The 108,612-nt window shown below is 70.3% G+C and carries 102 protein-coding genes, 2 pseudogenes and 1 riboswitch (1 of these 105 cut by a window edge); of the genes and pseudogenes, 63 read left to right on the top strand and 41 right to left on the bottom strand.

Annotated elements, in window-relative coordinates:
- Nucleotides 1-72 precede the first annotated feature (72 nt).
- Together EUA94_RS06015 and xseA are read right to left on the bottom strand one after the other, a co-directional pair.
- Entirely contained in the window at nucleotides 73-282 is a 210-nt protein-coding gene (locus tag EUA94_RS06015) for an exodeoxyribonuclease VII small subunit (protein ID WP_129425673.1), read from the bottom strand.
- Complete coding sequence (xseA, locus tag EUA94_RS06010; RefSeq protein ID WP_129425671.1) at nucleotides 275-1,522, bottom strand: exodeoxyribonuclease VII large subunit; 1,248 nt, start codon at nucleotides 1,520-1,522, stop codon at nucleotides 275-277. Before xseA ends, EUA94_RS06015 begins: the two co-directional genes overlap by 8 nt.
- Nucleotides 1,523-1,569: 47 nt before the next feature.
- Between xseA and EUA94_RS06005 the strand changes: the two genes are divergently transcribed.
- Complete coding sequence (locus tag EUA94_RS06005; protein WP_129425669.1) at nucleotides 1,570-2,568, top strand: 4-hydroxy-3-methylbut-2-enyl diphosphate reductase; 999 nt, start codon at nucleotides 1,570-1,572, stop codon at nucleotides 2,566-2,568.
- Between the two features lie 3 nt (nucleotides 2,569-2,571).
- Entirely contained in the window at nucleotides 2,572-3,195 is a 624-nt protein-coding gene (locus EUA94_RS06000; protein ID WP_129425667.1) for an L-threonylcarbamoyladenylate synthase, read from the top strand.
- Nucleotides 3,196-3,318: 123 nt separating this feature from the next.
- Here EUA94_RS06000 and EUA94_RS05995 read toward each other — a convergent pair whose 3' ends face one another.
- The 4 genes from EUA94_RS05995 to EUA94_RS05980 form a co-directional block, all read right to left on the bottom strand.
- Nucleotides 3,319-3,762, bottom strand: coding sequence for a DUF6542 domain-containing protein (locus EUA94_RS05995; RefSeq protein WP_129425665.1), 444 nt, complete (start codon nucleotides 3,760-3,762; stop codon nucleotides 3,319-3,321).
- Between the two features lie 10 nt (nucleotides 3,763-3,772).
- A complete protein-coding gene (locus EUA94_RS05990; RefSeq protein WP_129425663.1) occupies nucleotides 3,773-4,933 on the bottom strand; it encodes a DNA recombination protein RmuC in 1,161 nt (386 codons plus the stop codon).
- Between the two features lie 38 nt (nucleotides 4,934-4,971).
- Nucleotides 4,972-5,826 (bottom strand): aldo/keto reductase, encoded by an 855-nt coding sequence (locus EUA94_RS05985; protein WP_129425661.1) that lies wholly within the window; start codon nucleotides 5,824-5,826, stop codon nucleotides 4,972-4,974.
- Nucleotides 5,827-6,088: 262 nt separating this feature from the next.
- The gene (locus EUA94_RS05980) at nucleotides 6,089-7,054 is read right to left on the bottom strand and encodes a GlxA family transcriptional regulator (protein WP_129425659.1); all 966 of its coding nucleotides are present in this window, start codon (nucleotides 7,052-7,054) and stop codon (nucleotides 6,089-6,091) included.
- A gap of 72 nt (nucleotides 7,055-7,126) precedes the next feature.
- Between EUA94_RS05980 and EUA94_RS05975 the strand changes: the two genes are divergently transcribed.
- The gene (locus tag EUA94_RS05975) at nucleotides 7,127-8,455 is read left to right on the top strand and encodes an MFS transporter (RefSeq protein WP_207210420.1); all 1,329 of its coding nucleotides are present in this window, start codon (nucleotides 7,127-7,129) and stop codon (nucleotides 8,453-8,455) included.
- On the opposite strand, the gene EUA94_RS05970 is transcribed toward EUA94_RS05975, so the two are convergent.
- Entirely contained in the window at nucleotides 8,448-9,227 is a 780-nt protein-coding gene (locus EUA94_RS05970; protein ID WP_129425657.1) for an exodeoxyribonuclease III, read from the bottom strand. The genes EUA94_RS05975 and EUA94_RS05970 overlap by 8 nt on opposite strands.
- 149 nt (nucleotides 9,228-9,376) lie before the next feature.
- Between EUA94_RS05970 and EUA94_RS05965 the strand changes: the two genes are divergently transcribed.
- On the top strand, nucleotides 9,377-9,766 hold the full coding sequence (locus EUA94_RS05965; RefSeq protein ID WP_207210419.1) for a M57 family metalloprotease: 390 nt from the start codon (nucleotides 9,377-9,379) through the stop codon (nucleotides 9,764-9,766).
- 86 nt (nucleotides 9,767-9,852) lie between these two features.
- On the top strand, nucleotides 9,853-11,655 hold the full coding sequence (locus EUA94_RS05960; RefSeq protein ID WP_129425655.1) for an acyl-CoA dehydrogenase: 1,803 nt from the start codon (nucleotides 9,853-9,855) through the stop codon (nucleotides 11,653-11,655).
- Here EUA94_RS05960 and EUA94_RS05955 read toward each other — a convergent pair.
- The gene (locus EUA94_RS05955) at nucleotides 11,652-13,160 is read right to left on the bottom strand and encodes a PH domain-containing protein (protein ID WP_129425653.1); all 1,509 of its coding nucleotides are present in this window, start codon (nucleotides 13,158-13,160) and stop codon (nucleotides 11,652-11,654) included. The two genes, EUA94_RS05960 and EUA94_RS05955, sit on opposite strands and share 4 nt — an antisense overlap.
- Nucleotides 13,157-13,690, bottom strand: a complete 534-nt coding sequence (locus EUA94_RS05950) for a PH domain-containing protein (protein ID WP_129425651.1) — start codon at nucleotides 13,688-13,690, stop codon at nucleotides 13,157-13,159. The genes EUA94_RS05955 and EUA94_RS05950 overlap by 4 nt, the downstream gene beginning before the upstream one ends.
- Nucleotides 13,691-13,881: 191 nt before the next feature.
- Between EUA94_RS05950 and EUA94_RS05945 the strand changes: the two genes are divergently transcribed.
- Nucleotides 13,882-14,697, top strand: coding sequence for a M57 family metalloprotease (locus EUA94_RS05945; protein ID WP_129425649.1), 816 nt, complete (start codon nucleotides 13,882-13,884; stop codon nucleotides 14,695-14,697).
- Nucleotides 14,698-14,797: 100 nt separating this feature from the next.
- Nucleotides 14,798-15,874 (top strand): redox-regulated ATPase YchF, encoded by a 1,077-nt coding sequence (ychF, locus tag EUA94_RS05940; protein WP_129425647.1) that lies wholly within the window; start codon nucleotides 14,798-14,800, stop codon nucleotides 15,872-15,874.
- 368 nt (nucleotides 15,875-16,242) lie between these two features.
- Here the strand turns inward: ychF and EUA94_RS05935 are convergent, their stop codons facing one another.
- The 3 genes from EUA94_RS05935 to EUA94_RS05925 form a co-directional block, all read right to left on the bottom strand.
- Nucleotides 16,243-16,434, bottom strand: a complete 192-nt coding sequence (locus tag EUA94_RS05935; protein WP_129425645.1) for a hypothetical protein — start codon at nucleotides 16,432-16,434, stop codon at nucleotides 16,243-16,245.
- A gap of 152 nt (nucleotides 16,435-16,586) precedes the next feature.
- Nucleotides 16,587-17,186 carry a GNAT family N-acetyltransferase gene (locus EUA94_RS05930; protein WP_129425643.1) on the bottom strand — a complete coding sequence of 200 codons (600 nt, stop codon included), beginning with the start codon at nucleotides 17,184-17,186 and terminating at the stop codon, nucleotides 16,587-16,589.
- 82 nt (nucleotides 17,187-17,268) lie between these two features.
- Entirely contained in the window at nucleotides 17,269-17,910 is a 642-nt protein-coding gene (locus tag EUA94_RS05925) for a response regulator (protein ID WP_129425641.1), read from the bottom strand.
- Nucleotides 17,911-18,129: 219 nt separating this feature from the next.
- Between EUA94_RS05925 and EUA94_RS05920 the strand changes: the two genes are divergently transcribed.
- The 12 genes from EUA94_RS05920 to EUA94_RS23095 all read left to right on the top strand — a co-directional run bounded on the left by EUA94_RS05920 (nucleotide 18,130) and on the right by EUA94_RS23095 (nucleotide 31,338).
- Complete coding sequence (locus tag EUA94_RS05920) at nucleotides 18,130-19,533, top strand: amino acid permease (RefSeq protein ID WP_129425639.1); 1,404 nt, start codon at nucleotides 18,130-18,132, stop codon at nucleotides 19,531-19,533.
- 35 nt (nucleotides 19,534-19,568) lie between these two features.
- A complete protein-coding gene (locus tag EUA94_RS05915; protein ID WP_129425637.1) occupies nucleotides 19,569-20,798 on the top strand; it encodes an arginine deiminase in 1,230 nt (409 codons plus the stop codon).
- A complete protein-coding gene (gene argF / locus EUA94_RS05910; protein ID WP_129425635.1) occupies nucleotides 20,795-21,805 on the top strand; it encodes an ornithine carbamoyltransferase in 1,011 nt (336 codons plus the stop codon). The genes EUA94_RS05915 and argF overlap by 4 nt, the downstream gene beginning before the upstream one ends.
- On the top strand, nucleotides 21,802-22,749 hold the full coding sequence (locus EUA94_RS05905) for a carbamate kinase (RefSeq protein WP_129425633.1): 948 nt from the start codon (nucleotides 21,802-21,804) through the stop codon (nucleotides 22,747-22,749). The genes argF and EUA94_RS05905 overlap by 4 nt, the downstream gene beginning before the upstream one ends.
- Nucleotides 22,736-23,671: an ABC transporter ATP-binding protein gene (locus EUA94_RS05900; protein ID WP_129425631.1), complete on the top strand. Its 936-nt coding sequence runs from the start codon at nucleotides 22,736-22,738 to the stop codon at nucleotides 23,669-23,671. Before EUA94_RS05905 ends, EUA94_RS05900 begins: the two co-directional genes overlap by 14 nt.
- Entirely contained in the window at nucleotides 23,668-24,414 is a 747-nt protein-coding gene (locus EUA94_RS05895) for a hypothetical protein (protein ID WP_129425629.1), read from the top strand. The genes EUA94_RS05900 and EUA94_RS05895 overlap by 4 nt, the downstream gene beginning before the upstream one ends.
- A 73-nt stretch (nucleotides 24,415-24,487) precedes the next feature.
- Nucleotides 24,488-25,942: a glycosyltransferase gene (locus EUA94_RS05890; protein WP_129425627.1), complete on the top strand. Its 1,455-nt coding sequence runs from the start codon at nucleotides 24,488-24,490 to the stop codon at nucleotides 25,940-25,942.
- Nucleotides 25,923-26,597, top strand: coding sequence for a hypothetical protein (locus tag EUA94_RS05885; protein ID WP_207210418.1), 675 nt, complete (start codon nucleotides 25,923-25,925; stop codon nucleotides 26,595-26,597). The genes EUA94_RS05890 and EUA94_RS05885 overlap by 20 nt, the downstream gene beginning before the upstream one ends.
- Before the next feature lie 135 nt (nucleotides 26,598-26,732).
- Nucleotides 26,733-27,590, top strand: coding sequence for a slipin family protein (locus tag EUA94_RS05880; protein ID WP_129425625.1), 858 nt, complete (start codon nucleotides 26,733-26,735; stop codon nucleotides 27,588-27,590).
- Nucleotides 27,587-28,381, top strand: a complete 795-nt coding sequence (locus tag EUA94_RS05875) for an ABC transporter ATP-binding protein (protein WP_129425623.1) — start codon at nucleotides 27,587-27,589, stop codon at nucleotides 28,379-28,381. Before EUA94_RS05880 ends, EUA94_RS05875 begins: the two co-directional genes overlap by 4 nt.
- Before the next feature lies 1 nt (nucleotide 28,382).
- Nucleotides 28,383-30,896 (top strand): ABC transporter permease, encoded by a 2,514-nt coding sequence (locus EUA94_RS05870; RefSeq protein WP_129425621.1) that lies wholly within the window; start codon nucleotides 28,383-28,385, stop codon nucleotides 30,894-30,896.
- Nucleotides 30,889-31,338 (top strand): universal stress protein, encoded by a 450-nt coding sequence (locus EUA94_RS23095; RefSeq protein ID WP_129425619.1) that lies wholly within the window; start codon nucleotides 30,889-30,891, stop codon nucleotides 31,336-31,338. Before EUA94_RS05870 ends, EUA94_RS23095 begins: the two co-directional genes overlap by 8 nt.
- A gap of 19 nt (nucleotides 31,339-31,357) precedes the next feature.
- Here EUA94_RS23095 and EUA94_RS05860 read toward each other — a convergent pair whose 3' ends face one another.
- From EUA94_RS05860 to EUA94_RS05840, 5 genes are read right to left on the bottom strand one after another with little or no spacing between them, the layout of a single operon-like run.
- Entirely contained in the window at nucleotides 31,358-34,090 is a 2,733-nt protein-coding gene (locus EUA94_RS05860; RefSeq protein WP_207210417.1) for an HAD-IC family P-type ATPase, read from the bottom strand.
- A gap of 12 nt (nucleotides 34,091-34,102) precedes the next feature.
- Entirely contained in the window at nucleotides 34,103-34,393 is a 291-nt protein-coding gene (locus EUA94_RS05855; protein WP_129425617.1) for a helix-turn-helix transcriptional regulator, read from the bottom strand.
- Nucleotides 34,390-35,073 carry a hypothetical protein gene (locus tag EUA94_RS05850; RefSeq protein WP_129425615.1) on the bottom strand — a complete coding sequence of 228 codons (684 nt, stop codon included), beginning with the start codon at nucleotides 35,071-35,073 and terminating at the stop codon, nucleotides 34,390-34,392. The genes EUA94_RS05855 and EUA94_RS05850 overlap by 4 nt, the downstream gene beginning before the upstream one ends.
- The gene (locus EUA94_RS22400; RefSeq protein WP_207210416.1) at nucleotides 35,070-36,293 is read right to left on the bottom strand and encodes an SRPBCC family protein; all 1,224 of its coding nucleotides are present in this window, start codon (nucleotides 36,291-36,293) and stop codon (nucleotides 35,070-35,072) included. Before EUA94_RS22400 ends, EUA94_RS05850 begins: the two co-directional genes overlap by 4 nt.
- A 2-nt stretch (nucleotides 36,294-36,295) precedes the next feature.
- Nucleotides 36,296-37,342 carry an alcohol dehydrogenase catalytic domain-containing protein gene (locus tag EUA94_RS05840; RefSeq protein WP_129425613.1) on the bottom strand — a complete coding sequence of 349 codons (1,047 nt, stop codon included), beginning with the start codon at nucleotides 37,340-37,342 and terminating at the stop codon, nucleotides 36,296-36,298.
- Nucleotides 37,343-37,668: 326 nt separating this feature from the next.
- On the opposite strand from EUA94_RS05840, the gene EUA94_RS05835 reads away from it, so the two are divergent.
- Entirely contained in the window at nucleotides 37,669-39,255 is a 1,587-nt protein-coding gene (locus EUA94_RS05835; protein ID WP_165356817.1) for a sensor histidine kinase, read from the top strand.
- A complete protein-coding gene (locus EUA94_RS05830) occupies nucleotides 39,252-41,639 on the top strand; it encodes a phosphoketolase family protein (protein ID WP_129425609.1) in 2,388 nt (795 codons plus the stop codon). The genes EUA94_RS05835 and EUA94_RS05830 overlap by 4 nt, the downstream gene beginning before the upstream one ends.
- 136 nt (nucleotides 41,640-41,775) lie before the next feature.
- On the opposite strand, the pseudogene EUA94_RS22890 reads toward EUA94_RS05830, so the two are convergent.
- The 3 genes and pseudogenes from EUA94_RS22890 to EUA94_RS05820 all read right to left on the bottom strand — a co-directional run.
- A pseudogene (locus tag EUA94_RS22890) lies at nucleotides 41,776-42,695 on the bottom strand (SulP family inorganic anion transporter); the annotation flags it as partial.
- The gene (locus EUA94_RS22885; protein WP_277986085.1) at nucleotides 42,695-43,147 is read right to left on the bottom strand and encodes a SulP family inorganic anion transporter; all 453 of its coding nucleotides are present in this window, start codon (nucleotides 43,145-43,147) and stop codon (nucleotides 42,695-42,697) included. The pseudogene EUA94_RS22890 and the gene EUA94_RS22885, both read right to left, overlap by 1 nt.
- Nucleotides 43,148-43,389: 242 nt before the next feature.
- Entirely contained in the window at nucleotides 43,390-43,812 is a 423-nt protein-coding gene (locus EUA94_RS05820) for a pyridoxamine 5'-phosphate oxidase family protein (RefSeq protein WP_129425607.1), read from the bottom strand.
- 153 nt (nucleotides 43,813-43,965) lie between these two features.
- On the opposite strand from EUA94_RS05820, the gene EUA94_RS05815 reads away from it, so the two are divergent.
- The 3 genes from EUA94_RS05815 to EUA94_RS22385 all read left to right on the top strand — a co-directional run bounded on the left by EUA94_RS05815 (nucleotide 43,966) and on the right by EUA94_RS22385 (nucleotide 45,921).
- Complete coding sequence (locus tag EUA94_RS05815; protein WP_129425605.1) at nucleotides 43,966-44,511, top strand: flavodoxin family protein; 546 nt, start codon at nucleotides 43,966-43,968, stop codon at nucleotides 44,509-44,511.
- A 40-nt stretch (nucleotides 44,512-44,551) separates the two neighbouring features.
- Nucleotides 44,552-45,550 (top strand): universal stress protein, encoded by a 999-nt coding sequence (locus EUA94_RS05810; RefSeq protein ID WP_129425603.1) that lies wholly within the window; start codon nucleotides 44,552-44,554, stop codon nucleotides 45,548-45,550.
- Nucleotides 45,551-45,678: 128 nt separating this feature from the next.
- On the top strand, nucleotides 45,679-45,921 hold the full coding sequence (locus EUA94_RS22385) for a DUF4389 domain-containing protein (protein ID WP_242494696.1): 243 nt from the start codon (nucleotides 45,679-45,681) through the stop codon (nucleotides 45,919-45,921).
- Between the two features lie 199 nt (nucleotides 45,922-46,120).
- Here EUA94_RS22385 and EUA94_RS05800 read toward each other — a convergent pair whose 3' ends face one another.
- Nucleotides 46,121-47,464 (bottom strand): HAD-IC family P-type ATPase, encoded by a 1,344-nt coding sequence (locus tag EUA94_RS05800; RefSeq protein ID WP_129425601.1) that lies wholly within the window; start codon nucleotides 47,462-47,464, stop codon nucleotides 46,121-46,123.
- A 183-nt stretch (nucleotides 47,465-47,647) separates the two neighbouring features.
- On the opposite strand from EUA94_RS05800, the gene EUA94_RS05795 reads away from it, so the two are divergent.
- Entirely contained in the window at nucleotides 47,648-48,331 is a 684-nt protein-coding gene (locus tag EUA94_RS05795; RefSeq protein WP_129425599.1) for a GNAT family N-acetyltransferase, read from the top strand.
- Here the strand turns inward: EUA94_RS05795 and pflA are convergent.
- From pflA to EUA94_RS05780, 3 genes are all read right to left on the bottom strand, one after another.
- Entirely contained in the window at nucleotides 48,324-49,262 is a 939-nt protein-coding gene (gene pflA / locus EUA94_RS05790) for a pyruvate formate-lyase-activating protein (protein WP_129425597.1), read from the bottom strand. The two genes, EUA94_RS05795 and pflA, sit on opposite strands and share 8 nt — an antisense overlap.
- Before the next feature lie 29 nt (nucleotides 49,263-49,291).
- The gene (gene pflB / locus EUA94_RS05785; protein WP_207210414.1) at nucleotides 49,292-51,562 is read right to left on the bottom strand and encodes a formate C-acetyltransferase; all 2,271 of its coding nucleotides are present in this window, start codon (nucleotides 51,560-51,562) and stop codon (nucleotides 49,292-49,294) included.
- Between the two features lie 89 nt (nucleotides 51,563-51,651).
- Nucleotides 51,652-51,966, bottom strand: coding sequence for a hypothetical protein (locus EUA94_RS05780; RefSeq protein WP_129425595.1), 315 nt, complete (start codon nucleotides 51,964-51,966; stop codon nucleotides 51,652-51,654).
- A gap of 146 nt (nucleotides 51,967-52,112) precedes the next feature.
- On the opposite strand from EUA94_RS05780, the gene EUA94_RS05775 reads away from it, so the two are divergent.
- The 10 genes and pseudogenes from EUA94_RS05775 to EUA94_RS05730 all read left to right on the top strand — a co-directional run bounded on the left by EUA94_RS05775 (nucleotide 52,113) and on the right by EUA94_RS05730 (nucleotide 65,112).
- Entirely contained in the window at nucleotides 52,113-52,409 is a 297-nt protein-coding gene (locus tag EUA94_RS05775; protein ID WP_129425593.1) for a DUF4342 domain-containing protein, read from the top strand.
- A gap of 16 nt (nucleotides 52,410-52,425) precedes the next feature.
- Nucleotides 52,426-54,255: pseudogene (locus EUA94_RS05770) on the top strand (AMP-dependent synthetase/ligase).
- 33 nt (nucleotides 54,256-54,288) lie between these two features.
- Nucleotides 54,289-55,593: a wax ester/triacylglycerol synthase family O-acyltransferase gene (locus tag EUA94_RS05765; RefSeq protein ID WP_129425591.1), complete on the top strand. Its 1,305-nt coding sequence runs from the start codon at nucleotides 54,289-54,291 to the stop codon at nucleotides 55,591-55,593.
- Between the two features lie 194 nt (nucleotides 55,594-55,787).
- Nucleotides 55,788-56,726, top strand: coding sequence for a universal stress protein (locus EUA94_RS05760; RefSeq protein ID WP_129425589.1), 939 nt, complete (start codon nucleotides 55,788-55,790; stop codon nucleotides 56,724-56,726).
- Nucleotides 56,727-56,892: 166 nt separating this feature from the next.
- Nucleotides 56,893-57,906 carry a type I glyceraldehyde-3-phosphate dehydrogenase gene (gap, locus tag EUA94_RS05755; protein WP_129425587.1) on the top strand — a complete coding sequence of 338 codons (1,014 nt, stop codon included), beginning with the start codon at nucleotides 56,893-56,895 and terminating at the stop codon, nucleotides 57,904-57,906.
- A gap of 137 nt (nucleotides 57,907-58,043) precedes the next feature.
- On the top strand, nucleotides 58,044-59,483 hold the full coding sequence (locus EUA94_RS05750; protein ID WP_129425585.1) for a cytochrome ubiquinol oxidase subunit I: 1,440 nt from the start codon (nucleotides 58,044-58,046) through the stop codon (nucleotides 59,481-59,483).
- 17 nt (nucleotides 59,484-59,500) lie between these two features.
- Entirely contained in the window at nucleotides 59,501-60,514 is a 1,014-nt protein-coding gene (gene cydB, locus EUA94_RS05745; RefSeq protein ID WP_129425583.1) for a cytochrome d ubiquinol oxidase subunit II, read from the top strand.
- Nucleotides 60,511-63,822, top strand: a complete 3,312-nt coding sequence (cydD, locus tag EUA94_RS05740) for a thiol reductant ABC exporter subunit CydD (RefSeq protein ID WP_129425581.1) — start codon at nucleotides 60,511-60,513, stop codon at nucleotides 63,820-63,822. The genes cydB and cydD overlap by 4 nt, the downstream gene beginning before the upstream one ends.
- A 292-nt stretch (nucleotides 63,823-64,114) precedes the next feature.
- On the top strand, nucleotides 64,115-64,594 hold the full coding sequence (locus EUA94_RS05735; protein WP_129425579.1) for a hypothetical protein: 480 nt from the start codon (nucleotides 64,115-64,117) through the stop codon (nucleotides 64,592-64,594).
- Between the two features lie 62 nt (nucleotides 64,595-64,656).
- Nucleotides 64,657-65,112, top strand: a complete 456-nt coding sequence (locus EUA94_RS05730; protein ID WP_129425577.1) for an RsbRD N-terminal domain-containing protein — start codon at nucleotides 64,657-64,659, stop codon at nucleotides 65,110-65,112.
- 172 nt (nucleotides 65,113-65,284) lie between these two features.
- Here the strand turns inward: EUA94_RS05730 and EUA94_RS05725 are convergent, their stop codons facing one another.
- Nucleotides 65,285-65,731 (bottom strand): nitroreductase family deazaflavin-dependent oxidoreductase, encoded by a 447-nt coding sequence (locus tag EUA94_RS05725; protein ID WP_165356816.1) that lies wholly within the window; start codon nucleotides 65,729-65,731, stop codon nucleotides 65,285-65,287.
- Between the two features lie 609 nt (nucleotides 65,732-66,340).
- Here EUA94_RS05725 and EUA94_RS05720 point away from each other — a divergent pair.
- The 6 genes from EUA94_RS05720 (at nucleotide 66,341) to EUA94_RS05695 (ending at nucleotide 71,102) form a co-directional block, all read left to right on the top strand.
- Nucleotides 66,341-66,715 (top strand): hypothetical protein, encoded by a 375-nt coding sequence (locus EUA94_RS05720; RefSeq protein ID WP_129425573.1) that lies wholly within the window; start codon nucleotides 66,341-66,343, stop codon nucleotides 66,713-66,715.
- A gap of 202 nt (nucleotides 66,716-66,917) precedes the next feature.
- Nucleotides 66,918-68,051: a sugar phosphate isomerase/epimerase family protein gene (locus tag EUA94_RS05715; RefSeq protein WP_129425571.1), complete on the top strand. Its 1,134-nt coding sequence runs from the start codon at nucleotides 66,918-66,920 to the stop codon at nucleotides 68,049-68,051.
- A 76-nt stretch (nucleotides 68,052-68,127) separates the two neighbouring features.
- Nucleotides 68,128-68,739 carry a molybdopterin-dependent oxidoreductase gene (locus EUA94_RS05710; RefSeq protein ID WP_242494694.1) on the top strand — a complete coding sequence of 204 codons (612 nt, stop codon included), beginning with the start codon at nucleotides 68,128-68,130 and terminating at the stop codon, nucleotides 68,737-68,739.
- Entirely contained in the window at nucleotides 68,736-69,455 is a 720-nt protein-coding gene (locus EUA94_RS05705) for an FAD-binding oxidoreductase (RefSeq protein WP_242494693.1), read from the top strand. The genes EUA94_RS05710 and EUA94_RS05705 overlap by 4 nt, the downstream gene beginning before the upstream one ends.
- Nucleotides 69,456-69,491: 36 nt before the next feature.
- Nucleotides 69,492-70,121, top strand: coding sequence for an NADPH-dependent F420 reductase (locus EUA94_RS05700; RefSeq protein ID WP_129425567.1), 630 nt, complete (start codon nucleotides 69,492-69,494; stop codon nucleotides 70,119-70,121).
- A gap of 135 nt (nucleotides 70,122-70,256) precedes the next feature.
- Entirely contained in the window at nucleotides 70,257-71,102 is an 846-nt protein-coding gene (locus EUA94_RS05695) for an alpha/beta fold hydrolase (RefSeq protein ID WP_129425565.1), read from the top strand.
- Between the two features lie 11 nt (nucleotides 71,103-71,113).
- Here EUA94_RS05695 and EUA94_RS05690 read toward each other — a convergent pair whose 3' ends face one another.
- The 7 genes from EUA94_RS05690 to EUA94_RS05660 form a co-directional block, all read right to left on the bottom strand.
- Complete coding sequence (locus EUA94_RS05690; protein ID WP_129425563.1) at nucleotides 71,114-71,677, bottom strand: GNAT family N-acetyltransferase; 564 nt, start codon at nucleotides 71,675-71,677, stop codon at nucleotides 71,114-71,116.
- On the bottom strand, nucleotides 71,674-72,090 hold the full coding sequence (locus EUA94_RS05685; protein ID WP_129425561.1) for a VOC family protein: 417 nt from the start codon (nucleotides 72,088-72,090) through the stop codon (nucleotides 71,674-71,676). Before EUA94_RS05685 ends, EUA94_RS05690 begins: the two co-directional genes overlap by 4 nt.
- A gap of 18 nt (nucleotides 72,091-72,108) precedes the next feature.
- Nucleotides 72,109-72,423: a hypothetical protein gene (locus EUA94_RS05680; protein ID WP_129425559.1), complete on the bottom strand. Its 315-nt coding sequence runs from the start codon at nucleotides 72,421-72,423 to the stop codon at nucleotides 72,109-72,111.
- A gap of 66 nt (nucleotides 72,424-72,489) precedes the next feature.
- A complete protein-coding gene (locus EUA94_RS05675) occupies nucleotides 72,490-73,524 on the bottom strand; it encodes a ribonucleotide-diphosphate reductase subunit beta (RefSeq protein ID WP_242494692.1) in 1,035 nt (344 codons plus the stop codon).
- Nucleotides 73,521-75,929 carry a ribonucleoside-diphosphate reductase subunit alpha gene (locus EUA94_RS05670; RefSeq protein WP_207210413.1) on the bottom strand — a complete coding sequence of 803 codons (2,409 nt, stop codon included), beginning with the start codon at nucleotides 75,927-75,929 and terminating at the stop codon, nucleotides 73,521-73,523. Before EUA94_RS05670 ends, EUA94_RS05675 begins: the two co-directional genes overlap by 4 nt.
- Nucleotides 75,930-76,067: 138 nt before the next feature.
- Nucleotides 76,068-76,281: riboswitch (cobalamin riboswitch) on the bottom strand.
- 66 nt (nucleotides 76,282-76,347) lie between these two features.
- The gene (locus EUA94_RS05665; RefSeq protein ID WP_129425557.1) at nucleotides 76,348-77,256 is read right to left on the bottom strand and encodes a pseudouridine-5'-phosphate glycosidase; all 909 of its coding nucleotides are present in this window, start codon (nucleotides 77,254-77,256) and stop codon (nucleotides 76,348-76,350) included.
- The gene (locus tag EUA94_RS05660) at nucleotides 77,256-78,149 is read right to left on the bottom strand and encodes a carbohydrate kinase family protein (protein ID WP_242494691.1); all 894 of its coding nucleotides are present in this window, start codon (nucleotides 78,147-78,149) and stop codon (nucleotides 77,256-77,258) included. Before EUA94_RS05660 ends, EUA94_RS05665 begins: the two co-directional genes overlap by 1 nt.
- A 94-nt stretch (nucleotides 78,150-78,243) precedes the next feature.
- Here EUA94_RS05660 and EUA94_RS05655 point away from each other — a divergent pair, with 94 nt between their 5' ends.
- From EUA94_RS05655 to EUA94_RS05640, 4 genes are read left to right on the top strand one after another with little or no spacing between them, the layout of a single operon-like run.
- Nucleotides 78,244-79,644 (top strand): ferredoxin reductase family protein, encoded by a 1,401-nt coding sequence (locus EUA94_RS05655; RefSeq protein WP_129425555.1) that lies wholly within the window; start codon nucleotides 78,244-78,246, stop codon nucleotides 79,642-79,644.
- Between the two features lie 4 nt (nucleotides 79,645-79,648).
- Nucleotides 79,649-80,131: an FMN-binding protein gene (locus tag EUA94_RS05650; RefSeq protein WP_129425553.1), complete on the top strand. Its 483-nt coding sequence runs from the start codon at nucleotides 79,649-79,651 to the stop codon at nucleotides 80,129-80,131.
- Nucleotides 80,131-80,895 carry an FAD:protein FMN transferase gene (locus tag EUA94_RS05645; RefSeq protein ID WP_207210412.1) on the top strand — a complete coding sequence of 255 codons (765 nt, stop codon included), beginning with the start codon at nucleotides 80,131-80,133 and terminating at the stop codon, nucleotides 80,893-80,895. Before EUA94_RS05650 ends, EUA94_RS05645 begins: the two co-directional genes overlap by 1 nt.
- A gap of 27 nt (nucleotides 80,896-80,922) precedes the next feature.
- A complete protein-coding gene (locus EUA94_RS05640; protein ID WP_129425551.1) occupies nucleotides 80,923-81,120 on the top strand; it encodes a hypothetical protein in 198 nt (65 codons plus the stop codon).
- Here the strand turns inward: EUA94_RS05640 and EUA94_RS05635 are convergent.
- Together EUA94_RS05635 and EUA94_RS22070 are read right to left on the bottom strand one after the other, a co-directional pair.
- Nucleotides 81,117-82,322, bottom strand: a complete 1,206-nt coding sequence (locus EUA94_RS05635) for an MFS transporter (protein ID WP_165356815.1) — start codon at nucleotides 82,320-82,322, stop codon at nucleotides 81,117-81,119. The two genes, EUA94_RS05640 and EUA94_RS05635, sit on opposite strands and share 4 nt — an antisense overlap.
- Entirely contained in the window at nucleotides 82,306-82,653 is a 348-nt protein-coding gene (locus EUA94_RS22070) for a DUF3054 domain-containing protein (protein ID WP_165356814.1), read from the bottom strand. The genes EUA94_RS05635 and EUA94_RS22070 overlap by 17 nt, the downstream gene beginning before the upstream one ends.
- A gap of 34 nt (nucleotides 82,654-82,687) precedes the next feature.
- Between EUA94_RS22070 and EUA94_RS05630 the strand changes: the two genes are divergently transcribed.
- From EUA94_RS05630 to EUA94_RS05620, 3 genes are read left to right on the top strand one after another with little or no spacing between them, the layout of a single operon-like run.
- Nucleotides 82,688-83,977, top strand: a complete 1,290-nt coding sequence (locus tag EUA94_RS05630; protein ID WP_242494690.1) for a cytochrome P450 — start codon at nucleotides 82,688-82,690, stop codon at nucleotides 83,975-83,977.
- Nucleotides 83,978-83,996: 19 nt separating this feature from the next.
- On the top strand, nucleotides 83,997-85,046 hold the full coding sequence (locus EUA94_RS05625; protein WP_165356813.1) for a family 43 glycosylhydrolase: 1,050 nt from the start codon (nucleotides 83,997-83,999) through the stop codon (nucleotides 85,044-85,046).
- Nucleotides 85,047-85,071: 25 nt separating this feature from the next.
- Complete coding sequence (locus EUA94_RS05620; protein WP_129425545.1) at nucleotides 85,072-85,878, top strand: thioesterase family protein; 807 nt, start codon at nucleotides 85,072-85,074, stop codon at nucleotides 85,876-85,878.
- A 111-nt stretch (nucleotides 85,879-85,989) separates the two neighbouring features.
- On the opposite strand, the gene EUA94_RS05615 is transcribed toward EUA94_RS05620, so the two are convergent.
- Entirely contained in the window at nucleotides 85,990-87,096 is a 1,107-nt protein-coding gene (locus EUA94_RS05615; RefSeq protein WP_129425543.1) for a hypothetical protein, read from the bottom strand.
- Between the two features lie 126 nt (nucleotides 87,097-87,222).
- Nucleotides 87,223-88,218 (bottom strand): hypothetical protein, encoded by a 996-nt coding sequence (locus EUA94_RS05610; RefSeq protein ID WP_129425541.1) that lies wholly within the window; start codon nucleotides 88,216-88,218, stop codon nucleotides 87,223-87,225.
- A gap of 275 nt (nucleotides 88,219-88,493) precedes the next feature.
- On the opposite strand from EUA94_RS05610, the gene EUA94_RS05605 reads away from it, so the two are divergent.
- Genes EUA94_RS05605 through EUA94_RS05590 form a run of 4 tightly spaced genes read left to right on the top strand, consistent with a single transcriptional unit; the run spans nucleotide 88,494 to nucleotide 91,810 of the window.
- Nucleotides 88,494-88,787, top strand: a complete 294-nt coding sequence (locus tag EUA94_RS05605; RefSeq protein ID WP_242494689.1) for a hypothetical protein — start codon at nucleotides 88,494-88,496, stop codon at nucleotides 88,785-88,787.
- A 5-nt stretch (nucleotides 88,788-88,792) separates the two neighbouring features.
- Nucleotides 88,793-89,695, top strand: coding sequence for an N-acetyl-1-D-myo-inositol-2-amino-2-deoxy-alpha-D-glucopyranoside deacetylase (gene mshB / locus EUA94_RS05600; RefSeq protein WP_207210411.1), 903 nt, complete (start codon nucleotides 88,793-88,795; stop codon nucleotides 89,693-89,695).
- Entirely contained in the window at nucleotides 89,692-90,081 is a 390-nt protein-coding gene (locus EUA94_RS05595; RefSeq protein ID WP_129425537.1) for a hypothetical protein, read from the top strand. Before mshB ends, EUA94_RS05595 begins: the two co-directional genes overlap by 4 nt.
- Nucleotides 90,056-91,810, top strand: a complete 1,755-nt coding sequence (locus EUA94_RS05590; RefSeq protein WP_129425535.1) for a VanW family protein — start codon at nucleotides 90,056-90,058, stop codon at nucleotides 91,808-91,810. The genes EUA94_RS05595 and EUA94_RS05590 overlap by 26 nt, the downstream gene beginning before the upstream one ends.
- A gap of 62 nt (nucleotides 91,811-91,872) precedes the next feature.
- Here EUA94_RS05590 and aspS read toward each other — a convergent pair whose 3' ends face one another.
- Nucleotides 91,873-93,141 (bottom strand): aspartate--tRNA(Asn) ligase, encoded by a 1,269-nt coding sequence (gene aspS / locus EUA94_RS05585; protein ID WP_129425533.1) that lies wholly within the window; start codon nucleotides 93,139-93,141, stop codon nucleotides 91,873-91,875.
- 227 nt (nucleotides 93,142-93,368) lie between these two features.
- Here aspS and EUA94_RS05580 point away from each other — a divergent pair, with 227 nt between their 5' ends.
- Complete coding sequence (locus EUA94_RS05580) at nucleotides 93,369-94,340, top strand: DUF389 domain-containing protein (protein WP_129425531.1); 972 nt, start codon at nucleotides 93,369-93,371, stop codon at nucleotides 94,338-94,340.
- Here EUA94_RS05580 and EUA94_RS05575 read toward each other — a convergent pair.
- Nucleotides 94,322-95,239 carry a GNAT family N-acetyltransferase gene (locus tag EUA94_RS05575; RefSeq protein ID WP_165356812.1) on the bottom strand — a complete coding sequence of 306 codons (918 nt, stop codon included), beginning with the start codon at nucleotides 95,237-95,239 and terminating at the stop codon, nucleotides 94,322-94,324. The genes EUA94_RS05580 and EUA94_RS05575 overlap by 19 nt on opposite strands.
- Nucleotides 95,240-95,294: 55 nt before the next feature.
- Here EUA94_RS05575 and fdxA point away from each other — a divergent pair, with 55 nt between their 5' ends.
- The 7 genes from fdxA to EUA94_RS05540 all read left to right on the top strand — a co-directional run bounded on the left by fdxA (nucleotide 95,295) and on the right by EUA94_RS05540 (nucleotide 102,681).
- Complete coding sequence (gene fdxA, locus EUA94_RS05570) at nucleotides 95,295-95,621, top strand: ferredoxin (protein WP_129425527.1); 327 nt, start codon at nucleotides 95,295-95,297, stop codon at nucleotides 95,619-95,621.
- A complete protein-coding gene (gene dapC / locus EUA94_RS05565; RefSeq protein WP_129425525.1) occupies nucleotides 95,621-96,736 on the top strand; it encodes a succinyldiaminopimelate transaminase in 1,116 nt (371 codons plus the stop codon). Before fdxA ends, dapC begins: the two co-directional genes overlap by 1 nt.
- 204 nt (nucleotides 96,737-96,940) lie before the next feature.
- Nucleotides 96,941-97,933: a LacI family DNA-binding transcriptional regulator gene (locus tag EUA94_RS05560; RefSeq protein ID WP_129425523.1), complete on the top strand. Its 993-nt coding sequence runs from the start codon at nucleotides 96,941-96,943 to the stop codon at nucleotides 97,931-97,933.
- A complete protein-coding gene (locus tag EUA94_RS05555) occupies nucleotides 97,930-99,216 on the top strand; it encodes a sugar ABC transporter substrate-binding protein (RefSeq protein ID WP_129425521.1) in 1,287 nt (428 codons plus the stop codon). Before EUA94_RS05560 ends, EUA94_RS05555 begins: the two co-directional genes overlap by 4 nt.
- A 1-nt stretch (nucleotide 99,217) precedes the next feature.
- Complete coding sequence (locus EUA94_RS05550) at nucleotides 99,218-100,180, top strand: carbohydrate ABC transporter permease (protein ID WP_129425519.1); 963 nt, start codon at nucleotides 99,218-99,220, stop codon at nucleotides 100,178-100,180.
- Nucleotides 100,177-101,067: a carbohydrate ABC transporter permease gene (locus EUA94_RS05545; protein ID WP_129425517.1), complete on the top strand. Its 891-nt coding sequence runs from the start codon at nucleotides 100,177-100,179 to the stop codon at nucleotides 101,065-101,067. Before EUA94_RS05550 ends, EUA94_RS05545 begins: the two co-directional genes overlap by 4 nt.
- A gap of 39 nt (nucleotides 101,068-101,106) precedes the next feature.
- A complete protein-coding gene (locus EUA94_RS05540) occupies nucleotides 101,107-102,681 on the top strand; it encodes a glucoamylase family protein (RefSeq protein ID WP_129425515.1) in 1,575 nt (524 codons plus the stop codon).
- 30 nt (nucleotides 102,682-102,711) lie between these two features.
- Here EUA94_RS05540 and EUA94_RS23045 read toward each other — a convergent pair whose 3' ends face one another.
- Nucleotides 102,712-103,680, bottom strand: coding sequence for a VldE C-terminal domain-containing protein (locus EUA94_RS23045; RefSeq protein WP_129425513.1), 969 nt, complete (start codon nucleotides 103,678-103,680; stop codon nucleotides 102,712-102,714).
- Between the two features lie 9 nt (nucleotides 103,681-103,689).
- Entirely contained in the window at nucleotides 103,690-104,640 is a 951-nt protein-coding gene (gene dapD, locus EUA94_RS05530) for a 2,3,4,5-tetrahydropyridine-2,6-dicarboxylate N-succinyltransferase (RefSeq protein ID WP_129425511.1), read from the bottom strand.
- A 66-nt stretch (nucleotides 104,641-104,706) separates the two neighbouring features.
- On the opposite strand from dapD, the gene EUA94_RS05525 reads away from it, so the two are divergent.
- Nucleotides 104,707-105,408 (top strand): hypothetical protein, encoded by a 702-nt coding sequence (locus tag EUA94_RS05525; protein ID WP_129425509.1) that lies wholly within the window; start codon nucleotides 104,707-104,709, stop codon nucleotides 105,406-105,408.
- Nucleotides 105,409-105,429: 21 nt separating this feature from the next.
- Here EUA94_RS05525 and EUA94_RS05520 read toward each other — a convergent pair whose 3' ends face one another.
- Nucleotides 105,430-105,960 (bottom strand): DinB family protein, encoded by a 531-nt coding sequence (locus EUA94_RS05520; protein WP_207210410.1) that lies wholly within the window; start codon nucleotides 105,958-105,960, stop codon nucleotides 105,430-105,432.
- Nucleotides 105,961-106,146: 186 nt separating this feature from the next.
- Here EUA94_RS05520 and EUA94_RS05515 point away from each other — a divergent pair, with 186 nt between their 5' ends.
- Together EUA94_RS05515 and ileS are read left to right on the top strand one after the other, a co-directional pair.
- The gene (locus tag EUA94_RS05515) at nucleotides 106,147-107,184 is read left to right on the top strand and encodes a hypothetical protein (protein WP_165356811.1); all 1,038 of its coding nucleotides are present in this window, start codon (nucleotides 106,147-106,149) and stop codon (nucleotides 107,182-107,184) included.
- Between the two features lie 405 nt (nucleotides 107,185-107,589).
- Nucleotides 107,590-108,612, top strand: partial view of an isoleucine--tRNA ligase gene (gene ileS, locus EUA94_RS05510; protein ID WP_129425505.1) — the beginning only. Its footprint extends 2,187 nt past the window's final position; only the first 1,023 of its 3,210 coding nucleotides appear in the window; it begins with the start codon at nucleotides 107,590-107,592; the stop codon falls past the right edge of the window.

Genomic DNA, 108,612 nt, shown 5'->3' with positions numbered 1-108,612 from the left:
TCGCTGAGCACCGCCATCCGCGTCATGGACCCAGCATCAAGCCCGAACCACGCTCAACATTGGAGACACGCCCTAGCCGGCGTCGGGGCCGATCGCCTCGTCGAGGCGCTTGCGGGCACCGTCGAGCCACTCCTGGCAGACCTTGGCCAGCGCCTCGCCGCGCTCCCAGAGGGCGAGCGACTCCTCGAGCGTCGTGCCACCGGCCTCGAGGGTGCGGACCACCTCGATGAGCTCCTCGCGAGCCTCTTCGTAGCTGGGCTGAACGGGGGTGGCGTCAGGCATGGGGGTCCTCCACGGGATCTGTCTCGGTGCGGTCGGTGGTGGCGTGGATCCGGCCGTCGGCGACCCGCACCGACACCGCGGAGCCGGGGGCAGCCTGGGCGACGGAGGTGACGACGTGGCCGTCCGCGTCCTGGAGCACGGCGTACCCCCGCTGGAGCGTCGCCAGCGGCGACAAGGACTGGGCCCGCGCGCGCTGGTGACCGATGTCGTCGGCGGCGCGGTCGAGCCGGTGCGCGAGCGTACGACGGGCGCGCCCCAGCAGCTCGTCGATCTCGTCGGACCGCGCGGTCAGCAGGTTGCGCGGGTCGGCCATCGCGGGCCGCGAGCGCACCTGGCCCAGCCACTCCTGCTCGCGGGCGATGCGCTGGGTGATGACCTGGCGCAACCGGTCGCGCGCCCAGGTCACCCCGTGGGCCTCCTCGGCCATGTCGGGCACGACCAGCTTGGCGGCATCGGTCGGAGTCGAGGCGCGTACGTCGGCGACGAGGTCGAGCAGCGGCTGGTCGGGCTCGTGGCCGATGGCCGACACCACGGGCGTACGCAGCGCGTGCACCGCACGGATCATCGCCTCGTCGGAGAACGGCAGCAGGTCCTCGATCGACCCACCGCCGCGTGCGACGACGATGACGTCGACCTCGGGGTTGCGCTCGAGCTTGTCCAGCGCCTCGATGACCTCGGCGGCGCAGCGCTGCCCCTGCATCGCGGCGTAGGCCACCTCGAACTGCACGGCCGGCCAGCGTCGACGCGCGTTCTCGAGGACGTCGCGCTCCGCTGCGCTGTTGGGCGCCGTGACCAGACCGACCCGGCCGGGCAGGAAGGGCAGGTCGCGCTTGCGCTCGGGGGCGAAGAGACCCTCGGCGGCGAGCAGCTGGCGTCGGCGCTCGAGGCGGGCGAGCAGCTCGCCGAGGCCGATCATCGTGATCTCCCGCGCCGCCAGCGAGAACGAGCCGCGGTTGGGGTAGAAGCTCGGCCGCGCGTGGACGACGACGCTGGCGCCCTCGACGAGGGGCGGGTTCATCGAGTCGAACAGCGATCGCTGGCACGTGAGGGTGACCGAGATGTCGGCGACCGTGTCGCGCAGCGTCATGAAGACGGTGTTGACGCCCGGGCGCCGGTTGACCTGCGCGATCTGGCCCTCGACCCACACGCTGCCGAGGCGGTCGATCCACTGCGTGACGGCATTGGCCACGGCCCGCACCGGAGCCGGGGTCTCGGCCGTGGCGTCGCGGAGGGAGGGCACGCGGTGAGGATAGGGGAGGCGACGGACACGCCCGTAGACTTGTGGCTATGACAGACCTCGGCCTGCCCCCGGTGCTCGACCCCGAGACGGCCAAGAACGTGCTCCTCGCCGCCCCCCGCGGCTACTGCGCCGGTGTCGACCGCGCCGTCATCACCGTCGAGAAGGCGCTGGACCTCTACGGCGCGCCGGTCTACGTCCGCAAGCAGATCGTGCACAACAAGCACGTCGTGGCCAACCTCGAGTCGCGCGGCGCGATCTTCGTCGAGGAGCTCGACGAGGTGCCCGAGGGCCGCACCGTCGTGTTCTCGGCCCACGGCGTCTCTCCGGCCGTGCACGAGCAGGCCGCCGAGCGCGGGCTCAAGACCATCGATGCCACTTGCCCGCTGGTCACCAAGGTCCACCACGAGGCGCGCCGCTTCGCGAGCGACGACTACGACATCCTGCTCATCGGGCACGAGGGGCACGAAGAGGTCGAGGGCACCGCGGGCGAGGCGCCGGACCACATCCAGCTGGTGCAGAGCCCGGCCGACGTCGCCGGCATCGTCGTACGCGATCCCGCGAAGGTGGCCTGGCTGTCGCAGACCACGCTGAGCGTCGACGAGACGCTGGAGACGGTCGCCGCGATCCGGGAGAAGTTCCCGCTGCTGCTCGACCCGCCGAGCGACGACATCTGCTACGCCACCCAGAACCGCCAGCTCGCGGTCAAGGAGATATCGCCGTCGGCCGACCTGGTGATCGTGGTGGGCTCGCGCAACTCCTCCAACTCGGTCCGGCTCGTCGAGGTGGCACTCGAGGCCGGCGCCAAGGCGTCGTACCTCGTCGACGACCACACTGAGATCGACGAGGCGTGGCTCGACGGCGTCGCCACCGTGTCGGTGACGTCCGGCGCGTCGGTGCCGGAGGACCTCGTGGAAGGCGTGCTCGCGTTCCTGTCCGAGCGCGGCTACCCCGACGCCCGCGCGGTGCACTCCGCCGAGGAGTCGCTCATCTTCGCGCTGCCGCCCGAGCTGCGCCGCGACATCCGTGCGGCCGCACAGAAGGCCTGAGACGTGGCCCGCTTCGTCGACATCCACCCCGACAACCCCCAGCCCCGGCTGGTGACGCAGATCGTCGAGGCGCTCCGCAACGACGAGCTGATCGCCTATCCCACCGACTCCGGCTACGCGCTCGGTGCGCAGCTCGGCAACCGTGACGGCCGTGACCGGATCCTGAAGATCCGCGAGCTCGACGACCGCCACCACTTCACGCTGATGTGCAAGGACTTCTCCCAGCTCGGCCAGTTCGTCCACGTGGACAACCACGCGTTCCGCGCGATCAAGGCAGCGACCCCCGGGCCGTACACCTTCATCCTGCCCGCGACCGGCGAGGTGCCGAAGCGGCTGATGCACCCCAAGAAGCGCACCGTCGGCGTGCGGATCCCCGACCACACGCTGGTCTGCGCCCTGCTCGAGGAGCTCGGCGAGCCGATCCTCACCAGCACGCTGATCCTCCCCGGCGAGACCGAGGCGCGGACGATGGGTTGGGAGATCAAGGAGGACCTCGACCACGTCGTCGACATCGTCGTCGAGTCCGGCGAGGTCACTGCCGAACCCACCTCGGTGATCGACTGGTCCGAGGCCGAGCCCGTCGTCGTACGCCGCGGGGCGGGCGACGTGGAGCGCTTCGAGGCCTGACCGGCCCCTGCGTGCCCGTCCTGGATGGTGACCGGGCACTTCCTTGCGCTGGGGACGGTTGACCGGGCACGAACTGCCCGGTCAGCGCTCTGGTGCGCGAGGAACTGCCCGGTCAGCGGTGGGTCAGGCGGGTCGGCTGAGCTCGCGGCTGAGCTCGGTGGCGATGTCGGCCTCACCCTCGCGGTGCAGGCGCCAGGCCAGCCAGCCCAGGCAGAGGGCGTACCCGATGAAGAGGGCGATGCCGTGCGTGGCGACGCCGGACACCACGGCCTGGAGCAGGCTGTCGGTCGGGTCCGCGATGGCGGAGCGCGCCACGAGCGCGACGAAGGCGAACACGGCCGTGAGCAACACCGGCGGCAGGAGCGCGACGAGGTAGAAGTCGCGGCGGCGCACCAGCGCGGCGAGGCCCAGGCAGAGCACCATGAAGCAGAGGTCGAAGAAGAGGGTCAGTCGCCCGACGAGGAGCACGTCGATGCTGACCGCGGTGAGCGTGACGGCGACGCCGAGCGACACCACCTGGCGGCCGGGCTCGCGGCCGACCTCCCAGAACGCCTCGGCCTGGTTCACGACGCTCAACCTAGGACGCATCGCGGTCACCCTCCACGCGGCGCGCCGGTGCCTGCTCGGCGAGCAGGTCATCGAGAGTGGGCTCACTGAGGGCGGACGGAACGTCGTCGAGGGCCGTCAGCTCGGGTGCGGCGGGGGAGCGCGGAACGGCTTCGACCTGGCGCGGAGCGTCGAGCGTCTCGGAGGTGACGCCGAGCTCGTTGAAGCGTCGCGCGGAGACCAGCACCCGTCCCTCGAGCGAGCCCATCGCCTGGTTGTACGCCGCCACGCTCGCGCCGAGTGCGCGGCCGACCCGGTCGAGGTGACCGGCCATCGAGCCGAGGCGGGCGTGCAGCTCCTGGCCGAGGCGCTGCACCTCGTGGGCCTGGGCGTTGAGCACCTCGTGCTGCCAGCCCTGGGCGACGGTGCGCAGCAGCGCGATCAGGGTGGACGGCGTGGCCAGCACGACATTCTTCGCGGACGCCTGCTCGACGAGGTCGGGCACGGCCTGGAGCGCGGCCTGCAGGATCGCCTCACCCGGCAGGAAGAGCACCACGAACTCGGGCGTGCCGGGCAGGGCCTCCCAGTAGCGGCGTGAGCCCAGGTCGGCGACGTGCTTGCGTACGTGCTCGCCGAGCCGGGCGAGCGCCCGGTCGTGCTCGGCCGGGTCGTCGGAGCCGGTCAGGTCGAGGAACGCCGCCAGCGGGGCCTTGGCGTCGACCGCGATCGTGCGACCGCCGGCCAGCGTCACGACGAGGTCGGGTCGGAGCCGGCCGTCGTCGAGGCGTACCTGCTCCGCGAAGTCGCAGTGGTCCACCAGCCCGGCGAGCTCGACGGTGCGACGCAGGTGGAGCTCGCCCCACTGTCCCCGCACCTGTGGCTTGCGCAGGGCCGCGGCCAGGGTCGTGGTCTCCCGGCGCAGCGTGTCGGTCGAGTGGCGTACGTCCGTCACCTGCTGGTGCAGCTGGGCCTGCCACGCCACCCGGTCGTGGGCGAGGTCGCTCAGCTGGTCCTGCAGTCGCTCGAGCCCGTCCTGCACGACGGCGTGGTCGGCGACGCGCTGCTGCAGCGCGACCACCGCGACGTCGTCGTCGGGCCGGCTGCGCGACCACAGCACGCCGATCAGCGTGCCGAGCGCGAGGCCGACGGCGAGGACCAGCGCCAGGGTGAGGAGGAGGGGGAAGGTGTCCATGGGGCCAGCATGGCCGAGCCCACCGACAGTGACCTGGGTCAGCCGAGGAGGGCGGACGCGGCGGTCAGGCGCTCGACCTCGTCGGACGTCAGCTCGACCTGTGTCGAACCGACCAGCTCGTCGAGCTGAGCGGCGTCAGTGGCCGAGGCCAGCGGCGCGACGACGTACGGCTGCCTCGTGAGCCAGGCCAGCGCCACGCTCGCGGCAGCTGCTTCGTGGTCCCGCGCGATCGCCTCGACGGTGTCGAGCAGACCGAGGCCGTCCGGGGTGAGGAGCGGCTTCACGTTGGCGCCGCGAGGCCGTCCCTCGGTGTCGGCGTTGCTCCGGTACTTGCCGGACAGGAACCCACCCCCGAGCGCCCGGTAGGGCAGCACCGCCAAGCCGGACGCAGCTGCGACGGTGGCGAGCCCGGTCTCGTACGGCTGTCGGTGGGCCAGGCTGTAGTGAGGCTGGAGCGCGACCGGTGTGGTGAGGCCGTTGTCTGCGGCAGCCCGCACCCACGCCACGGCCACGTCGAGGTCGAAGTTGGATAGCCCGATGGCGCGGATCTTGCCGGCGCGCACCAGGGCGTCGAACGCCGCCGCGCTCTCCTCGACGGGCGTCTCGTCGTCCTGGTAGTGGGCGAAGTAGAGGTCGATGTGGTCGGTGCCGAGGCGGCGCAGCGACTCCTCGACCGACGCCGTCACCACGGGCGCGGACAGCCCGTCGTAGCGAGGATGGTTGCCGACCTTGCTCACGACGACCATGTCGTCACGCGTCCCTCGCTCGCGCATCCACGCGCCGAGGATCGACTCCGCCGCACCGTCGGAGTAGGTGTCGGCGGTGTCGACCAGCGTGCCTCCCGAGGCTGCGACCTGTCGAGGATCGCGTGCGACGCGGCGGCATCGGTCGATCGCCCGAAGGTGTTGGTGCCCAGCCCCAACGGGAGCCCGAGCTCATCGCCCCACACTCGGTCGCGGCTGGTGTCGGCGGCAGGGCGTGGCGTGTTCGGCATGCGTCCCACCCGACCACAGGCGACCGACAGTGAGCGCGTCCTCGCGCTCGCCCGTCCGGGGTAGTCCAGTGGGTTCTGGTCGTTCCGCCGCCCGGATCGCAGCCAAATCTCACTGGACTATCCGCACACGACAGCCATCCCTCACTGGACTACATCGACAGTCAGGCGCCGCGGAACGTCCGCCGGTACGCCGAGGGCGAGACGCCGACGTGCGCCCGGAGGTGCTGGCGGAGGGACGCCGCGGTGCCCATCCCGGCCCGGGTCGCGACCTGGTCGACGGGCAGGTCGGTGGCCTCGAGAAGGTGTTGCGCGTGGCGGATCCGTTGCTGGGTGACCCAGGCGCCGGGGGACTGGCCGGTCTCCTCGCGGAACCGACGGGTGAAGGTCCGTACGCTCATCGACGCCCGATCCGCCAGCGTCGTCACGTCGAGCGACTGGTGCAGGTGGGCCTGCGCCCACGCGCGTACGTCGCTGGTGGCCTCGTCGGTGCGCCGCGGCACGTGCCGCTCGATGAACTGCGCCTGACCGCCGTCCCGCCACGGCGGTACGACCATGTGGCGCGCCACGGCGTTGGCGACCGACGGGCCGTGGTCGGAGCGGACGAGGTGGAGGCAGAGGTCGATGCCCGCGCTCAGCCCTGCGGAGGTGAGCACGCGGCCGTCGTCGGTGAAGAGGACGTCCTCGTCCACCGCCGCTGCGGGGTAGAGGCGGCGGAAGTCGTCGGCGTACTTCCAGTGCGTCGTCGCGCGGTGCCCGTCGAGGATCCCGGCGGCCGCGAGGACGAACGCGCCGGTGCAGATCGACACCCAGCGGGCGTCGGCGGGCACGGTCGCGAGCGCCGCCCGCAGGTCGTCGGGGAGGGTGCCCTCGTGCCGCGGGCCATGGATCATCGTGCCCGGCACGATCACGGTCTGCGCCGTCGCGAGCGCCTCGATGCCGGCCGAGGGGGCGATCGAGTATCCGCGGCTCGCCTGCACCGGACCGCCGTCGAGCGACACCACCTGGACGTCGTACAGCGCGCGCCCGGCCTCGTCGTACGCCTCGCCCAGCACCTGCGGCGGGATCGTCAGGTCGTAGCCGATCACGGGCGCGATCGCGAGCACGACGACGCGGTGCGGGGATGTCATGGCCGGATTCTTTCACATGTTGGCATTCGTGCCACTCGTCGCCGGCGGTGCCCGTCCGCGACACTGGTCCGCGTGACGACGACGAGCCCGACCGCGCCTGCCTCCCCGGGACACGACGACCGTCCGCAGGGCCTGCACTGGGCGTGGGTCGTCGCCGCGGTCGCCTTCGTGACCCTGGTCGGCGCTGCCGCCTTCCGCTCCGTGCCGGGCGTGCTCATCGAGCCGTTGCACGAGGAGTTCGGCTGGTCGCACGGGCTGATCGGGTCGGCGGTCTCGCTCAACCTCATGCTCTTCGGCCTGATGTCGCCGTTCGCTGCGGCGCTGATGGACCGCTTCGGTGTACGCCCGGTGGTCACCTTCGCGCTCGTCATGGTCTCGATCGGCAGCGGCCTCACGGTCTTCATGACCGAGCCGTGGCAGCTGATCCTGTGCTGGGGCCTGCTGGTCGGGCTCGGCACCGGCTCGATGTCCATGGCCTTCGTCGCCACCATCACCAGCCGGTGGTTCGTGGCCCGCCGCGGCCTGGTCAGCGGCATCCTCACGGCCGGCAACGCCACCGGCCAGCTGATCTTCCTGCCGGTCGTCGCCTGGCTCGCGACGAACCACGGCTGGCGTACGGCGGCGCTGCTCGCCGCGGCCGCCTCCCTGGCCGTCATCCCGCTGGTCCTGCTCTTCCTTCGCAACCACCCGGCCGACATGGGGCTGCGGGCACTCGGGGCCACCGACGCCGACCCCGGCCCGCCGCCGCACCAGCAGGTCGGGTCGAGCGCGGGGCGGGCCCTCGGCGTGCTGCGCGACGCCGCGCGGAGTCGTACGTTCTGGTTGCTGTCCGGCGGCTTCGCGATCTGCGGGATGACCACCAACGGCCTCATTGCCACGCACTTCGTCCCCGCCGCGCACGACCACGGCATGCCGGCGACCACGGCGGCGTCGCTGCTCGCGGTGGTCGGCATCTTCGACGTGGTCGGCACGATCGCGTCGGGCTGGCTCACCGACAAGATCGACCCGCGGCTGCTGCTCGTCGGCTACTACGTCCTGCGCGGTGTGGGCCTGATGACCCTGCCGGCGCTGATGTCGCCGCACGTCGCGCCCAGCATGTGGGTCTTCATCATCATCTACGGCCTCGACTGGGTGGCGACCGTGCCGCCGACGGTCGCGCTGTGCCGCGAGCACTTCGGCGCAGGTGTCGGGCCGATCGTCTTCGGCTGGGTCTTCGCGAGCCACCAGATCGGCGCGGCCGTCGCCGCCACCGGTGCAGGCGTCATCCGCGACCTCACCGGCGGCTACGACCCGGCGTTCTACGCCGCGGCCGGGCTCTGCGCCGTCGCCGGCCTGATGTCGTACGCCATCCGGCGGGTGCCGACTCCGGCGACGACGCCGGAACAGGTGCCCGTCAGCTGAGGTCGACGACCACGGGCGCGTGGTCGGACGGCGAGCCCGTGCCCTGGGCCGGGTCGCGCTCGTCCTTGTCGATGAACGCACCCGTCACCCGCGCGGCGAGCGACGGCGAGCCGACGACGAAGTCGATCTTGAGCCCGCGGTCGCGCTCGAAGCGCTGGCGGTAGTAGTCCCAGTAGGTGTAGCCCGGCGCGTGCGCGCGGGTCACCTCGGCGTACCCGTCGTCGAGGAAGCCCTGGAACGCCGCGCGCTCCGGCGGCGTGACGTGGGTCGATTTCGCGAACTGGGCCGGGTCGAAGACGTCGTCCTCGGTCGGGCAGATGTTCCAGTCGCCGACCAGCGCGGTCGGCACGTCGAGCCAGTCGCGCGCCGACTCCCGGAGCCGCGCGAGCCAGTCGAGCTTGTAGGCGTAGTGGGGGTCGTCGGGCTTGCGGCCGTTGGGGACGTAGAGCGACCAGATGCGTACGCCGTCGCAGGTCGCGCCGATCGCACGCGCCTCCTCGGCAGCCGGGTCACCCCACGTCGGCATGCCGGCGAAGCCGACCTGGACGTCCTCGAGTCCCACGCGGGAGAGCAGCGCGACGCCGTTCCACTGGTTGAGCCCGGCCACCGCGATGTCGTAGCCCAAGGCCTGCAGGCCCATCAGCGGCAGCTGGTCCTCGCGGGCCTTGGTCTCCTGCAGCGCGAGCACGTCGATGTCGTGTCGCTGCACGAAGGCCTCGACCCGGTCGATGCGGGAGCGGAGGGAGTTGACGTTCCAGGTGGCGATGCGCACCACCCCACCCTAGGGAGGCATCGCTCACGCTGAGAACGTGGGGCGAACGAGGCTTTGTGCAGCAAACCCTTTACAGATCTGCCCTCTGTGGGGGAGGTTCAGCAGCAGCGCACTGGTCTCGGGAACTTCGTGCTGGCTACTGCTCCACCGTGTGCCCGGCGCAGGACGCGAACTGCACCACCCGCAACAACAGCGTGCTGTTCTCGGTGGAGCCCGTCCAGACCTCGCAGTACATCGCCCGGGCGTTCTTCCCGAGCACCCCGAAGCGCTCGCGCAACGTCCTGGTCGACGACTCGATCTGGACCTCGGGCTCCTGGACGCCGTCCAACATCCTCGGCCACGAGCTCGGCCACACGCTGGGCTTCCGCCACGAGCACACGCGCCCCGAGTCGGGCACCTGCTTCGAGGACAACAACTGGCGTCCGCTGACGCCGTACGACTCGGCGTCGATCATGCACTACCCGCAGTGCAACGGCTCGTCGAGCAATCTCTCGATGACCAACACCGACCGCCAGGGTGCAGCACTGCTCTACCCCTGATCGGATCGCACCACCCCCGCACGATCTCGAACGCCCCTTCCGTCCCGAGCGGAGGGGGCGTTCGTCTGCCCCGGTAGCGTCTGCGCGTGCCCGTCTCGTCGCAGATCCTCTCCGCCCGTGACCTCGAGTTCCTGCTCTTCGAGTGGCTCGACGTCGAGAAGCTCAGCGAGCGCCCCCGCTTCGCCGAGCACGACCGCGCGTCGTACGACGCCCTGCTGGCGCTGTGCGAGGAGCTCGCGACCGAGCACTTCGCGCCGCACTACCGCAAGAGCGACACCGAGGAGCCGGTCTTCGACGGCTCGACGGTGCACCTCATCCCGGAGATCGGAGCCGCGCTGGAGAAGTTCGCCGCCGCCGACCTGCTGACCCTGACCCTCGACGAGGAGGTCGGCGGGCTGCAGGTGCCGCACGTCGTGGCCTCGGCCTGCATGGCGTGGTTCACCGCCGCCAACATCGGCACCGCGGCGTACTCCTTCCTCACTGTCGCCAATGCCGGGTTGCTGCTCGCGCACGGCTCGCCCGAGCAGGTCGAGCGCTACGTCGGGCCGATGCTCGAAGGCCGCTTCTTCGGCACCATGACGCTGTCCGAGCCGCACGCCGGCTCGAGCCTCGGCGACGTCGTCACCCGCGCGGTGCCTGCCGACGACGGCACCTTCCGGATCTTCGGCAGCAAGATGTGGATCTCCGGCGGCGACCACGAGATGGGCGACAACATCGTCCACCTCGTGCTGGCCAAGCTCCCCGACGCGCCCGCCGGGTCGCGCGGCATCTCGCTCTTCATCGTCCCGAAGCACCTCGTCAACGAGGACGGCTCGATCGGCGAGCGCAACGACGTCGCCCTCGCGGGCATCAACCACAAGCTCGGCAGCCGCGGCACCGTGAACACGGCACCCGTCTTCGGGGACGGCGCCTTCACCCCGGGCGGCGCGGCCGGAGCCGTCGGCTACCTCGTCGGCGAGCCCCACAAGGGCCTGTCCTACATGTTCCACATGATGAACGCCGCCCGGCTCGGCGTCGGGATGTCGGCGACCACGACGGCGTACACCGCCTACCTCAAGTCCCTCGACTACGCGCGCTCGCGGCCGCAGGGACGGGCGCTGACCGCGACCGACCCCGCCGGCCCGCAGGTGCCGATCATCGAGCACGCAGACGTACGCCGGATGCTGCTGGCGCAGAAGTCGTACGTCGAGGGGGCGCTCGCGCTCAACCTCTGGTGCAGCCGGCTGCTCGACGAGCAGGCGACCGCGGCCGACGATGCCGAACGGCTCGCCGTCGGCCAGCTCCTCGACGTGCTCACGCCGATCGCGAAGTCGTGGCCCTCGCAGTGGGGCCAGGAGTCCTGCAGCCTGGCCATCCAGGTGCTCGGCGGCTCGGGCTACACCCGCGACTACGACGTCGAGGCCCACTGGCGCGACCAGCGGCTCAACCCGATCCACGAGGGCACCCACGGCATCCAGGCGCTGGACCTGCTCGGCCGCAAGGTGCTCGGTGGGGGCGGCGCCTCGCTGCTCGCGCTGGCGGCGCGGATCGAGGAGACTGTCGTCGTGGCGACCGACCTCGGCGGCGAGGCAGCGGCGTACGCCGTCTCGCTCAAGGCGATGGTCGACCGGCTCGGCGAAGTCACCTTCGCGCTGGCCGGGCTCGGCGATCCCGACCGGACGATGGCCAACGCGACGGTCTACCTGGAGGCTGCCGGTCACGTCGTCATCGCCTGGATGTGGCTCGAGCAGCTCGTCGCAGTGGGGGAGAAGGAGGGCGACTTCTACGACGGCAAGCGGGCCGCCGCGCGCTACTTCTTCGGCTGGGAGCTGCCGAAGGTCGCACCGATGCTCGACCTGCTCGCCTCGGGCGACACCACGACGCTCGACATGCAGGCTGCCTGGTTCTAGGGCTCGAGGAACTCCCTCACCAGCCCGGGCGTGGCCGCGTCCGCGAGCGCGACGCCGACGTCGAGGCGTACGTCGCGCAGGAGCACGCGCTCGTCGCCGGCGGCCGTCGTCGCGACGAGGTCGGCGAGCCCGATGCGGCGCTGCCACCACGACTGGGAGACGACCCAGCCGATGATGCCGTCGGTCTCCAGCACCGTGCGGATCCGGGCCAGCTGGCCGCTGCCGGCCACGAGGTGGTCGCCGGCGAGGGCGTGGCCGAGGTGTCTGTACGACGACTCGCCGACCGCCGCGGCCGCAAGCAGGAGCACGACGGCGAGCGCTGCCACCCACCACCATGAGATGTCGAACCACCAGGCCGCTCCGGCCGCCGCTACCACCAGCGCGAGGGCCTCGCGGAGCTCGCGGAACCACGCGCGGCGGCGGGCGAGCGGTCCGTGTGCCACGAGCGGGTCGGTGAGCGGTCCGCGGTGCTCGAGCACGGCCTGGCCGACGCCGACCGCGACCTCGCGGGGGCACGGCGGAAGCACCTGCGTCACGCCGTTCTCGACGCCCGTCGCGAGTGTCGAGAGCTCGGCGCCACCGACGGCACGCATCAGCAGCGGCTCGGTCATCCGTACGCCGCGGACCTTGGCCTCCTCCACCGTGATCGAGCGCGTGGTGAAGAGTCCGCTGGTGAGGTGCAGCGAGCCGTGCTCGCGCACCAGCAGGAAGCGCCACCACTGCACGACGTAGCCGGCGACCGACACGACGAGCCAGGCCGCGAGACCGGCGACCGACAGCACGAGGACGACCGCGACCAGCGCGAACTGCGCGAGCCAGTCCCACGTCGAGCGGGCCGTCTCCTCGTTCCAGATCGGGAGGTTGTCGCCGAACTGGGAGAGCGCGCCGAGGGCGCCGGCGAGCAGGACCAGCCGACTGAGGCTGAAGGGCGCGAAGCGCAGCCACGACCAGTCGATGCGGGCGAGCTCGACGGGGAGCGGGGCGGGGGCCGGCGGCCGCGGCGCGACGTCCGGCAGGTCTTCCGTCGACGCGTCCGGGGCTGCCACGACCACGGCTGCCTCACGTCGGCGCAGGAGCGTCGTACGCAGTGCTTGGGCGTCCGCCGCCGACAACGCGTCGAGCGTGATGCGGTCGTCGTCGACGCCGGTGCCGACCTGCACCTTCTGCAGGCCGAGCACGCGGTGCAGCAGCGAGGCCTCGAGGTCGACGCTGCGGACCCGGTCGAGCGGCGCCGTCGAGGTGTTCTTGTTGAGGACCCCCGAGCGCACCTGGATCTGGGTGTCGGTGAGGCGGTAGTGCGTGGTGAGCCACGGCAGCGCGCCGAAGACGAGCGGTCCGATGACGAGGACCGGGAAGACCACCCAGCCGAACCCGGAGTCGCTCTGGCTGATCCCGACCACCGCGACCACGACGGGCACGACTGCCTGGCCGATGGCCTTCACCGGGTCGAGCAGCAGCTTGCGGGGGCTCAGCCGCGACCACCCGTCGCCGGGCGCGGGGATCACGTCGCGTCGTCCTCGCCCGCGGCGGTGATGGCGGTGAGCCGGGCCACGACCTCGCGGGCGGTCTCGGCGTCGAGGCAGTCGACGGTGATCGGTCCGGCGGCCGATGCGGTCGTGACGGTGATCGACGCCAGTCCGAAGAGCCGCATGAGCGCACCCTGGCGGGAGTCGACGGTCTGCACGCGGTTGATCGGCGCGATCCGGGTCTGCCGCCCGATCCAGCCCTCGCGCGTGTGCACGGCCGTGTCGGTGACCTCCCAGCGGTGGACGCGGTAGCGGATCCGGGGCATCAGCACGACGTGGGCGACCGCGGCGGCCGCGACCAGCAGGACGAGGACGATCGTCCAGCCGGGCACGTCCGGGACCACGACGTACGCCACTGCGGCCGCCCCCACGATCACGGTGTCACCGATCAGGGCCGACACCCGCCAGAACGGGACCGCCTGCGGCGAGACGCGGTGGGCCGGCTCCCGCAGGACGGGCCGCGGCACGATCGGCTCGCGCTCGATCGGCTCGGCCCCCACGTCGCTCATGGGGACGAGTCTTGCAGGTCGGGGCGAGCGGGCGAACTTGTGCAATCCGCGTCCCGGATCCGTCCGCCCGCGATCTTCTGCAGGTTCGTGCAGTGCACACACCTGACCCGGGCCAGCCCTTCCCTTGTGGTCTAGACCGGGGTGTGGTGGAGGGGCCAACACCAATCCGACCGGAAGAAGTGACAGCGCACATGAAGACCACGATCACCAGGACCCTGGCCGCCGCAATCGGAGCGGGTGCGCTGGCTGCGTCGATGCAGCCGGCGAGTGCGGCACCCGCTCGGGAGGACGTGCCGAGCTTCCAGGAGTTCAAGGCCGCGACCTTCCAGGACGTCGCCGGCCAGTACGTCGTCAACGGCGACGAGACCATCGCCACGACCCCGAAGCTGCGCGACTACTACGACGCGATGGTGGGCTCGAAGGACACCGACTCGCAGTCGCTGGTCATCAACACCGTCGGTGGCGCCGACGACAAGTGGTCCGCCACGGCGGCCCGCAACCTGACCTACTGCGTGAGCAACAACTTCGGTGCCAACAAGGCCGCCGTGGTCTCCGCCATGCAGTCGGGCGCCGGCCAGTGGGAGGCCGCCTCGAGCGGGATCAACTTCACGTACGTGTCGTCCGCCGACGCGAGCTGCACGGTGTCCAACAGCGCCGTGGTGTTCTCGGTCGAGCCGACCAACACCAACCAATACATCGCCCGGGCATTCTTCCCGAGCAGCCCGGACAGCCAGCGCAACATCCTGGTCAACGCGACGTCACTGCAGAACTCCGGGTCGTGGACCCCGTCCAACATCCTCGCCCACGAGCTCGGACACACGCTGGGCTTCCGCCACGAGCACACCCGGCCCGAGGCCGGCACCTGCTTCGAGGACAACAACTGGCGCCCGCTGACGCCGTACGACTCGGCGTCGATCATGCACTACCCGCAGTGCAACGGTTCGTCGAGCGACCTCTCGATGACCGACACGGACCGCGCAGGGGCGCGGACGGTCTACGGCTCCTGACGGGACGCCCGGACCACCGGGGGGAGGGCCCGGCCCGAGAGGGTCCGGCCCTTCGCCTCATTTCGTGCCGTCGTCCGCGGCGCCCGTAGACTCCCCGCCCGTGGCTCTCACCATCGGCATCGTCGGTCTCCCCAATGCGGGCAAGTCGACCCTCTTCAACGCACTGACCAAGAACGACGTCCTCGCGGCGAACTACCCGTTCGCGACGATCGAGCCCAATGTCGGGGTCGTCGGGGTCCCCGACGAGCGGCTGCCGCAGCTCGCGGAGGTCTTCGAGTCGGCCAAGATCCTCCCGGCGACCGTCGAGTTCGTGGACATCGCGGGCATCGTCCGCGGCGCCTCGCAGGGTGAGGGCCTGGGCAACAAGTTCCTCTCGCACATCCGCGAGTCCTCGGCGATCTGCCAGGTGACCCGGGTCTTCCGCGACGAGGACGTCACCCACGTCGACGGCGAGGTCAACCCCGCCAACGACATCTCCACGATCCAGACCGAGCTGATCTTCGCCGACCTCGACACGGTCGACCGGGCGATCCAGCGCCTCGAGAAGGAGTCGCGCAAGGTCAAGGACCTGGTCGCCAACCTCGACGCCGCTCGCGCGGCGAAGGACGCGCTCGAGTCGGGCACCCCGATCATCGCGACCTCGATCGACCGCTCCCTCCTTCGCGAGCTGTCCCTGCTGACGGCCAAGCCATTCATCTACGTCTTCAACTGCGACGCCGACGAGCTCGCCGACGACGTGCTCAAGGACAAGATGCGCGCGATCATCGCGCCGGCTGAGGCGATCTTCCTCGACGCCAAGTTCGAGTCGGACCTGGCCGAGATGGACGACGACGAGATGGCCCACGAGATGCTCGCCGAGATGGGCATCACCGAGTCCGGCCTCGACCAGCTCGCCCGCGTCGGCTTCGACACCCTCGGCCTGCAGACCTACCTGACCGCCGGCCCCAAGGAGACGCGGGCCTGGACGATCCGGAAGGGCGCCACCGCCCCCGAGGCCGCCGGTGTCATCCACACCGACTTCCAGAAGGGCTTCATCAAGGCCGAGATCGTCTCCTTCGCCGACCTGATGTCCGCCGGCACCATGCTCAAGGCCAAGGAGGCCGGCAAGGTGCGCATGGAGGGCAAGGACTACGTCATGGCCGACGGCGACGTGGTCGAGTTCCGCTTCAACGTCTGAGGGTTCACTGTTTGCGTATGTCAGACGGCATTTTGCTGTCCCGTCAGGCACGTTCTGTCCTCACTGTGCCCTCACCAGAACGCCCAATGCTGCGTGAACGTCCCCGGTGCCTCATCCGGCATTCAGCCCAGACGTCGCCTGCGCGCAGAGCTTGCCTACCTCGGTGCGTATAGGCTGGGGGCGCTTCGCACGCGAGAGTGAACGACGAGCGCGGCCAGCTGCCGGTCCTGGTCGTGGATGGCGCTCTCCGCGATGGTGCGCACCACGTGACTCGAACCGCCAACCATCTCGAGGCGAGCGGCGGCGATGGATGCGTGTGCGTGCGCGGCGAGCTGCGCGACGAAGGTCCGGTCGAGCGCGAGGCCGTGCTATGCGCGGGGCGGGCCCAACGTCGTGCGCGATGCTTGGGCGAGCGGCCGACCGCGGTCGAGCAGGACGGCTGAGATCGCTGCGAGCTGAGCTGTCTGCACGCTCAGCGCGGTGGCGGCCACCGCTCGTACGTCCCGCCGGTCGCTGCGGCTGGCTGCCTCGCTAGCGGTCATGATCGAGGCGAGCGCCACGATCGCGTCCTCCAGGTAGGTGGTATCAACGTCATTGCCGTCCGGTCGCGGTTCGATTGATGTGGTTGAGGGCTGTCCGGGAGTCATGGTCGTCCTTCGGGGTCGTACGGCTCGAGCAACTGCGCGGGAGCCTGCGATGTGAGGGTGCACGGTCATCTGGCAAGAGGCTCTGCCACGGAACGAGAAGCAGCCAAGGTGGCGACGGACGCCCGCATCCCGGTGGCCCGGCGTGACTGCTCACCGGATTCTGTGCTGAGCTCGAACGTGAGGAGGCCCGGCTCGCTCGCCCGCGTGATGGCGTAGCCCGCGTCGTTGAACACCTGCACCATCCGATGGTTCTCCGGCGGCATGTCGGCCATGAACTGCCTGATCCCTTGCTCGTGACAGCTCGATGCCAGATGTTCGAGCAGCAGGGTGCCGATGCCGTGGCCGCGCTCGGGATCGGCGACCAGGAAAGCGACCTCCGCCGATCCGGCCGTGAGGCGCTCGGCCGCAGCGACGCCAACGACATGACCGTTGAGGGTCACGACGAGTGCGAGGAACGTGTCACCGCTCTGACTGAAGAGGTGGTCGACGTACCTCTGGCCGGCCGCTCGTCCGACGCTGAAGAAACGAAGCCGCGACGAGTCATCGCCGACATTGGCATGAAGCGCATCCACCTCGGTCCGATCGGACTGTGCCAATGCGCGAACCTCAGCAGCCCGCCCGTCACGCAGGAACACGACTGTGGGCGGAGGAGCGGTAGGCGGCATGGCGCCACTCTGGTCTGGGTGTGAGCGGACCGACAGGGTCTAACGGCCCCCTACGAGCCCCCTGAGCCCGGGGATGTGCTGATCAGCGCAGCAGCTGAGACGCGAGCACGGCGGCCTGGGTTCGTCGCTCGAGCCCTAGCTTGGAGAGCACGCTGGAGACGTAGTTCTTGACGGTCTTCTCGGCCAGGAACATCACCTCTGAAATCTGGCGGTTGGTCATTCCTTCCGCGATGTGGCCGAGGAGCACCTGCTCCTGGGCGGTCAGGGACGCCAGCTCCGGGGGTGAGGATGGCCCGACGCGGATGCGCTCCAACAGCGTGGCGGTCATCGACGGGTCGATGAGGGACTTCCCGGACGCCACCAGGCGGATGGCAGAGACGAGGTCGGAGCTGCGGATCTCCTTCAGGACATAGCCGGAGGCGCCGGCCATGACCGCTGCCAGCAGCGCCTCGTCGTCGGCGTACGACGTGAGCATCAGCGCTCGGATCGACGGATCGACGGCCCGTACGGCCCGGCAGACCTCCACGCCGGATCCGTCGGGGAGGCGCACGTCGAGGACGACCACGTCCGGCCGGACAGCCGGGATCCGGTGGGTGGCATCGACCGCCGACCCGGACTCGCCGACCACCTCGATGTCGCCGGCACCTTCCAGAAGGGCACGCAGGCCGCCCCGGACGACTTCGTGGTCGTCGAGCAGGTACACGCGGATCGGGCTCGTGGTCATGGTCCTCCGCCTCGGAACAAGTGGGCTGACCTTCATGGATAGCCCGCCCGCGACGACCGGAACAGGGTCGAAGGTCCCTTGTCGTGGCGGACACGCACAGGCCCCACGTTCCTGAGGACGTTGCCCGACCCGAGGGGTCGTTCGGCCCTGACGAGACCTCCGTGCTGCTGGTTGCGTGAAGTCCATGGACGGAGGCCCACCTCTGCCGGAGGAGATGTCATGACGCAGGTGCAGGATCGCTCGGCGAAGGCTCCGGCGGATGTACGCCAGCTGCTCGAGCTGCCCCAGTCGACAGCGCTGGTCATGGGCAGCATCATTGGGGTGGGCATCTTCAGCCTGCCGTACGCCATCGCGTCCTACGGAGCGATCAGCCTCGCCGCCATGGGCATTGCCACGGTCGGAGCGGTCGCCCTCGCCATGATGTTCTCGGTGATGTCGCGCCGGCTGCCGGCCGACGGTGGTCCCTATGCGTACGCGCGCGCCGCCTTCGGCAACGGCCTCGGATTCAGCAATGCCTGGTCCTACTGGATCACCGCCTGGGCCGGCAACGCCGCGATCGCGGTCGGGTGGGTCTACTACGTCGAGACCTTCGTCAACAAGGACGGCGCCGTCGGATGGTCGATCCTCATCGCCCTGGTCGGCCTGTGGATCCCGGCTGCGGTGAACCTGACGGGTGTGCGCAACATGGGCGTCTTCCAGGTGTGGACCACGGTCCTGAAGTTCATTCCCCTGGCCCTCATGTCGACCGTGGGCCTCTTCTTCATCTCGACCGCCAACTTCACCCCGTGGAACACGAGCGGTGACAGCAACATCGCAGCCGTCGGCGGGGCCATGGCCATCTGCCTGTTCAGCTATCTCGGCGTCGAGACGGCGTCCGTGGCAGCCGCCAAGGTGCGCGAGCCCGCGCGCAACGTCGGGCGTTCCACCATCTTCGGCACGCTCGCGAGCGGCGCCGTCTACATGCTCTCGCTGGTCGCGGTCTTCGGGATCCTGCCCGCAGGCGCGCTGGCTCTGGACGACAACAAGGCCTCGTACTCGGCAGCGGCTGATGCCATCGTCGGCAGCGACTCCTGGGCCGGGACGCTCGTCGCCCTCGCCGTGATCGTCTCCGGGATCGGTGCGCTCAACGGGTGGACGATGATCGTGGCCGAGATGCCGCTGGCCGCTGCCAAGGACGGTCTGTTCCCGCGACGTTTCGGTCAGCTCTCGAGCCGTGGCGTCCCGGCCTTCGGCATCATCACCTCGACCGCCCTCGCCTCGTTGGCCGTCGTCATCAGCTACGTCGGTGCCAGTGGGGCCACCGTCTTCACGACGCTCGTCCTGATGACGGGCATCACCTCCGCCATCCCCTATGCGTTCTCCGCCCTCGCCCAGATCAGCTGGCGGTGGCACGACCACCAGCGGGGACACGCGCCTCGGTTCTACCTGGACATGGCAGTAGCCCTGATCTCCCTCGTCGTCTCGATCGCGTTCATCTACTACTCCCGGAACACCGGCTCCTCCTGGTACGTCGTCTGGGGCCCGTTCCTGATGGCCGGCGCCGCGTCCGTGGTCGGCATCCCGGTCTACCTGCGCATGCGCGGCTCGATGACTGCACCCGACGCCGTCCCGGACTACCGATGAGCCCCACGGCACGACCCACCGATCGAGAGGCACCCATGTCGTTCCACGTCGATTCCGAAGTCGGACTGCTCAAGCAGGCCATCGTCCACCGCCCCGGTCTCGAGCTCACCCGGCTCACGCCTGCCAACGTCGAGGAGCTCCTGTTCGACGACGTCATATGGGCCGACCGCGCGCGGCTGGAGCATGCCGCCTTCGTCGGTCAGCTGGAGGCGGGCGGCGTCCTGGTGCACGAGTTCGAGACGCTCCTGGCCGAGGCGCTCGACCAAACCGGCGCGCGGACGTTCCTCCAGGAGCGCCTGACGACCGCCACACGCTTCGGGCCGGCCCTGGACGCGCCGCTCGACGAGCTGGTGGCTTCGACGCCGGCGCCCATCCTTGCCAGTCTCCTGATCGGCGGGGTGCTCAAGCGCGACGTGGCCGCGCTCCTTCATGCCCCGAGCCTGCTGATGGAGTACCTCGCCCCTGACGACTTCCTGCTGCGGCCGCTGCCCAACCACCTCTTCCAGCGCGACAACTCCGCGTGGATCTACGACGGTGTGTCGGTCAACCCGATGGCCAAGCCCGCACGGCAGCGGGAGACGATCAACTCGCGTGTGGTCTACAACTTCCACCCGATGTTCGCCGCTACCCAGATGAACTACCTCTACGGCAACGATTCATCGGCGCACGACACCGCCACGGTGGAGGGTGGTGACATCACGGTCATCGGCAACCGCGCCGTGATGATCGGCATGGGGGAGCGGTCGACCCCACAGGGGGTCGAGATCCTCTCGCGCAGCCTCTTCCAGTCCGGCAACGTCGACACCGTGATCGTGGTCGAGCTGCCGAAGGAGCGAGCCTTCATGCACCTCGACACGGTCATGACCATGATCGATCGCGACGCATTCTGCGTCTATCCGTTCCTGCCCGCGGAGCTGCGCTCGTTCACGTTGAAGGCGATGGGGGACGGCGGTGACTTCAAGATCGAGGAGAACTCCGAGCTGTTCCCGGTCGTCGCAGAGGTGCTCGGCGTCGACGACCTGCGCATCCTCAAGACACCCATCGACAAGATGGGCGCCGCGCGTGAGCAGTGGGACGACGGGAACAACTTCCTCGCCGTCGCACCGGGCGTGATCCTCGGGTACGAACGCAACGTCGCGACCAACGCCTACCTCGCTGACCAAGGGATCAGGGTCGTCCCCGTGGTGGGCGAGGAGCTCGGACGAGGACGTGGTGGGCCCCGGTGCATGACCTGCCCCATCGAGCGCGAGGCGGTGTCCGCATGACCGCGACGACCTTGCGGGGTCGCAGCTTCCTCAAGGAGCTGGACCTGACCCCCGACGAGTGGCGCACACTTCTGGACCTGTCCGCCCAGCTCAAGTCCGCCAAGCGCAGCAGGACCGAGCAACAGCACCTGCGCGGCAAGAACATCGCGCTGATCTTCGAAAAGGCCTCGACCCGCACGAGATGCGCGTTCGAGGTCGCTGCGCACGATCAGGGCGCACACGTGACCTACCTGGATCCGGCGGGTTCCCACATGGGTCACAAGGAGTCAGCGGCCGACACCGCACGTGTGCTGGGACGGATGTACGACGGCATCGAGTACCGCGGCTTCAGCCAGGCGACGGCCGAGACCCTCGCCACCTTCTCCGGCGTGCCCGTGTGGAACGGGCTGACCGACGAGTGGCACCCCACGCAGTCGCTCTGCGACATGCTCACCATGCGCGAGCACTCGTCGAAGCCCGACGACCAGATCACCTTCGCCTTCGTCGGTGACGCGCGGGACAACACCGCGAACTCACTCCTCGTCGCCGGTGCGATGCTCGGCATGGACGTCCGGATGGTCGCTCCCGGGTCGCTGGGCAACGACGAGGACGTCGTGAAGGCAGCGCGGGGCATCGCGGAGTCGACGGGCGCGCGCATCCTCGTGACCGACGACATCGCACGCGGGACGGAGGGCGCGGACTTCGTCTACACCGACGTCTGGGTCTCGATGGGCGAGCCGGTCGAGGCCTGGACCGACAGGATCGCGCTGCTGTCGCCCTACCAGGTGACCACTGAGATGTTGAGGGGCACCGGAAACCCCGATGTGAAGTTCATGCACTGCCTGCCGGCGTTCCACGACCGCGGCACGGAGGTGGGCGAGGAGCTCTTCGGTTCGACCGGCCTCACTGCCCTCGAGGTCACCGATGAGGTGTTCGAGTCGGCGGCGTCGATCGTCTTCGACCAGGCGGAGAACCGGATGCACACCATCAAGGCCGTCATGGTCGCGACCCTGGGCGACACCCGATGAGGATCGTCGTGGCCCTCGGCGGCAACGCCCTGCTGCGGCGAGGCGAGAGTCCGGACTCCGCCATCCAGCTCGAGCACGTGGCGGAAGCGGCTCCGGCCCTGGCCGAGATCGCGAACGAGCACGAGCTCGTCCTTGTCCACGGCAACGGCCCCCAGGTGGGAATGCTCGCTCTCGAGAGCGCCGCCGACCCGGTGCTCACGCACCCGTACCCCTTCAGCGACCTCGTCGCGGAGACGCAGGGTGTCATCGGGTACTGGCTCCAGCAGGGCCTGCGCAACGCGGGGTTGGCGACCCCGGTCGTGACCCTGGTGACACAGACCTTGGTGGACGCGGCCGACCCGGCCTTCGGCAATCCCACCAAGTTCGTCGGGACCGTCTACGACCGCCAGCGCGCACACGAGCTGGCCCGCGCCAACGGCTGGGACGTACGTCGCGACGGCGCGGGGTGGCGTCGCGTCGTCGCTTCGCCCCAGCCGCTGGGCATCGTCGAGCTCGACACGGCACGCGCCCTGCTCGCGATCGGCACCACGGTGGTGCTCGCCGGCGGCGGCGGTGTCCCCGTCGTCGCCGGACACCACGGGCTCGCCGGGGTCGAGGCCGTCGTCGACAAGGACTTCGTCGCCGCGATCGTTGCGACGGCGCTGGAGGCTGACCTGCTGGTCATGCTGACCGACGTCGACGGGGTCTACGCCGACTACGGCACCGCGCAGCAACGACTCATGCGTCGGGTCACGCCCGACCTGCTCCGGTCCAGGAGCTTCCCGGACGGCTCGATGGGGCCGAAGGTCTCGGCCGCCTGCCGATTCGTCGAGAACACCGGCATGCACGCCGCCATCGGCTCGCTCGCTTCCACCGGTGACGTGGTCGACGGGACGGCCGGAACCCAGATCCGCATGTCTCACACCGGCGCACGTCCACGAGGAGCTCGTCATGCACACGCTTGAGTTCGAGAACGTCACCAAGCGCTATCGCCATGAGGTCGTGGTGGACGACCTGACGTTCACCGTCCTGCCCGGGCGGGTGACGGGCTTCCTGGGACCGAACGGCGCGGGCAAGTCCACGGCGATGAAGATCCTGCTCGACCTGGTCAAGCCGGACCACGGTCACGCCACGATCGGCGGGAAGCGGTACCGCGACATGGCGGATCCCGCCCGCTCCGTCGGCGTGGTCCTCGAACCCAATGCCTTCCACCCCGGACGCAGTGGACGCAACCACCTGCGTGTCCTCGCTGACGGAGCCGGCATCGATCCTCGCCGCATCTCGCACATGCTGGACGCCGTCGAGCTGACGCACGCCGCCGACCGACACGTGGGCGGGTACTCCCTGGGGATGCGTCAGCGGCTCGGCCTGGCAGCGGCCCTGCTGGGGGATCCACCGGTGCTCGTCCTCGATGAGCCTGGCAACGGGCTGGATCCGCAGGGCGTCCGCTGGCTCCGCGACCTGCTGAGACAGCGCGCCGCGGAAGGCGGCACGGTGCTGGTCTCCAGCCACCTGCTGGCCGAGGTCGAGCACCTGGCCGACGAGGTCGTCGTGCTCAACCATGGGCGGCTCGTCGTCACGGGCGAGCTGTCCGCCCTGCGGCAGGCGGGTACGTCGGTGCGCACCCTTGGAGCCGATCGGCTCACGATGATGCTCAGAGCGGCCGGTGCGTTGGTGCATACCGGTGGCGAGGGCGAGCTTGTCGTACGTGGGCTGGCGATCAGCGAGATCGGTGATCGAGCCCTGGCCGCCGGCATCGCCCTGCATGAGCTGACCCCCCAGGCCGGTTCGCTCGAGGATCTCTTCCTGGACTGGACGACCGATGACAGCGCCGCCGAGTCACGGGGTTCCGTCCACGAGAACGAGAGGACGGCCGTACCGGTATGACCACGCTACGACTCATCCGAGGAGAGATCCGCAAGCTCGGCACCACGAAGCTGCCCTGGGGTTTCCTCATGGTGTTGGTCGTCGTGGCCGGCCTGGACGCCGCAGTCGTCGCGTTCGCCACCGACATGGACGGCAGTAAGGCCTTCATCGCCACCGCCGAGGACCAGCGATCGCTGATGGCGTTCGCCTCCAACGCCATGATCGGCACCAGCCTCTTCGGGGCGATTGCCGTCGCTCGGGAGTACGGGCACGACACCGTGGTGCCGATGTTCCTGACGTCCCCGAAGCGCTATCGGGCGGTTCTCGCTCAGTTGAGCGCCGTGCTGCTGACCGGAGCGACGTTGGCAGGCGCCGGCCAGGTTCTCGTCATCGCCGGGGTCGCCCTCGCGTTGCCGAGCACCGAGTTCGCGTTCCTGGTGTCGACCGGCGACCTCGTCCGGCTCCTCGCCGCCACCACATTCGCCGGAGCCATCGGCGCCGTCCTGGGTGCCGGGCTCGGGTCGATCATCCGCAACGTGGGCGGTGCGGTCACGGTCGCCGTGCTGGTGCTGTTCGTGATTCCGCCGCTGGCCGCGCAGCTGGTTGCTGAAGCCGGGTCCTGGATCCCGCCGACGCTCTTCGCCGTGATCTCCGGGGTCGACGCTGCCGTCAGCCTCGGGGCTGCCTTGGTGGCCATCACCGCATGGGCACTGGTCCCGGCGGGCCTCGGGCTGGTCGCCGTCCAGCGACGGGACGTGGTCTGATGTCGACCCGCCCCGCTTCGACCGTCGACGGCAGTCGCCCGCCGCTGAGCTCCTCCCGGACCAGGGGTAGCTCATGATCGAGGTCGACGTCAGAGCAGTCCCGCTCGAGCAGCTGGGCGCGATGCTCGCTCCCGATCGAGCCGCAGCGCTCGAGGCGAGCGCAGCCCGCGCTCGTGCTGTCCTCAGCGACCGCACCATCTGGCACGTGAACGCGACGGCCCACGGAGGGGGCGTGGCCGAGATGCTGCAGACGTTGCTCGCCTACGGCAACGGAGCGGGGGTGGACAACCGGTGGCTCGTGCTCGACGCCGATGCCGCGTTCTTCACGATCACCAAGCGGGTGCACAACATGCTCCACGGCGCGCCGGGTGACGGCGGCCGGCTCGGTGACGCCGAACGCGCGCACTACAGCGCCGTCCTCGAAACGAACCTGCGGCAGATCCTGCCCCAGCTCGCACCTCGTGACATCGTCCTGCTCCACGATCCACAGACGGCCGGCCTCGCGTCGGGTCTGCGCCGCGCAGGTGTCCATGTCGCGTGGAGGTGCCACGTGGGGCGCGATGACTCGAACGAGATGACAGATCTCGCATGGGATTTCCTGCGCCCGATGATCGAGCCGGCGGAGGTCCTGGTGTTCTCCCGGCTCGCGTACGCCCCCGAGTGGACAGACCCTGCACGAGTCGCCGTCATCGCCCCCTCGGTCGACCCGTTCTCCGCCAAGAACCTCACGCCGTCCGCGGACGCCGTCGACAACCTCCTGGCCACCGTCGGGCTGGTCACCGGCATCGTGCCGTCCGGGCGGGTGACCTTCGATCGTCGCGATGGCACCCAGGGCACGGTCCGGCTCCGTGCTGCCACCGGCGGCCTCGTGCTCGACGGCCCGGCGCCTCCCCACGACGCGCGCCTCGTGGTGCAGGTCAGTCGGTGGGACCGCCTCAAGGACATGTCCGGCGTGATGACCGGTTTCGCCACGATGCTGCGCAGGCATGGACCGGGGGACACACACCTCATGCTGGTGGGACCGGCCGTGGCCGGGGTGTCCGACGACCCGGAGGGCGCTGAGGTGCTCGACGAGTGTCGGCGGCAGTGGCACGCCCTTCCGGCGTACGTGCAGTCACGCGTCCACCTGGCGTCCGTGCCCATGGACGACCCGGACGAGAACGCCATCGTGATCAACGCGCTCCAGCGCCACGCTCACGTGATCGTCCAGAAGAGCCTGGTCGAGGGGTTCGGCCTCACCGCGACCGAAGCCATGTGGAAGTCCAAGCCGGTGGTGGCGAGCATGGTGGGCGGTATCCGGGACCAGATCACCGACGGGGTCGACGGCCTCCAGGTGCCCGACCCCTGTGACCTGGACGCATTCGCCGCGGTGCTGCACCACCTCCTCTCTGACGACGACCTGGCGGCACGGCTCGGGCAGGCGGCTCATGAGCGCGTGCGATCGGAGTACCTTCCCGATCGCCACCTGGCTCAGTACGTCGACCTGTTCGTGAGGCTGGTGACCTGCGATGAGCACCCGACGTGCTGAGCTGGTCGGACAGGTCGGCGATGTCGTTCGGGACCTCCCGATCTTCCTCACGTCACCGCTCTACCGCCGGTGGCACCTGCACTGGGGTGCCACCCCGGCCGAGGTATCCGCATCACTCCCCGGCGACATGCTCGTCCCGACGGCGCAGTTCCGCGCGACCAGGGCGATCACCATCGATGCCCCGCCCGAGGCCGTCTGGCCGTGGCTCGTGCAGGTCGGCTGTCTCCGCGCCGGCTGGTACAGCAACGACCTGCTCGACAACCTCGGGCATCCCAGCGCGACGGAGCTGGTTCCCGGCCTCCAGCGCCTCGAGATCGGGCAGTGGGTGCCGATGTCTCCGACGCCGTCTGAGCGAACTGCGCTGAAGGTCCACTCCTTCGCGGTCGACGACTGGCTTCTCTGGGCGAAGTCCGACACCTCGTGGTCGTGGAAGCTGACGCCCACCATCCACGACCGAACCCGCTTGGTCACGCGCATCCGGACCAGCTACGACTGGTCGCACCCGGGCACGGCAGTTCTCGGCGTCATCCTCATGGAATTCGGCGACTTCGCCATGCTTCGCAGGATGCTGCGCGGCATCAAGGTGCGCGCCGAGTCCGACGCCGGGCCGATCCGCCCGATCCGTCCGATCCGCCCGATCCGTCCGATGCGCTGACCGCTGGGCCCGCCGTGTGGTCCGGGCCGTCTGCCGACTTGCGGGGACCTTCGGCACTGTGGCGGGCCGGTGTCCTCGTGGTCCCGTGGAAGCACGGCAACAACGCGCACGACACATCAATAGGGAGCAACTCCGATGACTACTCTCGGCATCGTCCTGGCGGTTCTTCTCGCCCTCTCCGTCCTCGGGCTGCTCCTCGCGGTCAGGGTCGTCAAGCAGTACGAGCAAGGCGTCGTGCTGCGACTGGGCCGCGTCCAGGAACCGAGAGAACCCGGGCTTCGCTTCATCATCCCGCTCATCGACGTGATGCATCAGGTCTCCCGTCGCATCGTCACGATGCCGATCCAGTCGCAGGGCATCATCACCCGCGACAACGTCAGCGTCGATGTGTCAGCCGTTGCCTACTACCGCGTGGTCGACACCGTGATGTCGGTCGTGGCGATCGAGAACGTCCGAGCCGCCATCGACCAGATCGCCCAAACCACCCTGCGCAAGGTCGTCGGCCAGCACACGCTCGACGAGACCCTCTCGGAGACCGACCGCATTAACCTCGACATCCGCGAGATCCTGGACGTCACCACCGTCGAGTGGGGGGTCGAGGTCACCCTCGTCGAGCTGAAGGACATCCAGCTTCCTGAGTCCATGAAGCGTGCGATGGCCCGGCAGGCCGAGGCCGAGCGGGAGAAGCGCGCGAAGATCATCAATGCCGAAGGTGAGTCCCTCGCAGCGGCCGCACTCGGTGAGGCGTCCGACACGATGATGGCCCACCCGCTCGCGCTCCAGCTGCGCAACCTGCAGAGCCTGGTCGAGATCGGCGTGGACAAGAACACCACGGTGGTCTTCCCGGCCCCGATCATGACCACCATCGCCGAGCTCGGCTCCTTCATCGCCCGCGAGGCTGAGGCTGCCGGCGCAACCAACGGCTCTGCGCCGGTGTCCTCCCCTGCCGTGCCCGTCGCCTTGAGCAACGGCACCTCGGGGCGTACGGCATGACCGCCGCCCACGTCGCCGAGCGGACGCAGGCGTCCACCGATCGCGACGACCGTGCGATCGCGGCCCAGGCCATCGGGCTGAGCAAGACCTACGGCGAGGGCGGGGCGCTGGTGACCGCGCTGGGCGACGTGACTGTCGAGTTCGCCAGCGGGCAGCTCACCGCCATCATGGGGCCGTCGGGATCGGGGAAGTCGACACTGATGCACTGCATGGCAGCGCTCGACACTCCGACCGCCGGGACGGTCATCATCGACGGCACCGACATCACGCACCTCAAGGACAAGGCGCTGACGCGCCTGCGTCGCGACCGGCTGGGGTTCGTCTTCCAGGCCTACAACCTCGTCCCCACCTTGACCGCGCAGGAGAACATCACCCTGCCGATGGACATCGCGGGCCGGCGCGTGGACGCGGAGTGGTTCGACACGGTGGTCGACACCCTCGGCATCCGGGACCGACTGGCACACCGCCCCGACGAGCTGTCCGGTGGTCAGCAGCAGCGCGTCGCGTGCGCCCGGGCACTGCTCAGTCGTCCGGCGATCGTCTTCGCTGACGAGCCGACCGGCAACCTCGACTCACGCGCGAGTGCAGAGATCCTGGCGTTCCTCCGCGCCTCGGTCGACGACTTCGGCCAGACCATCGTGATGGTCACGCACGATCCGTCGGCGGCGTCGTACGCCGATCGCGTCGTCTTCCTCGTGGACGGTGCCATCGTCGACGACATCGTCAAGCCCACCATGGCGGTCGTGCTGGAGCGCATCCAGGAGCTCGACCGACCCCGCGCGGAGGCCTGACATGTGGCGCGTCACGCTGCGCGGGATCCAGGGCCACCTAGTCCGCCTGCTGCTCACGGCCGCGGCCGTCATGCTCGGGGTCTCCTTCGTCACTGGGACCTTCGTGCTCCGGGACAGCTTCGACCGAGCCATCAGCGGCTTGGTTGCCGGCTCGTCGGCAGGCCTCGATGTCGCCGTCCGGGGCACCGAGATCGCCGGTGGTGACGGCGCTCGTGCGCGCCTGCCACTCGACCTGGTCGACTCGCTGTCGGCGGTCCCCGGCGCCGCACGTGTCTCACCGGACCTCAGGGGCGTCGCCATCATCGCCGGGAGCGACGGCACTGCCGTACGCAACAGCGGAGCACCCGGACTGGGCTTCGCCTTCTCCGACGACGACCCCGCATTCACGCTCATCAAGGGTCGCGGGCCGGTCGGTGCAGGTGAGGTCGTGGTCGAGACCGTCACCCTCGACAAGGGCGGGCTCGAGGTGGGAGATCGCACCCGCGCAGTCATCGGCGGAGAGACCCGCCACGTCGTGATCACGGGCGAGGTCGAGTTCGGTGTGCTCTTCGGCGCCACGGCGGTGCTGGTGGACGAAGCATCAGCGATCCACAGCTTCGCCCGCGATGGCACTGTTCCGTCGTTCACGATCACCGCGGCGGACGGAGTCAGCCAGGCCGAGCTCAGGGCATCCGTCGCCGAGGTCGTTCCGCGAGGAATCGAGGTTGTCACCGGTGCGACGGTCGACGCCGAGAACGAGTCGTCCGTCCAGCAGGGCCTCGGTTTCTTCACCACGTTCCTGCTCGTCTTCGCCGGAGTGGCGCTTTTCGTGGGCGCCTTCATCATCGGCAACACCTTCAGCATGCTGATCGGTCAGCGGGCGCGTGAGCTGGCACTCCTGCGTGCGCTCGGTGCCTCTCGCGGCCAAGTGCTGCGATCCGTGCTGGGCGAGGCCGCAGTCGTGGGCGTCGTAGGTTCGATCCTCGGCATGGGCCTGGGGGTCCTGGTCGCGCAGGGAGCGAAGCTGGCGATCGCGGGGCTGCTCGGTGTCGACATCGGCACCAGCCTTCCGGTCACCTCATCGACCCTGCTCATCAGCCTCGCCGTCGGCACACTCGTGACCATGGCGTCGGCAATCCTCCCGGCGCGCCGAGCGGCGCGTACGGCGCCCGTGGCAGCGATGCGTGGTGACACGCCCATCGCGCAGAAGGGCCTGCGGCGCCGGGGAATCTCGGGCGCCGTGCTCCTGGGCGTCGGGGTCGGGCTCCTCGGCCTTGCCGTCACCCGCGAGGACGTCCCCTGGGTGGCTGCGGGCATCGGGTCGTTCGTCGCTGTGATGGGGATGCTTGTCGGCGCACCCCTGTTCGCCCGTCCCGTCGTACGTGCCGTGGTGTGGCCGTTCGTGGTCGTGAGTGGTGTCGTGGCCAGGCTGGCGCGCCAGAACGCGCTGCGGGTCCCGCGCCGCACGGCAGCCACGGCGAGCGCGCTGATGATCGGACTCGCCCTCGTTGCCGGCATCTCGGTGCTCGCCCAGAGCGTCAAGGCCAGCATCACCGAGGGAGTGAGCAGTGAGCTCACGTCCGACTTCGTCCTCAGCGGCGGACAGTCGCCCGTGCCACCGCAAGTGGCGACGGAGGCCAGCAAGCTGTCCGAGGTCAGCTCGGTGGCAGCCGTCGGCCTGGTGCCCGTGACGATCGGTGACTTCAGCACGACTGCGGCCGCTGTCGAGGCCGCATCGATGCCCGAGAACTTCACCGTCTCGATGGCTGAGGGCCGTCTCGACTCGATGGAGGGGGACCGGGTCCTGGTGGATCGCACCACCGCTTCGGACAACAGGTGGGAGGTGGGTGACGTGCTGCCGGCAACTGTCGGCACGCTGGGCGCCCACGACCTGGTCGTCGGAGGGATCTACGAGGACAGTCAGGCGTTCGGCACCCACGTGATCGTGAGTCGGGGTCTCTACGAGGACGCCGTGCCGTCGGACATGCAGACAGACCTCCAGGTCTACGTCGCGGCCGTGGGAGGAGCCGACCAGGCACAGCTGCGCGAGGACCTGGATGCCATCGTCAGCCCGTACCTCGTCGTCTCGGTGATGAACGCCTCCGAGTTCGCGACCGCGGAGGGCACCGCCATCGACAACCTGCTCAACCTCCTCTACGTCCTGCTGCTCTTCAGCGTGGTGATCGCCGTGCTTGGCATCGTGAACACGCTGGCGCTCTCCGTGCTCGAACGCACTCGGGAGATCGGTCTGCTCCGTGCGGTCGGGCTCCAGAGGCGGCAGCTGGGGGCCATGATCACCGTCGAGGCGATCGCCACGGCCGCCTTCGGGGCGGTGCTGGGCACTGTGCTCGGCCTGGGGCTCGGCATCGCGCTCCAACGGGGACTCGAAGCCCAAGGCTTGCGCACGCTGGGCATCCCGTGGGGCCTCGTCGTGCTCATGCTGGGTGCGTCCGTGCTGGTCGGCGTCCTCGCCGCGGTTGCTCCGTCGATCCGGGCCACCCGACTGAACATCCTGGCGGCGATCAACCGTGCCTAGCGGCGAGGGGCTCCCACGCCGCGGAGTTCCCACCGGGACAGGGCGGACCTGCCTGGTCGCTGTCGATGACTCCGAGTCAGCAGTGAAGGCGCTCGTGTGGGCCTTCCGGCACGCGGCTCGCGGAGACATGTCCGTCGAGGTCCTGACCGTCTGGCCCTCGCACCGCGCCGCCTTCGTCCACGAGGTCCCAGGACACTTCAACGAAGCCCGGTGGAGTGCTCGTAGGGCCCAGGCGGCCGCCGTCCGGCGTGCTCTCGAGGTGGTGTCGGAGGGGTCGGTGCCCGCCACTCGACTGGAGAACGCGGAGCCGGCGGGAGCGATCCTGCGCGCGTCCGCGTGGTGTGACCTGGTGGTCCTGGGTTCCGACCCACTCGACAGCAGCCACTCACTCACCGAGAGTGTCATTGCCCATGCCGGGTGCGACGTCATGGTGGTGCGGTGATCAGCTGCCGTCCCGTCCGTCAGACGCCGCCGTCGCGGATGCGACTCAGGCGCCTGAGTGCGACGTACTTGTCTGCGACGACGACGACCGCGATCACGGCCACCGCGGCCAGGATCCGGATCCAGGCCACAGCCTCGATCGGTGCCGTTCCGAAGACTTGGTTCATGATCGGCAGATAGGTCAGCGCGGCCTGCGCGCCGACCTGCACCAGGACGCCACCGATGATCCAGCGGTTGCTCAGGAGCCCGAGGCGCCACGAGGCGCCCGTGAGTGACCGGCAGCTGTAGAGATAGACGATCTGCACGGCGACGAAGAGGTTGACTGCTGCTGTGCGGGCCTCGGGCAGTCCGGCGCCTCGGGACTGCTCGGTGGCGAAGATCCACCAGGCCCCGGTCACCAGCAGGCCGGCGACCAGTGCCGTACGCCAGACCAGCGTCGTGGTGAGGAGAGGGCGGTCGGGCGCGCGAGGTGGGCGCCTCATGATTCCGGGCTCCCGCGGCTCGAACGCCAGCATCAGCCCCAGCACGACCGCCGTGGTCATGTTGATCCACAGGATCTGTGTCGGAAGGATCGGGAGGGTCGACCCCAGGAGGATCGCCACGAGGATCACGAGTCCCTCGCCCATGTTGGTCGGCAGGGTCCACACGATGAACTTCGTGAGGTTGTCGAAGACCCCCCGACCCTCCTCGACGGCGGCCTCGATCGTGGCGAAGTCGTCGTCGACCAGGACCATGTCGGCCGCGTCCTTGGCGACATCCGTGCCTCCACGGCCCATGGCGATCCCGATGTCGGCGGTGCGGAGCGCCGGTGCGTCGTTGACTCCGTCACCCGTCATGGCCACGACGTGTCCCCTGGACTGGAGGGACTCGACGAGCCGGAGCTTCTCCTCGGGGGACACGCGCGCGAAGACGCCGGTGGCGGCCACGGCATCGTCGTACGCCTCGTGGGGCAGGTCGGTGAGCTCGGCGCCGGTGAGGACGCGTCGCTCGTGTGGCGGTCGGTGGTCGAGCCCGAGCTCGTTGGCGATGGCGGAGGCGGTGGTCGCGTGGTCACCGGTGATCATCTTGACCTCGATCCCGGCCGCGTGGCAGGCGGCGATGGCCGACGTCACCGACGCCCGCGGCGGGTCCAGCATCGCCTGCAGCCCGGTCAGCACCAGACGCTGGTCGAGGCCGTCAGCTGTGAAGTCCGCAGGATCGATCTCGGCCGCAACTGCCGTGGCCAGCACTCGAAGACCGCGTGCGGCCAGGGCGCCCACGGCTTCTTCGACCCGAGACCTGTCCAGCGGCTCGACCGTGCCGTCGGCCATCATCCAGCCCGAGCACAGCTCGGTCACCCGCTCGACCGCGCCCTTGGCGAGAGCGAGATGGCGTCCACCGGAGGTGGCGCGGTGCAAGGTGGCCATGTACTGGCGACGCGAGTCGAACGGGATGGTGGCGACTCGGACGAGGTCCTTCTCGGCCTCTTCAGCGACCTGCGTCTTCAGCGCGACGACCACCATCGCCGCCTCGGTCGGATCGCCCGAGATCACCCACTGGTCGCCGTCCAGGCTGACGCTGGCGTCGTTGCACGCCGAGCCCCCGGCGAGGGACCACCACAGCGCGCGGTTGTCTGCGACGTCGACCGCCACGCCGTCGTGGACCAGCAGACCCGCGGGCTCGTAACCGACGCCCGTCACCTCGAGCTCGCCCTCCGGTGTCCAGATGTGGCGCACCGTCATCTCGTTCGTCGTGAGGGTGCCTGTCTTGTCGGTGCAGATCACGGTGGTGCTGCCGAGGGTCTCGACGGCCGGGAGGCGTCGGACCACGGCCCGCCGCCTGACCATGCGCTTCACGCCGATGGCCAACGTGATCGTCACAGCGGCCGGCAGCCCCTCGGGGATGGCTCCCACGGCGAGCGCGACGGCAGCGGTGAACATCGGGGCGGCGCTCTCCCCCCGGATGAGACCCACCGCGAATGCCAGTGCCGCCAGGCCGACGATCACCACGGTCAGCAGCGAGCTGAACCGTGTCAGCTTGCTGGTCAGGGGAGTGGCGAGCACGGTCGCTCCGCTGACCAGTCGGTGGATGCCGCCCAGCTCCGTGCGCTCGGCCGTTGCCACGACGACGCCGTGACCGGCGCCCGACCGCACCAGGGTGCCGGCGTAGAGCATGTTGTGGCGGTCCGCGACCCTGGTCGCCTCGGCCAGTACGTCGTCGTTCTTCGCCACCGAGGTCGACTCACCGGTCAGGCTGGACTCGTCGACGAGCAGCTCGGTCGACTCGACCAGGCGGAGGTCGGCCGGCACCTTCTCGCCCGGCTCGACGGCCACGAGGTCGCCCGCGACGAGCTCGTCCGAGAGGACCGTGCGGACGACACCGTCGCGCACCACGCGAGCCTCGCCGCGCGCCATCGAACGGAGGCTGTCGAGCGCGGCCAGCGCCTTCGACTCCTGGACGAAGCCCACGAGCGCATTCACCAGGACCACAGCCAGGATGACGGAGGCGTCGACGTACTCACCCAGCAGCAGCGTGGCGGCGGCGGCTGCGAGGAGGACGTAGATCAACGGATTGTGGAACTGCAGCAGCACCCGCCGCAGGAGCGAGTCGCCGTGCGCCGGTGGAAGCGTGTTCGGTCCGTCGGCCTCGAGTCGTCGTCCGGCGACCGACTCGCTGAGTCCGCGCGAGTCGTCACTGCCCAGTGACGCCACGACCTCGCCGACCGCACGCGTGTGGTGATCGACCACGTCGGCCACCACGCCCGCGTCAGGCACGGGGGGAGAGCGTCATCGCTGGTCGTCGGTGCCGGCGAGGAGGTCCAGCAGCTCGCCGACGGTGCGATTCGACCCTGACCCCTCAGGGAGGGGCAGGTGGGTCTGGATCGTGTAGCGGTTGCGCCTGCCCTCCTTCGCCTTCACGACATAGCCGGCGGACGCCAGGTCGGTCACGATGTCGTGCGCTCGGCGTTCCGTGATCGCGACCGTCTGCGCGATGTCCCTGAGGCGTGCACCCGGATCGCGGGCGATGCACAGCAGCGCCTTGCCGTGGTTGCTGAGGAAGGTCCACTGGGTGCTCATTGCGTCCCACGATACCTGAAACAGATTGCAGGTGTCGGGATGCTCGTGCTGAGCAACTCGAGGTCTCCCGGACTACGGCGCGACATGCGTCCTTGCACGGCGTACGAGGGTGATGCCCGTGGCGACGAACGCGACGTCCGGCACGGCGGCCGCGATCGTCCGCTCGACGTTGCCCATGCCGGATGCTCTGCCACCAGGACGACGCCGAGGGCCAGCGCGTATCCGGTCCACGCTGGCAGGTCGTCGCTGTCGAGCCGGGCCACGCCCAGTCCGAAGGCGACACCACCCACCACGATGACGGCACCGTGCACCGTCATCCACCACCCGAAGTCGGAGCTGAGCACCTCCCAGTTCGGTGTCTGCGCCACGATCGCCCACACGACGGTGCTCGTGAAGAAGACGAAGGAGTAGGCGTAGGCAATCCCCCCGATCAGCCCCCACCACGGCAAGCGGTCGTGGAGCAGGGCGCACAGTCCTGCGACGATTAACGGGAAGCCGGCCTCCCCGGCGTACGTCAGGCTGTGCCGGAGGGTGGAGAAGTCGCCCTGGGCGACCTCGACGAAGTCGGAGACCAGGTAGACCAACGGGAAGAAGATCGCCGATGCGCCCAGGATCAGGAGGGGCTGCGCTCGTCTGCTCACGCCCGGCGGCGCAGAGCCGGTGATCGTCGGGGCCGTCATCGGGCGCCCTCGGCGCGCGCCTTGATGCCGAGCAGCATCTTGCGCTCCATCACGAGGTGCACAGGGGTCAAGCCGTACTTGTACATGGCCGACCCCATGGGCGTCGGGTCGAAGTCGCACTGGAACCTGACGAGCAGCCGAGAGCCTCCTGACGGCTGATCGACCGCCTGGAAGGTCCAGCACGGATGCGGCAGGCCGGCCGCGACCGCGGCCGCCAGCGTCCCCTCGGAACCCCAGACCAGCACATGAGGCGGCTCGATACGCGCCACGGTGAAGCGGAGCGGCGGCTCCGTGCCCTCGGGGACGAGGCGGATCCGGTCACCGACCTCCAGGTGCTGGAGGTGCGGTTCGACCCGATGGGCGCTGTGCATGTGCAGCCCGAGCAGGTTCTCCAGCCAGTCATAGCTGTACAGCCCGCCGCGACCCTGTCCCATCTGCACCAGCCACGGCCACACCGTGCTTGCGGGCGCTGCGATGTCGACGGCGCGGGTGCTGCGGTAGCGCGCGGTGGCGATGAGCTCGTCGCCCGGCATCTGGGCCTCACGCTCCGCGGCGGTGGCCCGCCAGCTGGGGTGCGGAGACCGCCACCCACGACGTCGGACCGGCGCGACCGGATGGCGCGCCGTCGCGCCCGGGTGCCTCGAGGCGACAGCGAGTCCAGCCGACCAGCCGGGTGCGCGCCCGTCTCCGGGCGGGGCAACGGTGCCGACGTCGTGGCCGCTGCGGGCGAGGAGCCAGGAGGTCAACGAGTTGGAGTTCCACATGTCGCCGGTGTCCTGCTCGTCGCGCCCCCAGGTCCCGGCGGGGAAGTCCGGGACCAGGTCGAGCACGCGGCGCGCGTGGTCCTCGTCGTCGCTGAGTCGTCGGGCCCCGCCGACGGCCGTGATCAGGTCGGGGATCACGCCGTCGCGCCAGCGGTGCACCTCGTAGTGGAACAGCGTCGAGCGGCCGAGAAGTGGCAGCCCCACGGCGCCGCCTGCGACCACTCCCCGGTCGCCGGCGGGCAGTCCCCAGGTGGGGGTCATCTCGATGACGTAGCGAGTCCCGCGGAGGACGACCTCGAGTGCGGAGTGGTAGAGGGCGCGAGGCGATCGCCGATCGTGCCGGGCGGCCAGCGCCTCGTAGGCGCGCCCGCTGTGACGTATGAGACCGGTCGTGTCACCGGCGCCGAGCGGCATCCAGAAGAGGTCGACGTAGGACTCCCCGGACAGGTCAGGCATCGTCAGACCGTCACGGGAGGCTCGGCCACCACGGGCACGAACTCGAACACCAACCGCGCGGTGACACTGCCGGAGAGCACGTCCGCGATCGCCTCGTTGACATCGTCGATGCTGCGGGTGTCTGCCACGACCCTCGTGCGACCGGCGGCGTGGAGCGCGAAGACCTCGACGAGGTCCTGGCGCGTGCCCACGATCGAACCGATGACCGAGATGCCCTTGAGCACCGTCTCGAAGATCGGGATGTTCATCGCGGCGGCATCACCCGGCAGCCCTACGCAGATGAGCCGGCCGCCGCGGCGCAGCGACGCGAACGCCTGCTCGAACACGTGCGGTGACGCGGCGAGCACGACGGCCACGTCGAGCCCGCCGAGCGCCTGGAGCGCGACCACAGGGTCGGTCCGGCTGGCATCCACGACGTGCGCGGCGCCGAGCTCCAGGGCGAGATCGAGCTTCTCGGTCGAGATGTCGATCGCCACGACCGATCCGCCCATGATCGCGGCGTACTGGACGGCCAGGTGGCCGAGCCCGCCGATGCCGAAGACGCCGACGCGCTCGGTGGGGACGATGCGGGCGACCTTCATGGCCTTGTACGTCGTGACGCCGGCGCAACTGAGGGGCGCGGCGTCCAGGGAGCTGATGCCGTCGGGGACCGGCACGACGTACGACGCGTGGGCAACCGCGTACTCCGCGAACGCTCCGTCGACGGAGTAGCCGCTGTTGGTCTGGGCCTCGCACAGCGTCTCGCGACCGTCGATGCAATAGCCGCACTCGCCGCAGGCGGACCCGAGCCAGGCGATCGCGACCCGCTCACCGACCCGACGACTCGTGACGCCTCCGCCGAGCTGCTCGACGATCCCGACGCCCTCGTGGCCCGGGACGAAGGGAAGGGCGGGCTGGACCGGCCAGTCCCCGCCAGCGGCATGGATGTCGGTGTGGCACAGCCCGCAGGTCTCGAGCCGGACCAGGACCTGCCCGACGCCGGCGACGGGGATGTCGCGCTCCACGATCTCGAGCGGTTGTGAGAATGCGGTGACGACGGCTGCCTTCATGACGTGCCCCTCTGGTGGGAAGGCAACCGTGGGACCGGCTCGAGTGAGCACGGCATCGACCGCGGACCTTCACCCTCACCCTTGGTCCACGGTGCGGTGACAGATAGGGCCGGAGGTCCCACAGGCACCTGACCTCGGTCCCTGTCGTGGAGGCACGGGTGCGGGGGCACGGTCCGTCTGAACAATGCATGAACTCAATTGCATGCAATCAGGTTCCACTGTAGATTCGGACCAGGACGCCAGTCCCGTGTGCACCGATCCTGATCGGGGGCAGACCGATGCCTGAGTTTCGACTACAGCGACTGCTGGAAGCCAACCGGCTTGCGGTGGAACACCTTGACCTCCCGACCGCGCTGCGCCAGATCGTCGAGGCGGCCCTGGATCTGGTGGGCGCGGACTTCGGTGCGATCGGTGTGCTCGGGAGCGACGGGAAGCTCGCCGAGTTCATCCACGTCGGCATGGACGCAGAGACCGTCCGGCGCATCGGATCACCACCTGCTGGGCTCGGCCTGCTCGGCACTCTCATCGCCGAACCCCGGCCGGTGCGCCTGGCCGACATGAGCGGCGACGCGCGCTCGGTGGGTTTCCCGCCGCACCACCCCCCGATGAACAGCTTCCTGGGCGTGCCGCTGGAGGTCCGAGACGAGATCTTCGGCCACCTCTACCTGGCCGACCTCAGGTTCGACGCCTTCAGCGCTGCTGACCAGGAGCTCGTCGAGGCGCTGGCCGCCACGGCAGGGGTGGCCATCTCGCACGCCCGCCTGTTCGAGGAGGCCACGCGTCGTGGCCAGTGGACCGCTGCCACCAGTCGCATCACGCGCGACCTCCTGACCAATGACGACGTCGACGCCCTGCAGCTCATCGCCGAGACCGTGCTCGGCCTCGCCGACGCCGATCTGGTCGCCGTGGTCGTCGCCGACGGTGAGGGCCGGGCCGACACCGAGCTGGTCGTGGACCGAGCCGCAGGCAGGAACGGTGGCCGGGTGCTGGGATCCGTGCTCCCCCCGGACACGCTCGTGCACCGGTGCCTGGCGTCCCGCCGTCCCCAGCTCGTCGAGCAGCTCGGCGCAGCTCCGATGTCCACTCTTCTGTCACCGGAGCACCTCGGGCCGGCCATGGCCGTGCCGCTGCCGGCAGGGGACGGCGTACGGGGATGCCTCTTCGTGCTCCGCAGCGACGGTGCGTCTGTCTTCACCGAGTTCGACCTCGACGTCGTGGCATCGTTCGCCGGTCAGGCAACCTTGGCCCTCGACCGTGCCGACGCCCGTCTCGATCGCGCTCGGGCCGCATCGCTGGAGGACCGGGACCGGATTGCGCGAGACCTCCACGACCACGTGGTGCAGCGGCTCTTCGCGGCCGGGCTGAACATCCAGAGCGTGTGCGCGATGCTGGGGCCGGGCGTGGCCTTCGACCGGCTGACGGACCAGGTGGACGAGATCGACGCGACGATCCGGCAGATCAGAAGCACCATCTTCGGGCTCCACGCGACGCGCCACCGGGCCGTGGGGACCCGCGCGATGATCCTGGAGGTCATCACCGCGGCCACGGCGACGTTGCCCGGGCCGCCCGAGGTGAGCTTCCGGGGGCCGATCGACCTGTTGGTGACGAGGGGGCTGCGCGACGACGTGGTCGCCGTGGTGCGTGAGGCCCTGACCAACGTCGGGCGTCACGCCTCTGCCGAGCGGGTCGAGATCTTCGTCGCGGCCGACTCCAAGCAGGTGGAGGTCGAGGTGCTGGACGACGGCAAGGGGATGGTGGAAGGCAGTGTCCTGAGCGGCCTGTCCAACCTGCGCGCACGCGCCGAGGCGCTGGACGGCACGTTCGAGATGGCGGCACGTCCCGGCCCCGGCACCCGACTGTGCTGGACCGCCCCACTCCCACCGCCCGGTTCCGATCGTGAGGACGCCGCATGACTCTGACCGTCAGCCCCGACATGGAGCTGCTCCCACCGAACGAGCACGAGGTGGCCGCCCTCGACGCCTGGTGGCGCGCGAGCATGTACCTCACGGTCGGTCAGATCTACCTGCGGGCGAACGCGCTCCTGCTGGAGCCGCTGACTGCTGACCACATCAAGCCGAGGTTGCTCGGCCACTGGGGCACCAGCCCCGGACTCGCGTTCGTCTACGCGCACGTCTCGCGGCTGATCTCTCGGACCGGGCAGCAGTGCATCTACCTCGCGGGGCCGGGCCACGGTGGCCCGGCGCTGGTGGCCGCGTCATGGCTGGAGGGCTCGTACACGGAGATCTATCCCGACGTCACCCGCGACGCGGAGGGGATGCAGCGACTCTTCCGACAGTTCTCGACCCCCGGTGGCATCCCCAGCCACGTGTCGGTCACGACTCCCGGCTCGATCCACGAGGGTGGGGAGCTGGGCTACGTGCTGGTCCACGCCTTCGGGGCCGTGATGGACAATCCCGACCTCCTGGCCGTAGCCGTGGTCGGTGATGGCGAGGCAGAGACGGCTCCGCTCGAAGGGTCGTGGAAGGGCATCTCGTTCCTCAACCCGGCTCGCGACGGTGCCGTGCTGCCGGTCCTGCACCTCAACGACGCGAAGATCAGCGGTCCCACGGTGCTGGGACGCAAGCCACCCGAAGAGGTACGGGCGCTCTTCGCCGGCCACGGCTACGACGTGGTCGAGGTCGAGGGCTCGGACCTGCCCGGCATGCACCACCGGTTCGCCGCAGCGCTGGTCGAGTGCTGGCAGCGGATCAGGACCATCCAACAGTCGGCGAGAACCGGCGCCTGGGACGGAGAACGTCCGCGCTGGCCGATGATCGTGCTGCGCACCCCGAAGGGATGGACCGGGCCACACGAGGTCGACGGAGTCGCCATCGAGGGCACCTTCCGCTCGCACCAGGTGCCCCTGTCCGGCGTGCGTGAGAACCCGGCGCACCTGGCCCTGCTCGAGGAGTGGATGAAGTCCTACCGGCCCAGCGAGCTCTTCGACGAGCTCGGCAGGCCCACGACCGGGGGAGTGACTCCCGACGGAGACCTGCGGATGAGCGCCTCACCACATGCGGGTGGCGGTGACGACTCCCCGAGCCTGGTGCTGCGCGACTTCCGGCAGTACGCCGTCGAGCTGGTCACGCCGGGAGTCCAGCAGGTGGAGTCGACGCGCCGCCTCGGGCAGATGCTCCGCGACGTCTACCTCGACAACCCCGAGACGTTCCGCCTCTTCTGTCCGGACGAGACCAACAGCAACAGGCTGGGCGACGTCCTGACGGCGTCGGACCGTGCCTTCATGGAGTCCCTGCTGCCTGACGACGAGCGGTTGTCGCACGAGGGACGGGTCATGGAGGTGCTCTCCGAGCACAACTGCCACGGATGGCTCGAGGGCTACACCCTGACCGGGCGGCACGGCGTGTTCGCGACGTACGAGGCGTTCGCGATGGTGAGTGCCTCGCAGACCGTCCAGCACAGCAAGTGGCTCGAGGAGTCGCTCGTGCTGCCGTGGCGCGCGGCGGTCCCCAGCCTGAACGTCCTGCTGACCTCCACCGCCTGGCGCAACGACCACAACGGCTTCTCGCACCAGGGGCCGGGGCTGATCGGGGTCATGCTGAACCACCGCGCCGAGGTGACGCGCGTGTACCTGCCGCCGGACGCCAACTGTCTGCTGTCCGTGGCGGACCACTGCCTCCGGTCGAGGGACTACGTCAACCTGATCGTGATCGACAAGCAGCCGCAGCTGCAATACCTCACCATCGACGAGGCGACCGCCCACTGTGCGGCCGGCGCCGGCACCTGGGAGTGGGCCGGCAACGCCGACGGGGCGCAGGAGCCCGACATCGTGCTCGCCTGCGCGGGCGACACCCCGACCCTGGAGACCGTGGCGGCGGCGCAGATCCTGCGGGAGCGCCTCCCGGAGCTCCGTACGCGGGTGGTCAACGTCGTCGACCTGATGGTGCTGCCACGTCCCACCGACCATCCGCACGGGCTGTCGTCCGAGCTGTTCACGCGTCTCTTCACCGACGACGTGGACGTGGTGTTCGCCTTCCACGGCTTCCCGGGTGCAGTGCACCAGCTCGTGCACGGACGCCCCGACGCCGATCGCTTCCACGTCCGTGGTTTCATCGAGCACGGCACCACGACGACGCCGTTCGACATGACGGTGCTCAACCGGATCTCCCGCTTCCACCTCGTGATGGACGCGCTCAACAACTCGCGCACCACCCTGCCCGGCGCCGACGAGCTGCGCACCTGGTGCCGCCACGAGCTGGACCGTCACGCCGCGCACGTCCGTGAGCACATGGAGGACCTCCCCGAGATCCGCGAGTGGCGGGTGACCGCTCGCGGGTGAGGCCGACGCTCCCCGGAGCCGGGACGTTCGGTCCTCCGGGCGGCGTGACCAGCTGGCGTGCCGGCGCTATGGCCGTGGGCGTGTCAGGCAGGAGGTGGCCGGCGGCCCGCAGTGCGCTGGCGGAGCCGAGCGAGCGCAGCACCTCCTCGTGCTCGGGCGCGACCCCCGAGAGAAGCACGACGATGCCGCGACGCTCGAGCCGGGTGATCGCGTCGTCGAGGACGGTGGCCCCGGTCGCGTCGAGGGTGGTCACCCGGGACATCCGCAGGATGACGACGTCGACCTCGACGACGTCCGGCAGCTCGAGGAGCAGCCGGTGGGCGGCACCGAGGAAGAGCGGCCCGTCGATCCGGTAGACGACGATGTGCTCCTCCAGGAGGGTGTGCTCCTCGGCGCTGTGGTCCCCGCTGTCGATCGGCACCTGCTCGAGTCGAGCGGTCCGGGCGACCGTGCGCAGCGCCAGGACGACCGCCACTGCGACGCCCACGCCGACGGCTGTCACGAGGTCCAGGGCGACGGTCACGGTGAACGTGAGGGCCACGATGAGGGCATCCGAGCGGGTCGAGCGGAGCAGTGCCACCAAGGCGCCTGCTCCCACCATGCGTACGCAGGTGGCGAAGAGGACGCCGGCGAGGGCTGCCAGGGGAATGCTGGACACGAGCGGCGCGGCGACGAAGACCAGCGCGAGCAGCACCAACGAGTGGGTGACGGCAGCCAGCCGGGTCGTGGCCCCGGCTCTGACGCTGACCGCTGTACGGGCGATCGCCGCCGTCGCCGGCACCCCCCGAACAGTGGCACGACGATGTTGGCGAGGCCCTGCCCGAAGAGCTCGCGGTCGGGGTCGTGGTGCTCGTCGTCGGTCATGGCGTCTGCGACCGTCGCGCAGAGCAGGCTCTCGAGCGCGGCGAGTGCAGCAATGGCGAGGGCGGCGGTGCCGAGGGTGCCCACCGCGGAGAGGTCGAGGAAGCCGAGCGAGGGTGCAGGCAGTCGGGAGGGCAGGTGGCCGAGGGTGGCCAGATCGAGCTCGAGGGCGAGTACGCCCGCAGTCGCGAGCATCACGCCGATGAGGGAGAGGGCACGCGCGGACGCCACCTGCCACCGATCAGCATCAATGCGGCCACCGCCAAGGAGACGACCAGCGGAGTGAGGTGTGGGTGGGCGGAGAAGCGCTGCACGGCGTCCGTGGCACTCGCCCAGACCTTGTCGCCCGAGGCATCGCTGACGCCCAGGGCTGCGGGAACCTGCTGGAGGGTGATGACGACGGCGATGCCGGCGGTGAAGCCCTCGATGACCGGGACCGGTAGGTAACGCACATAGCGGCCGACGTGAGCGGTGGCCAGGACCACGAGCGCGATGCCGGCGAGCATTCCCACCATGAGGACGCCGGGGACGCCGTGCTCGTGCACGACCGGCACGAGGACCACGGTCATCGCACTGGTCGGACCGGACACCTGGATGTTGGAGCCGCCGAAGACCGCGGCCACGATTTCCGCCACGACCGCGGTGATCAGCCCCGCCTGGGCGCCCAGCCCCGACGCTGCGCCGAAGGCCAGGGCGAGGGGAGCGCGACGATGGCAACGGTGAGGCCGGCGACCAGGTTCTGTCGTGGGTGGTGCCCCAGGGAGGTGAGGTCAGAGGCGACGGGGAGGAGGTGCCGCAGGCGGCGTGCAGCCCGGACGAGAGACGTGGAAACGATCTTCACCCGGTCTCGCATGCTGCGCGCATGCCGTCGCGCAGGCGCACGGCCACGTCAGTCCCGCACGCGTTGACCGCGTACCTGGTCGACCTCGAGGGCGATCCACTGTGTCTGCCGCCCCGGGTACCACGTCTGGGGGCGCCCGAACGACCACAGCCACGCCACAGTGGCGGCATCCTGCACCCGGTGTGCTGTGCCGCTCATCTGGACCGACCACCCGGTCAGGTCGCTGTGCTCGAGGTTGTCCACGTTCAACGAGACGCAGTTGCCGTCGGCGCGGCGAGCCAGCTCGCCGAAGACCGGTGCCCGGAAGTAGGCCGTACCGCCTACGGCGTCGTAGATCGTCGGCACCACCCGTGTGTAGGTGTCGCCGGTGAAGACGATGCGCCCCACGCCGTGAACCCCCACGAGCCTCCAGCACTCGTCCGTGTCCAGCTTCGCGAACGTCCGGTCATTGTTCACGTCGCTCGTCGTCATGTGGTCCTCCGTGTGTTGGGCTCAGGCCAGCGTCCACCGCGTTCATGTCGCGCTACAGAGGCGACCGTCCCGACCTGGGGTGCCCAATTCCTCTATGGCCCGGATCGCGTGCCCGCAAGGCTGGCCACCACTCACCCAACGAAGGGCAGGTCCATGAACGTAGTCATCGTCTTCGAGTCGATGTTCGGCAACACCGCGTCGGTCGCCGCGGACGTCCGCGCGGGGCTCGTCGAGGCCGGAGCGACGGTCGTGCTGGCCGGTGTGGCCTCGATTCCTGCGCAGGCACTGAGCAGCTGCGACCTCCTGGTGCTGGCCGCGCCGACGCACGCGTTCACCCTCAGCAGGCCGGAGTCCCGTGCCGAGGCAGTGGCGAAGGGCGCGCACCCCGACCATGCCGCAACAGGCCTGCGTGAGTGGCTGGCGACGCTGGGGGACGTCCTGCCTGCGTCGTCGCCCCGCCCCGCGGTCGCGGTGCTCGACACCCGAGTGACCAAGGTCCGGCACTTGCCGGGGTCAGCGGCGCGCAGTGCCGCGCGGGCACTTGCGAAGCTGGACTTCGATGTCGTGCATCGCGCGAGCTTCTACGTCGAGGGCATCACGGGACCCGTGAGTGCGGGGGAGCACGAGCGAGCTCGCGAGTGGGGCCGCGGCCTCGCCGCGATCGTCGTTCCGGCACGTGCCGGCGCGCGGCGCGCCTGAGCTGTCACGTCGGACCTGGTGACCAGAACCATCAGGCCCGGTGCACCGAGACCTTCGCCTCTGCTCCATCGGCCACCGAGGCCTCCACAGTGGTGGCACGGACAACATCGGGCACCGGACCATCGTCGTCGGCATCGACGGCTCCCCCCACAGTGACGCAGCCCTTGCGTGGGCCGTCGACGAGGCCTCGCGGCGGGACCTGAGCCTGCACCTCGTGAGCGCGGGAGTTCATCAGCCGCACGGCGGGACGATCGCCTTCGAAGAGGCGTACGTCGACGCGATCATCGCGAGCGAGGCACTGGAGTCCGCTGAGGAGCACCTCGCCGCAGCGGTCGCCTCGGCCCGGGCTTCCGATCCCGATCTGGTCGTCACGATCGCAAGCACTCTCGAGCGCGCAGCCGGGGTGCTGGTCGAGCTGTCCGCCCGGGCGCACAGCCTGGTCGTGGGTCGCAGCAGCTACGGCCCGGTCATGGGCGCTGCGCTCGGTTCCGTGGCGTCGCAGGTGGTCACCCATGCGCAGTGTCCGGTCGTCGTCGTCCGCGAGGTAAGCAGCCACCCCGCCGGCCAGAGGGGCGTGGCCGTCGCCGTCGATGGGTCGGCCGGGTCCGAGCTGGCCCTGGCTCACGCCTTCGAGCAGGCCTCGGTGCGAGGTGTGCACCTCGACGTCATCCACGCGTGGTGGACCCGCGCGACCGCCGGTCCGCTGCCGGACACCCGCAACGACCAGCTCGCCGACAAGCACCTGCTGCTCGCCGAGGTGATGGCCGGCTGGTCGGAGCAGTACCCGGACGTCGAGGTCCGCGTGAGCCTGCCGATGGGGCCCACCGTCACGGCCATCATCGACGCCGCCAGCGCAGCCGACCTCCTGGTGGTCGGCAGCCGCGGACACGGCGGCTTCCGCAACCTCCTGCTCGGGTCCGTCAGCCAGGGAGTCGTCGGGCACGCCACCTGCACCGTGATCGTCGTACGCCCGACCCGAGGGGACCCCGTCAGCTCCGGAACCCTCCGCACGTGGCGAGAGGCTGCGGTCGCGCGATGACGACTTCGACCTACCCGGTCCGCGTGGATGCCTCACCCGACGCGCAGCTCAGTCGCGGGCTCTGACTCGTCAAGTGGATCCTCATCCTCCCGCACTACCTCGTCCTGGCCTTCCTGTGGCTGGCGTTCGTGGTGCTGAGCATCGTGGCGTTCTTCGCCATCGCGTTCACCGGCCGCTATCCCCGCCAGATCTTCGACTTCAACGTCGGGGCCCTGCGGTGGAGCTGGCGGGTCGCCTACTACGCCTACGGCGCACTGGGCACCGACCGCTATCCGCCGTTCACGCTCGCTGACGTCCCCGACTACCCGGCGCACCTCGAGATCGCCTACCCGGAGCGCCTGTCGCGCGGGCTGGTGCTGGTGAAGTGGTGACTCCTGGCCCTTCCGCACTACGTGGTGGTCGGCATCTTCGTCGGTGGATCGGTCTACGTCGCCAACGAGGCGACGTCGGGGGAGCAGGCGCCGTGGATGTGGGGTGGCGGGTTGATCGGGGTGCTGGTGCTGGTCGCGGGCGTCGTCCTGCTCTTTACGGGGCGCTATCCGTCCTCGATCTTCGACCTGGTCCTCGGCCTCAACCGACCTCGTGGCCGCCGCTGGTGGCACCCGCGGCCGGAACTGCCACGACGGACATCAGGCGCCGCCGCGGATCGAAGTGGAACACCTGCTCGACAGATGCGCGCGGAGCGAGCGCGGCGCTGCACACCCGGTCGGCGGCATCGAGCAGAGCAAGCTCAGTGGGGTCGCCGAGGTTCGCCTCGCGGTCCGCCGTGGAGCAGGACCGGAGGACGCGGGCCAGTCGAACGGCCTCAGGGTCCCCGATGGTGCGTCGTGCTGAGCCGGACCACACGCTGTGCACCTGCATCCGGTTCTGGGTGAGGGTGCCCGTCTTGTCGGTGCAGATCACGTCAGTGGATCCGAGGGTCTCGACCGCGCTCAGTCGTTTGACCAGCCCTCCTCGTCGGGCGAGGTCGGCCACGCCCACGGCCAGAGCGAGAGTGATGGTCGGGAGCAGGCCTTCCGGAACGTTGGCGACCAGCAGACCGATGGCGAACACCGACGCCTCGGTGAAGCTCAGACCTGCGAGCATGCCCAGGGGCAGGAAGGCCACCCCGACGGCGACAGCCACGCCGGCGATCAACCAGGCCACTCGACGGACCTGCTCCTCGAGCGGGCTGGGGTCCTGGTGGGTGCGGGTGGACAGTCCGGCGATCCGTCCCAGCTCGGTCGACATCCCGGTGTGCACGACGAGGGCCAAGGCCTCCCCGGATGCACACGTGGTCCCGGACAGCAGGACGTCCTCTGCATCCACGACACGCCGCCCGAGGTCGGCCGCAGTCGGGGGCGTCGGGGCGGCCTGTCTGGTGACAGGTGCGGACTCGCCGGTTACGGCCGACATGTCGAGCTCGACAGCGCCCTCCAGGATGCGAGCGTCGGCGCTCACCGCCGCGCCTTCATCCACGAGCATCACGTCTCCAGGGACGACGCTCGCCGCGTCGACAAGCCTTCGTCGCCCGTCCCGGACGACGGTGGCGTGCGGTGGCAGGTAGAGAGCCAGGGCAGCGACGGCGTGTTCGGCGTGCCGCTCCTGGACGAGGGCGAAGCCCGCGTTGAGTGCGATGACGCAGATGATCGCCGCTCCGAGCGTCACGCCTTGGGTGCCCAGTGCCAGGGCGGCCGCGAGCCACAGCAGCAGCGCCAGCGGGTGCGTGAGCTGGCGAAGCAGGGCGGCAGGCAGGCTGCTCCGCTGTTCGACGGTGAGCTGGTTGGGCCCGGTGACGGCGAGCCTGCGCTCGGCCTCTGCCTCGGACAGTCCGGAAGCGTCGCAGTCCAGGTGTTGGAGCAGGACGTCGACGTCGACGAGAAGCAGCTCCACGTCGGCGCCGAGCACGTCCTTGCTGAGCGGGGTTGTGGGCATCTGCCCACGGTGAAGGAGGCCGGGTCTTTCTCCTAGGGCCATTGGACCTGCGCGCCACCAGTGGAGTGAGAAGCGTCAGGTCGTGTCCTTGGCCACGCCGATCGCGACCGGGCTCGGCCGATTGCGCAGTCGAGTGGAGGACCCGCAGTTGCGGTGCCCTAGGCTGCGGACTGGGGAGGCTTGATGATCGAGCAGATCAAGCTGCGTGACAGCACCGACGCGTTCGCCATTTCACTGCGGCCCACGGACAAGGCGGCCCTGGTCGCTGGGTTCGAGGCGCTGACACCAGACTCTCGCCGCCACAGGTTCCTGGCATCGGTGAAGCACCTCAGCGAGAGCATGCTGGAGCGCCTCGTCGACGACGTTGACGGTATCGATCACACTGCCCTGGTCCTGTGCGTCGAGACGAGTCCCGACGTCTACGACCCGGTCGCGGTGGCCCGGATGGTGCGCTACGCCGACGTCCCCGACGCCGCGGATCTCGCCGTCACGGTCAAGGACGAGTGGCAGGGGCGCGGCGTCGCCACCGGACTGCTCGACGTGCTGATGCGTCAGCGCCCCGTGGGCGTGGACCGCATCGTCACCGAGGTCTTCAACGACAACGAGGCGTCCCTGTCGATGCTGCGCCGCCTGGGCCACACCACGGTCAAGGACGTGGGGTCCGGAGTGAGCGAAGTCGCTGTCGAGCTGCCGCCCGTCCCGTCCGTGGCAGGGTCACGGGTGCCATCGGGTCAAGGCGCCATCGATGACACGCGGGTGTTGGTGCCCGGTCCCTCGGCCTCCGCTGTGCCGCGTCCGCTGCTGAGCGACCCCGGGCACAGGCACGCGCTGCGCACGCGCGACCAAGTCTGTCCGTGGTTCAACTGATGGTCGGCGCGGCAGTGCGTTGACGCACCTCGTGGGTAGCAGTCGGCCATTCGTGGTGATTCGCCAAGGCGGCCGCCCCCGTGCTCCGGGAGCTACGACCTCGCTCCGGTCTCTCCCAGACGACGTTGAGGCCGTGTGAGCGGAACTGGTCCTCCACGCGCCGCACCAGCTGGGGGGCTGGTGGCGCAACGTCGGTGAGCTGGTAGTCGAGACCGAGCTCGGCCCACTTGGCTGCTCCCAGCTGGTGGAAAGGAAGGACCTCGACCCGCTCGACGCCGGACAACGTCGCGGTGAAGGAGGCCACCGCCTCGACGTTCTCGGGTGCATCGGTGAGCCCTGGGACGAGAACGAAGCGCACCCACATGCGGTTGCCGTGCTCGGAGAGTCGCCGGGCGAAGGCCAGCGTCGGCTCCAGATCAGCGCTGGTGACGACTCGGTAGGTCTCCGGGTCGCCAGACTTGATGTCCAGGAGGAACAGGTCCACCAGGTCGAGGAACTCGTCGGTGGCGCGTGCGCCGAGGAAGCCCGACGTGTCGACCGCCGTGTGCAGCCCGAGGTCTTCCTTGCACCGGCGCAGCAAGGCCTCCAGGAACCTGATCTGCAGCATCGGCTCGCCCCCGCCGACGGTGATGCCGCCGTGGGCCGTGGTCACGAACTCTGCGTACTTGGCCACTTCGTCCAGCATCCGCCCCATCGTGACCCGGCGCCCGTTCGTCAGGGTCCAGGTGTCGGCGTTCTCGCAGTACTGACAGCGCAGGGGGCACCCCGAGAGGAAGAGCGTGAAGCGCACACCGGGACCGTTGACCGTGCCCGTGATCTCGTAGGAGTGGTAGTAGCCGATCTCCGGGTCACCCTCCTGGGCCAGCTCCGCCTCCAGCTCCGCCCTGGACCCACCGTGGTGCTCACGCACCGGTGTGATGGACAGTGGCATCGAGGTCGTGGGTGTCGGCAACGGTTCCACTAGAGCGAGCCGTGAAAAGTGCGGTGAATGACGTCGAGCTGCTGCTCGCGGGTGAGCCGCACGAAGTTGACGGCATACCCCGAGACGCGGACGGTCAGCTGGGGGTACTGCTCCGGGTGCTCCATCGCATCGAGCAGCGTCTCGCGACTGAGGACGTTCACGTTGACGTGGAAGCCCTGAGCACCGAAGAACGCGTCCAGGATGCCGGTGAGGTTGTCCACCTTTTCTCCTGGGGTCCTCCCCAGGGCGTTCGGCACCAGGTTGCTGGTCAAGGAGATCCCGTCAAGCGCCTGGTCGTAGGGCAGCTTGGCGACCGAGAGTGCCGAGGCGGCCCAGCCGTGCCGGTCTCGCCCGTTCATCGGGTTCGCCCCGGGTGAGAACGGCTCACCGAGGCGTCGACCGTCCGGGGTGTTGCCGGTCGACTTGCCGTACACCACGTTGGACGTGATCGTCAGCACCGACTGGGTCGGGACGGCGCCGCGGTACGTCGGGTAGGTACGGATCTTCGCCATGAACCGCTCGACGAGGTCGACCGCGATGTGGTCAGCGCGGTCGTCGTTGTTGCCGTACGCCGGATAGTCACCGTCGACCACGTAGTCGACGACGAGGCCGGTCTCGTCCCGGACCACGCTCACCGTCGCTGCACTGATCGCTGAGAGGCTGTCCGCGGCCACCGCCAGGCCGGCGATGCCCATCGCCATCGTACGACGGACCGGGTGGTCGTGCAGCGCCATCTCGACGCGCTCGTAGGCGTACTTGTCGTGCATGTAGTGGATGACGTTGAGCGCGTCGACGTACACCCGGGCCAGCCAGTCCATCTCGACGTCGAGCCTTCGGAGGACGTCGTCGTAGTCCAGGACGTCGCCCGTGACCGGGCTGGTGACCGGGCCCACCTGCTTGCCCGTGATCTCGTCACGACCACCATTGATGGCGTAGAGCAGTGTCTTCGCGAGGTTCACGCGGGCACCGAAGAACTGCATCTGCTTGCCGACCGTCATGGCGGAGACGCAGCAGGCGATGGCCGTGTCGTCGCCGGTCACCGGCCGCACGAGCTCGTCGGACTCGTACTGGATGCTGCTGGTGTCGATCGAGACCGAGGCGGCGAAGTCCTTGAAGCCCTTCGGCAGCCGCGCCGACCACAGCACCGTGAGGTTGGGTTCGGGCGCCGGTCCGAGGTTGTACAGCGTCTGCAGGAAGCGGAATGACGAGCGTGTGACGAGGGTGCGTCCGTCCTCGCCCATCCCACCCAGGCATTCGGTGACCCAGGTCGGGTCCCCGGAGAACAGGGCGTCGTACTCAGGCGTCCGGAGGAAGCGCACGATCCGGAGCTTGATCACCAGGTCGTCGACCAGCTCCTGGGCGCGCGACTCGTCCAACCGCCCCTCGTCGATGTCGCGCTCCAGGTAGATATCCAGGAACGTCGAGACGCGTCCCAGCGACATGGCAGCGCCGTTCTGCTCCTTCACGGCCGCTAGGTAGCCGAAGTAGAGCCACTGGATCGCCTGCTGGCCGGTGGTGGCGGGTCCGGAGATGTCGAAGCCGTAGGTGAGCGCCATGGCGCGCAGCTCGCCCAGCGCCCGGATCTGCTCGGCGAGCTCCTCCCGGTCCCGGATCACGTCCTCGCTGGACGGCAGTGCGTCCAGCGATGCCTTCACGAGGGTCTTGTCGACGATCAACCGGTCCACTCCGTAGAGGGCCACGCGGCGGTAGTCGCCGATGATGCGGCCCCGGCCGTAGGAGTCGGGCAGTCCGGTGATGACGCTCGATCGGCGTGCCGCGCGTACCTCCTCGGTGTACGCGTCGAACACCCCGTCGTTGTGGGTCTTGCGGTGCACGGTGTAGATCTCTGCCAGCCGCGGATCGACGTCGTAGCCGTAGGTCTTCAGGCTGGTCTCGACCATGCGCCAGCCACCGTTGGGCATGATCGCGCGCCGCAGCGGTGCGTCGGTCTGCAACCCGACGATCAGCTCGACGTCGCGGTCGATGTATCCCGGACGATGCGCGGTGATCGAAGCCGGGGTGTGGGGGTCCACGTCGTAGACGCCACGTTCGCGTTCTTCCGGGAACATGGCGGTCAGCCGGCCCCACAACGTGGTCGTCCGTTCAGTGGCCGGAGTCAGGAACGAGGCGTCGCCCTCGTACGGCGTGTAGTTCGCCTGGAGGAAGGCTCGGGTGTCGACCGACTCGCGCCACCCCGCGCCCCGGAACCCGCGCCACGCGTCACCCAGATCGTTGCTCGACAGGTCGCTCGGTCGCTGCAGCATTGACATGCCCCGACGGTCCGTTGCACAGCCAGGCAGCAACAGTGCCGAACGTCCCTACCTGTCGAGGTATGCACGGTGCGCGACGCGGCGAGAGCTCAGCCGGAGGCCCGGACCGAGATGTCGAGGGTGTGATGCCGTCGGAGAGGTGGACCTCGATCGTCGATCCCCTGGCTGCGTCGAAGCTGCCACGGAATGTCGGCGGCAGCCGGCCACTGTCGTCGGCGGGAATCGGGTGTTGTGAGCGACGTGCCGGAGACGTCGACGCTCCCGCTGGAGAACGCGGAGATGCCCTCCGCCGTGAACTCGACCCCGTCCGACGTGGACAGGGCGCAGACCTTCACAGGGTCGCTCGCGCCAGCGAACCAGCCGACCGCTGTGCTCGGGCCGGACGTCACGATCAGCTCCTGCACACGATGATCCTCCGCTGTCCACGTCCCGGGGACCAGGGTCGAAGGCCTCTAGGGGCGGGAGGGCGACTCGACCAGCATGGAGAGCGTCCCCGGCCCACCGCAGGGTCGAGACACGAGCGCCAGATGGCGACAGACAGGAGCGCGACATGAACGAGGTCACCCACGCGAACGGCACGTCGACCAAGACCGAAGAGTTCGAGGTCAGCGGCGAAGACCTGATGGGGAAGGTGCGCGAGCTTGCGCACGAGGCAGGCGTGCGGCGCATCATCGTCAAGCGCGAGGATGGCACCACGCTGATCGAGATCCCGCTCCCGGCCGGGCTTGCCGTCACCGTGTTCACCGCGGCCGTCGCACCCGTCCTCGTCGCCATCGGCGCGGTCGCTGCCCTGGTCTCCAAGGTGACGCTCGTGGTCGAGCGCGACGAGGACCACGTAGCCGTCTGATCCACCAGGGAGCAGCATGTCGAACGAGCAGCTCAGCATCAGCCACCCACTCCAGCCGAACCAGGCCACGTCGGTTGCGCGGATGTTCTACGACCGTGTCGCGGCCTCGCCGGACGTGGAGGCGTATCGATTTCCTACGTCTGACGGTTGGGGCTCGGTGACGTGGGCCGAGACGCGGAAGACGGTCGACGTGCTGGCCGCCGGCCTGCTGGCGCTGGGCATCAGGCACGAGGATCGGGTGGCGATCGCGAGCAGCACCCGCATCGACTGGATCTACGCCGATCTCGCCATCACCTGCGCGGGTGCGGCGACGACCACCGTCTACCCCACGACTAGCGCCGATGACGTGGCGCTGATCCTGGCCGACAGCGGCACCAGGATCGCGTTCGCCGAAGACGACGCCCAGGTCACCAAGCTGAGGGGTCTCCGCGGCGGGCTCCCTGACCTCGAGCGCGTCATCACCTTCGACGGCACCGCCGACGGCGACTGGGTGCTCTCCCTCGAGGACCTCAAGGGCTTGGGGACCATGCACCTGGCCGCGTTTCCGACCGCGGTCGAAGGAGTGGTCGACGCGATTCTTCCCGAGCACCTGGCAACACTGATCTACACCTCCGGCGCCACGGGACGTCCCAAGGGTGTTGAACTGCCACATCGGTGCTGGACCTACATCGGAGCCGCGGCCGAGGGGCTGGGCTTCCTGGCACAGAAGGACCTGTAGTACCTGTGGCTCCCGCTGTCGCACTCCTTCGGCAAGATGCTGGAGACGGTCCAGCTTCAGGTGGGCTTCCCGACCGCCGTCGACGGCCGAATGGACCGCATCGTGACGAACCTCGCCGAGGTGCGCCCGACCTTCATGGCCGGTCCACCGAGGATCTTCGAGAAGGTGCACGCCAAGATCGTGCAGACCGTCGAGGAGGAGGGTGGCCTTCGAGCAACCCTGTTCGGTTGGGCCTTCCGGGTCGGCGACCGGGTTGCTCGCACGGAGCTGGAGGGGCGTCGGCCAGGTCCCGTCACACGCGTGCAGCACGAGGTGGCCGAACGACTGGTGCTGGCCAAGGTCCGCGCCCGACTGGGTGGACGGATCCGGTTCCTGATCTCAGGAAGCGCGGCCCTCTCGCCGGAGATCGCTGCCTGGTTCAACGCCTCCGGAATGTTGATCCTCGAGGGCTACGGCCTGACCGAGACCAGCGCAGGCACGTGCCTGGTGCGCATCAACGACCCCGTGCTGGGCGCCGTGGGTCCACCACTGCTCGGCACCGAGGTGCGGATCGCCGCCGACGGCGAGATCCTCGTGCGGGGGCCGAGCGTCATGCGCGGCTACCACGGACTCCCCGACGCGACGGACGAAGTCCTCGATGCCGACGGTTGGCTGTCGACAGGTGACGTGGGCCAGCTCGACGAGCGCGGTGACCTGCGCATCACCGACCGCAAGAAGGACCTGATCAAGACCTCCGGAGGCAAGTACATCGCACCCCAGCTGGTCGAGGTGCTCTTCAAGGCCGAGTGTCCACTGGCCAGCCAGATGGTCGTCCATGCTGAGGGCCGTAGCTACGCGACGGCTCTGGTCACCCTGGACCCGGAAGCGGTGGCGCAGTGGGCGGCAGCCAGAGGCTTGGCCGAGACGGACTACGCCCGCTTGACGGCTCACCCCAGCCTCCTCGAGTACGTGACACGGTGCATCGCACAGGTCAACGGCAAGCTGAACCGCTGGGAGACGGTCAAGGACTTCCGCATCCTCGACCGTGACCTCACCGTCGAGGACGGCGAGGTCACGCCCAGCCTCAAGGTCCGCCGCAGGTTCGTGGAGACGAAGTACCGGTCACTCCTGGACTCGATGTACGCCTGACGGCGATCCGGAATTCACCTGGCGAGGAGAACGATGTCAGACCATCTGAGCGCTCTGTCTGCTGCCTTCCTGTCCGCCGAGGACGTCGACCCGCACGTGTCGCTGGTGATCGGGTCGTTCGCCGTGCTGGCCGGGCCCGCGCCGTCGTTGGACGAGCTCCGACGGCTGGTGGAGCAGCGGCTCGCGTTGGCTCCCCGCTACCGCCAGCGGATCCGGCGTACCGCGCTCGAGCTGCGGCCGCCCAGGTGGGAGGACGACCCGGCCCTCGACGTCCGCCTCCACGTGCGCAAGGCAGAGGTCACAACTCCGGGTGAGCGGGGCGACGTTGCCGAGCTCGTGGGCCGAGCCATGGCGGCGCGGATGGACCGGGATCGTCCGCTCTGGGACATCACGCTGTGCGACGGGCTGGCCGGCGGCCGGTGGGGACTGTTGTGTCGCGTCCACCATGCTCTGGCCGACGGAGTGTCCGGCACGGCACTTCTGCGTGTGGTCTATGACGTCCCGCACGAGACAGCGGCCACGGCCGTCGGGGTGCGAAGGGTCCCGAGGTCCCGGCTGCGCAGGGCTGCTGGAGCGGCCTGGGTCGCGGGACGCGGTGGTTCGGCCTTCCTCCCGGCGCTGGTCCCGGTCCACGGACCGTCGGTGACGGGCCTGATCGGAGAGGGACGGCGCTACGCGTGGACCGGCGTGCCACTGGCATCAGTCCGCGAGGTTCGTCGCGACATGCACGTCACGGTCAACGACGTGGCTCTCGCAGCGGTGACCGGCGGGTTCCGCGCACTACTCGTGCACCGGGGCATCGAGCCACACTCCAGGGCGATCCGGTCCCTGGTGCCCGTATCAGCCTGGGACGGAGCGTTGGTCGACGGACCGGACAACCGAGTGACGCTACTACTCGCTGACCTTCCGGTCGAGCTCGACGACCCTGTCGAGCGGGTCCGCGCGATCCACGACCTGGTGGACCGGCTGCGACGCGACCGCGAGCCAGAGGCAGGCGTGGTGGCCCAACAGCTGCTCAGCGCCGTCCCCTACCCGCTGGTCGAGACTGCAACCAGGCTGGCCCTGCGGCTCCCTCACCACCACCTGTCCACCGTCACCACCAACGTGCCCGGCCCGCAGCAGCCGCTTTCGTGCCTGGGCCGTGAGGTCGAGCAGATGTTGCCGTACGTGCCGATCGCCGACCGCATTCGCATCGGGGTCGCCATGTTCAGCTACTGCGGTGAGCTGACCTTCGGGATCACCAGCGATCTCGACGTCGCCGATCTCGACGTGCTGGTTGAGGGGATCGATGCAGCGTGGTGGTCCCTGGCTGGCTCCAGGACTGGCGGCGGTCGTTGACTCGCGTGATGAGTGGCCTGGCCACGGTCTCCTTCCTGGTCGGGCAGTCGCGGTGTTGACCTGGCCACACGAGGGACGCTGCGCACTGAGCCGGGCCGTTCGTCCCGCGCCTGACGTCCGTCCGGCCCTGTCGCCCGGCGCCAGTGCGCCGGAGTCTGGTGGTGCCAGCACATCCCACTCAGGAGGTACCGACCATGTCGAACGCGAACCGTGCCACCCACCGAACCCGCGACCTGGTGGTCGGTGTCGACGGCACACCGGGCAGCGCCGCGGCGCTGCGGTATGCCATCAAGGAGGCCGCCAGCAGCGGTGGCAAGGTGGACGTCATCCACGTCGTCCACGACTACGTCCCGATGGCCGGCATGCATCACATCGTCCCCGAGGACTTCACGGCCGCCGGCCGCGCAACACTCGAGTCGACGCTCCGCGAGGTCGACACCTCGTCCTCCGCCGGTGTCGTGGAGACGCACCTGAAGCGCGGGGGAGCGGTGAGGACACTCACGGAAGGCGGAGAGCACGCCTTCGCGATCGTCGTCGGTAGCGACCGGCGTGCCGTGTCGAGCCGGCTCCTCACCGGCAACGTGTCCACCGGTGTCGCCGCGCGTGCGGCCGTCCCGGTCGTGTCCGTGCCAGAGACGTGGCGGGACGAAGGTGAGACGGGAACCGTCCTGGTGGCGGTCAAGGCGGCCGACCTGTCCGATGCCCTGATGGCAGAGGCGTTCGAGGTCGCCCGACGGCGCGGCAGTCGGCTCGTCGTCCTGCATGCGTGGCGGTTCCCCTCGGCGTACGACGACATCATCGTGTCCGACCCGGGCACCCTCGCCGAATGGTCCGAGCGTGAGTCGAAGGCGGTCGAGGAGCACGTCGCTCCGTGGCGACGTAGCCACCCGGACGTCGACGTGGAGCTCCGGATCGTGCACGACCATCCGGCGCACGCACTCGTGGCGGCGTCGGAGGGCGCCGACGAGCTGATCATCGTGCGCAGAGCACATGGCTTCCCAGCCGCGGCGCACCTGGGGTCCACCGCACGCACGGTGTTGCTGCACGCGCACTGCCCGGTCCGGGTCGTGCCGGCCACACTCGTGCCAGTGATCCCCGACGTCGAGCCCGAGATGGCCGGCTCCGCACTTTAGTGAACTCGCGGGTTCGCGACAGTTTGTCCCCGAGGGACCACCAGTGCGGGCTGGTCTTGCACCAGGACCCGTACGACGGGTGACCTTTGGCCCTGTGGTGATGTCGCTGCGCCTACCAGCGTGGGGTCGAGGCCGCGCGACCGCGGCGGCCCGGGAAGGCACCGCGATGAGCATCCGGATCGGCATCAACGGCATGGGACGTGTGGGACGTGCCCTACTGCGCCGTGCCGCACAGACGGACGACCTCGAGGTCGTGGCGGTGAACGACGTCATGGACGTCGCGACCATGGCCAACCTGCTGCGTCGTGACAGCACCTTCGGCCGCTTCCCAGGCGAGATCGAGGTGGACGGCGACGTGCTTGTCGTCGACGGGCGCAAGATCGCCGTCTCGTCGTGTCGCGACCCCGAGCAGCTGCCCTGGGCCAGCGAGAACGTCGAGGTGGCCGTGGAGTGCACCGGTAAGTTCCGGACGCGCGACACGGCTGCCGGTCACTTGCGCGCCGGAGCCCAGCGGGTAGTCATCTCCGCTCCCGGCAAGTCCGTGGACGCCACCATCGTGATGGGGGTCAACGACACGACGTACGACGCTGCCGCGCACCTGGTCGTCTCCAACGCCTCCTGCACCACCAACTGTGTGGCGCCGATGGTCAAGGTCCTGCACGACGCGTTCGGCATCCAGCAGGGATTCATGACCACGGTGCACGCCTACACCGGCGACCAGAACCTCCTCGACGGCCCGCACAAGGACGCCCGTCGCGCCCGCTCGGCCGCCGTCAACATCGTCCCGACCACGACCGGTGCGGCGAAGGCGGTGGGGGAGGTCCTGCCCGAGATCGCCGGACGCCTCGACGGAGTGGCTCTGCGGGTGCCCGTGGTCGACGGGTCGCTCGTCGACCTCGGAGTTCTCCTCGAGCGCGACGTCACCGCGGAGGAGGTCAACGCGGCCTTCGCTGCGGCGGCCGCGTCCGGTCCTCTTGCCGGCCTGCTCCGCTACGAGGACGGCCCGTTCGTCTCGACCGACGTCATCGGGGACGGGGCGTCGTGCGTCTTCGACTCCGGCCTCACCCAGGCGTCGGGCCGCTTCGTGAAGGTCTTCGGCTGGTACGACAACGAGTGGGGCTACACGTGCCGCCTCGCCGACCTCACCCGCCTCGTCGGAGGATCCACGCCCAGGCCCTGACCGACGCCCCAGGACGGGACCAAGGTCCCGTCGGGAGGGGAACTTGGACCGTGCTGCGCCCCGCGGGCGATCCCTAGCGTGGAAGCGGCCGCGGGCGTCCGTGGCCGAGGACAGATGTGCCGACAGGAGACCGGATCGTGGACCCGACCGACATCGCCCGGTGGCAGTTCGCCATCGTCACCGTGTACCACTTCTTGTTCGTCCCGATCACGATCGGGCTATCGGCCATCATCGCCGGCTACGAGATCACGTGGGTCCGCACCCGCAACGAGCAGTGGCTCCGGCTGACGAAGTTCTTCGGCAAGCTCTTCCTCATCAACTTCGCCATCGGCGTGGTGACCGGCATCGTCCAGGAGTTCCAGTTCGGGATGAACTGGAGCGACTACTCCCGCTTCGTCGGGGACGTGTTCGGGGCACCGCTCGCTGTCGAGGGGCTGCTGGCCTTCTTCCTCGAGTCCACCTTCCTCGGCCTGTGGATCTTCGGCTGGGACCGGTTGCCGGCGAAGCTGCACGCGGCGTGCATGGTGCTCGTGCACGTCGGCACGTTGTTGTCCGCCTACTTCATCCTCGCGGCCAACTCGTGGATGCAGAACCCGGTCGGCTTCGCCTACAACCCCGACACGGGTCGCGCCGAGATGAACGACTTCGCGGCGGTGCTGCTCAACAAGGTGCAGCTCGTGACGTTCCCGCACGTGGTGCTGGCGGCGTACATGACCGGCGCGGCGTTCGTCGTCGGTGTCGCGATGTGGCAGCTGGGCCGACGTTCCTCCGAGGGGGATCGGTCGATGTACCGCCTGGCGGTGCGCACCGGCGCGGCGATCGTGCTGGTGTCGGGCATCGGCGTGGCGATCACCGGAGACTTCCAGGGCAAGATCATGACCGACGTGCAGCCGATGAAGATGGCGGCCGCCGAGGCGCTCTACGACACCGAGGCGCCGGCGGACTTCTCGCTGTTCACCCTCGGCACCCTGGACGGCGAGAAGGAGACCTTCTCCGTCACCGTTCCCGGGCTGCTGTCCTTCCTCGCCACCGGTGACCCCCAGGGCGAGGTGCAGGGCATCAACGACCTCAGGGCTCAGTACGAGGAGACGTATGGCCAGGACCCCGGTGCGGCCTACTACTCCGAGGACGGCTACACCCCGATCATCCCCGTCACCTACTGGACCTTCCGCCTGATGATCGGGCTCGGGATCCTCGCGACCCTCATCGCGGCCTGGATCCTGTGGATCACCCGGGCCGGGCGGTCGCCGGCCGGCCGGCGGACCGTGTGGGTGGCGATGGCGTTGCCCTTCATGCCTCTGTTCGCCAACTCCTTCGGATGGATCTTCACCGAGCTCGGCCGGCAGCCGTGGGCCGTCTTCGGGCTCATGACGACCGATCGGGCGGTCTCGCCGGGCGTCAGTGCCGGTGAGGTGCTGACCTCGCTGATCGTGCTGACCGCGCTGTACGGCGTGCTCGCCGTGATCGAGGTGCGCCTCCTCCTGACCTACATCGCACGAGGTGCCGACCCGGTGCCCGACCCCCACCCCGACGTCGACGAGCCCGGCAACGACCGCCCGCTCGCGTTCGCCTACTGACCCGAGACGAGAGACCCGTGGAGCTCACGACCATCTGGTTCATCCTGATCGCCGTCCTTTGGATCGGCTACTTCACCCTGGAAGGATTCGACTTCGGCGTCGGGATGCTCCTACCGGTGCTGGCTCGCGACGACACCGAGCGCCGCGTCATGATCAACACGATCGGACCCGTCTGGGACGGCAACGAGGTGTGGCTGCTGGTGGCCGGGGGAGCGACCTTCGCTGCGTTCCCCGAGTGGTACGCCACGCTTTTCAGCGGCTTCTACCTGCCGCTGCTGCTCATCCTGGTCGCCCTCATCGTCCGCGGCGTGGCATTCGAGTACCGGGCCAAGCGGGACGACGACCAGTGGCGCCGTCGCTGGGACGCGGCCATCATCGTCGGGTCGCTGCTGCCATCGGTGTTGTGGGGAGTGGCGTTCGCCAACATCCTGCGCGGTGTCCCGATCGACTCCGACCTGGAGTACGTGGGTGGCTTCTTCAACCTCCTGAACCCCTACGCGCTGCTCGGCGGCGCGATGACGCTCCTGCTGTTCCTCACCCACGGCGCGCTGTTCATCGCGCTGAAGACCGACGGCGAGATCCGGCACCGGGCGCGAGCGCTGGCCCTGCCGGTGGGGGCCGCGGCGGCGGTCGCCGCGGTGCTCTTCCTCGGCTGGACGCAGCTCGAGACCGGAAGCGTCGCCTCTGCGGTCGCCTTTGCGGGCGCGGCAGCCGCACTCCTCGCGGGGCTGGCGGTCGCGACGCAGGGGCGTGAGGGATGGGCGTTCCTGGGCACCTTCGTCGCGATCGGACTCGGGGTGGCCGGCCTGTTCCTGGCCCTGTTTCCCGACGTGATGCCGACGACGCTCACCAGCGGGACCAGCCTGACGACGACGAACGCGGCGGCCACGGCGTACACCCTCAGGATCATGACGGTCGTCGCGGTCATCTTCACGCCGCTCGTCCTCGCCTACCAGGGGTGGACCTACTGGGTGTTCCGCAAGCGGATCGCCGTCCACCACATCCCGGCGGCCGTCGGCGCCGAACGGTGAGGCCGGGCGACCCCCGCGTCCGCGCCCGGCTCGCTCCCGGGCGGCGGCCATTGGTCGGTGTCGCTACGGCCGGTCTGGTGTCGGGCCTGCTGGTCATCGCGCAGGCGTGGGTGGTCGCCGGGCTGATCGTCGCGGCCCTCGACGGGGACCACGTGCCCCAGTGGGGGCTGGGAGTCGTCGCGGTACTGCTGGGGCGCGGACTCGTCGGAGCGGCGGGCGACTGGCTGGCTGCCCGTGCCGCTGCGGCCGTGGGCACCTCCCTGCGCAGCGACCTCGTGGCAGCCGCCGTGCACCGCCCCCGCTCGGGCAGCAGCGGAGAGGTCACCGTCCTGGTCACCCGCGGTGTCTCTGCGTGCGAGCCCTATCTCACCCGCTACGTGCCAGCGCTCGTGCTGGCCGCGGTGCTGCCACCGCTGGCGGTGGTCGCGATGGCGACGCAGGACCTGCTCAGCGCGGTCATCGTCCTCGCGACACTTCCCCTCGTCCCGGTCTTCGGTGCGCTCGTCGGACTCGCCACGCGTGACCGCGCAGCCGAGCAGTGGCGCGCGATGGAAGCGCTGTCCGGGCACTTCGTCGACGTCGTGCGTGGACTGCCGACACTGGTGGCCCACCGTCGGGAGCGGGTGCAGTCGAGCCGCATCGCCGAAGTCACCGACCGCTACCGAGTCGCCTCGCTGCGGACCCTGCGCATCGCCTTCGCGTCCTCGGCCGTACTGGAGCTGGTCGCGACCTTGTCGGTCGCGCTCGTCGCGGTGACGGTGGGGGTCCGGCTCGCGCAGGGCTCGCTGGAGCTCGGCACTGCGCTCGTCGTACTGCTGCTCGCGCCCGAGGCGTACTGGCCGCTGCGCCGGGTCGGTGCGGAGTTCCACGCCGCGGCCGAGGGAGCCGCCACGTTCGAGGCCGCGGACCGGTTGATGTCGGTCGACGGCTACGGCGACCTCGACGCCCCGGCCGAGCCCGGCGCGCCGCTGGTGCTGGTCGGTCTCACCGTGACGTACGCCGAGCGCACCGTGCCGGCACTGGGTCCCGTCGACGCACGGATCCCGGCACGCGGAGTGACGGCGGTGACCGGCCCGTCGGGGTGTGGCAAGTCCACCCTGCTCGCAGTGCTGGCCGGGCTCGTGCCCGCCACGGACGGCACCGTGACCTCCCACGGGTCGCCAACGGGCGGCAGGTCATGGCAGGCACAGGTCGCCTGGCTTCCCCAGCAGCCGCAGTTCGTGGCAGGCACCATCGCCGACAACCTGCGGCTCGCCCGCCCGGACGCGACCGAGGCAGCCCTGTGGATGGCGCTGCGCGAGGTCGCGCTCGAGGTGCGGATCCACGAGCTGCCCCGCGGGATCGACGAGCCACTGGGCGAGGACGGCACCACCCTCTCGGCCGGCGAGCGCGCCCGGCTGGCGCTCGCGAGGATCGTGCTCGCGGACCGACCATGGGTCCTGCTCGACGAGCCCACGGCGCACCTCGACGAGCTCACCGAGCGCGTGATCGCCGACGTGATCCTCGAGCTCGGGCGCCGTAGCTCCGTGATCGTCGTGGCGCACCGCCCCATGCTGGTCGCACTCGCCGACCGACGGCTCGACCTCCGACCGACGGCGAGCTCGCCCCGGACGCGGTCCACACGGGACTCGGTCACCACGTCCACGGCTGCCATCCGGATCGAGGACGCGCCTGCCGAGTCCATCGCGGACCACGCGGCAGAGGGATTCGTCATCAGCACGGTCATCGGCGCCCTCGCGTCGATGTCCGGCGTTGCGCTCACGGCCACCGCCGGTTGGCTGATCGTCCAGGCCTCCACCCACCCGCCCGTGCTGACGCTGCTGCTCGCGGTCGTCGGCGTACGCGCCTTCGGCCTGGCCAGGCCCGTCCTGCGCTACGTCGAGCGGCTGCGCTCGCACGACGCCGCGCTGCGGCTGCTCGGCCGTCGCCGGGTGGAGGTGTACGACGCCCTGGTCCCGCTGGTGCCGGCTCGGTTGGGTCGACGTCGCGGCGACGTGCTGAGCTCCGTGGTGGACGACGTCGACAGCGTCGTTGACCGGCAGCTGCGGGTACGGATGCCGGTACGCCAGTTCGTCCTGGTGGCTGCCGTCGCCTCGCTGGTCGCCGCGCTGGTCCTGCCGGTGGCGGGCGCCGTCGTTCTCGCCTGCTGCGCGATCGCCGGCTCGGCGGGCTACCTCGGTCCCCGTTGGGGGGCGCGCCGGGCCGAGCGGATGCTGGTGGACCTGCGGTCGCGGCTGTCGACCGAGGTGCTCGAGTCCGTGCAGGTCGCCGAGGAGCTGTTGATGTGGCAGGCCGCGGGACGCGCCACGGACCGCATCGCCCGCACCGGTCGAGCCCTCGGTCGTGCGGGCAGCGGAGCCGCCAGCTGGACGGGCGGTGCGCGAGCCGTCGTGCTGCTCACCACTGGGGTCGCCATGGCTGTCATGGCGACCCTTGCGTCATCGGCGGTCGCGGGCGGATCGGTGACGGGTCCGATGATGGCCCTGCTGGTGCTGCTGCCCCTCGCCCTGGCGGATGTGACGCTGCCGCTGACGGACGCGGGCGCGCTCTCCGTGCGGACGGCCGCCGCCGAGAGCCGGCTGCGCGCGCTCGAACGGACCGCGCCCGCCGTCCGGGACACCGTGGCCATCGGCAGGCCTGTCGGGCACGAGGTCGACGTCGACCGCGTGCAGGCCCGGTGGGCGACGGGAGACAGCCTCACGGCGGAGCTGTCCGTGCACCTCGCCCCGGGCGAGCGGGTCGCAGTGGTCGGTCCGTCGGGCGTGGGAAAGTCCACCCTCGCAGCCCTGCTGCTCCGCTTCCTCGACCCGTCGAGCGGGAAGGTCATGCTCGGCAGATGTGACACCCGGTCCATGAGCCTGGCCGACGTGCGGAGGACGACCGGCCTCGTGGACGACCACCCCCACGTCTTCGGGACCACACTCGTGGAGAACGTACGCCTGGCACGGCCCGGCGCCACCGACGTGGAGGTCGAGACGGCCCTGCGCCGAGCCCGGCTCGGTGACTGGCTCGACGACCTCCCTGAGGGCGTGCACACCTGGCTCGGCGACGGTCACGCTGCGGTGTCGGGTGGCGAGCGGGCGCGGATCGGGATCGCGCGGTCCCTGCTGGCCGACCAGCCGGTGCTCGTCCTCGACGAACCAGCCGCGCACCTCGACAGCGCGACCGCGACCGAGCTCGCGCAGGAGATCCTCACCGGCGAGCGCGACCGCTCGGTCCTGTGGATCACCCACGGAACCGTCGGTCTGGATCTCGTAGACCGCGTGGTCGATCTTGCTGCACCGGCTGAGAGCTCGATCCACCGCTGACCTGCCACCCGTGTCGGATGAAGACTCGCACCGGAATCCGTTGGCCGTGCATGTCACGAAGTCCAGAGGCGTAACTTCGAGCTGCGGGAATGCCTGATCCAACTGCGCAGGGTCGTGCTGCCCAGATCACCACGCGTTGCGTGCGCTCCTCTAGTGCCAAGCAGCCCTACCGCAGAGGTCGTTGTCCCCTGACGGCGCCTGATGCCTGCGCCTAACGTCAGAGCAGGAGCGCGGTGGCCCGTGTGCCTGACTTGCGGTCTGAATCCAGCAGTGGGAGGGATGAGGTGCTTGCATGTCCAAGCTTGGATGGTTGCTCGTTGCGGCCTTGGCGGGCCACGGTTTGATCCATCTCCTCGGCGCCTTCAAAGGTTTCGGCTGGGCGGAGGTCTCCCAACTCACGACCCCCATCGGAACCGCGGAAGCAACGGTCTGGCTCGCCGCGGCCGTGCTAGTCATCGCCGCCGCAGCGCTGCTTGCCGTCAGAGCACCCAGATGGTGGTGGCTTCTGGCCGCCGTCGCCGCGGCGGTCTCGCAGATCGCCATATCGACTTCCTGGCAGGACGCACGGGCCGGAACACTCGTCAACATCGTGCTTCTCATCGCTGCCGCCGTCCACGGGTGTGAAGCCGGGGGTCCGCGCGTCTGGCACGGAGGGCGGTCAGAAACGTCCTTTACCTATCTCGAGCCCCAGCTCGACACCATCGGTGACGACGTCGACGCACCCGAGCCGACGGCGTCGACTCCACCCTCCATTCGCGAGGCGCGTCGGTGACAGGGCGCCGAGGCGGGGCGGTTGCGTTAGCAGGACTAGTACTCGATGGAAGAGGTAGACCGATGGAACTGGATGCGCTGCTCGACAAAGCCAAGACGGACGTGATCGACGAGGCCTCTGACGCCATCGGACGCTCGCGCTCGACTCACTACGAGAAGGCGGGTGAGGAGTTCACACGGCAGCGACTGACGGCCCTCTACGAGCTGGTCGTCACGGCGATCCAGAGCAAGGACCTGACGCCAGTCAGCACCTTCGCGGAAAGCGTCGCCTCCGAGCGTTTCGACGCGGGATTCGACATTGCCGAGGTTCAACTGGCCTTCAACTCGCTCGAGGGGGCCATGTGGCGCCGCCTCATCGCAGACGTGTCGACACCAGAACTGGCCGAGGCGATCGGCTTGCTGAGCACGGTCCTTGGCTTCGGGAAGGACACGATGGCGCGTGCCTACGTGTCGTTGGCTTCCAGGAAGCATGTCCCCTCGCTCGACCTGACGGCGTTGTTCTCCGGCGTCGAATCGTAGGCGACCCCGGGGTCACTAGCGATCTCGACAGCGTCGATCTCGACGTGTTGGCCGACGGGATCGAAGCGACCTGGGCGCTCTGGCTCGCTCGAGGACCGGCCGCAACCGTTGATCCGCATCGCCGATGGGACGAGGACCTACGCGTACGGTCGCGAGGCCCCCGCACCCGACATCAACATGCGGTCAGGCGGAACACCGGGTGGGTTCGAGCCTCGGTGCGCAACTCGTCGATGGTGCCCTCGGAGGAGACCCCCCAATACGCTCGGGTGACAGGTACGTGAGCGATGTACTGCCGTATCACTGGGGCGGCCAGCTCAGGACCGACCTCCTCAGCATCGAAGGTGCGCACCCTCCGTCCGCGACACAGTTCGGCGACGCCCGCTTGGCGTAGGTTCTTCACCCAGTTGACCTCCCCGTACGGTGCGACCAGCCACAGGACACCGTCGTGGTCCATCACGTCCACGGGCGTAGTTCTCGGCAACCCACTTCGGCGTCCGGTCACGGTGAGCAGGTGCCGGTGCGACGTGCCCAGTCGCAGCCGCGTCAGCGCGGCGTACAGCTGGTTCACCGATCGTTGGGCAGGACCCAACCGGTATTTCTTGCTGGTCTCGTGCGTCATGGTCCGAACGTAGGCGCGGGCTGTCTCGAGAGTCAGAGCCGAAGGTCCCGGGCTTGAGTTCGCCCCGACGCGTTCCATCTCGTGGCGAGTCATACCTGGCCTCCGGCGCTCCTCCCGGCTGGGCGTCCCGCGGAGCGCCGAAGTTCAGAGCAAGGAGCAAAGTATTGAGTGGGTGACTGGACGGCCTGTCGAGCGACTTGCTTGAGCGTGAATGATCCCCAGGCAAGAGGCGAACCTGCGATGTTTCGCTGCGGAGGCGACTGCTCTATCCATCGCCTAGCAGGGCCAATTCTGCCCTCAATCTGCCCTCACCAGAGCCGAAAGCGACGCCAATTGACGGTGAGTGCCCGAAGGGCCAAGTGCAGTGTTTCCGCAGGTCAGAGGTCAGTTTCGGCAGTCGACAACGAACGATCGAAACCCCCGTTTTCGTTCCGCTTCAACGTCTGAGGCGCTGCTGCGCGCGAAGCGAGCGAATCGCGTCCGGGGTGGCCGGCCGGCGCGCCGGACGACCACAACTCGTACGTCGAGGTGGGGCCGAGCGTGGCGCCTGGTCAGGCCCGGGACTTCTGGTCGTCCGACGCGCCGGGCGCCGATGGCACCATGCCATTCATGGACCACTTCTCGCTGTACGCCGACGGCCGTGAGTCGTCACTCACGTTTCCCTGCGGAGAGCTGCCGGTGGACGACGCGCTCGTTGCCGCGGGTGTCGAGCCGAACGGGTCGTTCTGGGAGGGCGTGCTCCACTACGCCGGCCGCCGGCTCGCCGGGCGCGTCGAGCTGGACTCCGAGGGCAGCATGTTCTGCGCGATCGGTCCGGCGCGCCTGCTGGAGCGGATACGGACCGTCATGACGCCGTACGTCACTGGTGCCGCGGCGGTTGTGGACCTGGTCGAGCGTGCCCGCGCCGAGGGGATCGATCTGGAGGAGTGGCGGCCACCTCGCTCGCTCGTGGACCGGGTGCTGGGCCGGGGGCGCGACGACTGATGCTCGCCGCCGCTCCCACCGCCAGCGTGGCGCGCAGCTGACCCTGCGTCCCGCAGGTGCTGGGCCGCTGAAATCACTTTTGTCGAATCTGAGACAAAAGATTGACGTACGTCGTCGTAACTCCGTACGTTCGCAGGGTCACGACGTGACGCACGCCACATCGGATTCCGTGGTCCCGTGATCGAGCCCCTGGAGGAGCACCATGAACACCCCTGACATCAGGTCCACCGAGACGCCCGCGCTGATGCGCCGGCTCGGCCTCAACCGCCGCCAGCTGCTGGCAGCCTCGACGGGCGTCGCGGCCGCATCCATGGTCGGCCCGCTGAGCTCGCCGGCCGCCGCGGCCGGCAAGGGAGTCCTCATCCCGAGGGGCAAGCTCGGGATCATCCTCTACAGCGTGCGTGACGCGATCAGCCGTGACCCCAACGCCTTCGACGTCCCCTCGGGCTTCAAGGAGGTCTTCGCCGAGCTGGCCAAGATCGGCTACAAGCAGATCGAGTTCGCCGGCTACACGCAGAACGTCAACGCCGAGGGTGGACGTACGCCGGCTCCGGCCCTGCTCAAGCAGTGGCTCGACGACAACGGCCTCGAGGCCGAGGGCAACCACGGCAGCATCCCGAGCACCATCACCGACGCCACCCTGGCCACCTTCGATGCCGCCTGCGAGGCGGCGAACGTCCTGGGCATGGGCCACATCGGCACCGGCAGCGACCCCACCGGCTCCGCCTACCTGGCCGACTGGCAGCTCGCGGCCGACCGCTGGAACATCCTCGGCGAGCGAGCGATGAACAAGCACGGGCTGAAGCTCTACACGCACAACCACGACATCGCCTACAGCCACCTGATCGACTCGGGGCCGCTCGACGTGCAGGGCCGGCCCACCCGCTCCAGCGGCGTACGACGCCTCGAGTGGTTCATGAACAACACCGACTCGCGCTACGTCTTCCTGGAGATGGACATCTACTGGGCCCACGTGGCGCAGTACAAGCACCGCAGCTACGTCGCCGCCGACGGCACCGTGGTCGCGGACGACTTCGACCCGCTGGGCACCGTCAACGCCTACGGCCCGATGCGCTTCCCGCTGTTCCACGCCAAGGACGGGGCATCGCGACCGGGCACGAGCAACGGCTACGACATCGTGCCGTTCGGTGCCGGCAACATCGACTACGTGAAGTTCCTGGGCGGGGTCGGCGCCAAGGGCTACCACAACCCGATGTGGGAGCAGGACACCGCGCCCAGCGCGAACATCCCGGGCACCCAGACCCCCATCACCCCGGGTCAGTCGCTGGCGTACGCCCAGTACAGCTTCGACAACCTGGCCAAGCTGCGCGGCTGACCTCTCGGCTCCGCTTCCGTGCCGCGCCCCGGTCCGACCGGGGCGCGGCTCGTGCGTTCGCCGCTAGGCTCGCATCGTGCCCGTGACCCGAGGCTTCCGCCGCCGCCGACCCGACGGGCCCGAGGGCCGCCTGCCCCCCGGTCAGTACGACACGGGTGCGGGATGGCCGGTGCTCACCGCCGAGGCGACGCCGCGGATCGAGCGCGAGTCGTGGACCATCGGTGTGGACGGTCTCGTGGGTGAGCCGACCACCTGGACGTGGGACGAGGTGCAGCAGCTGCCGAGGTCGTCGTACAACGGCGACATCCACTGCGTCACGACCTGGTCGAAGTTCGACGTGGTGTTCGCCGGCGTCTCCGTCGACACCCTGCTCGCGGCCGCCGAGCCGCAGCCGGAGGCGGCGTTCGTGATGGCCCACTCATCGACCGGTTACACGACCAACCTGCCCCTTGCGGACGTCACGGGCGGCAAGGCCTGGGTGGTGTGGGAGTTCGACGGGAGGCCGTTGACGGCCGAGCACGGAGGCCCCGTACGCCTGCTGGTCCCGCACCTCTACTTCTGGAAGTCCGCGAAGTGGATCAGTCGGCTCGAGCTGACGGCCACGGATCGGCCCGGGTTCTGGGAGAGCAACGGCTACCACGATCGCGGCGACCCGTGGCTCGAGCAGCGCTACCAGGGCGACCCGTGACGGACGGGTCCTTCGCGTCCGTCGGTGTTGGTGCGACGTCCTGGACGACCGGCCGCATCATCAGCAAGGACTTCCCGGCACCGCACCTCGTCCGGCTCCGCATGCACGTCGACGACCGCCAGCGCCACTGGCCCGGGCAGCACTACCTCATCCGGTTGCGCGCCCCCGACGACTACACCGCCCAGCGGTCCTACTCCCTGGCCTCCGACGACAGCGACCCACTCGTGGAGTTCCTCGTCGAACGGCTCCCGGACGGCGAGGTCTCGGAGTTCCTCGCGGACGTGGCCGAGGTCGGCGACGTCCTCGAGCTGCGCGGACCGATCGGACGATGGTTCAGGTGGGACACGTACACGCCTGCGCTCTGCCTGGTCGGTGGCACCGGGCTCGTCCCCGCGGTGTCGATGATCCGCGCCGCCCGGCGCCTCGACCGCTCCGACCTGCTCCGCGTGGTCGCCGTCGCGCGCAGCCCCGAGGAGCTGCCGTACGCCGACGAGCTCGCCCGCGCGGGCGCCACGATCGCGTACACCCGTGATGGCACGGGTGGCCGGCCGCCCGGTCCTCCGACCGCGGACGAGATCGGCCCCCTGCTGGCCGGTGCCGAGCTCGCGTACGTCTGTGGCTCCTCGCGCTTCGCCGAGTTCGCGGAGGGCCTGCTGATCGCATCCGGCGTCAGCCCCGAGGCCATCCGGGTCGAGAGGTTCGGCGTCACCGGCTGAGGGGAAGCAAACCGCGGCGCGGGCCGTTCCACCACCATGACAACCATCGGACTCATCGGCAGTGGACACATCGGTACGGCGATCGCCCGGCGCGCGATCGAGCAGGGGCACGACGTCGTGCTCAGCAACTCGCGCGGCCCGGAGACCTTGTCCGACCTCGTCGCGGACCTCGGCCCGCGAGCCCGGGCGGCGACCGCCCAGGAGGCAGGGGAGGCCGGTGACCTGGTGGTGGTGACCGTCCCGTTCAAGGCCTACCTCGACGTGCCGGTTGAGCCCCTGGCCGGCAAGGTCGTCATCGACACGAACAACTACTACTTCGAGCGGGACGGCCGCTACGCCGAGCTCGACGAGGGCCGTACGAGCGTGAGCGAGATGCTGGCCGCGCACCTGCCGACCTCGAAGGTCGTCAAGGCGTTCAACGCGATCCAGGCCGCCCACATCGTCACCGAGGGCCGCCCGGCCGGCGCCGACGACCGACGCGCCCTCGCGATCGCGGGCGACGACGCGGACGCCAAGTCGGTCGTCACCGACCTGATCGAGTCCTTCGGCTTCGACGTCGTCGACGCCGGGCCGCTCGCCGAGGGCGCGCGCTTCGAGCGTGACAAGCCGGCGTACGGCGCGGAGCTGGGCGCCGACAGCTTGCGCGAGGCCCTCGCAGCGGGCTGAGCGCCCGGGACCCGCCCGGGTCGAAGATCCCTCGTGCCCGGCGCGAGTGATCTTCGCCCCAGCGCGGCCGGTGCCGGTGTGATCGCGGCTACCGTGGGGTAACCAGCACCACCCACCACCGCGAGGATGTCAGCCATGGCCCGCCCGGCCCCGCACACGGTCGCCCTCCACGGGCACGAGTTGTCGTACGTCGACAGCGGCTCCGGCCCCGTCGTGCTCTTCATCCACGGCATCCTGGGCTCGCAGCGCCAGTGGTCGCACCTCGTCGACAAGATCGACGACGACCACCGTGTCGTCGTGCCGGACCTGTTCGGGCACGGTGAGTCCGCCAAGCCGACGGGCGACTACTCCCTCAGCTCGCACGCCGCGACCCTGCGCGACCTGCTCGACCACCTCGGCATCGAGCGGGTCACCCTCGTCGGGCACTCGCTCGGCGGCGGCATCGCGATGCAGTTCTACTACCTCTTCCCCGACCGGGTGGACCGCCTCGTCCTCGTCTCCAGCGGCGGCCTCGGGCGCGAGGTCAACATGGTCCTGCGCTCCGCCACCCTGCCCGGCGCCGAGCAGGTGCTGAGCGTCATCGCCTCCGCGCCCGTGCTCGAACGCGTCGAGGCGCTCGGCCGCGGTGCGCAGAAGGTCGGCTGGAAGCCGGGCGCCGACATCGGCGCGATCTGGCGGGGCTTCACCTCGCTGGGCGACAGCCAGAGCCGTCGCGCCTTCCTCGCCACCACCCGCGCGGTCATCGACTTCGGCGGCCAGAGCATCAACGCGTACGACCACCTCGGCGCGGTGACGCCGCCGCCGACCCTGATCGTGTGGGGCTCCAAGGACCGGATGATCCCCGCCTGGCACGCGCTCTCCGCGCAACGGGCGGTGCCCGACTGCCGGGTCGAGCTCTTCGAGGGCGCCGGCCACTTCCCCCACCTCGACGACCCGGACCGGTTCGCGAAGGTGCTGCGGGACTTCATGGCGGCGGCCTGACGCCGGCAGGATCAGGGCCGTCCGGCCCGCCACTCGTCCTCGAGCAGCGCGAACACGAGCGATGTCGTCCAGGCGCCCTTGAAGAACACGCCGTCCACGTGCCGCGCCTCCTGCCGGAACCCCAGCCGCTCGAGGAGGCGGGTGGACGCGTCGTTGCCGTCGACGACCACGGCGCTGACCCGGTGGAAGCCGAGGTCGTCGAAGGCGAGACCGAGGACGGCGCGAGCGGCCTCGGCGGCGTACCCCTGCCCGTGGTGGTCGCGGCCGAAGGCGAAGCCGAGCTCGCCCTGGCGGTCGGAGGCCCACTTGAGCAGCACCTCGCCGATCACCGTCCCCGTCGACCGCAGCTCGACCGCGAGCACCAGCCACTTGCCCGGCTCGTCGAGCGTCGTCTGCCCGAGCTTGGCCTCGAGCGTCTCCGCGGTGGCGGCGCGGTCACGCACGGGCCAGGGCACGTAGCGCACGACCTCGGGGTCGCCGTGGAAGCGGACCAGGTCGTCGAGGTCGTCGGTGCGGTGCGCCCGCAGCACGAGCCGCTCGGTCGCGATGGGCAGGTCGACGGCGAGGCCGCTCACAGCGCGAAGTGCCCGGCCGCCAGGCTGCGCAGCACGCAGAACTCGTTGCCCTCAGGATCGGCCAGGACCACCCACGACTCCTCGCCCGACTGGCCCACCTCCGCGTGGCTGGCGCCGAGCGCGAGCAGCCGGTCGACCTCCTCGTCCTGGGAGCGGTCGATCGGGGACAGGTCGAAGTGGACACGGTTCTTCACGACCTTGTCCTCCGGCACCGCCGCCAGGAACATCGTCGGCGCGACCGGGCCGGAGCGTACGGCGTCGAGCAGCGCGTCGTCGTCGCGGCCGGACGGCCCGATCTCGACCAGACTGGGCTCGTGGTGCAGCACCGCCCAGTCGAGGGCGGCGGTCCAGAACTCGGCGAGCCGGTCGGGGTCGTGGCAGTCGAGGGAGATCTCGGTCAGTCGTGAGGCCATGCCTCGATCCAACCGGGTTCAGTCGCCGATGACGAGCGCGAGCACGAAGAGGAGGACGAGCAGGGAGATCGCCATCCACACGAGGGACAGGCCGAGGAAGATCCAGAACGGCCGGTCGTTGCGGCCGTAGTGCTCGAACCGCAACCACACCAACGGCCCGACCACGAACAGGAACCCGAGGCCGAGCAGGAGCGCGTAGCCGAACCCGTGGACACGCCGAAGGCCCTCGTAGTCGTACGCCCACAACGCGGTCACCACGACCAGCGCGAGCGGCACCTGCCAGCGCAGGCTCCGGACGTACGACCGGAACAGGTCCCTCGTCGTTGCTGGCATGGCGCGATCCCATCACACGGCCGCGCCGGCGGGCGTGGGCCTGCGCCCACACCCGCCGTCTGTCGCTCAGAAGTCCTCGTCGAACCCCACTGCCCCGGTCACGCCGACCTGGTAGGCCGAGACCTTGCGCTCGAAGAAGTTGGACAGCTCCTGGACGTCCTGGAGCTCCATGAACGCCAGCGGGTTCTTCGAGCCGTAGATGATCGGCAGGTCGAGCCGTTCCATCCGGCGGTCGGCGACGTACTCCAGGTAGGAGCGCATGTCGGCCGTGGACAGACCGGCCACACCGCCACCGAGGAGGTCGTCCGCGAACTGCGCCTCCGCGTCGACGCCGTCGATCAGCATCTGCCGGACCTGCGCCGCCAGCTCGTCGTCGAAGAGCTCGGGCTCCTCGGCCCGCACCGTGTCGACCACGTCGAAGGCGAACGCCATGTGCATCGACTCGTCGCGGAAGACCCAGTTGGTGCCGGACGCGAGACCGTTGAGGAAGCCGCGCGAGCGCAGGAAGTAGACGTACGCGAACGCGCCGTAGAAGAACAGCCCCTCGATGACCGCTGCGAAGCAGATCAGGTTGAGCAGGAACTTCCGCCGGTGCTCGCGGGTCTCGAGCTGGTCGAGGTCGAAGACCGAGTCGATCCACGTGAAGCAGAAGTCGGCCTTGGCCTTGATCGAGGGGATGTTGTCGACCGCCGCGAACGCCTCGTGCCGCTCGGTCTCGTCGGGGACGTACGTGTCGAGCAGGGTCAGGTAGAACTGCACGTGCACCGCCTCCTCGAACAGCTGCCGGGAGAGGTAGAGCCGGCCCTCGGGGGAGTTGATGTGCTGGTAGAGGTTGAGCACCAGGTTGTTGGCCACGATCGTGTCGCCGGTCGCGAAGAAGGCGACGAGCCGCGAGACCAGGTGTCGCTCGGCGTCGCTGAGCCGCTGCAGGTCCTTGAGGTCGGAGTGCAGGTCGACCTCCTCGACCGTCCACGTGTTCTTGATCGCGTCGCGGTAGCGGTCGTAGAAGTGCGGGTAGCGCATCGGCCGCAGGGTGAGGTTCATTCCGGGGTCGAGCAGCATCTTCTGCTTCTGGGGGGTGGTCTCGTGGGTGAGTGTCACTGGCAGGCCTCGCAGTTCTCGGGGTTCTCCAGCGAGCAGGCGAGTGCCTCGTCGTCGGAGAAGGTGGTCAGGGGAGTGGTGTCGACGGGTGCTACGACAGGCGCGTTGACCGACGTCGTCGTCTGCTGGATCCGCGTCGCCGGACGCGAGCGCAGGTAGTACGTCGTCTTGAGCCCGGCCTTCCATGCGTGGAGGTACATCGACGAGAGCTTCCCGATCGACGGCCGGGCGATGAAGAGGTTGAGCGACTGGCTCTGGTCGATGTACGCCGACCGCTCCGCCGCCATGTCGATCAGCGCGCGCTGCGGCAGCTCCCAGGCCGTACGGAAGAGCTCGCGCACGTCGTCGGGCAGCTCGCTCACGCCCTGCACCGACCCCTCGGCCCGCTTGATCGCCTCGCGCACCTCGGGAGTCCAGAGTCCGCGCGCCTTGAGCTCGCGGGTGAGGGCGGCGTTGACCTGGAGGAACTCGCCGGACAGCGTCTCGCGCTTGAACAGGTTGGACACCTGCGGCTCGATGCACTCGTAGCAGCCCGCGATCGACGCGATGGTCGCCGTCGGCGCGATCGCGATCAGCAGCGAGTTGCGCAGCCCGTGCTCGGCGATGTCGGCGCGGACCTGCTGCCACCGCTCGGCCTGCGCCGGCGTCGCGTCCCAGTGGTCGGGTTGCAGCACGCCCGCGGCGGCCCGCGTCTCCGCGTACGACGGGTGCGGGCCGTGGCGGCGCGCCAGGTCGACCGAGACCTCGAGCGCCGTCAGGTAGATCTCCTCCTGCACCCGGGTCGAGAGCTCGCGCGCCTCGGCCGAGTCGAAGGGCAGGCGCAGCGCGAAGAACGCGTCCTGCAGGCCCATCAGCCCGAGCCCCACCGGACGCCAGCGCGGGTTGGAGGCGGCCGACTCGGCGCTCGGGTAGTAGTTGATGTCGATCACCCGGTCGAGCAGCGGCACCGCCGTGCGTACGGTCTCGCGGAGCTTGTCCCAGTCGATGCCGTCGGCGCCCAGGTGCTGGGCGAGGTTGATCGAGCCCAGGTTGCAGACCGCGGTCTCGCCGTCGGACGACACCTCGATGATCTCGGTGCAGAGGTTGGACAGGTGCACGACCGGACCGCCCGGGGTGTCGCGCGCCTGGTTGCAGGTGCGGTTGCTGGCGTCCTTGAAGGTCATCCAGCCGTTGCCGGTCTGCGCGAGCGTGCGCATCATCTTCCCGTAGAGCTCGCGCGCCCTGACCTGCCGGACGTAGCGGCCCTCCTCCTCCGCGCGGCAGTAGGCCTCGTCAAAGGCGGCACCCCACAGGTCGGGCAGCTCGGGCGCCTGGTCGGGGTCGATCAGCGACCAGTCGGCGTCGGCCTCGACGCGGCGCATGAACTCGTCCGGCACCCAGTGGGCGAGGTTGAGGTTGTGGGTGCGGCGCGCGTCCTCGCCGGTGTTGTCGCGGAGCTCGAGGAACTCCTCGACGTCGGGGTGCCACGGCTCGAGGTAGACGCACGCGGCGCCCTTGCGGCGACCGCCCTGGTTGACCGCGGAGACCGACGAGTCGAGGGTGCGCAGGAACGGCACGATGCCGTTGGACTGGCCGTTGGTGCCGCGGATCAGCGCGCCGCGCGAACGCACCCGCGAGAAGCCGATCCCGATCCCACCCGCGAACTTGGACAGCTTCGCGACTTGCGCGTAGCGCGCGTAGATCGAGTCGAGGTCGTCGCGCGGGCTGTCGACGAGGTAGCACGACGACATCTGCGTGTGCCGCGTCCCGGAGTTGAAGAGCGTCGGGCTGCTCGGCAGGTAGGCCAGCGACGACATCAGCCGGTAGAACCGGATCGCCTCGCCGGGGCTCTGCGCAAGGCCTGACGCGACCCGCAGCAGGAAGTACTGCGGCGTCTCGACCACGAGCCGGCTCGACGGGTGGCGGAGCAGGTAGCGGTCGTAGACCGTGCGCAGCCCGAAGTACTCGAAGCGGTGGTCGGCCTCGTCGTCGATCGCGAAGTCGAGCTTGCGCGCGTTGTCCTTGACGAACCGGGCCGTGTCGTCGCCGATCAGGCCCTCCGCATGGCCGAGCGCGACCGACTGGCTGAACGACATGACGCCCTGGTTGCGGACCTCCTTGTCGATGTAGCCCGCCAGCAGGCGCGCGGCCAGCCGGGAGTACTGCGGCTCCTCGCCGATCATCTCCGCGGCCGTCTGGATCGACAACCGGTCCAGCTCGGCGGTGGTGGCGCCGTCGTACAACCCGCTGATCGTGCGGGTCGCGACCCGCATGGGGTCCACGTCGGTCAGGTCGGCGCTGACCCGGTCGACCGCCCGCACGATCTTGTTGACGTCGACAGGCTCGCTGTCGCCGTTCCGCTTGCGCACCTGCATGGCCGTACGCCTCTGCCCGGTGGTCGAGCTTGTCGAGACTGTGATGGTCACTTCTCTCTCCTCGCGAGATGGACGGAGTCCGGGGTCGCGGGAGAGGAGGGCGTACGACGGCCTGGCGACGGGCGGCGCCCGGGCAGGGGTCGTACGTGCCCACCGGCCGTCCCACGAGGCCTCGGACCACCGCACCCGGTCGGGTGCGGTGCGCTGGCAGGTCTTCGGACTCATGGGCACGCCGAACGTTCTCGACCCCTACTGGCCGTCGCTTCCCAGATCGTGCGATCCAGTGCTGTGTGACGGCTGTCGTTCCCACTCACCGCTGCGGGGCAGTCCCGGACTCACACCGGGTTCCCTGTTGCCTCGACGTGCCTGGATGACGCGCCGAACCAGCTGCGTGGAACACCATATGTAGGGCTCGACGACAAGTGGGGGACCACATCTTGTGTCGGCGTGTCCCACGGGAAAGCGCAGGTCAGAGCCCGGCGTACGCCATGGCGATCGCCGCGCCGAGCCGCGCGTTGTTCTCGACGAGGGCGATGTTGGCGACGAGCGACTCGCCGTCGGTGATCTCCACGATGCGCCCGAGGAGGTACGGCGTCGCGTCCTTGCCGCGGATGCCGAGGGCGTCCATGTCGGCGAGCGCGCGGTCGATGATCGCGCCGATCTCGTCGGCCGGGATCTCCGACTCCACCGGGATCGGGTTGGCGACGACGACGCCGCCGGCCAGCCCGAGCTCCCACTTCGCCCGCATCAGCGCGGCGACCTCGGCGGGGGAGTCGACCCGCATCGGCGCGCCGAAGCCCGACGACCGGGAGAAGAACGACGGGAACTCGTCGGTGCCGTAGCCCAGCACCGGCACGCCCAGCGTCTCGAGCTTCTCGAGGGTCAGCCCGATGTCGAGGATGCTCTTCACGCCCGCGCAGACCACGGCCACCGACGTGGTCGACAGCTCGGTGAGGTCTGCCGAGACGTCGTACGTCGTCTCGGCGCCGCGGTGCACGCCGCCGAGCCCGCCGGTCACGAAGACGCCGATGCCGGCGAGGGCCGCCAGCCGCATCGTCGACGCGACGGTCGTCGCGCCGTGCAGGCCGCGCGAGACGACGTAGGGCAGGTCGCGGATGGAGACCTTGATGACCGACTCGTCGGACGCGAGCAGCTCGAGGTCGTCGGCCGAGAGGCCGATCGTCGGCCTGCCGTGGAGCACCGCGATCGTCGCCGGGACAGCGCCCCCGTCGCGGACGATGCCCTCGACGGTGCGGGCCATCTCGACGTTCTGCGGGTAGGGCATGCCGTGGCTGATGATCGTGCTCTCCAGCGCGACGACGGGCTGCCCGGACGCGAGGGCGTCGCGGACCTCGTCGGTGATCGTCAGCACAGGCATCAGGACTCCTCGGTGAGTACGGCGGCCAGGTCCGGCCGGACGGTGTGCGGGCTCGAGATCGTGGCGGCGGCGGCGCGGTGCCCCTCGCGGGCGGCGTCGACCGGGTCGGCGCCGCGGAGCCAGGCCGCGACCCAGGCGGCCAGCATCGCGTCGCCGGCCCCGGTCACGTCGACCACGGTCGCCGGCACGGCGGGCAGGTGCACGGGGTCGGCGCCCCAGGTGCACACCCACGACCCCTCGGCGCCGGTGCGCACCCACACGTGCTCGACGCCCCGCTGGTGCAGGTCCTCGACGGAGGCGCGCCAGTCGCCGGGTGCCCGTCCGGTCAGGGCGGCGAGCTCGTCGGCATTGGGCGTGACGAGGAACAGGTCGTGCACCAGGTCGGCCAACCGCGCCGCCTTGGCCACCGAGACCGGCTCGAACGCCACCGGGACGTCGGCGGCTGCGGCCGCCGCGACGGCCCGCTCGACCTGCGGGTGGGCGAGGTTGCCGTCGATCACGACGAGGGCAGCATCGGAGAGGTGCAGGGTGTCGAGCTCGAGCGCGTCGACGACCTCCATGTCGGAGACGGCCGCCACCAGCTCGCCGGCGTCGTCGAGCACCGCGGTGTAGGTGCCGGTGGCGCCGCCCGGCACCCGGCGTACGGACGAGACGTCCGCACCGCACGCCGCCGTGACGCGCAACGCCTCATCGCCGAACGCGTCGTCGCCGACAGCGGACACCAGCCGCACCGGGGCGCCGAGCAGCCCGAGGCAGGCGGCGATGTTGCGACCGACGCCGCCGGGGGAGATCCGCGTGTGGCCGGGGTTGCTGGTGGCGGCGACCAGGGGCGCGGAGGTGCGCGCGACCACGTCCATGTTGGTCCCGCCGACGACCACCACCCACTGCCTCACGCGCAGATCCTGACAGAGCGGGTGCGCGGGCACTCACAGGATCCGCACAGGTGGCTCCCACACCCGTGCCAGCCCGCGTGGCCAAGGTCGTGGCATGACCCTGACCCAGCTGCCGCCTCCGGCGGACGTCGTACGACGACTCGGTGTCCGCGCCCGCCGCGATGCGGGCACCCGGCTCGCGGCCGGCAGTGCGCTGTGGCTCTCGCTCCTCCTGGTGACGTGGTGGTGGGTCACCGGCGGTGGCATCACCCAGCTCGGCGGATGGGCGACGGGCCTGGAGTCCGTCGGCCGGATCACCGGCCTGGTGTCCGCCGTGCTGCTGCTCGCGCAGGTCCTGCTGATGGCGCGGGTGCCGGTGCTGGAGCGGGCCTTCGGCCAGGACGAGCTCGCCCGGATCCACCGGCTGGTCGGCTTCACGTCGTTCAACCTGATGCTCGCCCACATCGTGACGATCACCTGGGGCTACGCCGGCGGCTCGCTGACCGCCACCCCGCGCACGCTGTGGGACCTGGTCGTCAACTACCCCGGCATGCTGCTCGCCACGGCGGCGACGGTCTGCCTGGTGATGGTCGTGGTCACCAGCATCAGGGCCGCCCGGCGCAAGCTCCGCTACGAGTCGTGGCACCTGATGCACCTGTACGCCTACCTCGGCGTCGGTCTCGCGATCCCGCACCAGCTATGGACCGGCGCCGACTTCACCTCCTCGACCGGCCGCCAGGTCTTCTGGTGGAGCGCCTGGATCGCCGCCGCCGGCAGCGTGCTCGTCTGGCGGGTCGGGCTTCCGCTGTGGCGCAACCTGCGCCACGACCTCCGTGTCGCCGCCGTCGTCCCCGAGGGTGACGGGACCGTCTCCGTGCACGTGACCGGTCGGCACCTCGATCGACTGCCGGTCGAGGCGGGCCAGTTCTTCACCTGGCGCTTCGGCGGCCGTCCCGGTCGCAGCCGCGGCAACCCCTACTCACTGTCCGCCGCCCCCGACGGCCGCTCGCTGCGGATCACCGTCCAGGACGTCGGCGACGGCAGCGCCGCGACCGCCGGTCTCACTGTCGGCACGCGCGCCTGGATCGAAGGCCCGTACGGCCGGCTCAGCCCGCGCGCCCGCAGCCGCACCCAGGTCCTGATGATCGGCGCCGGCGTCGGCATCACCCCGCTGCGCGCCCTGGCGGAGGGACTGGCGTACGCCCCCGGCGAGGCGCTGCTGCTCTACCGCTCGTCGGGCACGCCCCTCTTCGTCGACGAGCTCACCACCCTCGCCCAGCAGCGCGGCCTCGTCGTCTGGGGGCTTCCGGGCCGACGCCGCGCCGCCGACTCCTGGCTCGGCGACGGCGTCGACACCGCCACCGACCTGGCCGCCCTGACGGCCTGGGTGCCCGACGTCGCCGACCGGGACGTCTACGTCTGCGGCCCCGGCCCCTGGGCCGACCTGGTGCTGCGCGACCTGCGGGCTGCGGGCGTCCCCGAATCCCACCTCCATCTCGAGACGTTCGGCTGGTGACCTGATGAAGCGCATCGTCCTCTGGGTGCTGAGCACCCTCTCCACCCTCGTAGTGCTCTTCGGCTACCACACCTCGACGTCCGCCACGATGGCGACGACGAGCGAGACCACGATCTCCGGCTCGCTCTCCGGGCAGGCCGCCACGGGCGCCGCGTCCACCGGGACGGCCAGCGGCAGCGCACCGCCGAGCGACTCGTCGACCAGCTCCGATGCGACCACGGTCACCGGCACGGCCGCGCAGACGCGGTACGGGCCCGTGCAGGTGCAGGTCGAGGTGGCCGGCTCGGAGATCACGAACGTCTCGATCCTGCAGTACCCCAACAGCGACGGCCGGGACATCCAGATCAACAACTACGCCCTGCCGCAGCTGATCCAGCAGACCCTCGACTCGCAGAGCAGCTCGGTGTCGATGGTCAGTGGCGCGACGTACACGAGCCAGGGCTACGCGCAGTCGCTCCAGAGCGCGCTCGACCAGGCCGGGCTGTGATGACCCCGATCGCGCAGCCGATCGCGCGCCGCGTCGAGCACGTCATGGGCATGCCGATCAGCCTCGCGCTGCGCGGCCGGCACGCGTACGACGACATGGCCGAGCAGGCGTGGCGGGACGCGCTCGCCGAGCTCCGCTGGGTGGACGAGGTCTTCAGCACGTGGCGGCCCGACAGCCAGGTCTCGCGCCTGGGTCGGGGTGAGGTCGGCCTCGGGGAGTGCGCGCCCGAGGTGGCCGAGGTGCTGCGCCTGGGGGATGCCGCCAGGGCGTCGTCCGACGGTGCGTTCGACGTGTGCCTGCCGGGGCCGGATGGCGTACGCCGGCTCGACCCGAGCGGCGTCGTGAAGGGCTGGGCGGTGGATCGTGCCGTACGACCCCTGCTGGCGCTGCCCGACACCGACGTGTGCCTGTCGGCCGGCGGCGACATGGTCTGCCACGTCGTCGACCCGGCCGGCGAGCCCTGGCTGATCGGCATCGAGCACCCCCTCGACCCGACCCGGCTCGTCGCCCAGGTGCCGGTGCACCGGGGCGCCGTGGCGACCTCCGGTGCGGCGCACCGCGGCACCCACGTGGTCGACGCCCGGTCCGGCGCTCCCGCGGACGCGCTGGCGTCGGTCACCGTCATCGGCGCCGACCTCACCAGCGTCGACATCGACGCCACGACCGCGCTCGCGCTGGGGCTCGACGGACCCCACTGGCTGCGCTCGCGACTGCGTACGGGGGTCGTCGTCTGGGCAGACGGCCGCGCGGAGACCGTGGCCTGACCGCGGTTTCCGGCGTACGGTCGAACCATGGTCTGGGTCGTTCTCGTGGTCGCCCTCGCTGGTCTCCTGCTGCTCAGCGAGCGCCGTCGACGGCGAGACTGGGAGGACCTCACCCGACCGGGGATGGGCGCGCGAGGCCCGCGCCCCGGGTCGGGGACCGGTCACCTCGGCGAGGCGCCGGTGACCGTCCACCACCGCCTCGGCGGACGCGGCAGGAACGACTAGATCTCGTCGTCGACGTACGCCGGACGCGCGACGCGGAGCCCGGCAAGGGTGAGCGGCACCGAGGTGAGGGCGAGCAGCACGAGGACCAGCGACCATCCGTCGGTCGCCTCGTGGACGAGCCCGACCGCGAAGGGCCCGACCGCAGCGAGGGCGTACCCGATGGGCTGCACGAAGCCGGAGAGCTGGGCCGTCACGGACGGGTGGCGCGTGCGAGCGGTGATGAGCGAGATGGCGGTCGGGAAGGCCAGGCCGGAGAAGCCCAGCGCCAGCGCCCAGAGCCAGGGAAGGGTGGCCGGCGCGAGCAGCAGGCCGTCGTACCCGAGGGCGAGGGCCACCCCGAAGGAGACCATCAGGGGGCGCAGCCCGCGGCCACGCGCGATCACGGTCGGCATCGCCAGCGCGCCGATGATCCCGACGGCCGACAGCAGGCCCTGCATCGCTCCCGCGGCGGACGCCGAGAGACCGGCGTCGCGGTAGATCGTGGGCACCCAGCCGAACTGGACGTACGCGTGCATCGACTGCACCCCGAACAGCACCGTGAGCGCGACGGCGGTGGGCGAGTGGGCGATCCGGCCCGAGGGGGCGGCGTCCCCGCTGACGTCGTGCTCCGACGGCGCCCGGCGCTCGCGCAGCGCCAGCCACGCCCACAGCGGCAGGGCCACCGCGACAAGCAGTCCCCACGTGCCGAGGCCCGCGCGCCAGGAGTCGAAGGCGCCGCTGAGGGGTGCGGTGGCCAGGGACGCGATCGTCGCGCCGACGACGAGGCCGGTGCCGTAGACGGTCATCAGCGCGACGGTATGTCCGTGCGCCTTCACCCAGGCCGGCACGAGGACGTTGCCGACGGCCAGGCCGGACAGCGCGACGACGCTGAGGACGAGGAAGGCCGGCTCGCTGTCGATCGTCGCCCGCAGGATCAGGCCGAGTGCGGCGGCGGCGAGGCCGAGCGCGATGCCCGCGGTCATCCCGACCTTGCGGGCGAAGCCCACGGCGAGCGCGCCGACCGCCCCGAAGCACAGGCCGGGCAGACCGGTCATCGCACCCGCGACTCCGGCGCTCATCCCGAGTCCCTGGCGGACCTCCTCGAGGACCGCGCCCGGCGACGAGGCGCCCGGGCGCAGGTTGATCGAGACGAGGACGACGGCGGCGACGAGGACGGCGAAGGGGAGGACGGCACCGCGGGGGCGGTCAGCGGCGTCGGACACGAGCACCGACTCTAGGCAGCACCAGCAGTGCGCCCAGGACGAGGGTGGCCACGACGACGAACGGCGTGGCGGTGCCCTGCCCGCTCGCCTGGCGCAGCAGCATCCCGACGACCAGCGCGCCCGCCCACACGACGAGCCCCGCACCGATGGTCGCCGGCGGCCGACGGGTCGACACCAGCACCGCCCACGCGACGAGCGTGCCCACCAGGAACGGCCAGGCGGTCGTCCACCAGCCGCCGACCGTCAGGCTGCCGTAGTGGCTGAGTCGCCCGACCACCGCGAAGACACCGACGAGCAGGAGGTCGATCGCGAGCCACTTCCCCAGCACCATGGGGCAAGACACTAGGCGCGGCTACGCTCGCGGCATGAAGTCGACGGTCCACTGGGGCGTGGCCCACGGACTGCCCACGCTGTTCCTGCAGCGGGCCGCCGCGCGCGGCGACCTGCAGGCGCGGCTGATCCGCGTCGGTTCGCTCGGCTCCGACGACGAGGTCTTCGGGCTGATCGAGGAGATCCGGTCGAAGGGTCCGCTCTACCGCTCGAGCATCGGCCACGTCGCCACCAGCCACAGCTCCGTACGCCACCTCCTCACGAGCGACGACTTCCGCTCGGGCCCGCCCACCGACGAGGGCCTGCTCGGCCGGATAGGCCGGTGGGCCGCGCCCGACGCCCTCCACCCGGTCAAGCCGCCGTCGCTCCTGGTGACCGAGCCGCCCGACCACACGCGCTACCGCAAGCTCGTCACCCGGGTCTTCACGATGCGCGCCGTCGAGCGGCTGCGCGAGCGTACGGAGGAGATCGCCGCCGGACTGCTCGATGACCTCGAGCCCCGCGCCACGAGCAGCGTCGACCTCGTCGAGGCCTACTGCGCGCAGCTCCCGGTGACCGTCATCGCGGAGATCCTCGGGGTGCCGGACGCCGAACGGTTCAAGGTCCTCGACTTCGGCTCGGCGGCAGCGCCGAGCCTCGACCTCGGACTGGGGCTGCGCCGCTACCGCTCGACGTCGGCGGCGCTCGCGCGCTTCGACGCCTGGCTCGGCGACCACCTCGAGCACCTGCGCCGCGAGCCGGGCGACAACCTGCTGAGCCAGCTGGTCGCGGTGCGCGAGGACGGAGCGGGGCTGAGCGAGTCCGAGCTCAAGGCGACCGCGGGCCTCGTCCTCGCGGCCGGCTTCGAGACGACGGTCAACCTCCTCGGCAACGGCATCGCGCTGCTCCACGACCATCCCGATGAGCGGGCGCGCGTCGTCGCCGACCCGACGCTCTGGACCAACGTCGTCGAGGAGGCGCTGCGCCTCGACCCGCCGGTGCTGCTGACCGGGCGGATGGCGCTGCGCGACACCGAGGTCGCCGGCCAGAGGGTCCGCGCCGGGTCGATGGTGACCGCGATCCTCGGTGGCGCCAACCGCGACCCGGAGGTCTTCGACGACCCGCTCCGCTTCGACGTGGGTCGCGCCAACGCCCGCGACCACATCGCGTTCTCGGCCGGCCGGCACCACTGCCTCGGCGCCCAGCTGGCGCGGATGGAGGGCGAGGTCGGGCTGCGCGCGATCTGGGACCGGTTCCCCGACCTGCGCCTCGACCCCGGTGCGCGGCGCCGCGAGACCCGCATCCTGCGCGGCTTCGAGACGCTTCCGGCCACGTTGCGGCCCTGACTCGGGGTACGGTCCGCCGGTGCCGAACCGGGGAGCAGTCCGCCTGCTCGTGCTGCTGCTGACCGCATCCGTCCTGGCGGTCGCGGCTCCGGCGCTCGCGGACGAGCAGGTCCCGCGGCCGGTGCTCAACCTCGACTTCCCGGACCCGGCCGTCGTCGCGACGCCGAACGGCCTGGTCGCCTACTCGACCGGCGACCGGGTGCCGCACGCCTGGTCGCGCAGCGCCGACGGACCGTGGCGTCGCGGTCCCGGGCTGCTCACTCACCGGCCGACCTGGTCGCGCGACGGCGGGATCTGGGCCGTCGACGTCGCCCGCGTCGAGGGCCAGTGGCTCCTCTACTACGCCACGCCCGTGCGCGGGATCGGCGAGACCGGCCGGTGCGTCGGGGTCGCGCGCTCCGACTCCGCCCGCGGACCGTTCCGCCCGGTCGGTCGGGCGCCGCTGGTGTGCCCGACCTACGCCCGTACGCCGACCGCGCAGGACCCGCTGCTGCCCCGCGACCCGACCCTCCCGCGAGCCGGCGTGATCGACCCGTCCTTCTTCCGCGACGCCGACGGGACGGCGTACCTCCTCTACAAGACCGACCGCATCCCCTCGACCGTACGGATCGTGGCGCTTGCGCCGAGCGGTCAGCGCGTGGCGCCCGGGGCGACCAGCCTCGAGCTCGTGCGGTCACAGGGGGTGCTCGAGAACCCCGTCGTCACCCAGCGGCCCGAGGGCTACGTGATGCTCACGTCCGAGGGCGACTGGACCCGCTGCGGCTATGCCACCCGCTGGCTGCGCTCGGTGACGCTGCTCGACTGGGCGGCGGCCGAGTCCGGGATGCTGCTCGACGTCGACACGACGGGCGTGTGCGGGCCCGGTGGTGCCGACCTCGTCGAGGGGAGCGGCGGCCGGACGCTGGTCTTCCTGCACGGCTGGACGTGCCGGAGCACCGACCTCCCCTGCACCGGCACGGGCAAGTGGGACCACAAGCCGCGACAGCGCGGGATCCGGGCGATGTACGCCGCCGAGCTGGGCTGGGTCGGCGGTGTGCCCGAGGTCACCGACTGGCTCCGGGCTCCCTGACGCTTGGCCGTCCTAGGCTCTGGGGATGGCTTCAGAGTGGGACACGCACACGTCCCTGACCGCGACCGGCGACGGCCTCTTCGGCGCCGAGCTCGATCCCGGCTGGGTCGTCGGCGGCGGCGTCAACGGCGGCTACCTGCTCGGCCTGATCGGCAAGGCGATCGCCGAGACCGTGCCGGCCAAGCCGCACCCGCTCGCGGTCAGCGCCTACTACCTCTCCGCCTCCACGCCCGGTCCCGCGCAGGTCTCGACCCGGGTGCTGCGCGAGGGCGGCAGTGTCGCGACCGTTGCCGCCGAGCTCGGCCAGGAGGGTGCCACCCGGATCACCGCGCTGGCGACGTACGGCGACCTGCGGGCGATGCCCACCGACGTGGGCACGACCGCCACTGAGCCGACCATCCCGCCGATCGAGGAGTGCGTGCCCGGCACCATGGCGCCCGAGGAGGTCCGCCGGATCGCGCCGCTGATGGAGCGCTTCGACCTGCGCTTCGACCCCGCGTGCGTGGGCTGGGCGATGGGTGCACCGAGCGGCAACGGCCACATCCAGGCGTGGTTCCGGATGGCCGACGGCCACGAGGTCGACCCGGTCGGCCTGCTGATGGTCTGCGACGCGCTGCCGCCGGTCACCTTCGACCTCGGACGTCCCGGCTGGGCGCCGACCCTCGAGCTCACGGTCCACGTGCGCGCGGTCCCCGCGGCCGGCTGGCTGAAGGTGTCGCACCGCACCCGCAACGTCGCTGGCGGGATGTTCGAGGAGGACTGCGAGGTCTGGGACTCGGCCGGGCGGCTCGTCGCGCAGAGCCGGCAGCTCGCCATGCAGCCCCGCGGCTGACCTGCGCATTGCCCTTGAGTCGCCCAGAGACTCAACGTGCATCTCGGGCGTGTCGCGTCGCTCGACGGGCCTTGAGTCTCCGAGAGACACCAGGCCCAGTGCGGGCGGGGGTCAGTCGAAGGAGGACCGGTCCATCGCCACGATCCAGCGCCGGCGCGGGTGCTCGGTGACCGACCAGATCCGGTCGGTCGAGGGCCAGTAGCTGAGGTCCTCCGGTCCCATCGGCAGCGCCCAGCGGTGGACCCGCATCGACCCGGGTTCGCCGGCGCAGACAGTGCCGGGCATCCATGGGCCGTGCGACACGGTGACGTGGAAGCGACCGCCCGCGATGACGGCGCCCTGCATCTGCCGCACCCCGCCGTCGTCGAGCGCCAGCGGTCGGGAGAAGCCGTCGTCACCGACGGCGAGCTGCCAGGTCTCCGGGTCGAGGGGGTAGCGCGCCAGCCGCGTCGTGGCCTTCGGGCCGGCGGCGTACTCCCCGGCGATCAGCGCGGGCGGGTCCGAGCGCCGGTCGAGCGACGTGAAGGAGTAGCGGAGCTTCTCGTGTCCCTCGTCGGTGAACGCCTGGTAGGTGAACCGCACCGGCAGGACGTAGCGGTGGCCGAAGGCGTGGAGCCGGGTGCCGTCGAGGCCGAGCTCGTCCGGCTGGTCGTCATCGCCGGCCACCCGCATGATGTCGTCGACGCGGGCCGTCACGAAGCCGCGGCTGGTGGCCGCGATGTGGAGGTAGGGCCCGGCCCACACGATGCCGCCGGCGTGGATGCTCATCGGCTTGAGGACCAGGTGGCCGGCCTTGTCGAAGACCGGGGAGACCAGCAGGACGTGGCGGTACGTCCCCGAGTCGAGGTCGACGAACGTCACCCGCGACCCGCGCTTGATCCCGTCCTTGCCGGTCGAGTACCACGTGGTCACGACGACCTTGCGACCGCTGATGTCCTCGGTGTCGGAGGAGTCGGCGCTCGTCGAGATGCCCTGGGGGTACCACTGGTCGTCGCGCTCGTCGTACGCGTCCCAGCGGTAGGCCTCGCGCACCGCCCGCCCGAGCAGGCGCGGCACGACCCGCGCCCGGCGTACGGCGTACTTGAGGTCGCCCAGCACCCCGTCCAGCCCCGTCGGCTCGCCCAGCACCGCGGCCAGCGCCTCGATCTCGCGCACGTTCTCGTCGGTGCGCTGCAGGTGCACCCCCTGCACGTACGGGGACTCCGAGGCGGTCGACACCCCCCGACCCTAGCCATCCGCGAGCCTCCACACCCCACCCCGATAGTCCGCTGCAGATGACCGGTCCCCGGGCCCGGAACACCGGCCGAATGCAGCGGACTATCCCCGGGCGTCCACAGGGGAACGTCACAGTCCGCGCTCGGCGGCCCACTCGGCCCACCACGCAGGGTGGCGCAGGGTCCACGTACGGCGCGACGGTGGCTCGAAGCGCGAGCGCTCGCGCGCGGCCACCATGCGCTTGGCGACCAGTTCGCGGTCCTGCATGTCACCGCCCACGACCTCGAAGCACTCCAGTCGGTGGTCGCGCAGCTTCTGCTCCCGTGCCACGTCACGTCGGTGGCGCTCGCCCTCCTTGTGGTCGGCGCCCTGGTACTCCCCGACGCACCCGGCCTCCACGTCGAGCAGGTCGACGATGGCGATCAGTCGTTCGTCGCGATCGAAGAGCGGGACGTTGCACAGCGGTCGCGGCAGGTCTGCGTCCCACATCCAGACGAGCACCATCCGGACCTCCTGCGGCGAGCGGCAGCCCAGCCCGGCCGCGCCTGCGGCGGCACGGGCGAGGCCCACGCCGGTCCACGCGTTGCGCCCGTCGACGTACGAACGGAAGTCCGAGACTGTCAGCAGCCCGGCGGCGATCGCCATCTCGACGTCGACGATGCCCTGGCGTCGTTCGCCGTGCCGGATCACCTCGTCGAACACGGACCGGTCGGCGGTGGCGACCCAGATCCCGTCGACGAGCTCGCGCTCGGTGGGCGCCAGCTGGGTCTTGGTGATGACCACCCGCCGGTCGGGACGCAGCTCGTGGGGTCCGGTGACCAGGGGGATCGGGAGCATCTCGCCGCCCGACGCCGTCCCGTCGAAGAAGCTCGCGCCTCGCCACCGCAGCCCGGCCCACGCGGTCACTGCGCCGTACGAGCGGATCCGGCTGCCCTGCTCGAGGATGCGCTGGTCGACGTGGTCCGGTGCGCTGGCCGGGACGTACATCCCCGACGACGTCTGCCGCCACTGGCGTCCGGCCGCCTGGTGCGTGGTCGGGCCCGACGCGCCCGTCCGATCCAGGCGTACCGGGGCGACCAGGTCGCCGGGGCGTTCCGTCCTGGGGTCCCACTGATGTCGCTCCACGGGACGACCCCATGACGGCGGTACGACAATCGGGCGGGGCGTGACGGCGTACCTGTGGACAAGCCCCCAGCGGCCTTCCCTGTGGACCTCCAGCGGCCTGGTCGCGAGGTTGGTCAGCGCAGCCGTCGACACCCCTTCGGGATAGTCCGCTGCAGATGACTGGTCCCCGGGCCGATTTCACCGGCCATTCGCAGCGGACTATCGGGGTGGGTCGGGACGGGCCTTGGGGAGGAGGGGCGGAGGCGGCAGGGGATGGCGGGTGGAGAATGACTTCCGTGAGGGCGATCTTCTTCGAGGAGGACGACGCGCAGGCGGTCGTCGCGCGGCTGCGTACGGACGGCTTCGAGGCGCGGGCCGAGCGGGAGCGGCTGGCCGGGGAGGACGACGACGAGGGCCACCCGTGGGCGGTGGTCACCGACGCTCCGGGCTTCATGCTCGAGGTCCTCGTCGACACCCACGACGGCTGGCTCGACGAGGACGAGGTGGCCGGCGCGGAACAGATCGCCCCGCTCCCGCCGTTGCACCTGCCGATGGCGCCGAAGCGGATCAAGCGCCCAGACCTAGGCTGAGAGCCATGACCGACCATCGCCTGCTGCTCGTCCACGCCCACCCCGACGACGAGTGCATCAACAACGGCGCCACGATGGCGCGCTACGTCGACGAGGGCATCGGCGTCACCCTGGTGACCTGCACCGCCGGCGAGATGGGCGAGGTCCTCGTCCCCGACCTGTCCCACCTCGCGTACGACGACAAGGGCGGGCTCGGCGACCACCGACGTGGCGAGCTCGACGACGCGATGGCTGTCCTCGGCGTCACCGACCACCGCTTCCTCGGCGGCTTCGGCCGCTTCCACGACTCCGGCATGGCCTGGCACGAGGACGGCCACGCCATCGCGGCCGAGACGCTCCCCGACAACGCGTTCTGGACCACCGACATCATCGAGGCCGCCGACGAGCTGGTCGCGATCATCCGCGAGGTGCGCCCGCAGGTCCTGGTGACGTACGACCAGTTCGGCGGCTACGGCCACCCCGACCACATCCAGGCCCACCGCGTCGCGATGTACGCCTCCCAGCTCGCGGCCGCGCCGTCCTACCGCCTCGACCTCGGGGAGCCGCACGACGTCGCGAAGATCTACTGGACCGCGATGAGCGAGTCGCGGATGCGCGAGAGCCTGCGCAAGCTGCGCGAGTCGGGCGACACCGAGACCTTCAAGGGCATGGAGCCGGACGACAAGCTGCCGCCGTTCGTCACGCCCGACGAGCTGATCAGCGCGAAGGTCGACGGGTCGACGACCGTGCAGCGCAAGATGGATGCGCTGGCCAAGCACGCGACCCAGGTCGACACCTCGGGTCACTTCTTCTCGGGTGCCGAGAGCGGCCACTCGTGGTGGTCCGACGAGTACTACCGCCTCGTCAAGGGCACCGCCGGCCCCGTCGACGCCGACGGGTTCGAGGCGGACCTCTTCGCCGGACTGTGAGGGTCGTCGCCGCCGCGGTGGGAGCGGCCGTCGTCGGCGCGGTCTCGGCCGTGGCCGGCACCCTGCTGCACCAGCAGTGGTGGGGCCTCGCACTCGGCCTGGTCGCCGGCCTGGTGACGCTTGCCTGGCTGCCGCCCGGCGTCGTACGCCTCGCCTTCGCAGTCGGGTGGTGCCTGACCGTGCTGCGCGGGGCGCTCGAGCGTCCGGCGGGGGGCTTCCTCATCGGGTCCGACTCGGCTGGGTGGTCGTTCGTGGTGGGCTCGTTCGTCCTGCTGGTGGCCGCGCTCGCGACCGTACGGAGCGGGGCGGCGGCGCGCCGGGGATCAGGGACTTCTGCCGCCGCCCACCTAAACTCGCCGCGTGGCGAAGAACCCCCAGAGCACTGACCGGCAGCCCCGGGACAAGGCCGGCGCGTCCGTCGTCGGCTGGCTCCTGCTGGGCCTCGTGCTGCTCTTCGGTGGGTTGTACGTCGCCGCGCACTACGTCGCGGGCGACAAGGTCGCACGCAACACCACCGTGTCCGGCGTGCGCATCGGCGGCCACCCGCAGGCCGAGGCCGCGCAGCGGCTCGAGGCGGGGCTCGCCGACACGGTCAACCGGGAGATCGCCGCCACCATCGAGGGCAAGCCGGTCTCGATCGTTCCTCTCGAGGCAGGCCTCAGCGTCGACTACGAGACGTCGGTCGCCGAGGCGGGAGGCAAGGAGAGCTGGGACCCGGTCCGGCTCTGGAACTACTTCACCGGCGGTGACTCCTTCGAGGCCGAGGTGGCCGTCGACGACGCGACCTTCCAGTCCTACCTGGCCGGGCTCGACGAGCAGCACGGAGCGACTGCCCGCGATGGCGCCGTGTCCTTCGACGGCATCCGGATCGTCACGAAGAAGGCCCGCGCCGGCGCCGCGCTCGACCCCGACGACACCCTCGCGTCGTTGCGTACGGCCTTCCTGGCCGACGAACCCACCGACGTGGCGCTCGAGCTGTCGGACGTCGCCCCCGACATCGACGCGGGCGACGTCGAGGAGGCGCTCGACGGGTTCGCCTCCCCGGCCGTGTCGGCGCCCGTGACGCTCGCCTTCGAGGGCTCGAACGTCAAGGTCTTCCCGGCCGACTACACGTCAGCACTCAGCCTGGTGCCCACCGACGGCGAGCTGGTGCCGACACTGGACGCAGCCAAGCTGACCGAGGTGGTGGGCTCGCGCGTCACCAGTGGCGCGCCGGTCGACGCCAGCATCGCGCTCGTCAACGGAACTCCACAGGTCGTGCCCGCCAAGCCGGGCGTCACCTTCGATGCGGCCGAGCTCGAGGCCGGCTTCCTCGACGCGGTGGCCAAGCCCCAGGGCGAGCGCACGCTGGCCCTGACCGCCAAGGTCGCGAAGCCCGCCTTCACCACGAAGGACGCGCGTGCCCTGCAGGTGAAGGAGCAGGTCTCGACCTTCACGACCTACTTCCCCTACGCGGAGTACCGCAACGTCAACCTCGGCCGGGCCGCCGAGCTGATCAACGGCACGCTGCTCAAGCCGGGGGAGACCTTCTCGCTCAACGGCACGGTGGGCGAGCGCACCGAGGCCAACGGCTTCACGAAGGGCTACATCATCAACGACGGCATCCTCGTCCAGGACCTCGGTGGAGGTGTCTCGCAGATCGCGACGACGACCTTCAACGCGATGTTCTTCGCCGGGCTGGAGGACGTCGAGCACAAGCCGCACTCGTTCTACATCGACCGCTACCCGATCGGACGCGAGGCCACGGTCGCCTGGGGGTCCGTGGACCTCCAATTCCGCAACGACACCCCGTACGGCATCCTGATCGAGGCCAAGGTCACGCCCTCGACGGTCTCCACCTCGGGCGTGGCCACGGTGACGATGTACTCGACGAAGTACTGGGACATCACCACCACCGAGGGCGAGCGCTACAACCTCACCCAGGAGAAGACGCGGCGCATCGACACGCTGAAGTGCCACCCCAACGAGGGTTTCGGCGGCTTCGACATCGATGTCGTCCGGTACTTCTCCCCGGTCGGCGCGAACACCGAGACCCGTGCCGACGAGGTCTTCAACACCACGTACACGCCCAGCGACACGGTGATCTGCACCAACCCCGACGCCGTCGACGAGTGACCCGTCCAGGTCGAGTGCGCTCGCGGCACTAGTCGCCGCGGACCTGCGCACTCGACCCGCGGTCACGGCGCCAGCCGGTGCAGGTCGCGCGGGAACAGCGTGACCTCGCGGACGTTGGCCGCCTCCACGAGCCGCGCGACCCACCGCTCGAGCCCGATCGCGAACCCGCCGTGCGGCGGCATCCCGTGGCGGAACGCCTGGAGATAGGAGTCGTACGCCGCCGGGTCCTCGCCGCGCGCACGGATGGCCGCGTCGTAGTCCGGGGCACGGTGCAGCCGCTGGCCGCCGGTCACCAGCTCGAGCCCGCGGAACAGCAGGTCGAACGAGTTCGACCAGCGAGCGTCGCCGGGCTGCGGGTGCGTGTAGAACGGCCGCTTCGCCATCGGGTAGCCCTCGACCGCGAGGAAGTCGCTGCCGTGCTCGGCGAGCGCCCACTCGCCGAGGGCGCGCTCGTGCTCGGGAGCGAGGTCCGGCTCGTCCGCCGGCGCTCCGACCAGGGCGAGCGCGTCGGCGAAGTGGATCACCGGGATCTGCTCGGGCACGACCGGGAGCCGGGCGCCCGTACGCTCCACCGCCTCAGGTCGCGAGGCGACCGCGGCCACCATCCCGGCGAGCACGTCGCGGAGCACCGCCAGCACGTCGCGATGGTCCTCGATGAAGCCGAGCTCCACGTCGAGCGAGCGGTACTCCGCGAGGTGCCGCACCGTGTCGTGCGGCTCGGCCCGGAAGACCGGCCCCACCTCGTACACGCGCTCGAACACCCCGACCAGCTGCTGCTTGTGGAACTGCGGGCTCTGGGCAAGGTAGGCCGGACGACCGAAGTAGTCGACGGTGAAGACGTTGGCGCCCGACTCCGTCGCCGTCTCGACGAGCTTGGGCGTGGCAACCTCGGTGAAGCCCATCTCGTCGAGCGTCGACCGGAAGCCCCGCAGCGATGCTGCTGCGAGCTGCCACCGGGCGCGCTGCGCGGGGTGACGCCACAGCACCGGGGCGTGGTCGAGGAGGGTCGGCAGCGACACGTCGAGCCGGGGGCGCCACAGCTCGGCCGGCGGTGTGGCCGCGGGCTCGGTGAGCAGCTCGACGACGGCGTCGGTCAGCTCGACCCCGCCGGGTGCCTGGGCGTTGGCCGTCGCCGTCCCCGAGACGCGCACGGTGGTCTCCTCCGGCGGTACGTCGGCACCGGCGGGGAGCACCACCTGGGCGAGGCCGCTGCGGTCGCGCAGCACGAGGAAGGTGATGCGCGCGAGCTCGCGGCGGCGGTGCACCCAGCCCTCGAGGGTGACCTCGGCACCGGGCGTCGATGCGGACAGGTCGTGGCAGAGCGTTCTCATGAATACCTCCAGGGGTCAAGGGCCCTGGAGGTGTGGGCGGGGGCAAGGTCGCGGTGCCACCACACCTTTGCCGGTGAGCACCGGCCTCTCGTCGGTGTCGCCGGACGCGCGGACCGCCGCTGCGCTGCCGGGGTGCAGGGGAGGTGTCAGGTCCCGCGGTGGTCGCGACCATCGTGCTCGACGCCGGGCTGCGCCGGCAACGGAATATCGCGTCCTACGCTCGCCCCATGCTCCTGCACCTGCGGCTCACCGTCCCGAGCGAGCTCGGCGATGCCGTCGTCGACCTGCTCCGGCACGACGACCGGTCCGCCAACCTCACCGTCAGCAGGGGCGCCTCGCTGTCCCCGGTCGGCGACCTCGTCGAGTGCGACGTCGCCCGCGAGCTCGCCGGCGAGATCATCGCGCGGCTCAAGGGCCTCGGCCTCCACGAGTCCGGCGGCATCGTGGTGACCACGCCGACGAGCACGCCGTTCGCCGCCGCCCGACGGCTGGAGCGGGTCGCACCGGGTGACCCCGACGATGCCGTCGTCTGGGACACCGTCATCGAGCAGTGCTACGCCGCCAGCCGGGCGACCGTGTCCTACTACCTGTTCTTCGTGCTGGCGACGCTCCTCGCGGCGACCGCCGTGATCACCGACTCGGCCGTCCTGGTGGTCGGCGCGATGGTGGTCGGGCCGGAGTTCGGCACCGTCGCCGCGATCGCCACCGGACTCGTCTTCGGCCGCCTCGGGCTGAGCCGGAGGGCGCTGCAGCTGCTGGCGTCCGGCGTCGTCGTGTCCATCGTCGTGGTGGCGCTGCTCAGCCTGATCGGTGACCTCACCGGCCTGGTCACCGCGGACATGGTGACCCGGCCGAGGCCGCAGACCGGATTCATCTGGCACCCCGACCGCTGGTCGTTCATCGTGGCCCTCATCGCCGGCGCGGCCGGCGTGCTGGCGATGACGACCGCCCGTGCCAACGCGATGGTCGGCGTCTTCATCTCGGTCACGACCATTCCCGCCGTGGGCAACCTGGCCCTCGCGCTCGGCGTCTGGGCACCCTCCGAGATCCGCGGCTCGATCGCCCAGCTGGGCGTCAACGTCGCCGGGATGGTGGTGGCGGGCGTCGTGGTGCTGGTGCTGCAGCGGCTGCTGTGGGTGCGCACCCTGAGGACGGCGCAGCGCCTGTTCGGCCGCGGAGGTCAGCTGCCGACGAGGTAGCAGTTGGTGTGGTGCGTGACGAAGCCGTGCCGCTCGTAGAGCTCGACCGCACCGGTGTTGACGGTCTCGACGTGCAGCATCGCGGTCGTGGCGCCGAGCGAGGCGCCCCAGTCGAGGAGCTCGGCGAGCACCGCTGTGGCGAGGCCTCGACGCCGGTGGTCGGGCTCGACGAGCAGGCCCTCGACCAGCAGCATGTCGCCGGAGATCACGCCGCGCCCGGTGGCCGCGCCGCCGTCCAGCCGTACGGTCGCGGCGGTCGCCGAGTCCTCGACCTCGGCGGGCACGTCCGGGGCGGAGCGGCGTACGGACCGGAGAGCCTGCGCGACCGGCGCCAGCTGCGCGTACGCGTCGCCGTCGCCCAGCGACGTGAAGCCCAGAGGGGCGAGGGTCCGCTCGACGGTGGACCCGCGCTGCACCTGGATGTACGCCGCCTGCTCGCGCGCGGCGTAGAACTCCCGCACCCGCCACACGGCGTCGACCCAGCCGATGCCCGGCTCGTCCATCGCGAGCGCGGAGTTGCCACGACGGCGCAGCCGGCCGCCGTGCGGGGGAGAGGCGCGCAGCAGCCAGTCGCCCAGCGGCTCCGTCTCGATCTCGGTCCACAGGGCGGCGATGTGCTCCTCGACCGACCGGGCCGACACCTGCGCCCGCACCGAGGCGCGCGGCGGCACCGGCTTGCCGGTCACCACGTCGGCCAGCGCGATCCGCACCGGCCCGTGCCCGTCCCGCTCGATCGTGAGCGAGTCCTCGCCCCACGCCGTACACACCCCGAGGACGTCGGTCGCGCGTCCGTCGGGCAGCAGGTGGCGGACGACGACGCGCTGGCCCACGACGTGCGGTCCGAGGGTGTGCCTGCCCACCTTTGTCTCGAGGGGCTGGGGTTCCGGCGTGTCGACCACGCCCCGGATACTAGAGTGAAGCGTCTCGTTCCCCATCCGTGCTCAGGAGGACCAGGTGACCTACGTCATCGCCCAGCCGTGCGTCGACCTCAAGGACCGCGCGTGCGTCGATGAGTGCCCCGTGGACTGCATCTACGAGGGCAAGCGGATGCTCTACATCCACCCCGACGAGTGCGTCGACTGTGGTGCGTGCGAGCCCGTCTGCCCGGTCGAGGCGATCTTCTACGAGGACGACACCCCGGAGGAGTGGAAGGGCTACTACGACGCCAACGTCCACTTCTTCGACGACCTCGGCTCGCCCGGCGGTGCCGCGAAGATGGGCGTCATCGACGCCGACCACGCGCTCGTCGCCGCGCTGCCCCCGCAGGAGCACGCCGAGTGATGGCGGCCCGGGAGGATCGGCCGGTCTCCGGCCGGCTCCCGGACTTCCCCTGGGACAAGCTCACGGCGTACGCCGCGACGGCGCGCGCCCATCCCGACGGGGTCTGCGACTTCTCGGTCGGCACGCCTGTCGACCCCACGCCCGCCGTTGTCCAGGACGCCCTCCGGGCGGCCGCGGATGCGCCCGGCTACCCGACCACGATCGGCCTCGAGGCGACCCGCCAGGCCGCGATCGACTGGCTGGCGCGCCGCCACGGCGTCACGGGGCTCGGCCTCGACGGGGCGCTGCCGGTCATCGGCTCCAAGGAGCTGATCGGCTCGATGGCGGTCCACCTCGGGATCGGCGCGGGCGACCTCATCGGCTACCCGGCACTCGCCTACCCGACGTACGAGGTCGGCGCGGCGCTCGCGGGTGCCGAGAGCCTGGCGACCGATTCGCTCACCGCGTTCGGGCCGCGCACCCCGCGGCTGCTCTGGCTCAACAGCCCGGCCAACCCGAGCGGGCGCGTGCTGCCGATCGACCACCTGCGCAAGGTCGTCGAGTGGTGTCGTGAGCGCGGCACGATCCTCGTCTCTGACGAGTGCTACATCGAGTGCGCCTGGGAGGGCGAGGCCCCGCTCTCGATCCTCGACCCGCGGGTCAGCGGCGGGTCGCACGACGGGATCCTGGCCGTCCACTCGCTCTCCAAGCGCTCCAACCTCGCGGGCTACCGCTGCGCCTTCGTCGCCGGCGATCCGGCCCTGGTCGGCGAGCTGCTCGCCGTCCGCAAGAATCTCGGCCTCCAGATGCCCGGACCCCAGCAGCACGCGATGATCGCCGCGCTCGACGACGACACCCACGTCGACGAGCAGCACGCGACGTACGCCGCCCGCCGCGCCGTGCTGCGGACCGCGCTCGAGTCGGCCGGCTTCCGGATCGACCACTCCGAGGCCTCCCTCTACCTCTGGGCGACCAGGGGCGAAGGCTGCTGGACGACCGTCGCCGACCTGGCCGAGCGGGGCATCCTCGTCGCACCCGGCGACTTCTACGGCCCGTCGGGGGCTCAGCACGTCCGCGTGGCGTTCACCGCGACGGACGAGCGGGTCGCCGCCGCCGCCGCGCGTCTCTCGGCCTGAGCGACCCCACGACTCCCTGGCGTCACAGGGGTCGGCGGAGTTGTGCGCTGCTGGGCCGTCGCAACGGCCGACACGCGCGGGAGTCCCCGCTTCAGCGGTGACTCCGACACGCCCGGACCGACCCGCAGGGGTTGACAACCTCCTGTGACTGCCGTCACGGTGTAACCGGTTTCTGTAACCGGTTACATAGCAGGGAGGAGCGACATGACAGCGACGATCCGCGACGTGGCCAGACGGGCCGGCGTCTCCATCGCCACCGTCTCGCGCGCCATGCGCGACCCGTCGATCGTTAGCGCACAGACCCTCCATCGGGTGCAGGAAGCCGCCAGCGATCTCGACTACACGCCGTCCCAGCTGGGCCGCCAGCTCGCCGAGCGGCGCCACGCCGCCAACGGCATCGTCTTCCCCGATCTCTCGGGCCCGTACTACGCCGAGGTCGTCCTGGGCTACGAGGCCGTTGCGTCCGAGCTCGGTCGGGCCGTCCTGATCCTCGCCACCCACGGGCGCCCCGCCGCTGCCGAGATGGTGACCCGGCTCGCCGGTCGCTGCGACGGGCTCGTCGTGCTCGGGCCGACGGTCTCCGACACGGTGCTGCTCGGCCTCGCCGCGCGCGGCGTACCGCTCGTCACCGCGGCCCGCCCGCCTGTCGCCGGCGTCGACTCCGTGTCCGCGGAGAACGCGGGCACCGCCCGCGCCCTGGCCACCCACCTCGCCGACCAAGGTGCCCGGACGGTCCTGTTCCTCGGCGATCCCGCCCTCTCGTCCGACGTCCAGGAGCGCCTCGCCGGACTCGAGGCCGGCGCCGACGCGGCCGGGATCGGCGTACGCGTCCTGCCCGTCTCGAGCATGGACGAGGAGGGCGGTGCACGCGCGGCGGAAGGCCTCGCCAGCGGCGACCTCCCCGACGCCATCGCGTGCGCCAACGACGAGCTGGCCCTGGGCCTGATGACCGCGCTGCGCACGCGAGGCGTCGTCGTCCCGCGCGACCTCCTCGTCACCGGCTGGGACGACATCATGGCCGCCCGCTACGCCGAGCTGACGACCGTCCGCCAGCCCCTCCACGACCTGGGTGCCACGGCGGCGCGCTTCCTCGACGACTTCATCGCAGGTCGCCGCTCCGAGCCGCGCCACGAGGTGCTCCCCACTGAGCTCATCGTCCGATCCAGCAGTTCCCCCGCGAAAGGTGACAATCAATGACCACATTCACACGCACGGCGCGAGCCGGCGCAGTCCTCGGCCTCGCGTCCCTGGCCCTGGTGGCCTGCGGCCGCGACTCCGGCGGCAACGCACCCACCGAGCAGGGCGAGGCCATCGACGACGGCAAGGCCACCGGCACCATCGAGGTGTGGGCCATGGGCACCGAGGGCGACATGCTCGGTGACTTCGCCGCGGCCTTCAGCGAGGAGAACCCCGACGCGAAGGTCGAGGTGACCGCCGTGCCGTGGGAGAGCGCCCACGAGAAGATCGCCAACGCGATCGCGTCCGGCGAGACCCCTGACGTGACGCTCGTCGGCACCACGTGGATGGGCGAGTTCGCCCAGTCCGGTGGGCTCGAGCCGCTCCCGGAGGACCTTGTCGACCCCGCCGACTTCTACGAGGGCGCCTGGGGCAGCACCGAGGTGGGCGGCACCTCCTTCGGCGTGCCGTGGTACGTCGAGACCCGCGTCCTCTACTACCGCAAGGACCTGGCCGCGAAGGCCGGCTGGGACGCAGCGCCGAAGACCTGGGACGAGCTGAAGCAGTTCTCGGTCGACCTCCAGGACAAGGGCGGCGCGGAGTACGGCATCCAGCTGCCTGCCGGTGGCACCGGGTCGTGGCAGACGATGCTGCCGTTCGCGTGGTCCGCGGGCGTCGACATCACCAACGAGGACGGCACCGAGTACACGCTCGACACCCCCGAGATGGTCGAGGCGCTGGAGTTCTACAAGGGCTTCTTCGACGACGGCATCTCGCCGACCCGCATGCTCGACGCGGGTGAGCTCGAGAGCGGCTTCGCCGACGGCACGTACGGCTCGTTCATCTCCGGCCCCTGGCACACCGGGCTGGTGGAGGAGCAGGGCGTCGACCAGGACGAGTACGCCGTCGCGCCGCTGCCCGGCCGCGACGGAGGCCCGGGTACGTCGTTCGTGGGCGGTGGCGACCTCGCGGTCTTCGCCGACTCCGACAACAAGGAGAGCGCCTGGAAGTTCGTCCAGTGGCTCGCCGACCCCGCGACCCAGCAGGGCTTCTACGACGAGGTGGGCGACCTGCCCGCGGTCCCCGCAGCCTGGGAGACCGGCGAGCTCGCCGAGGACCCGCAGCTCCAGATCTTCGGCGAGCAGCTGAAGACCACCGTCGCCCCGCCGGCCGTGCCGACCTGGGAAGAGGTCGCCACCGTCGTCGACAGCGAGGTCGAGAAGACCACGAAGGGCGACACGTCCGTCGAGGACGCGGTCGCGGAGATGCAGCGCCAGGCCGCGCAGATCGGCACCGGTCTGTGACATGAGCGCCCCGACCAGCTCCCCTCCGGCGCCCGCCACCCGGGCGCCGGAGGGCGGGACCCGCAGCAGGCACGTCGACCCGACGCGTCGCCAGCAGGCCGTCGCCGCCTGGATGCTCGCGCTGCCGTTCGTGCTGCTGTTCGTCGTGTTCAGCCTCGGCCCGGTGCTCGCGAGCCTCGGGATGAGCTTCACCGACATGAAGCGCACCGACATCCGCAACCCGTTCGCGGTGGAGTTCGTCGGCATCGACAACTACGTCAAGCTCGTGCAGGACCCGTTGTTCCGCAAGGTCACGCTCAACACCCTGCTCTACCTCCTGCTCGGCGTACCCCTCACGATGGCCGTCGCCCTCGTCGTCGCCCTGGGCATCAACCGGGTCGAGCGCCTGAAGGGCTTGCTGCGGGTGGGCTACTACCTGCCGGTCGTGACGAGCATCGTTGCGGTCTCGGTGGTCTGGAAGTTCCTCTACCGCGACAACGGTGGGCTCTTCAACACCGTTCTCGGCTGGGTCGGGATCGACGGCCCGGGCTGGCTCGACAGCACCACGCTCTCGCTGCCCGCGCTCGTGCTGATGGCCGTGTGGCGCAACTTCGGCACCCTGATGGTGATCTTCCTCGCCGGGCTGGCGACCATCCCGCAGGAGGTCGCCGAGGCCGCGGAGGTCGACGGCGCGACCGGCTGGTCGCGGTTCCGCTACATCACCCTGCCGATGCTCCGGCCGACCCTGCTCTTCGGTGCCGTGATCACCGGCATCGGCTACCTCCAGTTCTTCGAGGAGGCGTTCGTGATGACCAAGGGCGGTCCGCTCGACTCCACCCGGTCGGCCACCTATTTCACGTTCGACCAGTTCGGCTTCGGCAACTACGGCTACGCGGCCGCGGCCAGCTACCTGCTGTTCCTCGCCGTCGTGCTGCTCACCTGGGTCCAGTTCCGCTGGCTCGGCGAACGAGAGGCGAAGCGATGACCGTCATCGAGACCGAGGCCCCGCAGCGGGCCGCGACGAAGAAGGCCCCCGCCTCCCGCGAGGGCGGCGCCTGGCGGCGTACGCCTGCCTGGTTGTACGCCGTCCTGCTCGGCGGCCTGTTCCTGGTCGTCGTGCCGTTCGCCTGGATGCTCGTCTCCAGCCTCAAGCCCGAGGCGGAGGTACGGGCCGTGCCACCGACCTGGTGGCCGGAGACGGTGACCTTGGAGAACTACGACCGGCTGTTCACCGGCCTCGACTTCCCGACGTACTTCATGAACTCCGCGATCGTCGCGCTGGCCGTCACCGCCGGCAACATGGTCTTCTGCTCGATGCTGGGCTACGCGCTGGCGAAGCTCGACTTCCCGGGCAAGAAGGCGCTGTTCGCCATCGTGCTCGGCACGCTGATGATCCCCGGCGTGGTGACGTTCGTGCCGCTCTTCGTGCTCACCACGAAGATCGGCCTGTCCAACACGCTGATCGGGATGATCCTGCCGTTCCTGGCCGGACCGTTCGGTGTGTTCCTCATGCGGCAGTTCATCCAGTCGCTGCCAGACGAGCTGATCCAGGCGGCGCGCATCGACGGCGCCGGTGAGCTGCGGATCTTCTTCTCCGTGATCCTGCCCCTCTGCGGCCCGGCGCTCGCGACGCTCGGGATCCTGACGTTCCTCACCTCGTGGAACAACTTCCTCTGGCCGCTGGTCGTCGCGCAGACCGAGGACAAGTACACGCTCCCGGTGGCGCTCGCGCTCTACGCCGTGGGCCAGAACGCCACCCAGTACGGGCTCCTGCTCGCCGGCTCCGTCGTCGTCGTGCTCCCCGTGCTCGCCGTCTTCCTGCTCCTGCAGCGCCACATCATGCAGGGCATCGCGATGACCGGCATCAAGTGATGAATCCCCACCACACGCCCCTTCCGGGTAGGAGGCACCATGAGAATCCGATCCACGCTCGCCCTCGTGGCGACGACCGTCGTTGCTGCCAGTGCGCTCGCGCTACCAACCGTGCCGTCGGCCACCGCTGACGACCCGGGGGAGGCACGCACCGCCCTCCTCGAGACGTACCTCGCCGACACGTGGCGCTCGATGGACGCCATGACCGACCCCGCCACCGGGCTGCCGGCTGACAACATCGGCGGCGACCTCACGGCCGGCTCGCGCAGCGGCTACACGTCGCCGACCAACATCGGCGCCTACCTCTGGAGCACCGTCGTCGCCCGCGACGCCGGGCTCATCTCCGGCCGGGCCGCGCGCGAGCGCATCTCGACCACCCTGCAGACCGTCGCCGGCCTCGAGATCCACGAGCCGTCCGGGATGTTCTACAACTGGTACGACCCGGCGACCGGCACCAAGCTGACGACCTGGCCGGAGGGCAACCACGACCCGGTCCATCCGTTCCTGTCGAGCGTCGACAACGCCTGGCTGGCCACCGGCCTGCTCGTGGCCGCCCGCGCGATCCCGCGCGTGGCCGACCGCGCCGACGCCATCCGCGAGAAGATGGACTTCGGCTACTACTACAACGGTGCCGAGGGCGTCCGGAAGGACCCCGCCAACGCGCAGGAGACCGTCGGCGGCCAGCTCCGCGGCGGCTTCTGGGTCGACCCGCCGCCGGGATGCTCGGTCGCCGGCAACTACCGCGGCGACGCACCGGTCTACTTCACGTGCCACCACTACGGCACCTTCAACACCGAGCCCCGCATGGCGTCGTACCTCGGCATCGCCTCCGGCCAGATCCCGGCGCGCCACTACTTCGGCACCGTACGCACGTTCCCGCCGAGCTGCGACTGGTCGTGGACCGAGACCACGCCGACCGGCGAGTGGCGTGAGTACGAGGGCATCAACGTCTACGAGGGTGCCCTGCCCTACCGCGGCATGGACATCGTGCCGACGTGGGGAGGCAGCATGTTCGAGGCACTGATGGTGCCGCTCTTCGTGCCCGAGGAGCAGTGGGGTCCCCGCTCGTGGGGCGTCAACCACCCGCTCTACGTGCAGGGCCAGATCGAGCACGGGCTCGACCAGGCGCAGTACGGCTACTGGGGCTTCTCCCCGTCCAACAACCCGGCCGGTGGCTACCGCGAGTACGGCGTCGACCAGCTCGGCAGCGACGGTCCCGGCTACACCTCCGACCAGGAGCGGACCTCGTGGGAGCAGCCGTACGACGGCTGCCGCACCGGCACCGCTGAGCCGACGACGTACGGCAACGGCGTCGTGACGCCCCACGCGTCGTTCCTCGCCATGCGCTACGCGCCCGACCAGGCCCTGGCCAACCTCGACAAGCTGCGGAGCAACTTCGACGCGTACGGCCCCGGCGGGTTCTACGACGCCGTCGCCGTCGGCAGCGGCGAAGTCTCCCGCGAGTACCTCTCGCTCGACCAGGGAATGATCGTGGCCGCACTGGGCAACGCCCTGAACGGCGACTCGCTCCGCGACTACGTCAGCCGCGGCGCGCTGCGCAAGAAGGTCCGCCCGCTCATGGCCGAGGAGGTCTTCTCCTCGCAGGGACGCTGACCCACGCCCGCCTTCGCGTGCACGTCGGCGTCAGTCGAAGACGTCGACGTGCACGTGGTCGCGGTGCTCGAGGATCGCCCGGTCGCCGCTGGACGACGACGGCACCCGGTAGTCGGTCCACCCGTCGCCCGAGCGCGAGCCGGCGTGCCAGATCCGGTCGTCGAAGATCAGTGTCTTGATGTCGAGGCGGTCGGCGTTGGCGACGAGGTAGGTCGCCATCGCCCAGCCGCGCTGCTGGTTCTCGTCGTTGATCGGCCGGAAGAAGACGTCGATCGCGCGACCCTCGTAGTGCGCTGAGCCGTCCATGTGGCCGCTCGACACCCCGCGCGGCTCGAAGCCGCCGAGCGACAGGCTGCCGAAGCGCGCCTCGAGGTCGGTGCGGACGACGGCCGCGCGCGCGACCAGGCCGGCCTCGTCGAGATCGTCGGAGTCCTCGTCTGCGTCGCCCGGGACGTCGCACCACAGTGCCCGGGCCGAGTTGCCGGTGAGGGCCGAGGCCAGGGCTCGGCCGTCGTCCTCGTGGTCGGCGTACGCATCGGGGTACGCCGAGCGCTGCACTGCCTGGGCGGCCTCGGTGATCTCCATCTCGCGATAGCCGTCGATCTTGACGAGCGCGTCGTAGAAGGCGTTGGTGGCGTAGACGGGGTCCATCAGCTCGGGGACGGTGCCCCAGCCCTGCGAGGTGCGCTGCTGGAAGAGGCCGACGGAGTCGCGGTCGCCGTAGTCGATGTTGTAGAGCTTCGACTCCTGGAAGGCGGTCGCGAGAGCGATGCTCGCGGCCCGCGCCGGCAGGCCGCGTTCGATCGAGACGGCCGTGATGAGCGCGGCGTTCTCGGCCTGCTCGAGGTCGATCTCGACGGTGTGGCCGTCGACCTCGGCGGTGCAGCCGCTGGTGTCGAGGAGGCGGGGCACGCCGCCGCGGTCGACCAGCACGAAGGTCGTGGCGACGGCGCCGAGGGCCACCACCGCTCCGATGGCGACCGTCCGCAGGGACGGCATGTCCGGGCCCTAGTTCGCGTGCAGGGCGGCGTTGAGGGCGATGCCGGCGCCGTCCGACCCGCCCTTCCACGGCACGGCCTCGACGGCGCCGCTGACCGAGTTGCGGCGGAACAGGATGTTGTCGACGCCCGAGAGCGACGCGGCCTTCGCGACCTGCGGCTTGCCGTCGAGGTCGGTGACGGTGACCTTCGTGCCCGCGGTGACGTAGCAGCCGGCCTCGACGACGCACTCGTCACCGAGCGAGATCCCGATGCCGGCGTTGGCGCCGATCAGGCACCGCTCGCCCACCGAGATGACCTGCTTGCCGCCGCCGGACAGCGTGCCCATGATCGACGAGCCGCCGCCGACGTCGGAGCCGGCGCCGACCACCACGCCGGCGGAGATCCGGCCTTCGACCATCGACTCGCCCAGCGTGCCGGCATTGAAGTTGACGAAGCCCTCGTGCATGACGGTGGTGCCCTCGGCCAGGTGCGCGCCGAGGCGTACGCGGTCGGCGTCGGCGATGCGTACGCCGGTGGGCACGACGTAGTCGGTCATCCGCGGGAACTTGTCGACGCCGAACACCTGGACGACGTGGCCGGGGACGACGGTGCGCAGCCTGGCTCGCACCTGCTCGAAGCCCTCGACCGCGCAGGGTCCGGCGGAGGTCCACACGACGTTGGTCAGCAGGCCGAAGACGCCGTCCATGTTGAGGCCGTGCGGGCGCACCAGCCGGTGCGAGAGCAGGTGCAGCCGCAGCCACACCTCCTCGGTGCTGGTCGGCGCCGCGTCCAGGTCGGCGATCTCGACGAGCCGCACCTCGCGCGTGGTGCCGCGCATGTCGTCGGCACCGCCGTCGAGGTAGGCGAGCTCCTCGGAAGCCTCGCCCTCCGTCGCGCCGAGCACGGGGGAGGGGAACCACGCGTCGAGGACGGTGTCACCGTGGAGGGTCAGCAGGCCGTAGCCGGAGGCAGCAGTCACGTCCCCAGCCTACGGAGGTGGACCATTCCGCCCACATGCGCGCCCGCCCGGTGCGACACTGCGCCCATGAGCCGCCACCTGTCGATCGTGGGCAGCATCGTGCTCGCCGCTGCCCTCGCCGTCGTGGCCGTCGTGCCGGGCATCGCGAGCGGCCAGGTCACCGACGGAGTGGTGCTGACGATCAGCGCGCCCCGCTCGGACAAGCTGGTGAAGGGCGTCTGGACCCGCCTGCCGGTGACCGTCACCAACACGTCGACGATCCCGGCCGTGGACGTCACGGTCGTGGGGAGTGGCGACGGAGTGCGCTTCCGCCGCCTCGACATCGGCCCACTGGGCGCCCAGGACAGCGTCGTCGGCCACGTCTGGGCCAAGCTGCGCAGCGCGACGGCGACCCTCAAGCTCGACGCGACCGAGCTCGGCACGTCGTTGGCGCGTACGTCGGTGAAGCTCGCGTCCCGACCGGCGCCGGCACCTCCGCGGTCGACCGGCTGGGCCGGCGACGGAGTGAAGTTCCTGCAGCTCTCGGGGGTGATCCAGGTCTTCCGGGTCGCCACGCGCACCACCTGCGGCTCCGCCGATCTCACGTTCCCGACGATCCCCGTCCCGCGCAACAACGAGGTCTACGGCACCGCGACCGGACCGGACGGCTCGACCTCGGTCCTGGAGCTGGAGTTCGTCACCCCGACCCGCGGCGTCGGCACCTTCACGTGGTCCGGCCCCGGCGGGTGCCGTGCCACGCACCGGTTCGTGGTCACCGCCACCATCTAGGTCCGGATAGGAACTGTCGGGCTACTGCCCGGTGCGCCCGTCGACGCACTCCCGTACGAGGTCGGCGTGGCCGCAGTGGCGGGCGTACTCCTCGATCATGTGCACGATGATGTCGCGCACCTCGGTCGGCTCCCCGTGCACGTCGACGACCGCGTCGAGGTCGGTGCGGTCGAGGACCTCGCGGGCGTACGCGATCTCGTCCTGCCAGAGCGCGTGGCTGGCACGCACGAGCTCGTCGTCGGCGTCGGGCAGGTCGAAGCCGCCGTCGTCGTCCTGGAACAGCCGCGGGATGTCCATCCGGTCCTCGATCACCCGGCGGAACCAGCTCTGCTCGACCCGCGCCATGTGGCGTACGAGCCCGAGCAGCGAGATGTTCGACGGCGGCACGGCCCTCGTCGCGAGCTGCGCGGCGTCCAACCCGTCGCACTTGAGCGCCAGCGTCCCGCGGTAGTGCTCGAGGTAGCCCACCAGGCACTCCCGCTCCCCGCGCGTAGGCCCCTCCTGCCTCCGCGGTTCCTCGTCCTGGGGCAGCCACATGCCGTTGAAGTTCATGGGGGCCACCCAACCGGTCCTGTGGCGGCGTAGTCCAGTGACTTCTGGCTGTCGCCGCCCGGTAGTCCAGTGACAATTGGCTGTCGGACGGCCCTTGAGGCAGCCATCCCTCACTGGACTATCCCGGCGTCAGAACTGCCCTGTGGACGACCGGTACGACGTCCGCGGACGGGGGACCCTCCCTCCGTGTTCACGCCATCGCCCTTCCACGCACGTCGCCCCGGACTGGTCGCCCCGGTCCGGGTCGATGCGGCGGGCATTGACGGTCCCACGCGCGGTCAGGCGCGGGGACCCCGATGGCGTACGACGGGGTGCGGCCTGGTCGTCCCCTCGCACGTCGTGCCGACACCACAGCAGCGCGCCGTCGAGGCTGCGGTCGTGCTGAAGGACGACGAGGCGGTCACCGGCTGGGCGGCGCTCGCGTGGGAGGGCGGCACATGGTTCGACGGGACCTTCGACGGCACCCGCCACCGCCCGGTGACGGTCGTCGCTCGGAGGAACGTCAGGGCCCAACCGGGCTTCGAGGTCAGCCAGGAGTTCTTGCACCCGGAGCAGATTCGGCTCGTCGACGGCCTTCAGATCACCATGGCGGTGCGGTCGGTCACCTTCGAGATGAGGTACGCCGAAGGTCTGGGTGCGGCCATAGAGGCGGTCGACATGGCGTGCTACTCCGACCTGGTCGGCATCGACGAGGTCGCGGCGTACGTCTCTGCGCTGGGGCCGGTGACCGGTATCCAACAGGCACGTGACGCCCTTCTGGAGGCGGAGGAGAACTCGTGGTCGCCGCGGGAAACCCGCATGCGAGGCGTCTGGACCCGGCGGGCTGGGCTTCCGAGGCCGCGGTGCAACATCCCGGTGTTCACCCTCGACGGCCACCACGTCGGCACGCCTGACCTCATCGATCCGGGCATCGGCGTGGTCGGGCTCTACCACGGTGAGTCCCACCTCAACCTCGTCGGCGCCGCGGCCGACATCAAGAAGGAGGCGGCCTACCGCGACGTGGGCCTCGAACCCGTCAGCATGCTCGCCACGGACTGGAACGACCTGCCGGACTTCACGCGGCGCCTGGTGGCGGCCGTTCGCCGGGCCCGGGCCCGGCAAGCTCCGCGTGAGTGGACCGTCGAGACGCCGGCGTGGTGGACGCCGACCGAGACCGTCGCCCAGCGCCGCGCCCTGGCCAGCTGGGAGCGCGAGCGTTATCTCCGCTATCGCCGAGCTGCCTGAGTGCGACCGGCCAGGGGGCGGCCGTACTGCTGCTGGGGTAGTCCAGTGAGGGATGGCTGTCTTCTGGCCCTGTGGCGACCATCCCTCACTGGACTACCCGCACGGAGCAGCCAGAACTCACTGGACTACCCCGACGGTGGGGACACGCCCGCGGCAAACCGATTGGCGGGGCCGCGCACCCGCGCCGTACGATCACGGCAGGCGTCTGAGCCGTCATCAGCGGTGAGCCTCGGGAAGAACGGGTACGGCGATCCGGCCGCGGCCCCAGTAGAACCCGGCGGGTGCGGCCCGACACAGCCGGCAACGAGCGGTTCCCAGCAGTCGGGGGAGCAAGCGAGGTGGTACCGCGGCATCCGTCGTCCTCGTGGCCAGTCCGAGACACCGACGCCACGCAGGAGCCCCGCGATGACCTATCCCAAGGTCAGCCACACCGCCCAGACCACTGTCGCCAGCAGCCCGAAGTTCCCGGCGATCGAGGAGGCCGTGCTCGCCTACTGGGAGTCCGACGACACCTTCCGTGCGAGCGTCGAGCAGCGCGAGGCCGGTGCCGACGGCGGCAACGAGTTCGTCTTCTACGACGGCCCGCCGTTCGCCAACGGCCTGCCGCACTACGGCCACCTGCTCACCGGCTACGTCAAGGACCTCATCCCGCGCTACCAGACGATGCGCGGGCGCCGCGTCGAGCGGCGCTTCGGCTGGGACACCCACGGCCTGCCCGCCGAGCTTGAGGCGATGCGCCTCAACGGCATCAAGACCACCGACGAGATCGTCGAGCTCGGCATCGAGAAGTTCAACGAGGCGTGCCGCCAGAGCGTGCTGAAGTACACCGGCGAGTGGCGCGACTACGTCACCCGCCAGGCGCGCTGGGTCGACTTCGACAACGACTACCGCACCATGAACCCGGAGTTCATGGAGTCGGTCATGTGGGCCTTCAAGCAGCTGCACGAGAAGGGCCTCGTGTACGAGGGCTTCCGGGTGCTGCCCTACTGCTGGCAGGACGAGACGCCGCTCTCCAACCACGAGCTGCGGATGGACGACGACGTCTACCAGATGCGCCAGGACCCGGCGGTCACCGTCGGCTACGACGTCACCACCGAGGGAGAGCTCACGGGCGTCAAGGTCCTCGTCTGGACGACGACGCCGTGGACCCTGCCGTCCAACCTCGCGGTCATGGTCGGCGAGGACATCGACTACGTGGTCGTCGAGTCCGACAAGCCCACCGGCACGACCGAGCGCTACCTGATCGCCGAGGCACGCCTGTCGTCGTACGCCCGTGAGCTCGGCGACGACCCGCAGGTCACGTGGCGCGGGCTCGGCGCCGACCTCGTCGGGCTCGAGTACGCGCCGCCGTTCTCCTACTACGCCGGCCACGAGCGCGCCTTCCGCCTCGTGCCCGCCGAGTTCGTGACGACCACGGACGGCACCGGT

This window comes from Nocardioides zhouii, from assembly GCF_004137345.1.
Taxonomy (GTDB): Bacteria; Actinomycetota; Actinomycetes; order Propionibacteriales; family Nocardioidaceae; genus Nocardioides; species Nocardioides zhouii.
Note: the sequence above shows the minus strand (reverse complement) of the source record. Positions and strands in the feature narration are given on the sequence as shown.

Excerpts from the sequence above, each read along its gene's own strand:
- EUA94_RS06015 (WP_129425673.1), bottom strand. The coding sequence starts at position 282 with ATGCCTGACGCCACCCCCGTTCAGCCCAGCTACGAAGAGGCTCGCGAG.
- EUA94_RS06005 (WP_129425669.1), top strand. The coding sequence starts at position 1,570 with ATGACAGACCTCGGCCTGCCCCCGGTGCTCGACCCCGAGACGGCCAAG.
- EUA94_RS05990 (WP_129425663.1), bottom strand. The coding sequence starts at position 4,933 with ATGGACACCTTCCCCCTCCTCCTCACCCTGGCGCTGGTCCTCGCCGTC.
- EUA94_RS05980 (WP_129425659.1), bottom strand. The coding sequence starts at position 7,054 with ATGACATCCCCGCACCGCGTCGTCGTGCTCGCGATCGCGCCCGTGATC.
- EUA94_RS05950 (WP_129425651.1), bottom strand. The coding sequence starts at position 13,690 with ATGAGCGACGTGGGGGCCGAGCCGATCGAGCGCGAGCCGATCGTGCCG.
- EUA94_RS05945 (WP_129425649.1), top strand. The coding sequence starts at position 13,882 with ATGAAGACCACGATCACCAGGACCCTGGCCGCCGCAATCGGAGCGGGT.
- EUA94_RS05930 (WP_129425643.1), bottom strand. The coding sequence starts at position 17,186 with ATGCCGCCTACCGCTCCTCCGCCCACAGTCGTGTTCCTGCGTGACGGG.
- EUA94_RS05925 (WP_129425641.1), bottom strand. The coding sequence starts at position 17,910 with ATGACCACGAGCCCGATCCGCGTGTACCTGCTCGACGACCACGAAGTC.
- EUA94_RS05920 (WP_129425639.1), top strand. The coding sequence starts at position 18,130 with ATGACGCAGGTGCAGGATCGCTCGGCGAAGGCTCCGGCGGATGTACGC.
- EUA94_RS05915 (WP_129425637.1), top strand. The coding sequence starts at position 19,569 with ATGTCGTTCCACGTCGATTCCGAAGTCGGACTGCTCAAGCAGGCCATC.
- argF (WP_129425635.1), top strand. The coding sequence starts at position 20,795 with ATGACCGCGACGACCTTGCGGGGTCGCAGCTTCCTCAAGGAGCTGGAC.
- EUA94_RS05905 (WP_129425633.1), top strand. The coding sequence starts at position 21,802 with ATGAGGATCGTCGTGGCCCTCGGCGGCAACGCCCTGCTGCGGCGAGGC.
- EUA94_RS05900 (WP_129425631.1), top strand. The coding sequence starts at position 22,736 with ATGCACACGCTTGAGTTCGAGAACGTCACCAAGCGCTATCGCCATGAG.
- EUA94_RS05895 (WP_129425629.1), top strand. The coding sequence starts at position 23,668 with ATGACCACGCTACGACTCATCCGAGGAGAGATCCGCAAGCTCGGCACC.
- EUA94_RS05890 (WP_129425627.1), top strand. The coding sequence starts at position 24,488 with ATGATCGAGGTCGACGTCAGAGCAGTCCCGCTCGAGCAGCTGGGCGCG.
- EUA94_RS05885 (WP_207210418.1), top strand. The coding sequence starts at position 25,923 with ATGAGCACCCGACGTGCTGAGCTGGTCGGACAGGTCGGCGATGTCGTT.
- EUA94_RS05880 (WP_129425625.1), top strand. The coding sequence starts at position 26,733 with ATGACTACTCTCGGCATCGTCCTGGCGGTTCTTCTCGCCCTCTCCGTC.
- EUA94_RS05875 (WP_129425623.1), top strand. The coding sequence starts at position 27,587 with ATGACCGCCGCCCACGTCGCCGAGCGGACGCAGGCGTCCACCGATCGC.
- EUA94_RS05870 (WP_129425621.1), top strand. The coding sequence starts at position 28,383 with ATGTGGCGCGTCACGCTGCGCGGGATCCAGGGCCACCTAGTCCGCCTG.
- EUA94_RS05855 (WP_129425617.1), bottom strand. The coding sequence starts at position 34,393 with ATGAGCACCCAGTGGACCTTCCTCAGCAACCACGGCAAGGCGCTGCTG.
- EUA94_RS05850 (WP_129425615.1), bottom strand. The coding sequence starts at position 35,073 with ATGACGGCCCCGACGATCACCGGCTCTGCGCCGCCGGGCGTGAGCAGA.
- EUA94_RS22400 (WP_207210416.1), bottom strand. The coding sequence starts at position 36,293 with ATGCCTGACCTGTCCGGGGAGTCCTACGTCGACCTCTTCTGGATGCCG.
- EUA94_RS05840 (WP_129425613.1), bottom strand. The coding sequence starts at position 37,342 with ATGAAGGCAGCCGTCGTCACCGCATTCTCACAACCGCTCGAGATCGTG.
- EUA94_RS05830 (WP_129425609.1), top strand. The coding sequence starts at position 39,252 with ATGACTCTGACCGTCAGCCCCGACATGGAGCTGCTCCCACCGAACGAG.
- EUA94_RS05820 (WP_129425607.1), bottom strand. The coding sequence starts at position 43,812 with ATGACGACGAGCGACGTGAACAATGACCGGACGTTCGCGAAGCTGGAC.
- EUA94_RS05815 (WP_129425605.1), top strand. The coding sequence starts at position 43,966 with ATGAACGTAGTCATCGTCTTCGAGTCGATGTTCGGCAACACCGCGTCG.
- EUA94_RS05800 (WP_129425601.1), bottom strand. The coding sequence starts at position 47,464 with ATGCCCACAACCCCGCTCAGCAAGGACGTGCTCGGCGCCGACGTGGAG.
- EUA94_RS05795 (WP_129425599.1), top strand. The coding sequence starts at position 47,648 with ATGATCGAGCAGATCAAGCTGCGTGACAGCACCGACGCGTTCGCCATT.
- pflA (WP_129425597.1), bottom strand. The coding sequence starts at position 49,262 with ATGCCACTGTCCATCACACCGGTGCGTGAGCACCACGGTGGGTCCAGG.
- pflB (WP_207210414.1), bottom strand. The coding sequence starts at position 51,562 with ATGTCAATGCTGCAGCGACCGAGCGACCTGTCGAGCAACGATCTGGGT.
- EUA94_RS05775 (WP_129425593.1), top strand. The coding sequence starts at position 52,113 with ATGAACGAGGTCACCCACGCGAACGGCACGTCGACCAAGACCGAAGAG.
- EUA94_RS05765 (WP_129425591.1), top strand. The coding sequence starts at position 54,289 with ATGTCAGACCATCTGAGCGCTCTGTCTGCTGCCTTCCTGTCCGCCGAG.
- EUA94_RS05760 (WP_129425589.1), top strand. The coding sequence starts at position 55,788 with ATGTCGAACGCGAACCGTGCCACCCACCGAACCCGCGACCTGGTGGTC.
- gap (WP_129425587.1), top strand. The coding sequence starts at position 56,893 with ATGAGCATCCGGATCGGCATCAACGGCATGGGACGTGTGGGACGTGCC.
- EUA94_RS05735 (WP_129425579.1), top strand. The coding sequence starts at position 64,115 with ATGTCCAAGCTTGGATGGTTGCTCGTTGCGGCCTTGGCGGGCCACGGT.
- EUA94_RS05730 (WP_129425577.1), top strand. The coding sequence starts at position 64,657 with ATGGAACTGGATGCGCTGCTCGACAAAGCCAAGACGGACGTGATCGAC.
- EUA94_RS05725 (WP_165356816.1), bottom strand. The coding sequence starts at position 65,731 with ATGACGCACGAGACCAGCAAGAAATACCGGTTGGGTCCTGCCCAACGA.
- EUA94_RS05720 (WP_129425573.1), top strand. The coding sequence starts at position 66,341 with ATGGACCACTTCTCGCTGTACGCCGACGGCCGTGAGTCGTCACTCACG.
- EUA94_RS05715 (WP_129425571.1), top strand. The coding sequence starts at position 66,918 with ATGAACACCCCTGACATCAGGTCCACCGAGACGCCCGCGCTGATGCGC.
- EUA94_RS05700 (WP_129425567.1), top strand. The coding sequence starts at position 69,492 with ATGACAACCATCGGACTCATCGGCAGTGGACACATCGGTACGGCGATC.
- EUA94_RS05695 (WP_129425565.1), top strand. The coding sequence starts at position 70,257 with ATGGCCCGCCCGGCCCCGCACACGGTCGCCCTCCACGGGCACGAGTTG.
- EUA94_RS05685 (WP_129425561.1), bottom strand. The coding sequence starts at position 72,090 with ATGGCCTCACGACTGACCGAGATCTCCCTCGACTGCCACGACCCCGAC.
- EUA94_RS05680 (WP_129425559.1), bottom strand. The coding sequence starts at position 72,423 with ATGCCAGCAACGACGAGGGACCTGTTCCGGTCGTACGTCCGGAGCCTG.
- EUA94_RS05665 (WP_129425557.1), bottom strand. The coding sequence starts at position 77,256 with ATGCCTGTGCTGACGATCACCGACGAGGTCCGCGACGCCCTCGCGTCC.
- EUA94_RS05655 (WP_129425555.1), top strand. The coding sequence starts at position 78,244 with ATGACCCTGACCCAGCTGCCGCCTCCGGCGGACGTCGTACGACGACTC.
- EUA94_RS05650 (WP_129425553.1), top strand. The coding sequence starts at position 79,649 with ATGAAGCGCATCGTCCTCTGGGTGCTGAGCACCCTCTCCACCCTCGTA.
- EUA94_RS05645 (WP_207210412.1), top strand. The coding sequence starts at position 80,131 with ATGACCCCGATCGCGCAGCCGATCGCGCGCCGCGTCGAGCACGTCATG.
- EUA94_RS05640 (WP_129425551.1), top strand. The coding sequence starts at position 80,923 with ATGGTCTGGGTCGTTCTCGTGGTCGCCCTCGCTGGTCTCCTGCTGCTC.
- EUA94_RS22070 (WP_165356814.1), bottom strand. The coding sequence starts at position 82,653 with ATGGTGCTGGGGAAGTGGCTCGCGATCGACCTCCTGCTCGTCGGTGTC.
- EUA94_RS05630 (WP_242494690.1), top strand. The coding sequence starts at position 82,688 with ATGAAGTCGACGGTCCACTGGGGCGTGGCCCACGGACTGCCCACGCTG.
- EUA94_RS05620 (WP_129425545.1), top strand. The coding sequence starts at position 85,072 with ATGGCTTCAGAGTGGGACACGCACACGTCCCTGACCGCGACCGGCGAC.
- mshB (WP_207210411.1), top strand. The coding sequence starts at position 88,793 with ATGACCGACCATCGCCTGCTGCTCGTCCACGCCCACCCCGACGACGAG.
- aspS (WP_129425533.1), bottom strand. The coding sequence starts at position 93,141 with ATGAGAACGCTCTGCCACGACCTGTCCGCATCGACGCCCGGTGCCGAG.
- EUA94_RS05580 (WP_129425531.1), top strand. The coding sequence starts at position 93,369 with ATGCTCCTGCACCTGCGGCTCACCGTCCCGAGCGAGCTCGGCGATGCC.
- dapC (WP_129425525.1), top strand. The coding sequence starts at position 95,621 with ATGGCGGCCCGGGAGGATCGGCCGGTCTCCGGCCGGCTCCCGGACTTC.
- EUA94_RS05560 (WP_129425523.1), top strand. The coding sequence starts at position 96,941 with ATGACAGCGACGATCCGCGACGTGGCCAGACGGGCCGGCGTCTCCATC.
- EUA94_RS05555 (WP_129425521.1), top strand. The coding sequence starts at position 97,930 with ATGACCACATTCACACGCACGGCGCGAGCCGGCGCAGTCCTCGGCCTC.
- EUA94_RS05550 (WP_129425519.1), top strand. The coding sequence starts at position 99,218 with ATGAGCGCCCCGACCAGCTCCCCTCCGGCGCCCGCCACCCGGGCGCCG.
- EUA94_RS05545 (WP_129425517.1), top strand. The coding sequence starts at position 100,177 with ATGACCGTCATCGAGACCGAGGCCCCGCAGCGGGCCGCGACGAAGAAG.
- EUA94_RS05540 (WP_129425515.1), top strand. The coding sequence starts at position 101,107 with ATGAGAATCCGATCCACGCTCGCCCTCGTGGCGACGACCGTCGTTGCT.
- EUA94_RS23045 (WP_129425513.1), bottom strand. The coding sequence starts at position 103,680 with ATGCCGTCCCTGCGGACGGTCGCCATCGGAGCGGTGGTGGCCCTCGGC.
- EUA94_RS05525 (WP_129425509.1), top strand. The coding sequence starts at position 104,707 with ATGAGCCGCCACCTGTCGATCGTGGGCAGCATCGTGCTCGCCGCTGCC.
- EUA94_RS05520 (WP_207210410.1), bottom strand. The coding sequence starts at position 105,960 with ATGAACTTCAACGGCATGTGGCTGCCCCAGGACGAGGAACCGCGGAGG.